This window comes from Kitasatospora sp. NRRL B-11411, from assembly GCF_000721345.1.
Classification (GTDB): domain Bacteria; phylum Actinomycetota; class Actinomycetes; order Streptomycetales; family Streptomycetaceae; genus Kitasatospora; species Kitasatospora cineracea.
Genome location: NZ_JOGH01000018.1, coordinates 1 through 112,248, shown reverse-complemented (window position 1 = coordinate 112,248; position 112,248 = coordinate 1). Strand labels below are relative to the sequence as shown.

At 71.4% G+C, this 112,248-nt stretch carries 114 protein-coding genes and 7 pseudogenes; 44 read left to right on the top strand and 77 right to left on the bottom strand.

Annotation, left to right across the window (positions count from 1 at the left end; all coding sequences use genetic code 11):
- Positions 1-18 precede the first annotated feature (18 nt).
- Positions 19-2,856, bottom strand: a complete 2,838-nt coding sequence (locus IH44_RS0111965) for a TIM-barrel domain-containing protein (protein WP_107066515.1) — start codon at positions 2,854-2,856, stop codon at positions 19-21.
- Positions 2,853-5,156 (bottom strand): carbohydrate-binding protein, encoded by a 2,304-nt coding sequence (locus tag IH44_RS49365; RefSeq protein WP_157852278.1) that lies wholly within the window; start codon positions 5,154-5,156, stop codon positions 2,853-2,855. The genes IH44_RS0111965 and IH44_RS49365 overlap by 4 nt, the downstream gene beginning before the upstream one ends.
- Positions 5,157-5,418: 262 nt before the next feature.
- Between IH44_RS49365 and IH44_RS0111955 the strand changes: the two genes are divergently transcribed.
- Positions 5,419-6,630, top strand: a complete 1,212-nt coding sequence (locus IH44_RS0111955) for an ROK family transcriptional regulator (protein WP_198544980.1) — start codon at positions 5,419-5,421, stop codon at positions 6,628-6,630.
- A 73-nt stretch (positions 6,631-6,703) separates the two neighbouring features.
- On the opposite strand, the gene IH44_RS0111950 is transcribed toward IH44_RS0111955, so the two are convergent.
- Complete coding sequence (locus IH44_RS0111950) at positions 6,704-8,485, bottom strand: alpha-glucosidase (RefSeq protein ID WP_232794909.1); 1,782 nt, start codon at positions 8,483-8,485, stop codon at positions 6,704-6,706.
- Positions 8,486-8,754: 269 nt separating this feature from the next.
- Here IH44_RS0111950 and IH44_RS0111945 point away from each other — a divergent pair, with 269 nt between their 5' ends.
- The 5 genes and pseudogenes from IH44_RS0111945 to IH44_RS45335 form a co-directional block, all read left to right on the top strand.
- Entirely contained in the window at positions 8,755-10,050 is a 1,296-nt protein-coding gene (locus IH44_RS0111945) for an ABC transporter substrate-binding protein (RefSeq protein ID WP_035954774.1), read from the top strand.
- Between the two features lie 65 nt (positions 10,051-10,115).
- A complete protein-coding gene (locus IH44_RS0111940) occupies positions 10,116-11,015 on the top strand; it encodes a carbohydrate ABC transporter permease (RefSeq protein ID WP_030459459.1) in 900 nt (299 codons plus the stop codon).
- A 113-nt stretch (positions 11,016-11,128) separates the two neighbouring features.
- Complete coding sequence (locus IH44_RS0111935; RefSeq protein ID WP_051816802.1) at positions 11,129-11,914, top strand: carbohydrate ABC transporter permease; 786 nt, start codon at positions 11,129-11,131, stop codon at positions 11,912-11,914.
- 404 nt (positions 11,915-12,318) lie between these two features.
- On the top strand, positions 12,319-15,348 hold the full coding sequence (locus IH44_RS42680) for a ricin-type beta-trefoil lectin domain protein (protein ID WP_051816790.1): 3,030 nt from the start codon (positions 12,319-12,321) through the stop codon (positions 15,346-15,348).
- Between the two features lie 235 nt (positions 15,349-15,583).
- Positions 15,584-16,456, top strand: a pseudogene (locus tag IH44_RS45335) (transposase family protein); the annotation flags it as partial.
- A gap of 106 nt (positions 16,457-16,562) precedes the next feature.
- On the opposite strand, the gene IH44_RS46445 reads toward IH44_RS45335, so the two are convergent.
- The 5 genes from IH44_RS46445 to IH44_RS0111900 all read right to left on the bottom strand — a co-directional run bounded on the left by IH44_RS46445 (position 16,563) and on the right by IH44_RS0111900 (position 19,971).
- Positions 16,563-16,739, bottom strand: coding sequence for a hypothetical protein (locus tag IH44_RS46445; RefSeq protein ID WP_157852276.1), 177 nt, complete (start codon positions 16,737-16,739; stop codon positions 16,563-16,565).
- A 133-nt stretch (positions 16,740-16,872) separates the two neighbouring features.
- Complete coding sequence (locus IH44_RS0111915) at positions 16,873-17,490, bottom strand: hypothetical protein (RefSeq protein WP_030459456.1); 618 nt, start codon at positions 17,488-17,490, stop codon at positions 16,873-16,875.
- A gap of 140 nt (positions 17,491-17,630) precedes the next feature.
- The gene (locus tag IH44_RS0111910) at positions 17,631-18,671 is read right to left on the bottom strand and encodes an MAB_1171c family putative transporter (RefSeq protein ID WP_369794939.1); all 1,041 of its coding nucleotides are present in this window, start codon (positions 18,669-18,671) and stop codon (positions 17,631-17,633) included.
- 32 nt (positions 18,672-18,703) lie between these two features.
- On the bottom strand, positions 18,704-19,276 hold the full coding sequence (locus IH44_RS42675; protein WP_051816789.1) for a hypothetical protein: 573 nt from the start codon (positions 19,274-19,276) through the stop codon (positions 18,704-18,706).
- 245 nt (positions 19,277-19,521) lie between these two features.
- Entirely contained in the window at positions 19,522-19,971 is a 450-nt protein-coding gene (locus tag IH44_RS0111900; RefSeq protein WP_030459453.1) for a helix-turn-helix transcriptional regulator, read from the bottom strand.
- Positions 19,972-20,555: 584 nt separating this feature from the next.
- Here IH44_RS0111900 and IH44_RS0111895 point away from each other — a divergent pair.
- The 8 genes and pseudogenes from IH44_RS0111895 to IH44_RS0111860 all read left to right on the top strand — a co-directional run.
- A pseudogene (locus tag IH44_RS0111895) lies at positions 20,556-21,599 on the top strand (hypothetical protein); the annotation flags it as partial.
- Positions 21,557-22,102: an ATP-binding protein gene (locus IH44_RS0111890; protein ID WP_081966838.1), complete on the top strand. Its 546-nt coding sequence runs from the start codon at positions 21,557-21,559 to the stop codon at positions 22,100-22,102. The pseudogene IH44_RS0111895 and the gene IH44_RS0111890, both read left to right, overlap by 43 nt.
- Before the next feature lie 107 nt (positions 22,103-22,209).
- A complete protein-coding gene (locus IH44_RS0111885; RefSeq protein ID WP_030459450.1) occupies positions 22,210-22,776 on the top strand; it encodes a WhiB family transcriptional regulator in 567 nt (188 codons plus the stop codon).
- Complete coding sequence (locus IH44_RS49665; protein ID WP_051816788.1) at positions 22,773-23,498, top strand: DUF2637 domain-containing protein; 726 nt, start codon at positions 22,773-22,775, stop codon at positions 23,496-23,498. Before IH44_RS0111885 ends, IH44_RS49665 begins: the two co-directional genes overlap by 4 nt.
- A 153-nt stretch (positions 23,499-23,651) precedes the next feature.
- Complete coding sequence (locus tag IH44_RS0111875; protein ID WP_030459449.1) at positions 23,652-23,876, top strand: hypothetical protein; 225 nt, start codon at positions 23,652-23,654, stop codon at positions 23,874-23,876.
- Entirely contained in the window at positions 23,873-24,538 is a 666-nt protein-coding gene (locus IH44_RS0111870) for a MobC family plasmid mobilization relaxosome protein (protein ID WP_030459448.1), read from the top strand. Before IH44_RS0111875 ends, IH44_RS0111870 begins: the two co-directional genes overlap by 4 nt.
- Complete coding sequence (locus IH44_RS0111865; RefSeq protein ID WP_030459447.1) at positions 24,538-26,295, top strand: relaxase/mobilization nuclease domain-containing protein; 1,758 nt, start codon at positions 24,538-24,540, stop codon at positions 26,293-26,295. Before IH44_RS0111870 ends, IH44_RS0111865 begins: the two co-directional genes overlap by 1 nt.
- Positions 26,296-26,371: 76 nt before the next feature.
- Positions 26,372-26,764: a hypothetical protein gene (locus IH44_RS0111860; protein WP_030459446.1), complete on the top strand. Its 393-nt coding sequence runs from the start codon at positions 26,372-26,374 to the stop codon at positions 26,762-26,764.
- 358 nt (positions 26,765-27,122) lie between these two features.
- Here the strand turns inward: IH44_RS0111860 and IH44_RS0111855 are convergent.
- Together IH44_RS0111855 and IH44_RS0111850 are read right to left on the bottom strand one after the other, a co-directional pair.
- Positions 27,123-27,350 (bottom strand): annotated as a pseudogene (locus IH44_RS0111855) (VOC family protein); the annotation flags it as partial.
- Positions 27,351-27,428: 78 nt separating this feature from the next.
- Complete coding sequence (locus tag IH44_RS0111850; RefSeq protein ID WP_030459444.1) at positions 27,429-28,019, bottom strand: TetR/AcrR family transcriptional regulator; 591 nt, start codon at positions 28,017-28,019, stop codon at positions 27,429-27,431.
- A gap of 149 nt (positions 28,020-28,168) precedes the next feature.
- Here IH44_RS0111850 and IH44_RS0111845 point away from each other — a divergent pair, with 149 nt between their 5' ends.
- From IH44_RS0111845 to IH44_RS0111800, 10 genes are all read left to right on the top strand, one after another.
- Positions 28,169-29,650, top strand: a complete 1,482-nt coding sequence (locus IH44_RS0111845) for an MFS transporter (protein ID WP_030459443.1) — start codon at positions 28,169-28,171, stop codon at positions 29,648-29,650.
- A gap of 66 nt (positions 29,651-29,716) precedes the next feature.
- Positions 29,717-30,373 carry a CatB-related O-acetyltransferase gene (locus tag IH44_RS0111840; RefSeq protein WP_030459442.1) on the top strand — a complete coding sequence of 219 codons (657 nt, stop codon included), beginning with the start codon at positions 29,717-29,719 and terminating at the stop codon, positions 30,371-30,373.
- Positions 30,370-31,269 (top strand): virginiamycin B lyase, encoded by a 900-nt coding sequence (locus IH44_RS0111835; RefSeq protein WP_030459441.1) that lies wholly within the window; start codon positions 30,370-30,372, stop codon positions 31,267-31,269. Before IH44_RS0111840 ends, IH44_RS0111835 begins: the two co-directional genes overlap by 4 nt.
- Positions 31,270-31,330: 61 nt before the next feature.
- Complete coding sequence (locus IH44_RS0111830; RefSeq protein ID WP_030459440.1) at positions 31,331-31,678, top strand: YciI family protein; 348 nt, start codon at positions 31,331-31,333, stop codon at positions 31,676-31,678.
- 373 nt (positions 31,679-32,051) lie between these two features.
- Positions 32,052-32,342 (top strand): hypothetical protein, encoded by a 291-nt coding sequence (locus tag IH44_RS0111825; protein ID WP_030459439.1) that lies wholly within the window; start codon positions 32,052-32,054, stop codon positions 32,340-32,342.
- A gap of 1,181 nt (positions 32,343-33,523) precedes the next feature.
- On the top strand, positions 33,524-34,792 hold the full coding sequence (locus tag IH44_RS0111820; protein WP_030459438.1) for a hypothetical protein: 1,269 nt from the start codon (positions 33,524-33,526) through the stop codon (positions 34,790-34,792).
- 238 nt (positions 34,793-35,030) lie between these two features.
- Complete coding sequence (locus IH44_RS46440; protein WP_157852274.1) at positions 35,031-35,372, top strand: hypothetical protein; 342 nt, start codon at positions 35,031-35,033, stop codon at positions 35,370-35,372.
- A complete protein-coding gene (locus IH44_RS0111810; protein WP_051816786.1) occupies positions 35,369-36,025 on the top strand; it encodes a hypothetical protein in 657 nt (218 codons plus the stop codon). Before IH44_RS46440 ends, IH44_RS0111810 begins: the two co-directional genes overlap by 4 nt.
- A complete protein-coding gene (locus IH44_RS42670; protein WP_030459435.1) occupies positions 36,022-39,123 on the top strand; it encodes a hypothetical protein in 3,102 nt (1,033 codons plus the stop codon). Before IH44_RS0111810 ends, IH44_RS42670 begins: the two co-directional genes overlap by 4 nt.
- The gene (locus IH44_RS0111800; protein WP_030459434.1) at positions 39,117-40,475 is read left to right on the top strand and encodes a hypothetical protein; all 1,359 of its coding nucleotides are present in this window, start codon (positions 39,117-39,119) and stop codon (positions 40,473-40,475) included. Before IH44_RS42670 ends, IH44_RS0111800 begins: the two co-directional genes overlap by 7 nt.
- A gap of 75 nt (positions 40,476-40,550) precedes the next feature.
- Here the strand turns inward: IH44_RS0111800 and IH44_RS42665 are convergent, their stop codons facing one another.
- The 4 genes from IH44_RS42665 to IH44_RS0111780 form a co-directional block, all read right to left on the bottom strand.
- Positions 40,551-41,219 (bottom strand): hypothetical protein, encoded by a 669-nt coding sequence (locus tag IH44_RS42665; protein ID WP_051816785.1) that lies wholly within the window; start codon positions 41,217-41,219, stop codon positions 40,551-40,553.
- A gap of 195 nt (positions 41,220-41,414) precedes the next feature.
- Positions 41,415-42,788, bottom strand: a complete 1,374-nt coding sequence (locus IH44_RS0111790; protein ID WP_051816784.1) for a hypothetical protein — start codon at positions 42,786-42,788, stop codon at positions 41,415-41,417.
- Between the two features lie 131 nt (positions 42,789-42,919).
- Positions 42,920-43,267 carry a hypothetical protein gene (locus IH44_RS47890; protein ID WP_232794908.1) on the bottom strand — a complete coding sequence of 116 codons (348 nt, stop codon included), beginning with the start codon at positions 43,265-43,267 and terminating at the stop codon, positions 42,920-42,922.
- Between the two features lie 206 nt (positions 43,268-43,473).
- Positions 43,474-44,451 (bottom strand): hypothetical protein, encoded by a 978-nt coding sequence (locus IH44_RS0111780; protein WP_030459430.1) that lies wholly within the window; start codon positions 44,449-44,451, stop codon positions 43,474-43,476.
- A gap of 1,023 nt (positions 44,452-45,474) precedes the next feature.
- On the opposite strand from IH44_RS0111780, the gene IH44_RS46430 reads away from it, so the two are divergent.
- Entirely contained in the window at positions 45,475-46,560 is a 1,086-nt protein-coding gene (locus IH44_RS46430) for a GIY-YIG nuclease family protein (RefSeq protein WP_157852272.1), read from the top strand.
- A 123-nt stretch (positions 46,561-46,683) separates the two neighbouring features.
- Here the strand turns inward: IH44_RS46430 and IH44_RS40895 are convergent.
- Positions 46,684-47,438, bottom strand: a pseudogene (locus tag IH44_RS40895) (transposase family protein).
- A gap of 734 nt (positions 47,439-48,172) precedes the next feature.
- Between IH44_RS40895 and IH44_RS0111760 the strand changes: the two are divergent.
- Entirely contained in the window at positions 48,173-49,393 is a 1,221-nt protein-coding gene (locus tag IH44_RS0111760; protein ID WP_369794937.1) for an SAVED domain-containing protein, read from the top strand.
- A gap of 19 nt (positions 49,394-49,412) precedes the next feature.
- Here the strand turns inward: IH44_RS0111760 and IH44_RS0111755 are convergent, their stop codons facing one another.
- The 4 genes from IH44_RS0111755 to IH44_RS0111740 all read right to left on the bottom strand — a co-directional run bounded on the left by IH44_RS0111755 (position 49,413) and on the right by IH44_RS0111740 (position 53,581).
- Positions 49,413-51,131 (bottom strand): ThiF family adenylyltransferase, encoded by a 1,719-nt coding sequence (locus IH44_RS0111755; protein WP_232794906.1) that lies wholly within the window; start codon positions 51,129-51,131, stop codon positions 49,413-49,415.
- 50 nt (positions 51,132-51,181) lie between these two features.
- Positions 51,182-52,180, bottom strand: coding sequence for a cyclic GMP-AMP synthase DncV-like nucleotidyltransferase (locus tag IH44_RS0111750; protein WP_030459425.1), 999 nt, complete (start codon positions 52,178-52,180; stop codon positions 51,182-51,184).
- Positions 52,181-52,758: 578 nt separating this feature from the next.
- Positions 52,759-53,277, bottom strand: coding sequence for an ImmA/IrrE family metallo-endopeptidase (locus IH44_RS0111745; RefSeq protein WP_030459424.1), 519 nt, complete (start codon positions 53,275-53,277; stop codon positions 52,759-52,761).
- Positions 53,264-53,581, bottom strand: a complete 318-nt coding sequence (locus IH44_RS0111740) for a helix-turn-helix domain-containing protein (RefSeq protein ID WP_030459423.1) — start codon at positions 53,579-53,581, stop codon at positions 53,264-53,266. The genes IH44_RS0111745 and IH44_RS0111740 overlap by 14 nt, the downstream gene beginning before the upstream one ends.
- 371 nt (positions 53,582-53,952) lie before the next feature.
- Between IH44_RS0111740 and IH44_RS44135 the strand changes: the two genes are divergently transcribed.
- Positions 53,953-54,803 (top strand): IS5 family transposase gene (locus tag IH44_RS44135; RefSeq protein ID WP_369794938.1). Its coding sequence is split into 2 segments (ribosomal slippage): positions 53,953-54,283 and positions 54,283-54,803, totalling 852 coding nucleotides; the frame shifts between segments, so codons are not numbered across the junction.
- Between the two features lie 19 nt (positions 54,804-54,822).
- Positions 54,823-55,317 carry a hypothetical protein gene (locus IH44_RS0111725; protein WP_030459420.1) on the top strand — a complete coding sequence of 165 codons (495 nt, stop codon included), beginning with the start codon at positions 54,823-54,825 and terminating at the stop codon, positions 55,315-55,317.
- Between the two features lie 737 nt (positions 55,318-56,054).
- Here IH44_RS0111725 and IH44_RS0111720 read toward each other — a convergent pair.
- The 11 genes from IH44_RS0111720 to IH44_RS0111670 form a co-directional block, all read right to left on the bottom strand.
- Positions 56,055-56,960, bottom strand: coding sequence for a transposase (locus tag IH44_RS0111720; protein ID WP_232794905.1), 906 nt, complete (start codon positions 56,958-56,960; stop codon positions 56,055-56,057).
- 90 nt (positions 56,961-57,050) lie between these two features.
- A complete protein-coding gene (locus IH44_RS0111715) occupies positions 57,051-57,515 on the bottom strand; it encodes a hypothetical protein (protein WP_030459418.1) in 465 nt (154 codons plus the stop codon).
- A gap of 37 nt (positions 57,516-57,552) precedes the next feature.
- Positions 57,553-57,783, bottom strand: a complete 231-nt coding sequence (locus tag IH44_RS0111710; RefSeq protein WP_030459417.1) for a hypothetical protein — start codon at positions 57,781-57,783, stop codon at positions 57,553-57,555.
- A 24-nt stretch (positions 57,784-57,807) separates the two neighbouring features.
- Positions 57,808-58,050: a MarR family transcriptional regulator gene (locus tag IH44_RS0111705; RefSeq protein ID WP_030459416.1), complete on the bottom strand. Its 243-nt coding sequence runs from the start codon at positions 58,048-58,050 to the stop codon at positions 57,808-57,810.
- Between the two features lie 106 nt (positions 58,051-58,156).
- Positions 58,157-58,486 carry a hypothetical protein gene (locus IH44_RS0111700; protein WP_030459415.1) on the bottom strand — a complete coding sequence of 110 codons (330 nt, stop codon included), beginning with the start codon at positions 58,484-58,486 and terminating at the stop codon, positions 58,157-58,159.
- Between the two features lie 96 nt (positions 58,487-58,582).
- Positions 58,583-58,795: a hypothetical protein gene (locus IH44_RS0111695; RefSeq protein WP_030459414.1), complete on the bottom strand. Its 213-nt coding sequence runs from the start codon at positions 58,793-58,795 to the stop codon at positions 58,583-58,585.
- Between the two features lie 43 nt (positions 58,796-58,838).
- Positions 58,839-59,114, bottom strand: a complete 276-nt coding sequence (locus IH44_RS0111690) for a hypothetical protein (RefSeq protein WP_030459413.1) — start codon at positions 59,112-59,114, stop codon at positions 58,839-58,841.
- A complete protein-coding gene (locus tag IH44_RS0111685; protein WP_030459412.1) occupies positions 59,111-59,524 on the bottom strand; it encodes a hypothetical protein in 414 nt (137 codons plus the stop codon). The genes IH44_RS0111690 and IH44_RS0111685 overlap by 4 nt, the downstream gene beginning before the upstream one ends.
- 47 nt (positions 59,525-59,571) lie before the next feature.
- Positions 59,572-59,931, bottom strand: a complete 360-nt coding sequence (locus tag IH44_RS0111680; RefSeq protein ID WP_030459411.1) for a hypothetical protein — start codon at positions 59,929-59,931, stop codon at positions 59,572-59,574.
- 100 nt (positions 59,932-60,031) lie between these two features.
- On the bottom strand, positions 60,032-60,445 hold the full coding sequence (locus tag IH44_RS0111675) for a hypothetical protein (protein WP_030459410.1): 414 nt from the start codon (positions 60,443-60,445) through the stop codon (positions 60,032-60,034).
- 41 nt (positions 60,446-60,486) lie between these two features.
- A complete protein-coding gene (locus IH44_RS0111670; protein ID WP_030459409.1) occupies positions 60,487-60,834 on the bottom strand; it encodes a DUF317 domain-containing protein in 348 nt (115 codons plus the stop codon).
- Between the two features lie 194 nt (positions 60,835-61,028).
- Between IH44_RS0111670 and IH44_RS0111665 the strand changes: the two genes are divergently transcribed.
- Positions 61,029-61,289, top strand: a complete 261-nt coding sequence (locus IH44_RS0111665) for a hypothetical protein (RefSeq protein ID WP_232794904.1) — start codon at positions 61,029-61,031, stop codon at positions 61,287-61,289.
- An 8-nt stretch (positions 61,290-61,297) separates the two neighbouring features.
- On the opposite strand, the gene IH44_RS47210 is transcribed toward IH44_RS0111665, so the two are convergent.
- From IH44_RS47210 to IH44_RS47880, 14 genes are all read right to left on the bottom strand, one after another.
- Entirely contained in the window at positions 61,298-62,038 is a 741-nt protein-coding gene (locus IH44_RS47210; protein ID WP_198544979.1) for a LuxR C-terminal-related transcriptional regulator, read from the bottom strand.
- Positions 62,035-62,880: a DUF317 domain-containing protein gene (locus IH44_RS0111655; protein ID WP_030459406.1), complete on the bottom strand. Its 846-nt coding sequence runs from the start codon at positions 62,878-62,880 to the stop codon at positions 62,035-62,037. The genes IH44_RS47210 and IH44_RS0111655 overlap by 4 nt, the downstream gene beginning before the upstream one ends.
- 19 nt (positions 62,881-62,899) lie before the next feature.
- Positions 62,900-63,778 carry a hypothetical protein gene (locus tag IH44_RS42655; RefSeq protein WP_051816781.1) on the bottom strand — a complete coding sequence of 293 codons (879 nt, stop codon included), beginning with the start codon at positions 63,776-63,778 and terminating at the stop codon, positions 62,900-62,902.
- Positions 63,779-63,793: 15 nt separating this feature from the next.
- Positions 63,794-64,567, bottom strand: coding sequence for a DUF317 domain-containing protein (locus IH44_RS0111645; protein ID WP_030459404.1), 774 nt, complete (start codon positions 64,565-64,567; stop codon positions 63,794-63,796).
- 114 nt (positions 64,568-64,681) lie between these two features.
- On the bottom strand, positions 64,682-65,482 hold the full coding sequence (locus IH44_RS0111640) for a winged helix-turn-helix transcriptional regulator (protein WP_030459403.1): 801 nt from the start codon (positions 65,480-65,482) through the stop codon (positions 64,682-64,684).
- 15 nt (positions 65,483-65,497) lie between these two features.
- The gene (locus tag IH44_RS46425; protein ID WP_157852270.1) at positions 65,498-65,641 is read right to left on the bottom strand and encodes a hypothetical protein; all 144 of its coding nucleotides are present in this window, start codon (positions 65,639-65,641) and stop codon (positions 65,498-65,500) included.
- On the bottom strand, positions 65,638-66,300 hold the full coding sequence (locus tag IH44_RS0111630; RefSeq protein ID WP_369794936.1) for a hypothetical protein: 663 nt from the start codon (positions 66,298-66,300) through the stop codon (positions 65,638-65,640). The genes IH44_RS46425 and IH44_RS0111630 overlap by 4 nt, the downstream gene beginning before the upstream one ends.
- A complete protein-coding gene (locus tag IH44_RS0111625) occupies positions 66,297-66,818 on the bottom strand; it encodes a hypothetical protein (RefSeq protein ID WP_030459401.1) in 522 nt (173 codons plus the stop codon). Before IH44_RS0111625 ends, IH44_RS0111630 begins: the two co-directional genes overlap by 4 nt.
- Positions 66,815-67,558 carry a hypothetical protein gene (locus IH44_RS0111620; protein ID WP_030459400.1) on the bottom strand — a complete coding sequence of 248 codons (744 nt, stop codon included), beginning with the start codon at positions 67,556-67,558 and terminating at the stop codon, positions 66,815-66,817. Before IH44_RS0111620 ends, IH44_RS0111625 begins: the two co-directional genes overlap by 4 nt.
- Positions 67,555-68,139, bottom strand: a complete 585-nt coding sequence (locus IH44_RS0111615; protein WP_030459399.1) for a DUF4913 domain-containing protein — start codon at positions 68,137-68,139, stop codon at positions 67,555-67,557. Before IH44_RS0111615 ends, IH44_RS0111620 begins: the two co-directional genes overlap by 4 nt.
- Before the next feature lie 137 nt (positions 68,140-68,276).
- Positions 68,277-68,936 carry an HAD family hydrolase gene (locus IH44_RS46420; RefSeq protein ID WP_051816780.1) on the bottom strand — a complete coding sequence of 220 codons (660 nt, stop codon included), beginning with the start codon at positions 68,934-68,936 and terminating at the stop codon, positions 68,277-68,279.
- 62 nt (positions 68,937-68,998) lie between these two features.
- The gene (locus IH44_RS46415) at positions 68,999-69,481 is read right to left on the bottom strand and encodes a hypothetical protein (protein WP_157852268.1); all 483 of its coding nucleotides are present in this window, start codon (positions 69,479-69,481) and stop codon (positions 68,999-69,001) included.
- 3 nt (positions 69,482-69,484) lie between these two features.
- Complete coding sequence (locus tag IH44_RS42645; RefSeq protein ID WP_051816778.1) at positions 69,485-70,204, bottom strand: MFS transporter; 720 nt, start codon at positions 70,202-70,204, stop codon at positions 69,485-69,487.
- A 130-nt stretch (positions 70,205-70,334) separates the two neighbouring features.
- The gene (locus IH44_RS47880) at positions 70,335-70,505 is read right to left on the bottom strand and encodes a hypothetical protein (RefSeq protein WP_232794914.1); all 171 of its coding nucleotides are present in this window, start codon (positions 70,503-70,505) and stop codon (positions 70,335-70,337) included.
- 171 nt (positions 70,506-70,676) lie between these two features.
- On the opposite strand from IH44_RS47880, the gene IH44_RS47875 reads away from it, so the two are divergent.
- A complete protein-coding gene (locus IH44_RS47875; protein ID WP_232794913.1) occupies positions 70,677-70,862 on the top strand; it encodes a hypothetical protein in 186 nt (61 codons plus the stop codon).
- A gap of 105 nt (positions 70,863-70,967) precedes the next feature.
- Here IH44_RS47875 and IH44_RS49080 read toward each other — a convergent pair.
- The 12 genes and pseudogenes from IH44_RS49080 to IH44_RS45320 all read right to left on the bottom strand — a co-directional run.
- Positions 70,968-71,222, bottom strand: a pseudogene (locus IH44_RS49080) (DNA cytosine methyltransferase); the annotation flags it as partial.
- Positions 71,188-71,448: a DNA cytosine methyltransferase gene (locus IH44_RS49075; RefSeq protein ID WP_255358060.1), complete on the bottom strand. Its 261-nt coding sequence runs from the start codon at positions 71,446-71,448 to the stop codon at positions 71,188-71,190. The pseudogene IH44_RS49080 and the gene IH44_RS49075, both read right to left, overlap by 35 nt.
- An 80-nt stretch (positions 71,449-71,528) precedes the next feature.
- Complete coding sequence (locus IH44_RS0111590; protein ID WP_030459396.1) at positions 71,529-72,194, bottom strand: hypothetical protein; 666 nt, start codon at positions 72,192-72,194, stop codon at positions 71,529-71,531.
- Between the two features lie 28 nt (positions 72,195-72,222).
- The gene (locus tag IH44_RS46410; RefSeq protein ID WP_081966832.1) at positions 72,223-72,555 is read right to left on the bottom strand and encodes a hypothetical protein; all 333 of its coding nucleotides are present in this window, start codon (positions 72,553-72,555) and stop codon (positions 72,223-72,225) included.
- Between the two features lie 82 nt (positions 72,556-72,637).
- Positions 72,638-73,873: a DnaB-like helicase N-terminal domain-containing protein gene (locus IH44_RS0111585; RefSeq protein WP_051816776.1), complete on the bottom strand. Its 1,236-nt coding sequence runs from the start codon at positions 73,871-73,873 to the stop codon at positions 72,638-72,640.
- Entirely contained in the window at positions 73,873-74,085 is a 213-nt protein-coding gene (locus IH44_RS44110) for a hypothetical protein (protein ID WP_030459394.1), read from the bottom strand. Before IH44_RS44110 ends, IH44_RS0111585 begins: the two co-directional genes overlap by 1 nt.
- 29 nt (positions 74,086-74,114) lie before the next feature.
- On the bottom strand, positions 74,115-74,984 hold the full coding sequence (locus IH44_RS0111575) for a hypothetical protein (protein WP_051816800.1): 870 nt from the start codon (positions 74,982-74,984) through the stop codon (positions 74,115-74,117).
- Positions 74,985-75,162: 178 nt separating this feature from the next.
- Positions 75,163-76,945: pseudogene (locus IH44_RS0111570) on the bottom strand (type IV secretory system conjugative DNA transfer family protein).
- Positions 76,946-77,039: 94 nt separating this feature from the next.
- Positions 77,040-77,462, bottom strand: a complete 423-nt coding sequence (locus IH44_RS0111560) for a hypothetical protein (protein ID WP_030459390.1) — start codon at positions 77,460-77,462, stop codon at positions 77,040-77,042.
- Positions 77,463-77,503: 41 nt separating this feature from the next.
- Positions 77,504-78,031 (bottom strand): hypothetical protein, encoded by a 528-nt coding sequence (locus IH44_RS0111555; protein ID WP_051816775.1) that lies wholly within the window; start codon positions 78,029-78,031, stop codon positions 77,504-77,506.
- A 37-nt stretch (positions 78,032-78,068) separates the two neighbouring features.
- Entirely contained in the window at positions 78,069-78,710 is a 642-nt protein-coding gene (locus IH44_RS0111550) for a hypothetical protein (RefSeq protein ID WP_030459388.1), read from the bottom strand.
- A gap of 33 nt (positions 78,711-78,743) precedes the next feature.
- Complete coding sequence (locus IH44_RS45320) at positions 78,744-79,994, bottom strand: hypothetical protein (RefSeq protein WP_051816774.1); 1,251 nt, start codon at positions 79,992-79,994, stop codon at positions 78,744-78,746.
- A 197-nt stretch (positions 79,995-80,191) separates the two neighbouring features.
- On the opposite strand from IH44_RS45320, the gene IH44_RS0111535 reads away from it, so the two are divergent.
- Complete coding sequence (locus IH44_RS0111535) at positions 80,192-80,623, top strand: hypothetical protein (protein ID WP_030459386.1); 432 nt, start codon at positions 80,192-80,194, stop codon at positions 80,621-80,623.
- Positions 80,624-80,633: 10 nt separating this feature from the next.
- Here IH44_RS0111535 and IH44_RS0111530 read toward each other — a convergent pair whose 3' ends face one another.
- Positions 80,634-81,521 carry a helix-turn-helix domain-containing protein gene (locus tag IH44_RS0111530; RefSeq protein WP_030459385.1) on the bottom strand — a complete coding sequence of 296 codons (888 nt, stop codon included), beginning with the start codon at positions 81,519-81,521 and terminating at the stop codon, positions 80,634-80,636.
- A gap of 141 nt (positions 81,522-81,662) precedes the next feature.
- On the opposite strand from IH44_RS0111530, the gene IH44_RS0111525 reads away from it, so the two are divergent.
- The 4 genes from IH44_RS0111525 (at position 81,663) to IH44_RS0111510 (ending at position 86,132) form a co-directional block, all read left to right on the top strand.
- Complete coding sequence (locus IH44_RS0111525) at positions 81,663-83,057, top strand: MFS transporter (protein ID WP_030459384.1); 1,395 nt, start codon at positions 81,663-81,665, stop codon at positions 83,055-83,057.
- 64 nt (positions 83,058-83,121) lie between these two features.
- Positions 83,122-84,156, top strand: coding sequence for an alcohol dehydrogenase catalytic domain-containing protein (locus IH44_RS0111520; protein ID WP_030459383.1), 1,035 nt, complete (start codon positions 83,122-83,124; stop codon positions 84,154-84,156).
- A gap of 59 nt (positions 84,157-84,215) precedes the next feature.
- Positions 84,216-85,193, top strand: a complete 978-nt coding sequence (locus IH44_RS0111515) for an aldo/keto reductase (RefSeq protein ID WP_030459382.1) — start codon at positions 84,216-84,218, stop codon at positions 85,191-85,193.
- A gap of 87 nt (positions 85,194-85,280) precedes the next feature.
- A complete protein-coding gene (locus tag IH44_RS0111510) occupies positions 85,281-86,132 on the top strand; it encodes an aldo/keto reductase (protein WP_030459381.1) in 852 nt (283 codons plus the stop codon).
- 232 nt (positions 86,133-86,364) lie between these two features.
- On the opposite strand, the gene IH44_RS0111505 is transcribed toward IH44_RS0111510, so the two are convergent.
- Positions 86,365-87,264 carry a helix-turn-helix transcriptional regulator gene (locus IH44_RS0111505; protein ID WP_035954759.1) on the bottom strand — a complete coding sequence of 300 codons (900 nt, stop codon included), beginning with the start codon at positions 87,262-87,264 and terminating at the stop codon, positions 86,365-86,367.
- A gap of 223 nt (positions 87,265-87,487) precedes the next feature.
- On the opposite strand from IH44_RS0111505, the gene IH44_RS0111500 reads away from it, so the two are divergent.
- The 3 genes from IH44_RS0111500 (at position 87,488) to IH44_RS0111490 (ending at position 89,169) form a co-directional block, all read left to right on the top strand.
- Positions 87,488-87,808: a carboxymuconolactone decarboxylase family protein gene (locus tag IH44_RS0111500; protein WP_030459379.1), complete on the top strand. Its 321-nt coding sequence runs from the start codon at positions 87,488-87,490 to the stop codon at positions 87,806-87,808.
- Between the two features lie 72 nt (positions 87,809-87,880).
- On the top strand, positions 87,881-88,315 hold the full coding sequence (locus IH44_RS0111495; RefSeq protein WP_030459378.1) for a cupin domain-containing protein: 435 nt from the start codon (positions 87,881-87,883) through the stop codon (positions 88,313-88,315).
- Positions 88,312-89,169, top strand: coding sequence for an aldo/keto reductase (locus IH44_RS0111490; RefSeq protein ID WP_030459377.1), 858 nt, complete (start codon positions 88,312-88,314; stop codon positions 89,167-89,169). Before IH44_RS0111495 ends, IH44_RS0111490 begins: the two co-directional genes overlap by 4 nt.
- Positions 89,170-89,593: 424 nt before the next feature.
- On the opposite strand, the gene IH44_RS0111485 is transcribed toward IH44_RS0111490, so the two are convergent.
- The 15 genes from IH44_RS0111485 to IH44_RS0111410 form a co-directional block, all read right to left on the bottom strand.
- Entirely contained in the window at positions 89,594-90,091 is a 498-nt protein-coding gene (locus IH44_RS0111485; protein WP_030459495.1) for a hypothetical protein, read from the bottom strand.
- A 31-nt stretch (positions 90,092-90,122) separates the two neighbouring features.
- Complete coding sequence (locus IH44_RS42635) at positions 90,123-90,806, bottom strand: hypothetical protein (protein ID WP_051816773.1); 684 nt, start codon at positions 90,804-90,806, stop codon at positions 90,123-90,125.
- A 32-nt stretch (positions 90,807-90,838) separates the two neighbouring features.
- Positions 90,839-91,588: a hypothetical protein gene (locus IH44_RS42630; RefSeq protein ID WP_051816772.1), complete on the bottom strand. Its 750-nt coding sequence runs from the start codon at positions 91,586-91,588 to the stop codon at positions 90,839-90,841.
- 21 nt (positions 91,589-91,609) lie between these two features.
- On the bottom strand, positions 91,610-91,993 hold the full coding sequence (locus tag IH44_RS42625; protein WP_051816771.1) for a hypothetical protein: 384 nt from the start codon (positions 91,991-91,993) through the stop codon (positions 91,610-91,612).
- A complete protein-coding gene (locus tag IH44_RS42620; RefSeq protein ID WP_030459374.1) occupies positions 91,959-92,675 on the bottom strand; it encodes a hypothetical protein in 717 nt (238 codons plus the stop codon). Before IH44_RS42620 ends, IH44_RS42625 begins: the two co-directional genes overlap by 35 nt.
- A 108-nt stretch (positions 92,676-92,783) precedes the next feature.
- A complete protein-coding gene (locus tag IH44_RS0111455; protein WP_030459373.1) occupies positions 92,784-93,260 on the bottom strand; it encodes a hypothetical protein in 477 nt (158 codons plus the stop codon).
- Between the two features lie 26 nt (positions 93,261-93,286).
- Positions 93,287-94,558, bottom strand: coding sequence for a hypothetical protein (locus IH44_RS0111450; RefSeq protein ID WP_030459372.1), 1,272 nt, complete (start codon positions 94,556-94,558; stop codon positions 93,287-93,289).
- Positions 94,559-94,611: 53 nt separating this feature from the next.
- Positions 94,612-95,034: a hypothetical protein gene (locus IH44_RS0111445; RefSeq protein ID WP_157852266.1), complete on the bottom strand. Its 423-nt coding sequence runs from the start codon at positions 95,032-95,034 to the stop codon at positions 94,612-94,614.
- Positions 95,024-96,577 (bottom strand): ATP-binding protein, encoded by a 1,554-nt coding sequence (locus IH44_RS0111440; protein WP_051816770.1) that lies wholly within the window; start codon positions 96,575-96,577, stop codon positions 95,024-95,026. The genes IH44_RS0111445 and IH44_RS0111440 overlap by 11 nt, the downstream gene beginning before the upstream one ends.
- 17 nt (positions 96,578-96,594) lie before the next feature.
- Positions 96,595-97,035: a DUF6238 family protein gene (locus IH44_RS0111435; protein ID WP_030459369.1), complete on the bottom strand. Its 441-nt coding sequence runs from the start codon at positions 97,033-97,035 to the stop codon at positions 96,595-96,597.
- A 31-nt stretch (positions 97,036-97,066) separates the two neighbouring features.
- Complete coding sequence (locus IH44_RS0111430) at positions 97,067-98,536, bottom strand: SCO6880 family protein (RefSeq protein WP_030459368.1); 1,470 nt, start codon at positions 98,534-98,536, stop codon at positions 97,067-97,069.
- Between the two features lie 138 nt (positions 98,537-98,674).
- A complete protein-coding gene (locus IH44_RS0111425; RefSeq protein WP_030459367.1) occupies positions 98,675-100,177 on the bottom strand; it encodes a hypothetical protein in 1,503 nt (500 codons plus the stop codon).
- 22 nt (positions 100,178-100,199) lie between these two features.
- On the bottom strand, positions 100,200-100,862 hold the full coding sequence (locus tag IH44_RS0111420) for a hypothetical protein (protein WP_030459366.1): 663 nt from the start codon (positions 100,860-100,862) through the stop codon (positions 100,200-100,202).
- A gap of 44 nt (positions 100,863-100,906) precedes the next feature.
- Positions 100,907-101,215 (bottom strand): DUF6112 family protein, encoded by a 309-nt coding sequence (locus IH44_RS0111415; RefSeq protein ID WP_030459365.1) that lies wholly within the window; start codon positions 101,213-101,215, stop codon positions 100,907-100,909.
- Positions 101,216-101,300: 85 nt separating this feature from the next.
- On the bottom strand, positions 101,301-102,476 hold the full coding sequence (locus tag IH44_RS0111410; RefSeq protein ID WP_030459364.1) for a C40 family peptidase: 1,176 nt from the start codon (positions 102,474-102,476) through the stop codon (positions 101,301-101,303).
- A 577-nt stretch (positions 102,477-103,053) separates the two neighbouring features.
- Between IH44_RS0111410 and IH44_RS0111405 the strand changes: the two genes are divergently transcribed.
- Entirely contained in the window at positions 103,054-103,809 is a 756-nt protein-coding gene (locus IH44_RS0111405) for a site-specific DNA-methyltransferase (protein ID WP_030459363.1), read from the top strand.
- Positions 103,810-103,893: 84 nt separating this feature from the next.
- On the opposite strand, the gene IH44_RS0111400 is transcribed toward IH44_RS0111405, so the two are convergent.
- A complete protein-coding gene (locus IH44_RS0111400) occupies positions 103,894-104,826 on the bottom strand; it encodes a DUF5655 domain-containing protein (protein ID WP_030459362.1) in 933 nt (310 codons plus the stop codon).
- A 116-nt stretch (positions 104,827-104,942) separates the two neighbouring features.
- Between IH44_RS0111400 and IH44_RS0111395 the strand changes: the two genes are divergently transcribed.
- Positions 104,943-105,227 carry a hypothetical protein gene (locus tag IH44_RS0111395; protein ID WP_030459361.1) on the top strand — a complete coding sequence of 95 codons (285 nt, stop codon included), beginning with the start codon at positions 104,943-104,945 and terminating at the stop codon, positions 105,225-105,227.
- A 173-nt stretch (positions 105,228-105,400) separates the two neighbouring features.
- Entirely contained in the window at positions 105,401-106,042 is a 642-nt protein-coding gene (locus IH44_RS0111390) for a hypothetical protein (RefSeq protein ID WP_157852264.1), read from the top strand.
- Positions 106,043-106,747: 705 nt separating this feature from the next.
- Here the strand turns inward: IH44_RS0111390 and IH44_RS0111385 are convergent.
- Positions 106,748-107,725: a pirin family protein gene (locus IH44_RS0111385; RefSeq protein ID WP_030459359.1), complete on the bottom strand. Its 978-nt coding sequence runs from the start codon at positions 107,723-107,725 to the stop codon at positions 106,748-106,750.
- 128 nt (positions 107,726-107,853) lie between these two features.
- On the opposite strand from IH44_RS0111385, the gene IH44_RS0111380 reads away from it, so the two are divergent.
- Positions 107,854-108,321, top strand: a complete 468-nt coding sequence (locus IH44_RS0111380; protein ID WP_030459358.1) for a carboxymuconolactone decarboxylase family protein — start codon at positions 107,854-107,856, stop codon at positions 108,319-108,321.
- Between the two features lie 253 nt (positions 108,322-108,574).
- Complete coding sequence (locus IH44_RS0111375) at positions 108,575-109,795, top strand: serine hydrolase (RefSeq protein WP_035954776.1); 1,221 nt, start codon at positions 108,575-108,577, stop codon at positions 109,793-109,795.
- Positions 109,796-109,884: 89 nt separating this feature from the next.
- Here IH44_RS0111375 and IH44_RS0111370 read toward each other — a convergent pair whose 3' ends face one another.
- Both IH44_RS0111370 and IH44_RS0111365 read right to left on the bottom strand, forming a co-directional pair.
- Positions 109,885-110,427: a GNAT family N-acetyltransferase gene (locus IH44_RS0111370; RefSeq protein ID WP_030459356.1), complete on the bottom strand. Its 543-nt coding sequence runs from the start codon at positions 110,425-110,427 to the stop codon at positions 109,885-109,887.
- Between the two features lie 267 nt (positions 110,428-110,694).
- On the bottom strand, positions 110,695-111,486 hold the full coding sequence (locus tag IH44_RS0111365) for an alpha/beta fold hydrolase (protein WP_030459355.1): 792 nt from the start codon (positions 111,484-111,486) through the stop codon (positions 110,695-110,697).
- Positions 111,487-111,921: 435 nt separating this feature from the next.
- On the opposite strand from IH44_RS0111365, the pseudogene IH44_RS0111360 reads away from it, so the two are divergent.
- Positions 111,922-112,248: pseudogene (locus IH44_RS0111360) on the top strand (5'-methylthioadenosine phosphorylase); the annotation flags it as partial.

The following is a 112,248-nucleotide window of genomic DNA, read 5'->3' as shown; positions in this document are numbered from 1 at the left end:
GCTTTGAAGAGGCATCGGTTACTGGGGGGCGCTCCATTTCTGGCTGGTGCCGGAGTGGCAGTCCCACAGGTGCAGGCGGGTGCCGTTCGCGGTGGACTGCTGGTAGACGTCGAGGCAGCGGCCGGAGGCGGGGTTGCGGTACTGGCCGTCGGCGGTGCGCTCCCAGGTCTGGGAGGCGACGGGGAGGCAGTCCCAGAGGTGGGCGCGGGTGCCGTTGTCGGTGCCGCCGGCTTCGAGGTCGAGGCACTTGCCGAGGGCGTGCAGTTTGCCGCCGGTGAAGCTCCACTGCTGGGCGGGGACGGCGGCGCAGTCCCACAGTTGGACCGCGGTGCCGTTGGCGGTGTTGCCGTCGGAGACGTCGGCGCACTTGCCGCCGAGTCCGACGAGGTGGCCCTGGGGGCTGCCGGCGGCCTGGATGGTGCGGGCCTGTCCGGCGCGGACCTTTACGGCGGCGTAGGGGCCGTACTGGTCGGTGCCGGTGGTCCAGCCCTCGCCGTCGGCCGCTTCGAGGGCGGCGAGGTCGGGGTAGGCGGCGGGGGTGGCGCCGTCGACGGTGACGCCGGTGGCGTCCCAGCGGTTGATCTTGACGACGTTGTACTGGAGGGGTGAGGCGTAGGAGCCGGTGCGGGCGTCGGTGCGGACGGTCGCGGTGTCGGCGGTGCGCCCGGCGGTGACGTGCTGCTTGTAGTAGGTGCCGTTCCGGTAGGCGGTGGTGAGGCCGTCGTCGTCGTAGACGGTGAAGTCGGTGGCGGTGTCGGCGGGGAACACGTTCAGGTCGATCTGGGTGACGGGGGCCTGGCCGGTGTACTGCTGGACGGGCTGGGTGGCGACGATGCCGCCGCCCTTCACGAACAGCGGGATGTCCTGGAGGGTGTTCGGGTCGACGGGGTAGTCGATGGTGGTGGGGCCGGTCCAGGTGGTGCCGCGGGACCAGTCGGTCCAGGTGCCGGCGGGCAGGTAGACGCTCTTGCTGGTGGCGCCCATCTCGACGACGGGGGCGACGAGCAGCGAGTCGCCGAACATCCACTCGCTGGTGAGGTTCGCGGCGGCCGGGTCGTCGGGGTAGTCGTAGAAGAGCGGGCGGACCAGGCCGATGCCAGTCTCGTGGTTGGTGCGCTCGTTGGCGTACAGGTAGGGCATGAGCTGCATGCGCAGGTCGATCGCCTTGGTGGCGGCGGCCTGGGCGGTGGGGCCGTACAGCCAGGGCTGGCGCTTCTTGTCGAGGGTGCCGTGGACCCGGTAGACGGGGACGAAGGCGCCGAACTCCATCCAGCGGGCGTACGCCTCGTCGGTGGGGTCTCCGGTGAAGCCGCCGATGTCCATGCCCCAGCGGGTCTCGCCGATGTTGGCGGCGGTGAGCAGGCCGGTGCGCTGGTCGGCGAGGGTGCCGGAGTCGGAGGCGATGTCGCCGGACCACATGCCGTAGCCGTAGCGCTGGGCGCCGAGGTAGAAGTTGCGGTTGAGGGAGAAGACGCGCCGGTCGGAGGTGGCGCTCTGCCCCTCGTAGAGGGCGCGCTGCATGTCGGTGTGCTGGAGGCTGTCGAAGTCGGCTCCGTTGGCCTCGTCGGCTTCGTCGTTCCACCAGCCGGCGATGCCGGTGTCGGCGAGGTTCTTCGCGTGCTGCCAGTACCAGTCGCGGCACTTCTGCTGGGAGAAGTCGATGTCGTTGGCGAGGCGGCCGGAGAAGTACTCGGGGTAGTCGGCGCGTCCGGGGTAGAGGCAGCCGTTGTCGCGGGCCCACTGGCCCTGGGCGGTGGTGCCGCCGTCGGGTGCGCCGATGACGATGCGGGGCTTCATGATCCCCATCAGGTGGACGCCGCGGTCGGCCATGTCCCGGGCGAAGGCGCCGGAGGCGCCGTCGGGGTACTTGTCGGGTTGGACGTTGCCGGGCGCGGAGGTGGAGTTCCAGCGGAACTCGCCGTAGTCGTCCTCGCCCCAGGCCTTGAAGTCGAAGTCCATGGTGAACGCGTCGAGGGGGATCTGCCGGCTGCGGTAGCCGTCGACGATGCCCTTGACCTCGTCCTCGGTGCTGCCCCACTGGCTGTTGTTGAAGCCGAGGGCCCACTTGGGGGCCATGTCGGGCAGGCCGGAGATCTCCGCGACGGCGTTCATGACCTGCTTGGGCGGTCCGGCGATGGCGTAGTAGGAGACGTCGGTCTTGGAGACGCCGGTGAAGTCGAGGCCGGTGTCGGTGATGTCGAAGTCGCCGTCGACGGAGTCGACGAGGAGCCCGTAGTGGCTGGTGAACGTCAGGGGCGCGCCGCCGTCGCCCTGCTTCCCGGCGCTGACGTGGCCGCCGGAGTTGCGCTGCATCCCGTGGGCGAGGCTCTGCTTGGGGTCGTCCTCGGCGCTGGGGATCGGAGTGCCGGTGATGCCGTAGAAGTTCTGCCCGGGGCCGTGGGTGAAGTGCAGGGCGCCGGGTTCGACGCCGCCGGAGGCGGGTTCGGTGAGCAGCGGGGTGCCGGTGGAGTCGTAGACCGCCACCCGGGCGGGGTGCTTGGCGATCCGGACGCTGAGTTGGGAGGTGGTGATCACCATGGGGTCGGCGGCGGTGTCGATGCTCGTGGTGTTCGAGCCGGTCCACTGCTTGGCGGGGTCGATGACCGGGGTGTCGGGGCTGCCGGCGCCGCCGGGCCGGTAGTCGACCTTGACGGTGTCCGGGCGCAGGACGCGGACGACGAGTTGGTCGGTTCCGACGGAGACGGTGACGGTGTCGCCGGTGACGCTCACGCCGGTGACGTCGCCGAGGGAGGCGGCGTGGGCCTCCTGCGGGTGCGCGCCGAGGGTGAGGGCGGCGGCGAGGACCAGGGCGAGGGCGGCGGGTGGCACCTGCCGTCGTGCGGTGGCCGCTCTCATCCGCGGGTGACCGTGACGTCGTCGAGCTGCAGGGAGGTGCCCGGGCCGGCGTCGAGGTAGAAGCCGAGGTCGAGGGTGCCGGCGGCGTCGAGGGTGACCGTGCCGGTGACGTCCTGGTAGGCGGCGCCGAGCGTGATCGGGGAGGTGGTGGTCGGTGCGCCGCCGGGGGTGAGTTCCAGGCGGGCGGTGGTGACGGGGTTGCCGGCCAGGGACTGGAGCTTGGCCTTGGCGCGGACGGTGTAGGTGCCGGCGGGCAGGGAGAGCGTCTGGTGGGCGCTCTGCCGGACGGGCTGCGCCGGGTCGTAGAAGTACAGCTTGTACTGGCCGTCGGCGACGTCGTAGGAGTCGACGCCGTACTGCGGGCCGCTGTCGTGCCACTCGCTCCAGCCGGACAGGTCGCCGCTCTCGAAGCCGCCGTTGGCGACGGGGTTGCGGTTGTCGAGGGTGATGGAGTCCAGGTTGATCGCGCCGGTGTCGGCGGCGTCGCGGTGCACCGTCAGCAGGTTGACGCCCTGGGCGAGGGTGACCTGCTGGTGGCCGGTGGACCAGGTGTTCCAGTCGGCGGTGCCGGGCAGGGACGCCGTGCCGGCGGACTGCTGGGCGCCGGCGAGGTTCTGGGCGCTCCAGTGCACGGTGCTGGCGCCGCTGCCGGCCGCGTAGCGGATGCCGAGGTCGTAGCTGCCGGCCTTGGGGGCGTCGACGGCGAAGACGACGTTCGAGCCCGCGGAGGCGGCTTCGAGCTTGTCGACGAACCCGGTGCCGGAGTACCCGGCGTGGTTGTTGTCGAACTTGGCCCCGTCGCGCCAGGTGGCGACCTCGGCCTGGTAGGTGGTGGTGAACGCGTCGGCGGCGGGCTTGGTCGGCTTGATCCGGACCAGCTTGACGTCGTGCGGGGCGAGGGTGGCGGTCACCGAGGTGAGGTGGCCCAGGTCGGTGTGGGTCCACAGGTCGCGGGCGTCGCCGCCGTCGGCGAGTCCGGCTTCGGCGGAGAGGTCGAGGCTGAGCGTGCGGGTCCGGGTGTCGTCGCGGTTGAACAGGGCCACGACCCAGTCCCCGTCGGCGGTCTGGCCCATCCACCGCTCGGTGTCGCGGCTGCCGGTGGCCTCCTGGCCGGCGGTGGCGGGCTCGTAGGGGTCGGCGTTGCGGTAGACGGGCTTTCCGGTGAAGCCCTCCTGCTTGAGGGCCAGGATCTCGCGGTTCTGGTAGTAGGCGAGTTGGCCGTCGCCGGTGGTGTTCGTGTCGGCGACGGCGATGGGTGCGCCGGCCATGGTCAGCAGGGAGATCTCGGTGCGTTTTCCCGCGTCGCCGATCGGGGTGTCGGGGAAGGTGCTGAGCCGGGTGAAGTCGCCGTCGAGGGTCATCGCGCCGCGGCCGCCGACGTCGGAGAAGCCGGTGAAGCCCAGGAACTGGTTGGCCCACTGGCTCCAGCCGGGCTGCCAGGTCTGCCGACGTCCGCTGACGTGGTCCCAGCCGCCGCCGAAGACGTCCTCGTCGATGCGCATCAGGTCGCCGTACTTCACCTCGGTGGCAGCGTGGTCGTACAGGTTCGGCATGACCAGGCTGACCTCGAGGTCGGGTCCGGCGGCCTCCTCGATCCAGCGCAGCGCGGTGGCGTAGTTGTCGGCGCCGTGCGCGACGGACCCGGCGGGCGCGCCGACGGCGGTCGCGGACTCGTACCAGCTGAGGAAGTCGATGCGCAGGAACTTGACGCCGATGTTCTTGAAGTAGTTGACGTATCCCTGGACGTACTCCTTGGTGCCGGGCTTGGTGACGTCGGCCCAGTAGAGGGGCTTGTCCGGGTTGCCGAGGAAGCGGTCGCCGGGGTTGACGATGTCGGAGACCTTGAGGTCGGGTCGGCCGACGACGGTCTTGGCGGGGTCGGCGACGGCGGCGGGCGTCACCCACAGGGGGTTGTAGTAGACGCCCATGTCCAGGCCGGCGGCGTCGAGCTGGTTCTTGACGCCGCTCCAGGTCTTCGTCCAGGAGTCGTTGTACTTCAGGACGTAGCCGTGGGCGTCGGTCTGGGTGCCGCCCTCGATCCAGCCATCGGTGCTGGCCATGGTGTAGCCGTAGGGCTTCAGGTTGTGCGAGACCCAGGAGATGTCGGCGTCCCACTGCGACTCGGTCAGGGGCGAGTCGCTGGTGAACGGCTGCTCGTAGGCGATCCAGTACAGCGGGTGGGAGCTGGTGCCGGTGCGGGTGCTGGTGCTCTCCCGGGCCTGGGACGAGGCGGCGGGGACCAGCAGTGCGCTCGCGGCGAGGGCTGCCGCGAGCACGGCCTGGCCGATTCTTCGATGCATGGGTCGTTCTCCGTGGGGGGTGGGTGGCAGGGGAGTGGCGTTACTTGCTTGAAGTCAGAAATTAACGCCGCCCACATCGTGGCGACGGGCTCAGGTGAAGTCAAGGGTTGTGCGGTCGGGGCTCCCGTTCATTTTCTTGGCTATGTAAACTAACTGGGCGATGCCCGCCGTGTGCGGCGGACCGGTGCCAGACTGGTCCGCAGCCGCGTCGGCCGACGGCCGGGGGCGAGACATTGGAGGCAGGCCGACCGTGACCATCCAGATGCCCGCTGAACGACTGGTGCCCCGGCTGTGGGTGCCGGCCTCCGGGTCGGCCGCCGACCCGGCCGGGCAGCGCACCAAGGCGGACGTGTTCGCCGCGATCCTCACCGCGGGTCCGATGTCGCGGACCGAGGTGGCGCAGCAGCTGCGGCTGTCCCAGTCGACGGTCACCAAGATCGTCAACCCGCTGATGGACGCCGGGTACCTGGTCGAGGACAGCGCTGCGGCCGCCGAGGGGGCGGTCGGCAGGCCCCGGCGGATGCTGCAGGTGCGCACCGAGCTGCACCTGGTGGTGGGGGTGAAGATCGGCCCGTCGAAGGTGACCGCGGTGCTGACCGACCTGGGCGCGCAGGTCCTGGCGCGCTGGGAGCAGCCGTTGGCGGACCGGCGCATCGGGGCCGTGGTCGCGGCGACCGCGCAGGGCGTCCGGGAGCTGCTGGCGTCCGTGCCGGGCAGCGCGGAGCGGATGCTGGGCCTGGGCGTGGGGGTCAGCGGGCACGTGGACCCGGTCGCCGGCCTGTGCCGGTACTCGGCGCTGATGGGGTGGCACGACGAGGACGTGGCCGGTCCGCTCGCCGCCGCGACCGGCCTGCCGGTGGCGGTCGGCAACGACGTGAACACCCTGGTGGTGGCCGAGCAGTGGTTCGGCCACGGGCGGGACACCGAGTCGTTCGCGGTGGTCACCGTCGGCCCCGGCGTGGGGTGCGGGCTGCTGCTGGGTGGGCGGTTGCACCTGGGCCGCACCGGTCTGGCGGGGGAGTTCGGCCACATGCCGCTCGACCCGGCGGGGCCGGTGTGCAGCTGCGGGAACACCGGGTGCCTGGAGGCCTTGGTCTCCTACGGCGCGGTGCTGCGACGGCTGCGCGAGGCCGGCCTGGAGGGCTGCGACGACATCGACGAGGCCGTCGCGCTCGCCCGCTCCGGCCGCGGCCCCGACTCGAAGACGGCGCTCGCCGCGTTCGCCGCCGCGGGCGACGCGCTGGGCCGCGGGCTGGCGGGGCTGTGCAACCTGCTCAACCTGGAGAAGATCGTGCTGGCCGGCGAGGGCGCCGCGGTGCAGGACCTGTTCGGCCCGGCGATGGCCGCGGCCCTGCGGGAGCACGCGTTCTCCACCGCCGCCGCCGACTGCGAGGTGATCGTGGACGCCGTCACGGACGACCTCTGGGCGCGCGGCGCCGCCTGCCTGGTGATCCGCGACGCCGTCCAGTCGTGACGCCCGGGGCGGCCCGGCGCATGACGGTGCCCCGGACCGGACGGGAAGCCGCGGTCCGGGGCACCGGCCGTCCTCACGCCGAAGCGCGCCGCAGCACCACGCACTCCCAGGGCCGCAGGACGGGGAAGCCGCCCAGGTCGGGCCGGTCGGCGTAGTTGGCGACCAGGACGCGGGCCCCGCCCCACCCCTCCAGCACCGCGGCGGGCAGGGGGCGGGGGGCGCCGTCGAGGTTGGCGGCGACCAGGAGTGCGGTGCCGCCGAGGCCGCGGGTGAAGACGTACAGGTGCTCGTCCTCGGGCAGGAGCATGGTGAAGTCGCCGTGGACCACGGCCGGTTCGCCGTGGCGCAGGGCGATCAGGCGCCGGTAGTGGTGGAAGACGGAGGACGGGTCGGCGAGCTGGGCGGCGGCGTTGACGCGGAGGTGGTCGGGGTTGGCCGCGATCCAGGGCGTTCCGATGGTGAACCCGGCGCCGGGCGAGGCGTCCCACTGCATCGGGGTGCGCGCGTTGTCGCGGCCCATCCGCCGCAGCCCGTCGAGGACCCGCTCCGGGTCGGCGCCGGCCGCGACCGCGTGGGCGTAGTGGTTGAGGGACTCGATGTCGCGGAAGTCGTCGACGGCGGCGAAGGGCGCGTTGGCCATGCCCAACTCCTCGCCCTGGTAGACGTACGGGGTGCCGCGGTGCAGGTGCAGGACGGTGGCCAGCGCCTTCGCCGACAGCTCCCGGTGGCGGGGGCCGTCGTCGCCGAAGCGCGACACGGCGCGGGGCTGGTCGTGGTTGTTCCAGTACAGGCTGTTCCAGCCGGTCGTGGCCAGGCCCTCCTGCCAGCGGCCGAGGGAGCGCTTGAGCTCGCTCAGCCGCAGCGGGCGGGGGTCGAACTTGCCGCCGGGGCCGTGGTCGAGGCCGACGTGCTCGAACTGGAAGACCATGTCGACCTCGGCGCGGTCCGGGTCGGTGAACAGCCGGGCCTGGTCGACGTCCACCCCCGGCATCTCACCGACCGTCAGCAGCCGCCCCGGGTGCGCGGCGAACACCTCCCGGTGCATCTCCTGCAGGTACTCGTGGATCCGCGGGCCGCAGACGTAGAACGGCGAGCCGTCGCCGTGGGCGGCGCCGTCGGCGACCGCGCCGTCGGGGAAGCGCTGGTCCTTGGAGACCAGGTTGATCACGTCCATCCGGAAGCCGTCGACCCCGCGCTCCAGCCACCAGCGCATCATCGCGTACACGGCGTGGCGGACCCGCGGGTTCTCCCAGTTCAGATCGGGCTGCTTGCGGGAGAACAGGTGCAGGTAGTACTCGCCGCTCCCCTCGTCGAACTCCCAGGCGGGGCCGGAGAAGAACGAGCCCCAGTTGTTGGGCTCGGCCCCCGGCGTGCCGGGCACGCGGCCGGGGCGGGCGGGGCGCCACACGTACCAGTCGCGCTTGCCGCCGACGTTCGCGCGCGAGTCCCGGAACCAGGGGTGCTCGTCGGAGGTGTGGTTGACGACCAGGTCCATGACCAGCTTCATGCCCCGGCGGTGGACGCCGGCGAGGAGTTCGTCGAAGTCCGCCAGTGAGCCGAAGACCGGGTCGATGTCCTGGTAGTCGCTGATGTCGTAGCCGTTGTCGTCCTGCGGCGAGGGGTACACGGGCGACAGCCACAGCACGTCGACGCCCAGCTCGCGCAGGTAGTCGAGCCGGGAGGCGATGCCGCGCAGGTCGCCGATCCCGTCCCCGTCCGCGTCGGCGAAGCTGCGCGGGTACACCTGGTAGACGACCGCGGACTGCCACCACGGCGCGTCCTCCTGGCGGTCGGGCCGGCCTTCCTGCGGCGCGCGGGCCGACCGGTCGGGGATGCTGCGGACGTCGAGGGACACGGGGAACGACCTCTCGGGGAACGGGCGGCGGAGCTGCCGCAGGGATAATTACTTTTGTCGAGAAAGTTGCATCCTGTCAACGGCTGTATGCAGCCTGCGCTGCGGGTGGTCAGCGATGGAGGGCGCAAGTCTGCACTGTTACGGCATGGTGATGTTCAGGTTTCGATAGTTTCTTGACGCGAGAAAATGGCCGTGCCACGATCGGCGGGCACCGGATGAGTGAGCCCCTCCGCATCCGCCCCCCTTCGCCCGTCACCCGAGGACTCCCGATGAACCCCTCCCGCAGACGCGTCGCCCTCGCCGCGCTCGCCCTCTCCCTCACCCTTCCGCTCACCGCCTGCGGCAGCGGCTCCGACAGCGCCTCCGGCGGCAACACGCTGCGGGTCTGGCACTACGAGGAGCAGGACGGTGCCCTGAGCAACGCCTGGGACGCGGCCATCGAGAAGTTCAAGCAGACCCACCCCGGGGTGAAGATCGAGTTCGAGCGCAAGACCTTCGACCAGATCCAGCAGAGCGCCGGCATGATCCTGAACTCCGACAAGGCACCCGACGTCATGGAGTACAACAAGGGCAACGCCACCGCTGGCCTGCTGTCCAAGCAGGGACTGCTGACCGACCTGACCCAGGTCGCCAAGGACCGCGGCTGGACCTCGAAGATCAGTGAGAGCGCCTCGGTGCCCGCCCGCTACAACGCCAAGGGCGAGATGGGCGGCGACAAGTGGTACGGGATCCCGAACTACGGCGAGTTCGTCCTCTCCTACTACAACAAGGACATGTTCACCAAGTACGGCGTGAGCATCCCGACCGACATGGCGAGCTTCGAGGACGCCCTCGCCAAGTTCAAGGCCGCCGGCATCACCCCGCTGGCCAACGCGGGCAACGACCACCCGGCCTCGCACTGGCTCTACCTGCTGGCCCTGTCCAAGGCCGACAAGAAGTGGGTCCAGGACTACCAGACCTTCTCCGGCCCGATCGACTTCCACGGCCCGGAGTGGACCTACGCCGTCAACACCTACAAGGACTGGCTCGACAAGGGCTACTTCGACAAGGACGACGTCAGCCTCAAGGGCGCCGACATGACCGAGCAGTTCGTCTCGGGCAAGCGCCCCATCCTGGTCGGCGGCAACTGGTGGTTCGGCGGCTTCAAGACCGACATCAAGGACTTCGACTGGACCACCGCGAACTTCCCCGGCAGCAAGATCACCCTCGGCTCCAGCGGCAACCTCTGGGTCGTCCCGCAGCACTCCAAGAACAAGAAGCTCGCCGAGGACTTCATCGACATCACGATGTCCCCGGAGATCCAGGCCCTGATCGGCAACAACGGCAACGTCCCGATCGCCGCGCAGCCCGACGCCATCACCGACCCCAAGTCCCGTGAGCTCGTGGGCGAGTTCGACCAGCTCCAGAAGAGCGACGGCCTCGGCTACTACCCCGACTGGCCGGCCGCCGGGTACTTCGACGTCCTCGTCTCCGCGACCCAGAACCTCATGAACGGCGCCGACACCAAGTCCGTCCTGGACCAGATCGCCGCCCCGTACGAGAAGCAGGCCGCCTCCCGGCACTGACCCCGCCGGACGACACGGGGGCGCCGACCGCGGGTACGGCCGGCGCCCCGCCCCAAGGAGCACCGATGGACACCAAACCCCGCTCGCGGTCCGCGGGCTACGCGCTCTACCTCGCGCCCGGCCTGCTGCTGTGCCTGCTCTTCCTGGTCGTCCCGCTGCTGATGACCTTCGGCTACAGCCTCACCAGCTGGCAGGGCATCGGGAACCCGACATGGACCGGCCTGGACAACTACACTCGCCTGTTCTCCGACGCCGACTTCTGGGCGTCCTTCCGCAACATCTTCTTCCTCATCTTCGGCATGGCCGTCGTCCCCACGATGCTCGGCCTGCTGATCGCCGCCGTCCTGTTCGACTACATCGGCAAGAAGCACGGCGACCGCCTCGTCAACGCCTTCCGCTCCGGCCTCTACCTGCCCCAGGTCATCCCGGTCGCCGTCACCGGCCTCATGTGGGGCTGGATCCTCGCCCCCCGCGGCACCCTCAACTCGCTGCTGGCCAAGGCGGGCCTCGACGGCCTCGCGCAGAACTGGCTCGGCAACCCCGACCTGGCCCTGTGGGTCGTCCTGTTCGTCCTGATCTGGATGCAGCTCGGCTACCCGCTGGTGCTGTTCCTGTCCGGCCTGCAGCGCATCGACCCGGAGCTGTACGAGGCGGCCGAACTCGACGGCGCCTCCTGGTGGCAGCGCTTCACCCGGATCACCGTCCCACTGCTGCGACCCGAGGTCTACGTGGTGCTGGTGACCACCACCATCGCCGGCCTGAAGGTCTTCGCCCAGATCTACGTCCTGACCGGCGGCGGCCCCGGGAACTCCACCCTGGTCCCCTCCTACTTCGCCTACCAGAACTTCTTCGAGCGCGCCGACGTCGGCTACGGCTCGGCGATCTCCAGCACCATGTCGCTGCTGGTCCTGATCATCGCCGGAGCCTTCCTCACCCGCCAGGCCCGCGAGGACGGACGAGCATGAGCACCGACACCCGCACCGCGCCGCCCGCCCGCACCGGCGCCAAGTCCCCGCAGCCGGGCGCCCGTTCCGCCGCCGGCCGCCGCACCCCGCTGTCCTGGGCCGTCACCCTGGGGATGGGCGTCTTCGTCACCGCCTTCCTCGCCCCGTTCCTCGTCATCGTCCTCAACTCCTTCAAGACGTCCGCGGACTACCGCAAGAACGGCCCGCTCAGCTGGCCGGAGTCCTGGAACTGGGGCGTCCTCGGCGACGTGTGGCAGCGGGTCGACTTCACCCAGAAGCTCACCAACAGCCTCACCACCAGTCTCGGCGTCGTCGTCGTGGCCGTCGCGCTCGCCCTGTTCAACGCCTACGCCATCGGCATCGGCCGCGTCCGCTGGCGCACCCCCCTGCTGGTGTTCTTCCTCGGCGTCAACGTCCTGCCGCAGGAAGGGCTCGTCTATCCGGTCTACTACCTCTTCAAGCAGTTCGGCCTCTACGACGACAAGCTCGGCTACACCCTGCTCGTCGGCATCGTCTACAGCGCCTTCGGCACCTACCTGCTGACCTCCGTCTTCAGCGGCTTCCCCCGCGAACTGATCGAGGCCGCCTCCCTCGACGGCGCCGGGCGGTGGACCATCCTGTGGCGGATCGTGCTGCCCATGAGCTGGCCCACCCTCTCGGTCATGTGCGTGTTCTTCTTCGTCTGGAGCTGGAACGAGTTCCTCTACCCCGTCGTCCTGCTCATCTCCAACGACAACCAGACCGTGCCACTCGGACTGTCCGCCATGCAGGGCCAGTTCACCAGCGACCCCACCGCGCTCAGCGCCGCCGCACTCCTCGGCATCCTCCCCATGGTGGTCTTCTTCTTCGCCTTCCAGCGGACCCTCACCCGCGGCATGGCGGCCGGAGCCGTCAAGTAGGAACCCGGCTCGCACCGGCGGATCCCACCCCCGCAGCAGCGTCAGAGGCGCCACCGCCTCACCCCCCCGCGTCACCACCCTCATCGAGAGCTCCCGCCCCGAGGCACCCCGCTGCCCGGGGCGGTGCAGCCGCGGCACCGGCCCCACATCGGCCGGGCCATGGCGAATCCCCCCGTTCGCGCATCTCTCACGAGAGGGCCACCGCTCCGATGGACCGACACCTCCCACCCCGGCCCGCCCCCAGACCTGACCGACCGCGGCACACACCCCCACGAACCCCCCGACAGCCGTGGGCCCGCCTCGCGCTGGCACTCGTCGTCGGCTGCCTGACCGCCAACCTGGCGACGACACCGGCCCCCGCCGCCGCCGACACCGGGACCGGGACCGGCAGCAGCGACGGATGGGTGCTCAGCACCACCGACACCACGACCGACTACGCCCCGGCCTTCGTCGGCAACGGCTACCTCGCCTCCCGGGTCCCCGCCGCCGGAGCCGGCTACAGCGACGGCAAGGTCCCCGTCCAGTCGGTGCTGGCCGGCCTGTACGCCCGGCCGGACGGGCAGCGGGAGCTGCGCTCGGGCCTGCCGACCTGGACCGCGCTCGGGTTCGGCCGCGACGACGGCAACGGCGGCGTGTACGGCGTACCGGCGGACCAGTCCTGCTCGTTCGGCCAGCTGTGCCCGGCCCGGTACGGGCAGCTCTCCGACGGGGCCCTGGTCGAGACCTCGCACGGCGGCTCCACCACCGGCGGCTACCTCGCCGGCCTGAACACCGGCGGCACGCCGACGGTCGGCGCCCGGGACCTGATCCCGGTCCTGGACGCCCCGGGCGGACCCGCGCAGTTGGCGGTGCGCTACTCGAACGGCAGCGGCAGCCCGCAGACGGTCCACCTCGTGGTGAACGGAGAGTCCCAGCAGCTCGACGTGCCCACCACCCCCGACTGGGACAGCTGGGCGGTGCTGACGGTGCCGGTGGCCCTGAACGCCGGATCGAACACCGTCGAGGTCACCGTCGCCCAGGGCGACACGGCGAGGGTGAACGTCGACTACGTCTGCGCCTACCCGGCGGACGGCCGACTCCCGGCCCAGGCAAGCCCCGCGGGCAGCGGCACCACCGGCAACTACCGGCAGAGCCTGGACCTCCGGACCGGGCTGCTGACGACCTCGTTCGACTGGACCTCGCCCGGCGGCGACAGCACCACCTTCACCTACGAGGTCAACGCCAACCGGGCCGACGCGCACCTGGGCACCGTGACCGTCCGGGCGGTGCCGCACTGGAGCGGGACGGCCACCGTCGTCGACGAGTTCGACGGCCGCAGCCTGAGCGACGCCTCCGTCAACGGCGCGCAGGTCGACGGCGCGAACGCCACCCTGTCGGAGAACGTGGTCACTTCCGGGAACCTGGTGACCGCCGCCCTGAACTCGGTGCTGCGGGTGAACGGCGCCACGGTACCCTCCGTACCGGTCACCGGGACGGGCAACGGTACGGCCGGGCAGCGCGCCAGCTTCCCGGTGACCGCCGGCCGGACCTACGAGGTCACCAAGTTCGTCGGCGCGGCCTCCAGCGTCGACACCGACCGCCCGCTCGCCGACGCGAGCCCGCAGCAGGCCGCCGCGGACGCCGCGTCCGCCGGCGCCGCCCGCGGCTACCGGCCGGCGCTCGACGCCAACGCCGCCGCCTGGTCGGACCTCTGGCGCTCGACCGTCTCGGTCCCCGGCGACCCGGCGATGACCGCGCAGATCCGTGCCTCGATGTTCTACCTGCTGGCCAGCGTCCGCTCCGACGTCACCTGGAGCACCGCCCCGGGCGGCCTGTCCGACACCAGCTACGGCGGCCACGTCTTCTGGGACATGGAGACCTGGATGTACCCGGCGCTGCTCGCCCAGCACCCCGACATCGCCGAGGCCGCCAACACCTACCGGCAGAAGCTCCTGCCCCGGGCCGAGGCCAACGCGGCGGCCCTGTCCACCCCTTCCCACCCGATCAAGGGCGCCAAGTTCCCCTGGGAGAGCGCCCTCACCGGCGACGACGCGACCCCGCTGAGCAGCAGCACCGGGCCGATGGAGATCCACATCAACTCCGACATCGCGCTGGCCCAGTGGCAGTACTACCAGGCCACCGGTGACACCGCCTGGCTGCGGGACAAGGCGTGGCCCGTCCTGAAGGGCATCGCCGACTACTGGGCCACCCGGGCCGTGCCCGACGCCGATGGCGGCTACCACATCAACAACGTGATCCCCCCGGACGAGTACAACGGAGGCGAAACCGGCATCGACGACAGCGCGTACACCAACGCCAGTGCGCAGGAGGCGCTGCGGATCGCCGTCCGGGCCGCCGGCCTCACCGGCCGGAGCGCCGACCCGGCCTGGACCACGGTCGCCGACGGCCTCACGACCCCGATGGACACCGCGAACAACCGCCATCTCGAATTCCGCGGCTACAGCGGCCAGACCATCAAGCAGGCCGACGTGACGATGCTGCAGTACCCCTGGGCCGTACCGATGTCCGCCGACACGGCGCAGAACGACCTCGACTACTACAGCCAGCAGACCGACGCCAACGGCCCGTCGATGACCGACGCCATCGCCACCATCGACGCCGCCGCCCTCGGCTCACCCGGTTGCACGGCCTACAACCACCTCCGCGACAGCGTCGACCCCTTCCTCGGCGCACCCTTCGACCAGTTCCACGAAGCCCGCACCGGCGGGACGTTCACCTTCGTCACCGGCAGTGGCGGCTACCTGCAGCAGTTCCTGTACGGCTTCACCGGCCTGCGCTGGGGCACCGACGCCGTCACCATCGACCCGTTCCTGCCCGCCCAACTGCCCGGCGACGACGTGACCGGGCTGAAGTGGCACGGCAGCACCTTCGACGTCTCCGTCGGCCAGCAGGACACCACCGTCACCGTCCGATCGGGCCCGGCCCTGTCCGTCCGCGACCGCAGCGGGGCCGTCCACCAGGTCACCGCCGGAAGCACCCTGCACCTGCCCACCCGGCACCCGGCCGCCACCACCGGCCCCACCGGCTGCACGGACCGCACCCCGACCGGGCCGATCACCGGAGCCGCCAGCGCCCGCTGCGCCGACCTCCCCGACGCCGACGACGCGGACTGGACCCAGGTCCAGCTCTACGACTGCAACAACACGCCGGCACAGACCTGGACGCTGCCGGGCGACCACACTGTCCGGGCCATGGGCAAGTGCCTCGACGTTCGCTTCGACGCCGACGCCAACGGCACGCCGGTACAGCTGTACACCTGCAACGGCACACTGGCCCAGCAGTGGACCTACGACCCCGACACCAGCCAGCTGAAGTCCCACGGCAAGTGCCTCGACGCGGCCGGCGCCGAAACCGGCAACGGCACCCGGCTCCAGCTCTGGGACTGCGCCACCGGAGCCGGCCAGCAGCAGTGGAAGATCCCCACCGCGAGCTGAACAACTCGCGGCACACCCTGCACAGCACACCCGCAGCGAATAGACGCACTGCGCTGGTGCACCCCGCCCGGACGAGTTCCGGGCGGGGTGCACCAGCGGTGCCGATGCGGTCGGTACCAGGCCAGGAGACTGGTAGCCGGACCAAAACATCTATCGCCCGCTTAACGAGCTGGGGCGTGATTGCGGCGAGTTGGACATGGCCGCCTCGGGCGGCATGATCTTCGCCGTGTCGATCATGGTGAACCGCGCGGTCCTCGGGCATCGAATGCTGACCGGCGTCTCGCGTCGGCACTTGACAGAGCTGATCGCCGAGCTGGCGTTGCCCTGGCAGGCGGTGGTGGAGGGCCGACGGCACACGATTCGGGGTGGAGTGCGGCGCCGGGCTGCCGGTGCGGGTGCCAAGCACCGGCTGGTGTTCACCGACCGAGTGGTCGCGACGCTGATCCATCTGCGCCACGATCTCCCGCATGCGGTCCTTGGCCTGCTGTTCGGTGTGAACCGTTCCACGATCACCCGGGCCGTCGCCGAGATTCGCGGTCTGCTCGCCCGGCGCGGCTTCGCGGTCCCCAACCGCCCCAGGATCCGGCTGCGGGCCCTCGCAGACGTCTTCGCCTACGCCCAGGCCAAGGGCATGGTCCTGCGATTGGACGCCACCGAGGTCCAGGTCCGCCGCCCGGTCGGCCACCGCGGCGAGCGGCGGACCTTCGTGTCAGGTAAGTAAAAGCTGAACACCCTGAAGGCCACCGTCGTCGCTGACGAGGCGGGTCGCACCCTGTGCGCCGGCAACCTCCGCCCGGGACGCATGCACGACGCGACCGCGATCCGCGGTAAAGGCATCGACGACCTGTTCCGCCAGTTTCCGGACATCCAAATCCTGCTCGACGACGGGTATTTGGGATTTCGTCGGGATCACCCCCGCAAGGCGATCACCCCGCCGAGGAAGGCGGACAAGATCTGCCCGCCGGAAGTTCACGAAGCACGCGAACGGGCCCGACACCAGCACTCCTCTCAGGGCATCCTGGTCGAACACGCCCTCGCCGACCACAAGCGATGGAAGGGCCTGACTCGCTGGATCCACCGCCGCGACACGCTCCTGGACACCTATCAAGAGAGCCATGTACGGCCGGGCCTCGTTCCGACTCCTGCGGATCCGGGTCCTCACTCGACCGTGAGCTTCACGGAACTCCGGTCAGAGCCAAATTCAAAGAGCCCTATCAGCGGCCGGTCCGGTCGCCCTCCGGGTCGCGGCCGGTGATCACCTCGCCGGGCGCGGCGATCGGCACGTACAGGCCGCCGTCGAACAGCGCGATGAACAGGTCCATCGGGTCGGGCTCCTGCCCGCCGAAGCGGTCGAGGAGTTGGGCGAGGTGCGGATTGGACGGTGTGATCACGCACGGAGCGTAGTCGCCTCCCGGCAGGCGGCCGACCGCCAGGGGCTCGCCGGGGCAGGACCCGAAGGAGAAGGCCTGGTGGGCAGCCCCACCTCGAATGGCCCGTGGGTCGGCGCCTCGGTGCCCCGGCGGTTCAGCGCAGCAGGGCGAAGACCAAGGCCGCGATGCCGCCGAGGGCGGTGCCGGCCAGGATCTGGGTGAGGGTGTGGGCCTTGAGCACCGTGCGGGACCAGCCGATCGCGGCGGCGCCCAGCGCGGTGAGCAGCATCCAGGGGCCGAGGGCGAGCACGAGGATCATGACGGTGCCGCCGGCGACGCTGTTGTGGATGGAGATCTGCCAGCCGATCGTGACGAGGAGAGTGGAGACGAGCCCGACCAGCATGGCGACGACGAGCGCGGACACCTCGGACGGGGCGCCGAGGGCGTAGAGCAGGGTGATGCCGGTGGCGACCGAGACCAGGCTGAGCGCCATGGGCAGGATCCGCTGGCGGCGGACGCGGATGTGCTTGTCGGTGAGGCCGCCGCGCTTCACCCCGAGCAGGACGATGCCGATCGGGATGATGCCGCAGAAGAGCGCGGCCAGCAGCCCCCAGCCGAGACCCGACCAGGAACCGGTGCTGTGCCGGCCGATCAGCAGCAGGAGCACGACCACCAGGTTGGCCGGGGCGAGGACGTCCGTGATGATCTTCGCTGCCTTCTGCCGGGGCGTGCTGTCGGCGAAGGCGGGCGGGGCGGGCGGTTCGAACGTCACGGGGTGGCTCCGGCGGGGGCGGTCAGGCGCGCGAGGTGCGCGCGGGCGAAGGCGGTGGAGAGGTCGGAGAAGTAGGCGTCGGACAGGGAGAGCAGGAAAGCGATTTCGGTGTCGAGGTCCGAGCCGGAGTGCGTGGGAGCCTAGAGGCGCCCGGTCCGGGCCTGCCCGGCGACGTGGGCCTCGCGGGAGGCGCGCAGCCAGCAGGCCTCGGCGACGGCGGTTGCGGTGCGGCCGGTGAGACCCGCGTCCTCCACGTGGTCGGCCGCGCGGAGCCGCATCGGGACGGTGGCGGCGCCGTTCAGGACGAGGATCGCGTCGCGGATCTCGATCGTCCGCCGGTAGAGCCGGTCGCGGATGCCGCGCAGGTCGAGAGCATCGGCGACCGGGTGCCGTTTCGGGCCGTAGCGGACCTGCGGGACGGCGTCGCTCAGGTGCGCCCAGAGCGGGTACAGCCGGACGAGGTTGCGGTGGTGCCGGGCCGCCCGGACGACCGTCGGGACCATCGGCATCGTGCTGCCGGCCGAGACCAGCAGCAGTGGGACCAGTGCCAGCAGGCCGTTCAGCGCCTGCTCCGCCTCGGTCGGCAGCGGGTGGAACCCGAGGCGGCCGAGCAGGAGCATCGAGGCACGGTGGACCGTGTACGCGATACCGATGCCGGTGCCGAGGCAGATCAGCCGGAGTCCTCGGCGGAGCGAGCCCGGGCCGGGCCGGCGCGACCACTGCCAGGAGAGCCGGGAGGCGGTGAACATCGCCCAGCCGAAGTACGTGGTCCACGTCAGGGTGTAGGCCAGGAGCCACGGATCCCGGGGGAAGGCCGTCAGCGGGTCGATCGCCTCCTCCGGGCGGTCGGCGCTGAAGAACAGCGTGACCATGGCCGCGAGGGTGGCCATGGGGACCACGGCGCCGGGACGAAGCAGGCTGCGCCTTACAGCAGGGGTGGAACTGGCTGCCGCGCGGGAGAGGAAGGTGAGGACGCAGGCGGCTGCCGAGACTGCTGAAGCGTGCTTGAGCAGTGCCGCGAAACTGTGGACGCCGGCCGTTCTGTCGAGCCACAGGGTGGCCGGAATGTTGGCAAAGCACATTTCTACGGCGAGAACGAAGAAAGCCCCCCACAAGGCTCTCTTCTCCTTGTTCCGGAAGGCCCCCGGGGCGCGCCAGAGCGTGATCGCCCACAGGGTCATGCAGACGCTCAAGTTGATGACAGGCATATCGGCTACTCGATCAGAGCGGACAGGAGATGGTTCGCCAGCGGGTCGACCGGCCTGCTGGCGTTTTCTTCGGCCTGGTGAATGCGTTTGGCGAGAATTCCGGCAAGTCCTTCGGCTGACTGCTCGTCCTCGTGGGTGTAGCTGGTGCGGCCGAGAAGGCTGACGATCCGGTTCATCGGAAACCCGGCCCACTCCTCCACGCTGAGCACCTCGCCGATGCTGTGGCGCTGCCCCGTCCCGGCCGGCGCCTGGGCGTGGGCGTCGCTCGGCAGGCACGAATGATCCAGCAGCATGTGGCACAGCTCGTGGAGGATGATGTGGTCGCGGTGCAGGCGGCTGGTCGCGCTCTCCACGAAGATGTGGTCGGAGTTCTCCAGGGCGATCCAAGCCCCGCAGGGAGACGAGTTCGCCGCCCCTTCGTGCTCGATGGCGTGGATGTGTATTTTCCGGCCGCGCATCGCAGCGACGTTCTCGCACAGCTTCTCAATGGTGAACGGAACCGGTATTTCCAGGCCTTCCGCGACAGCGGAGTGGTCATTGAACCTGCCCGCCTGGCTTCTCCTTCGCCAGCTTCGCATATCCCTTGTCCGTTCCGGTGAGCCGCCTGCACCTCCGCAGGGGATCAAAGCATATGCATGCGAACCGGTGGTGCTGTTGCCAGTCGATCGTGCAGAGTTGCGATCCGTTGCGGAGCGTAGTGCTGTGTTCGCCGCGAGGCGGGGAGGTGGCGGCGGCTCCGCTTCTTGAACTACTTACGGTAGTGAAGTGCGTTATCGGAAATTTATCTGATCCGCTTTTAGATGATCGCCGGTGGCGCCTGGCGTCAGTCGGTCGTGCCGCTATCCAGTCCTTCCGCGGCGCGGGCGATCTCCACCATGCGGGAGATGGTCGACAGGCTCTCCTGCGACAGGCCGGAGGCCCGGAAGGCGAGACTGGCGGCCGGGCCGTCACTGATGATCTTCTGCAGGTCTTCCGGGTCGGCCGGCGTGGCCGGCGCTGGCGCCTCTTCGGGCTCGTCGTCGCCCAAGAGGTAGCTGGGGCGCACGCCGAAGCCGCCCTTGGCGAGCGCCCAGAGGGTGGTTGCCGTGGGGTTCGTCTTTCCGCCGGTGCGGAGTTTCTGGATCAGGCTCGCGCTGACCCCGGCTCCGTCGTTGGCCGCAGCCCAGGCTGCCGTCCGGTCGGCGATCTCCTTGTTGGTGAACTCGCGGCCCTCGGTCGGGTGGCGGTGGGTTGCGAAGAGGTCGTTGAGTCTCGACTGGACGGTGGCTGGCATGGGGTGCTCCGGCGGTGTGCGGTGGTGGGGCACACTCTAGTCCGTCGGTGGCCTGTCGCGGCGACTTGGGTGCGCACTTTAGTCTCCCGATTGTGCGGACTTTAGTGTACGTTGATCGCCCAGGCGGCACACCAAAGTCCGTCACTGCTGGCCAGGTGGCTAAACGGGGTGGATGAGCGAACCTCGTTCGCCCTAGGGTGCTGGTCCCGCCGCCCGCCGCGGGCGGGCCCACGGGCCGCTGCACGTACCGGCCGGAAATGGGACCGGCGTCCTGGAGCTACCAACTCCTGGACGCCGGGCCGGCGCCCTGAAGGGGCCGGTTCGCCACCACGCGCTCGGTGGGACTTCCTTGCACGAGAGACCACCGCGCGCGCTCCTACGAAGCACGGAGTATCGCATGCGCCTACCTGCGATGGAAACCGAAAACACAACGAAGACCTCCCATGGCCGGGCCGTCTTCCAGGCCGTCGCCTGCTGGGCGGCCCGCGCCCGACCCGAGACGGGCCGGACGGCTCCCCGAGCCCTCGATCTGACCAGCGGGCAGCTCGCCACCGGTACACGGACCGCCGTTCGGGGCCGCTGACATGGCGCGCATTCGATCGGTCAAGCCCGAGACCTGGGTGAGCGAGACGCTCGCCGAGGTCTCCATCCCCGCGATGGTCACCTTCCTCGGCATGACCAACCACGCCGACGACCACGGCCGTCACCGCGACAACGCCGCGATCGTCTACGGCCTGGTGTGGCCGATGCGCGAGGAGGTCACCCGCGCCGACGTCGAGGAGCACCTCCGGCAGCTCGCCGCCGCCGGGGCCGTGTGCCGCTACACCGGCTGCGACGGCCGGAAGTACTTCCACTACCCGACCTGGCGCAACCACCAGAAGATCGACAAGCCGTCGCTGTCCCGGCTGCCCGCGTGCCCGCACTGCGAGCCGGAGCGGTGCGGGGTCTGCAAGGGCCCGTGCATCCAGCGCGCCACCCTCGCGGCGGCGCCGACCACCGCATCCGAGGCGGGCCCGATGGCTCCCCGACTGTTCGACGAACCCTCGGCGAACACTCCTTCCCACCTCGACCCCCTCTCCGCACCCGCTGCGAAGCTGTCCCTGCAGGGCGGCACCGGCAGCACCACGGCCACCGCCCCGGTGGTCAGCGAGAAGCGCGAGGCCGTCGCCGCCGTCGGAAGAAGCGCAGGTCAGACGACATTCCCCGAAGCCTCCCCGAAGGTTCGGCGAAGCGTCCGGGAGCCCTCGGCGCCTGGATCTAGGATCTTGGATCCTGGATCTTCTTTCCTTACGGGGCGGCAAGCGCCCGAGCCGGAGGCGGTCTCGGCCAACCAGCTCGTCGGCGAGTACGTCGCCGCCTGCGCCCAGCGCCCGCCGGGCAGCGTGCTCGGTCACCTCGGCAGGACCGTCAAGGTGCTGCTGGCCGAGGGCATCGACGCCGAGCACGTCCGGGCCGGGCTTCGGCGCTTCGCCGAGATCCAGGGCCACCCGTCCCGGCTGCCGAGCCTGGTCAACGACGCCATGAACGCCCCGGGCGCCGGTTTGGCCCGGCCGGGATCCCCCTCTAACCTGCCCGTTCGCCAGGCGTGGACCAACCCGGTCGACGCCGCCACCGCCTACGCCGAGGAGCGGCCTGGACCCGGCAGGTCGCCGCCCAGGCCACCGCCCCGAGCACCGGGGCGCGCCGCCAGGTCACCTGCGGCCCCAGCCTGCTGATGGCCGGGGTGACCGGCGCGGGCAAGACCCACCAGGCGTACGGCGCGGTCCGCGTCCTGGTGCGGGCCGGCCTCGGCGTGCGCTGGCGCGCCACCACCGCCGCCGACCTCTACGCCGAACTCCGCCCCGGCACCGCCACCGATGCCGAGCGGGTGCTCGCCGCCTATAGTCGGGTGCCGCTGTTGATCCTCGACGACCTCGGCGCCGCCAAGACCAGCGAGTTCGTCGAAGAGCAGACCTACCGGCTGATCAACCGCCGCTACAACCACTGCCTGCCGACCCTGATCACCACCAACCTGGCGATCAAGGACCTGCGCACCTGCCTCGGTGACCGCGTCACCTCCCGGCTCGCCGAGATGACCACCAGGGTCTCCTTCGAACCGGTCGACCGCAGACGCCCCCAGCGCGCCGCCTGAACGGCCGCCGCCCCGGTCGCGCCCCCGAGCGCGCCGCCCTTCACCGACCCAGCGCACCTCTCCGCCGACGCTGCCCCGCGCGCGGAGAGCGATCGGAGCAACCCCGCATGAGCACCACGCCCACCACCCAGCGCTACCGCTCGCTCGGCGACCACACCTGGCAGGACCAGGCCGTCTGCCACCCCAGCGAGTACAACCCCGTCGACCCCGAGGCGTTCTTCCCCGGGCCGGACGAGATCGGCAAGATCGCCACGGCCCTGTCGCTGTGCGGACAGTGCCCCGTCCGCCTGGCCTGCCTCGACGCCGCCCTCGAAGGGGGCGAGACCCACGGCATCCGGGGCGGACTCACCGAGGAGCAGCGGGCACCCCTGCACGAGAACCTCGCCAAGCGCCTCGACTACGGCCGGGTCAACGCCGCCATCGCCGGACGCGACATTCACCTCACCTCCGCCGAACGCCGCGCCGTCGTCCTCGCCGGGTACCGGCACGGTGTCAGCGCCGAACGCCTGGCCCGCCTCCTCAAGATCACCGAGGACCACGCCCAGAAGCTGTACCGCGAGACCCGCCGCGCCATCCGCAACCGCGAACTGCAGCAAGCCGCCTGCGGCACCGAGCGGAAGGCCGGCACCGGCACCGGCTACCGGCGGTCGGACGACTTCGGGACGGCCGCGTGAGCACCGCCACCCCTGCGGCTGCCGCGTACGTCACCGGCTGGGACCGGATCGCCGTCATCGCCCTCGGCGCCACCGGCTTCGCCCTCTCCTACGACTCCCTCCAGCAGATGGCCACCGCCGTCCATGTTCGCGGTTTCCTCACCTACCTCTTCCCGTTCATCGTCGACGGCTTCATCGCCTACAGCATCCGCGCGCTGCTCGTGATGCGGGACGCCCCGCTGCGGGCCCGCGCCTACGTGTGGCTGCTCTTCGGCGCGGCCACCGGCACGAGCCTGTGGGCCAACGCCCTGCATGCGGTCAGGATGAACGAGCAGAGCAGCGCGACCGGGCTGCGGTTGACCGACACGGTGGTCGCGGTGCTCTCCACCATCGCCCCGCTTGCCTCGGCCGGTGCCGTCCACCTCTACATCCTCCTCGCCCGCGGACCGGCCAGCCCGGCTGACCCGGACGGCCGGACTGACCGCCCGGTCGCGCTGATCGGGAGTGCGGACAGCACCCCGGTGGCCGTCGGTGACCTCGAAGCCGGTCAGCAGGCCGCCCTTCCGGTCAGCGTCCGACCGACCGAGGTCGCTCCGGTGACCGCTTCGCTGGTCAGCCCGGTCACCGCGCTGCCGGTGACAGTCACCGAGGCCGCTGACCTGGGCGGTCAGCCGGTCAGCGATGGGCTGGTCTCGCCACCGCGATCCGCGGTCAGCAGATCCCGCTGTCCAGCGACACCCTGACCCAGCTGATGGCCCAGCTCCGCGAACAGCAGCGCAAGAACCAGCTCGTCGGCGCCGACCGGGGCTGACCGACACCGACCGGCCGGGGCTGACCGAGAAGGTCACCCCGGTCGGTCACCCACCCACCACCGCACCACTGAAGTGGAGCCCGTCATGCGCACCACCCCCGCCACCTGGACCGAGGCGGACGCCTGGCTGACCGTCCTGCACTGGCGCGGACACCTCCACCGCGTCGAAACCGGCACCGACGGGAGCCGCACCGTCCAACGGGGCCGGCACTCCCAGCCCTGGACCCTCCACCACCCGGTCCTGGCCCTCGACTGGATCGAGGACCTCGTCCGCGACGTCGAGCAGCGCGACACGGAGATGCGCCGATGACCGGCACCGACCCGAAGGCCACACCACCGCGAACGGCCAGCGACCCCAACCAGGCTCCGGGCGGAGCAAGTTGTCGCGTACGACGGTCCTACGGCCCGTCGTACGCACTTGCCCCCGCCGAGGACGGCGGGGGAAGCTCGGCTGGTCCCCGAGCGAGGGCGCGCGGGGACCTGCCGGGCGAGCAGCACCAGGGGGCGCCGCTCGAAGGAGAAGCCCCCGACCGGCCCTCCGCCCGCGACCAGCAGCAGCCGAGCGCCCCGCCGTTCCCCGAGCGCAAGCCCCGCCGCCGCAGCCGCGAGCCCCGCGAGCGCACCCACAAGACGACCACCCGACTCTCCGACAGCGAGAAAGCCGAGATCACCGCCGCCGCCGCGCAGCGCGCCGTCACCGTTGCCCGCTTCCTCGCCGCCGCCGCCCTCGCGGTCGCCCGCGGTTCGACCACCGTGCACAGCAACGACCGCCTCGACACTGCCATCGACGAACTGGCCGCCCTGCGCACCGCTCTCGCCCGGATCGGCAACAACATCAACCAGATCGCCCACCACCTCAACGCGGGCGGCCAGCCCCGCAGCGGTGAACTCGCCTATGCGACAACCGCCTTGATCCGAACCCTCGCCCACATCGACGACGCGGCCGACGCCTTGGTGAAGAAGCGGCTCTGATGATCCCCAAGATCCGACGCGGCTCCCGCACCTACGGCCTGCTCGCCTACCTCTACGGCCCCGGTAAGCGTGACGAGCACACCGACCCCCACCTGGTGGGCAGTTGGGACGGCTTCGCCCCAGACCCCGGCCGGGACGCCAGCGTCGACCCCGGCCCGAAGGCCACCATGACCCGGCTCGCGGCAGCGCTCGACCTGCGGGTCAAGCAGGCCGGCACCACTGCCCCGGCCCAGCACGTCTGGCACTGCTCGGTACGCACCGACCCAGGCGACCGCACCCTGACCGACGCGGAATGGAACACCGTCGCCCGCCGCCTGGTCCACGCCGTCAACCTAGCCCCCGAAGGCGACCCCGACGGGTGCCGCTGGGTCGCCGTGCGCCATGCCGACGACCACATCCACATTCTCGCCACCATGGTCCGAGGCGACCTCCGCCGACCCCGGATGAACTACGACTTCAAGAAGGCCCAGGCCGAATGCCGCCGTATCGAGCAGGAGATGGGGCTTCGTCGGCTCAAGCCCGGCGACGGCACCGCCGCCGCCAACCCCACCAGCGCCGAGCGCTTCAAGGCCGAGCGCACCGGCCGCGCCGAGACTCCGCGTGAAGCCCTGCGCGAAGCCGTCCGCCAAGCCCTCGCCGGAGCCGCCGACGAAGCCGAGTTCTTCGACCGGCTGCGTGAGGCTGGCCTGCGGGTGAAGCTTCGCCACGCCCCTTCTGACGACGTGCTCGGCTACAACGTCGCCCTGCCCGGCGACCGCAACCGCGACAGCGAGCCCATCTGGTTCGCCGGATCCACCCTCGCCCCCGACCTCTCCCTACCGCGCATCCGCCGCCGCCTGACCGACACCCCTGCCGACACCGCACCTCCCCGCCCCTGCACGTCCCGCACCGACCGGTCCGCTCCCGCCCGCACCCGCCGGGACGCCGCCGGCACCGCCGAGCGCGCCACCGCCCTCCTCGACGAAGGCGGCGACGAAGCCGCCGCCCAGCTCGTCGGCGCCGGCGAACTCCTCGACGCGCTCGCGCAGACCTCCCCGGCCGCCACCCGCGCCGAACTGCGTGACGCGGCAAGGGCCTTCGAGCGCGCCACCCGCTCCCACGTCCGCGCCGAGAACGCCGACATCCGGGCCCTGCGCTCGGTCGCCCGCGGAATAGTCCACGCCGGAACGGCGCTTGGACGAGGAGAGGACGGCGGCGCCACCGCGATGGTCCTGTCCACCCTCGTCCTGCTCACCCTGGCCGCCGCCCGCTGGCACTCCGCCCGCGGCCACGCCCAGCAGGCCGCAGCCTCCCGCCAGGCCGCCGAACACCTGCGCGCCGCCTACCGGCAGAGCGCCGCGACCCCGCTGCGGACGATGCGGGAGAGGGCCCAAGTGCTGCCCGAACCCGAACGCTGCCGCCACGAAGCCACCATCCGGGCCGCCCTCGGCGAACCGGACACCCGCACCGGCCACCAGGTCGTCACCACCGAGCGGTTCGACGCCCTGGCCGCCACCCTCGCCGAAGCCGAGAAGGCCGGCCACGACCCGAAGGCCCTCCTCGAAGAAGCCGTCGACCGCCGAGAGTTGGAGAGCGCCCGCAACACAGACGCCGTGCTGGTCTGGCGCATCCGCCGCCTCGCCGACCTGCCCGCCCTCCCCAGCAGCACCGGCAAGCCGAAGGCCGGCACCACCCCGACCAAGCAGGCACCCGGCCGTACGGCCGCCCGCACTGCAACCCCGACCACCGACCCCCACCGCCCGGTACCCCGACGCTGACCGGCACCCGAAACCCCTCGACACCCACTCCCACCAGGTGTTACGCAAGAACCCGCACCGCACGAACGGAGAGCCCGTGCCCAGAAACACCGAAGACCCCACCACCCCGGCCGCGCCCGCCGCGCAGCCGATCGTCGGCGACCCGCTGCTGCGGCTGGAGTACGAGACGGCCCCGCCCAGCGGACCGGAAACCACCCGCGGTCTGTGGTGCCCCCGCGCAATGGACCTGCGCGGCATGCCGGTCTACTGCACCAAGTGCCGGGCCCAGCGCGACTGGCTGCTGACCAACTACCGCCAGCACGTCTGGATCCACTGCCGCTGCGGACACAAGTGGCTGGAGCCCGAGATCACCCGCGCCGACTTCGACGCGATGATCACCGACCCGAACTGGACGCACTACCCGACCGTCCGCGAAGGCGAGATCGCACTCGGGTTCGACGGATCCTTCGCCGGGATCTACCTGGAGTAATGCGCGGTATTGCATCGATGCAACATCCGGCTTGCGCTGAGCATGGGCTGCGACTTTACCGGGGGATCGACTGAGGCCGATCCCCCGGTTGGTGTTCCTGAGCGGGACAGCCGTAACCGATGCAACGTGAACAGGGTGTTGGACCTGCCGGGCTCGGCCCATCTGGTGCTGGCCTCCGGGGTTTCCTATCTCGCCCCGGAACCGGCAGCCTTCGAGGCGATGCTGGAGGGCTCACCTGCTTCATTTGGTGGCCAACGAGGCAACCGGCCACGGGTTGCAGCGATCCCTGGGAATCGCCGGCTGACGGTGTGGTCCTCGGTGCTTGTGGTTACGAGGGCCAGCCGCCGTACGGCACGGTGAACGCCGCGTCGAACTCCTCCTCGGAGACCAGGAAGGCGTAGTGCTGGGGGGTGATGCTGTCCGCGGGGACGGTGGCGAAGTCCAGCGTGACGCCGTTGCCCAGGGCGATGGCGATGAACGGGCCCCACTCGGCGGTGATTTCGAGGTTCAGCAGGTCCGCGAAGAACTCAGCGGACTCCCGGTTGTCCCGGGCGTGGACGATCGTGTGGTTCAGGTCGACTGACAAGGAATGCCTCCGAAGGCATATCCCGGCACCTCCATGTCTCACCCAGCCGGTGACCGACACGCGATGCTGCCGTGGACCCTAGCCTTGATCCATTCCGTGGGTCAACAGCAGCCGGTCGACCAGTCCGTCGACGTACTCCGGGGCGAGCGGGACCATGCCGAACAGGACCCGGACGTACATCGGAGCCAGGACGTGGTCCAGCAGCTCGAGCGCGTCGGGCGCGTCCTCGCCGCGTTCGCGGGCACGGTCGAGTACGGACTGCAGTTGCCGGGTGCGCTCGGCGCGGAGCTCCTGGCCCGCCCGCACGCCCTGCTCGCCGCTGCCGGACAGGGCGACGGCCAGGTGCAGCACCGCCGGGCCGTCGGGTCCGGTGATCTCGCGGGCCACCTGGGCCGCGTAGGTGCGCAGGTCGCCGGCCAGGGTCCCGGTGTCGGGCATCGGTGACCGCGCGTTGAGGCGGGTGAGCGCCACGTCGGTGAGCAGGGTCTCCATGCTTCCCCACCGGCGGTAGATGCTGCTGTCCGCCACGCCCGCGCGGGCCGCGACCTCGCCGACGGTGAAGTTCCCGTAGCCGCGCTCGCCGATCAGCTCGGTGACGGCCTGGTGCACCTGGGCACCGACGCGGGCGCTGCGCCCGCCGGGGCGCCGGGCTTGCTGTCGCTCGTTCACCCCGCCACCTTAACGCAGTTGGTGGTTGCTTTTGCGACGCGGACGCCCTAGGGTCCTCTAACGCAGTTGCCGACTGCTTTAGGCGGCCGGGATGCACCGGCACCCGCGTCGCATCCGGCCGGATGCGGGCAACGATCGAAGGAGAACCCTTGACGGAAGCGCGTGCGGACACGAGCAGGCGACCGAACCGAGCCGCGCTGCTCGCGGTGACCTGCCTGGGCCAGTTCATGGTCCTGCTCGACAACACGGTGGTCGGAGCGGCGCTGCCCGACATGCAGCAGCGGCTGCACACCCAGCTGACCGGTCTGCAGTGGATCGTCGACGCGTACGTCCTGGTGGTCGCCATGCTGCTGCTGTCCGGCGGCGTCTTCGCCGATCGGTTCGGCCGCAAGCGGGTGTATCTGATCGGGGTGGCGGTGTTCACCGCCGCCTCCGTGCTGTGCAGCCTCGCGCCCTCGCTCGGCTGGCTGGTCGCCGGCCGAGTCCTCCAGGGTGCCGGGGCCGCAGCCCTGAGCCCGGCCTCGCTGGCCCTGCTCGTCTCCGCCCACCCCGTGCCGCAGGAGCGGATCAGAGCGATCGGGCTGTGGGCCGGCCTCAGCGGCATCGGCCTGGCCGTGGGTCCGGTGGCCGGCGGCGTGCTGACGGACACCTTCGGCTGGCCCGCGATCTTCCTGGTCAACCTGCCCGTCGGAGCGGTCCTGCTGCTGGTCGGCCTGCGCCACCTCGACGAGTCCCGCAACCCGGGTGCCCCCGCGATCGACGTTCCCGGCACGGTGCTCTCCGCGCTGGGTGTGGGGGCGCTGACTTACGGGCTGATCGAGGGTGGCGCCCGTGGCTGGCTGTCGCCGGTGGTCCTGGGGAGCTTTGCCGCCGCGGCGGTCCTCCTCGCCGCCTTCGTCACCGTCGAGGCGCGCGCTTCCGCTCCGATGCTGCCGCTGCGGCTGTTCCGGCAACGGCTGTTCACCGTGTCCAACACCGCGATGGGCGTGGTGGGGTTCGCGCTCATGGGCTCGACGTTCTTCTTCTCCCAGTTCTTCGTGTCGGTCCAGGGCAGCTCGGTCCTGCGCGCCGGCCTGCAGACCCTGCCCACCACCCTCGCCATGGTGCTGGTCAGCCCGTACGCGGGCCGGCTCGCCGCCCGGTTCGGCTTCCGCGCCGTGGTCACCACCGGTCTTGCCCTGGCGGGCCCGGGGCTGCTGGCGCTCGGCACAGTGCACGCCGACACCGGCTACGGGAACGTGTGGTGGCGGCTGGCAGTCGTCGGCATCGGCTTCGGACTGACCCTGTCCCCGCTGACGGGAGCTGCCATCCAGTCGGTCAGCCCGCAGGAGGGCGGCCTCGCGTCGGGCATCAGCAGCACCACCCGGCAGATCGGCGCGGTGCTCGGCGTGGCACTGCTCGGAGCCGTCGTCCGCACCCGGCAGTCCGGCGGCGCCTCCTTCGAGACCGGCCTCGACGACGCCTTCCTCGCCGCCGGCGCCGTCACCACGACCAGCGCCGTGCTCACCGCTCTGTGGCTGACCAGGTCCAAGCCCGCGGAGCCCGGACCCGCGGCCCCGCAGCACTTCGCTGATCCCCATCCCGATGCGCTCACCGCTTCGGACGAGGCGTCAGCCAGCAGCCCGAACTAGACCGAAACCGTTCTCCGGCCCGCTCCCGCTACCCCCGAGTCACACCCTTCCCCAAGGAGAACCACCTTGTCGCCCGATCCGACCGTCCTCCACCCGCTGCCCGCGCACGACCGGGTGGTGTTCCTCAAGCCCCTCGTCACCTCTCCGACCATCGACATCGGCGAGTACACGTACTACGACGACCCGGACAGCGCCACGGAGTTCGAGCACCGCAACGTCCTCTACGCCTACGGCCCCGAGCGCCTGGTCATCGGCAAGTACTGCGCGATCGCCACGGGGACCCGTTTCCTGATGGCCGGTGCCGAACACCCGATGACGGGCGTGTCCACCTACCCGTTCACCATGTTCGGCGGCCGGTGGGCCGAGGAGACCCTGGACATCGTCACCGCCATGCCCAGCCGCGGTGACACGGTCGTCGGCAACGACGTCTGGTTCGGCTACCGGGTCACCGTCATGCCCGGCGTGCGTATCGGGGACGGCGCGATCATCGCGGCCGGAGCGGTCGTCACCGCCGACGTCCCGCCGTACACGATCGTCGGCGGCAACCCGGCCCGAACGATCCGCCGGCGCTTCGACGACGCCGACGTCGAGCGGCTGCGCCGCGCCGCCTGGTGGGACTGGCCCGCAGACCTCGTCACCGAACACGCCCGCACCATCATGGCCGGAACCCCGGCCGACATCGCCCGCATCGCCGCCGAGCACGGACTGGAGAAGCCCCTATGACCCGTGTGACCATCCAAGAGCACCCGGTGGCCGACTCCACGGCGGGGCCGTACGCCCTCACCACCGGGCCGGACGGCGCCCTGTGGTTCACCCTGGTCCACAGCGGCCGGATCGGTCGGCTCGTCCCCGGCGAGGAACCGACGAGCCACCGGCTCAATCCCGCCTGCGGACCGACCGTCATCACTCCCGGCCCGGACGGCGCCCTGTGGTTCACCGAGTACCGGGCGAACCGGATCGGACGGATCACCACCGACGGCGCCGTCGACGAGTTCGACCTGCCCACCCCCGGCTGCGGACCCTTCGGCATCGCGGCGGGACCGGACGGCGCGCTCTGGTTCACCGAGACCGCCGCCGACCGCATCGGCCGCATCACGGTCGACGGCGCCGTCACCGAGTTCCCGCTCCCCCTGACCGGCGCGTTCCCGTCCGCGATCACCGCCGGCAGCGACGGCGGGATGTGGTTCACCCTCAACCAGGCCAACGCCATCGGCCGGATCGACCCGGACGGCGCCGCCACCCTCCACCCGCTTCCGACCGAGGCGGCGGCGCCGGTGGGGATCGCCGCGAGCCACGACGGGGCGCTGTGGTTCGTCGAGATCGCCGCCGGCCAGATCGGCCGGATCACCCCGGACGGGAAGATCACCGAGTTCCCGCTGCCCGACCGCACCGCCCGCCCGCACGCCATCACCGTCGACGGACAGGGCACCGCCTGGTTCACCGAATGGGGCGGCAACCGCATCGGCACCATCACCTCCGACGGCACCATCACGACGTACGACCTGCCCACCCCCCAGTCCGAACCCCACGGCATCACCATCGGCCCCGACGGCACGCCGTGGACCGCGCTCGAGATCGGCGCGCTCGCCCGCATCGCCCCGGTCGGCGAAACCGCCTGAACCGGCCCCTGTCCCGCACCGTCAGCAGTGGTCGCCCGTACGGCGGCCGGAGGAGAAACCCGTGAAGTACGCACTCGTGATCTTCGAGACGGACGAGTCCCGCCGCCTGATCCAGGCCGACCGGGCCGCCTACCGCAAGGAGTACGAAGGCTGGATCGGCGCCCTCGCCGCAGCCGGGAAACTGGTCGGCGGCGAGGCCCTGGAGACCGAGCACACCACCCCCGCGACGGTGCGCACGACGGCCGACGGGACGACGGCAGTCACCGACGGGCCTGCGCACACCGGCGAGGAGACCCTCGGCGGCTGGTTCATCGTCGAGGTCACCGACCGGGCTGAGGCCCTCGAACTGGCCAGCAGCCTGCCCACCCCGGAGACCGTCGAGGTCCGCCCGATCCTCGAATCCGCCTGAACAACACGGCGCCGCGACAGACATCTCAGGACGCGAAGACGTCAAGTCGGCTGAAGCGGGGGCGCGAGAGAAGCCAACCGGCGCAATTAGGAAAAACCGATGACTTCAGTGCACGCCCGTGTGCCTCGCCCTGTCAGTCGTTTGATGTGTTCTCCCAGGCCAGAAGGGAGAGTTACTGGGCGAACCACCTTTGCGGATCAAGAGAATCGGAGTTCGTCATGACCACACCTCCGCCCGCCCAGACCGGGGCTGCCAACCGCTGGACCCAGACCGGGCCGCTCGACTTCGCGCACGCCCTCGGCGGAGCCGACCACGCCTACGAGCAGATCACCGAGGTCTCGCGACCCTCACGATCGCCATCGCCGGCGACTGGGTGGTCTTCTACAACGCCCGCCCCTACCTCTCCCTGCCGGGCAGCGGACAGCTGTCGACCACCACAGCGGTGTTCAAGAACGGCACGCTGATCCCCGGCAGCGAGGCCATCACGGAGATCCGGGACTTCGACCAGTCCGGCCAGGACACTGCCGGGCAGACGTTCATGCACACGTTCTCCTCCGGCGACACCCTGACGCTCCACGCCTACCGCATCGGACAGAGCGGAACGGCGAAGATCTTCAGCAACCCCGACGGACGCACCCACATCATGGCGCGCCTGGCGTTCTGAGCGCCGACGTCCAGGGGTGAGGCGGCGCGTGCCGCTCGACCCGACTCCCCCTGGATGAGCCCCTGGGGTGCCCGCTCAGCGAGCCGGGCACTCCAGGCCCATGCGGGCCCGGCGCGACGGTGTCAGGCTGCCAGTGGAGGCGCGGTAGTACCGATGGCCGCGAAGGCGTGATGCTCATCGAAGGCCACGCGGCTGTGGAGACAGACATCTCAGGGTGTCAGGGCGTCAAGACAGTTGGGACAGGAAGGGCCCCGTGGTCAGCTGCGAGAGGGCTGGGGTGTGCTGGTGGGTCAGCAGTACCACCAGGTGCCGGGGGCGAGGACGGTTACCCTCAAGGTAGCTCTTGCACTTGGAGGCAGCGAGCGCCAGCGCCTGCCTGCAGCCTGGGCGCTTGCGGTGCGTCACCCCGCTTCGTTGAACGGCAACGTAGCAGGTCAGAGGTGTACACATTGGCGAATGGATGCCGTCTGCGGATCTTCCACGAGGAGGCTGGCGTTCCCGTTGCTGGGGGAGAAGACGGGTGGGTGCCACTGCGGCGGGGTTCGAAGGATGGGTCCAGACTGGTTTGTGTCTGCGTGGCACCGCGTTCGGGTTCTCTGCCAGGCCGCCCCACCGTCCTCGCTGATCGAGGGGCAGCTGGTCTTGCTTGAGTTCGGTGAGCGTGTCAGCTGACCGCGTGATCCAGGAAGCGATCCAGCTAGGATGCCTATGCCTTTATGGACGGGCTCGGCAGTTCCCGTGAAGGGGGACAGCATGGTGGCGGGCGGTGTGGGTGAAACTTTCCAGCGCATGGTACGTATTTGGGCACGGGCCTGAGTGGATGGTAGCTAGACGATACTTTCGGTATTGCGGCAGTCCGCCTGGCGTCCATGAGGCGCGAGACCAACGGCCACTGATTTTCCACGGTTTCCGGGCGGAGCCGAGATAAAACGATCACTCCTTGCCGGGGTGCGGCTGCAGCGGTAACTGGTAGTAGTTCAGGGGAAACGGGGTTTCGAATCGATGAGTGCCGGGAGACCGGTTGATGCCAGAAGTCGTGAAGAGGGTGCCATCTGTGGTCGTCAGGCTGCCGTAGAAGTTCTGTGGGCGGATAATTGATTCATTCGTTTCACGAACGCGGGGAAGTGTCGGATGTGAACGCGAACCCGTCCCCAGGTCGCCTACCTCCGGGATCGGACGAGTTGTCAGAGAGCCTCAGCCCGCGGCAGCAGGCTTTGAACGTACGTGCGTTCAGTGCGGTGGTTGCCAAGTTCCGGGAGGCGCTCCTCGAAGGCCCGGAAGCGTTGGCGGTGGCCCGAGACATCGTCGCTGCCTTCGCCGAGAGCGGGGCATCAGGCGGGCCGACCAGGAGTGACGTGTGGAGGTTGATCGGTGAACGGTACTCACCGCAGTACGGCGAGGACTTCTTCGATGCGCGGTGGGCCGTTTTCGAACACTACGGTGCGATCCAGCCCTACCTCGCGAAGAAGCACCAGCAGCGTTATGCACTCCATCCGGCGGTCGGACCGGCGATCCTGGTCCACGAACGGTTGCGCCGGCACCGGGGGATCGACGAGTTGGCGGCGCTGCTCGACGAGACCCGGACGCTGCTGAGCCGACGCACCCGCGACCGCGCGGTCATCGAAGCCAACCTCTCGTACTGTCGGCAGATGATCAGCCTCTACGCGATCCACCTGGAACGGCTGGTCGCCGACGCAGGTATCAGGGAACTGGCGGAGGAGCAGCGCGAGCACAACCACCCGGGTCTGAGCGAGAAGGTGGAGTTCCTCAACAGGGAGGTCTCCGACCATTTCCCGAACGATCACGCCCTCGACCACCAGGCCATGGCGCTGCTGAACGCCGAACAGCGCTACCAGCGGGCACTGTCGGCCGCGGCCCAGCGGATCGTCGAACAGGGCGGAAGGAGCCTCGACTTCGCCGTGCTCAGCGTGGAGGAGTACCTTGAGGCCGCCCGCCACGCCCCGCTGGCTCTCCTCGGCGGGTTCGGCGCCGACCTGGTGGCGGATACGCCGACCGTGTGGATCGACGCGGGCACGCTGATGAAGACGGTCGGGGAGTTCGCTCCCTACACCAGGGTTCGCCGTCGGCCTGCCATGCCGCGGATCACGCCGGAACGCGACCCGCTGCAACGGCTCGGCGAGGCCCGGGTCCGTGAACGCAGCCGCCAGGACCACCTCGCGGAGCGGCTGCTGGTTGAAGGTGACCGCGCGGACCTCACCGAGGAACTGCGGAACTCCCGCTGGCCGGCCGCCGCCCGCCTGCTCGCGGATCTGATCGGGTTGGACGCGGACCCGTACGCCCCGTACCGGCTGGAGATCGGCATCAGCCTGATCGTCGACCGCGTCGGATGGGTCACCTACCTCCACCCCGTCTACCTGCACCGGCAGGAAGCCGACGCAGCGCAGCACCTACGAGACCGTGGGCGCGAGGAACATCATGAAGCCCGTTGACCCCGCTTACCTCCTGGCCTCCGCCCGCGCCCGAGGGCTGATTGACATCCGCGAGTTGTCGGCCCGGACCGTGGAGAACGTACGGAGCAGGGCTCTCACCTGCGGTCGGCGCCTCGTGGACTGCTCCGGACCCATTCCGCCGCCTGCCCTCACCTCCGGCAGGCCGGGGGAGATCCGCCGGGCCCTGACCTTGGGATGGTCCGTCCCCCCGGTACCGGAGGAGACGGCTGCCTACTTCGTGCGGAGGCTGAGCCCGACCCAGTCGCTCACCTTCGCCATGTGCCTCGCGGTCGCCTGGCGCGACGTGCGCCTGCCGCCGTACCCCGGCGAACCGTTCGACCGGGCAGAGATCATCGACGCCCTGGTCGACATCGGCGCCGACTCCAAATCGGTCAAGGACGCCCTCGACACCGAACTGCCCCTCCTGCTGCTCGTCCACAGGGATGGCGCCCGGCTCAGACTGGGAGCCGCGGTCGCCGCTCTGCCCGACACCTTCACCGAGGCCGTGCGCCGGATGCACGACCGCCTGCCCCGCCCGCCCGAGGACAGCAGGCAGCCCACGGAGGAGAGCGAACCATGACCGAGATCCTCTCCGACCGGGAAGAGACCCTTGTCAAAGCAGCCATCGCAGCCCTGGAAACAGCCGACGGTCCCGTCCCCGCAGAAGCACTTCCCGCCCTTGCCGACGACGCGCTGCGCGCCGTGGTCGCCCGCCGCCTCAAGAGCGCCGGACGTACCCTCCTCGTCCGCGAGTACCATGCCGTGTCCGGGTACATCAGCGGTTACGACGACACCGTGGCCGAGGCACTTGCCGCCGACGGAATCGGCACCCTCCCGGAAATCGACCGCGCCGTGCTGGCCATCGTCCTGCTGCGCACCGTCGCGATCCCCCGGGCCGGAGGCAAGCACCGATCCACCTCCTGGCTCAGCGACGGCCCCGGCACGTCCATCACGGAAATCCATACGAACACCGACGACGACCTCACCTACACACTGATCCGCCCTGCCGTTCGGCGGCTCAAGGCCAGACGGCTGCTGCGTACCGGGCACCTCGGGCAGATCCTTCCCGGCCCGGCCCTGCTGCGGCTGACCGATGCCCAGTCGGCCCGCCTGTGGGAGGACCTGGTCCTCGTCACCCTTCCCGACTCCCTGCTGGCCGACGTCATCCGCCGCCAGCGCGAGCAGCAGGGGACAGCGCCTGTGTCCCGGCCTGCCGAGGAGCTCCAACCATGACCACTCAAGAGCCCACCAGCACCCGGGAGATCGACCTCGGGATCATCGGGGACCGCCAGTTGATCGCGGTGCAGACCTTCGACATCGCCCGCCACCCTTCGGCTCCCGTCGTCATCGTGCCCGGATCGTTCGTCGCGGTGACCGGCAAAGGACCCGAGGACTCCAACGAGTCCGGCAAGACCAGCTGGCTCGCGTCCGTCGCACTCCTGCTCGGCGACCCCGAATGGCGCATGTACGGCGCGGGACCGGCCGCCGTCGCACAGATGCTGTTCGAACCCGACACGGCCGGCGTTGCCGCACAGAGGTACCCGGCGGCCACCTACGGCTTCATCGCCGGAGTCTTCGCCGACCCGGACGACGTCCTGGAGAGCGCCCACACCGTCTGGATGCGGATCTCCGCCACCGCCCCCTACGTCCAGGTCCGCCACGCACCCGGCTTCCACCTGGCAACCTCCGACGACGAAGAAGAACGCCACCGGGCCGCAGCCACGATCTTCAAATCCCTTCCGGGGCCCGCGCTCGGAGCCGTCCAGTACGCCGAACGCCTCTACGGGCCGGTCCCGCGGTGCCTCGCCTTCCTCACCTCACGGGGCAAGCGCCGAGGCGGCCCCTCGCTGCTCAAACTGGAGACCGGGCTGTTCACCCCCGCAGGCATCGGCGCAGCGCTGATCGACCTGACCGGTAGGGCCCACCTGCTCGAAACCGACGAGAACGTGCGCCGCGACCTCGCCCATCAGATGACCGAACTCGCCGACCGGAAAGCCGAGAACGAGAACGCCCTCCTCGAAGAGGAACGAACCCTGTACGCCGTCGAACAGCGGGACAAGGCGCGCGCCAACCTGGCCCAGGCCAAAAAGTTCTGGGCACTGCACTACGCCCGCGGCCTGCTCGACGTCCTTGCCAGAGAGGACCAGCTCTCGGAGGAGAAGGCCGACCTCCAGGCGCCGATCGAGGACGCGGAGCGCGCCGTCGCGCAGGCGGAAGCCGAACTGGAAGCGGTACGCGACAGCCGGAAGGTCGAGGCGGAGCACAACACGGCCTCGGCGGAGAAACAGACCGCGGACAGCCTGCTGGAACAGGCCCGAGACAGGACGGTGGAGCTGAGAAACGACATCGCCCGCGCGGGAGAGAGCATCCAGGAGGAGGGACGTCGAGCAGCCGGAGCCCACGGAACCCTGACCGACGCCCTCCACGCCGCAGGCGAAGCACGCCGGAGCGCCCTCGCCGCCGAAGCCGCGCACACCGCCGCGCAGGCCGCCCACGCCAAGGCCCTCCAGGACGTCGCGCAGGCCGAACAAGGACACTACGGCCGCGCCGGCCGCACCGTGGAGATCCTCGCCGCCGCAGGCATCGAAGCCGTCGGCCTCCTGGACGGCCTCGACCTGCCTGCCAACCAGCGCACCCGCTGGGAAGCACGCCTCGCCCTCTACCAGGACGCGGTGTGCATCGACGAGGACCAAGCGGACCCGGCTGCCCGAGCCCTTGCCGAACTGCCCGGAGCGGTACTGGTTCTCCGCCGCCACAACCGAGCAGTACGCACCCCGGCGTTCGCACCGCCCGCCCTGCGGCCCTTCCTCCACGCCTTGGCCGAACGCCTCCGCAGCACCGCGGACCCGGCGACCGCCCTCGACGACGAGACCGGCCTGCAGATCGTCGGAGGATTCCCCGAGCCCATCACAGGCCGAGACGCCCTAATCGAACGCCTGCGCCACGAAGCGGACGAGACCGCGGAAACCCTCCGAACAGCAGAAGAGGCCGCGCAGCTGGCCCACACGGCCCAGAGCGACGCGGACCTCCTCGTCGACAGGCTCCAACACGCCGAGCGGGCCGTCGAACTCCGCGGAAAGCGCCAAACGCTGGAAGACGAACTCATTGGTGCCGAAGCACAGTTGCAGCAGCGGACAGACTCCCTGCACAAGGCCGAACAACGCCTGCGCGAAGCCTACGTGAAGCAACAGACCCTCGGACTGCAACGCCAGAGCGCGGAACACCGCTTGGACGCCGCCCGCCAACAGCAAACGGCAGCCAGGAAACAGTCGGACGAAGCCGACCGCCAACTCGCCGCTCTGAACACCCCGTACTGGCTGGAACGGGCCGGAAGCCGCGAGCAAGCCCTCACCGCACTCCGCTGGCCCTCGGACGGAGAAGAACCGGACCCAGGCACACCGCCACCGGACCGCCGGAGCGAGATCTCACTCCGCGAACAAGCCGGCCGCTACCTCTCACAAGCCGTGGCCGACCTCGGCATCGACTCCATCACCGGCGCCAACGCCCCCACCCCCGCCATCGCGAACGCCGTCCAACTGCGCGCCAACCAGAGCGGAGACGAAGGCACCCGCCAATTCCAGGGAGCCGACGCCTTCGAAGCACCCGCGAACGCCGTCCAGGACTGGCTCGACACCCGGGCCGACGCCGACCGCGGAACCCGGACCCGCATCACCGCCAACCGGGAGGAACGCGAACTCGGCCTCGCCGCAGGCCAGCGCATCGTGAACGAACTCCAACAGAGCGTCCACGCCATGCAGGACAGCATCACGCTGCGACTCGACCAGGCCCTGCAGGACATCGAGAACGCACTCGACCACCTCAACCGCGCCGCCGGCCTCTACGGCGCCGAACTGCGCCGCACCATCACCCCACCGCAGTCGCTGTCCGACCTGTGGCGCTGCGAGATCGTCCCCCACTGGCGACGGACCCCCACCGGCCACATGCTCCCGTACGACAACATCACCAACGCCGCACAGGAGAAGCTGTTCTCCATCCACCTCGTCCTCGCCGCGCTCCTCGCCTCCCCCCACCCCCGCGGCCGACTCCTCGTCCTGGACGAACTCGGCGACGCACTGGGCTACCACCACCGCAGGGAAGTCCTGTCCGCCGTATCCGAAACCGCCCAGGAGCACGGCATCACCGTCCTGGGAACCTGCCAGGAGACGCTGATGGACGACGCTGCGGACTTCTGCGGCGGCATCCTCTACTTCCACTACCCCAGCCACGCGGAAGCCCTCAACACCGCCACCCGCATGTTCGGCCACGACGACAACCACGAGCGGGTCGAGATCACCCTCGAAGCCCTCATGGCAGGACGTACCTGGTGGTGACCACCCCCTCCGGTCAACCCCACCACGGCCCTGCCGTTTACCTGGCAGGCACCCCGGCCGGACTGACCGCGCACTTCGTCCAACGCACCAGGCGCCAGGACGACGGGACCCTGCGCACCGTGCGGACCAGGAACAACCGACTGCGGGACAACCATGTCGACCTCCTGCCAAGCACAGCACCGGACCCCGCTGCGCTCGACCACGTTCTCTTCGCCCGCCGACCAGGCGACCACAGCTTCGTTCTCGGCGCCTCGAAACGCACATGGCCCGCCGTCAGAGCACGCTTCGGGAACGAGGCGTGGCCCCTCGCGGTCGAACTCGTACGAGCCGGCACCATCGTCCTGCGCTGCGAGGTCACCGACGACCTCTCCCTCGGCTCCCCGACCGGCTGGGCCCTCACCGCCGCAGGCCGCGCCCAGGCACAAGCCCACCGCGAAGTCCGCGACGAACAGACGGCGCAGCACGTTCGCGCGCTCCAGCAGGCCCGCGATGCCATCGCCGATCTTCGACGACTGCCCAACAGCGCCGTCGAAGAGGACCTCCGACAACTCGACGAAGCGCTCGCCCGAGAGCTGGAACGGCCCACCCCTGCCCGCAGGCGCATCGCGCTTCTCACCGCGCTGGCGAACGACCTGCACCAAGGAACCCGCCACACCAGCACCCGGGCGTTCTCCCTCGCCCACACCCGCAACTCCAAGACCTGGGACGACGCGGCCCAGGTGCTGCGCGAAGCGGGCGTCCCCACCGCCCTCGCCGAAGCCGTCGGACTGCGGGGCCGCAGCCGTATAGGCATCGGCGGCCTTGTCACGGCGATGCCAGCAGGCCGAAGCTGCCACCTTGACGGCCTCGGAATCGTCCTCATCCCGGCCACAACCGACGACCTCCACCTCCGGCTGCGCAGCGACACCCTCGTGGTGGTCGAGAACCTGCAAGCCGCAGACGCCGTTTACGAGATGTTCGACACGAACCCGCAACCGCTCGGGATCGTGTACCACGCCGGAATGCCGAGCCACGACATCCGCCGCCACATAGCCGAACTCGCCGAGCAGGCAAAAACCGTTGTCATCGCCCCCGACGCCGACCTCGGAGGAGTCCGGATCGCGACCGCCATCTGGAACTCACTGACACCGCAGGCTCGCAGACGGACCACCATCTGCGACGTCGGGCTGACGCTGACCCACACACCGCAGAAGCCGTGGGAACCCGACAGCCCGGTCTGGAAAGATCTCCAGACCTTGCTCGCTGGCCCCGCTGCGGAACTTGCCGCCGGATGCCTGCACCGCGGCTACCCGGTCGAACAGGAGGGCTGCATCACCGAGGCTGTCCTGACGCTCCTTGGAACGGATGATTGATTCCACCACGCCCCCAGGCCCTGGGGCCTGACACCCCTGTGCCCCTTTCGGGCAGGTGGTTGACCGCATAGACCCCTATGAGGCAGGCCGGGCGCGACTCATCCTCTCAGCGCCGACCCTAAGGTTCGAGAAGGATCGGGGAGTAGCGCCATTGAACCAGTGCCCGTTCGGACAGTAGTGCGAGAACTCCCTGAATCCCTCCTCGCCCTCCATCTCCTTCGTCCAGTCGTCGGCGTCAGACCACTGGTCGTCTGTCGGGCAGTACCACTGTTCCGGGCCCAGCTGGCTGGGTGTCGTCACAGCCTGTCCGGCGGGCCGGGCCGTCCTCGGCTCGCGTCGCACGTCGTACGCGATGCGCGTTCGGCCCTCGTGCCCAACGGCGATCTCTCCAAGGTCTTTCCAGCCCTCAAGCCACCTTCCCCCGCCATGGGATCGGCCCAGGCAGGAGCACGCACAATCGTCTCCCTGCGCATTCCTGCAGGACTCGGTGCAGACCATCTTCGGGTTGTACTCGATCATGACCCTGACCGTGCCGTACTTGTCGGCCATCGCACGGACAAGATCGGCGAAGTTGGCTTTGGCCACCCGCCAACAACGCGCCTCCGAGTCCCAGTCGGGCCGGATCTCCTTGCCCGGGATTGCCGACTTGAGCCACTTGCGGTTCTCGCGGAACGTTTTGGAAGGGAGGCCGACTTCAAGGCGGGGATCGTCAATCGTCCGAACGACTCGGATGATCTTCGGCATATGGCACCTCCACGTGGCGTCCCATCCGCTCGGCGCCCCTTCGGGCTTTCCGTCGGACGACCGGGACATGGGTCCGGTATCAGAGCAGATTGTCCAGGGCAGCCATGCCCTCCACCACTGGCAACCGGCCAGCCGCCTCTACCTCGCAGGCCGACCGCGCCGAGGAAGAGGCCGCCCGGCGAAATGGTGATCGACCTACGATGCGGCAGGCGGTTCCTGGTAGTCGATCTGGGCGGCTAGCTCGTCGTACTGGTACCACTCGTCCGTCCCCACGAGCTCTCGTACCCGCTTGACGAAGTCCGTCCATGCCGCGAGTCCGTGAAGTTGCGGCGCCTCCCTCCAGAAGAGCGCCGCAAGCCTGGGCATCTGCGCTGCGGCCCGGCAGTCCTGGTTCTCAGCCCAGGCGGTCAGGATGCCGCCGAGCTGATCAGGTTGGACGAAGCGCGCGATCGGGAGCAGCCCATGCGCGGCGAAGTGTTCGGCGCTGCGGTAAGTAGCAGCCTCGGCGAGGATCTCCGCAACCGTGCTGGCGAAGTAGGGGGAGGGATTCGCCATGATGAGGTCGACCCGACGATGCGGGTCGATCCTCACCTCGAACGCTTCGACCAGGGCGGGGATACGGGCTCGGATGGCGCCGAAGGCAACCAGCCCGATCACCTCGACCGCCTTGTCGTGCTGTGGGGGGAACTTGTCGAGCTCCTGCACAAGGTAGGCGCTGATCTTCTCGCACATCGTGGCGTCGAGGGCGTCGGTGAAGACATCGAAGTCGCCCAGCCGGGTAAGCCCTCGCACCTGCTGCTCGATGGACAGCTTGTTGAACCTGGGCATGGCCTGGATGACAGCCTCCCTCACGGTGTCGCGGTCGTGCTGGGCGAAGGCGACCAGGCAGCGCGCCTGCCGGTCAGCCGAGACGGTCCCGGTGATGCCACTACCCTCGGGCAGCTCAAGTTCGAGCATGGCGTGCTTGGCCGCCGTGCCGACGATCAACTTCCAGGTGCTGGACTTCACCCGCTGAGCGAACATCTGCACCAGGTGACCGGCGTGGTCGACGAAGGCGGGGTCGGTCACGTACTCGCGGTACCGGGCGAACGCCTTGCGGCCCTGAGTGGGCGGGTGCACCAGCAGGGCGTCCAGCGCGGCCACCAGGTGGGCCCGCGCGTACTCCCCGCTCGGAGCAAAGACGTCGCCGAGCGGACGCAGCGAGGGGTGCGCGCACAGGTGGCGGTCCTGCTCCAGGCGCTCCAGCTGGGTGTGCTCGATGAAGTCGATGAGCTCCAGATCGAGCGCGTTCTGCAGGAGTCCGTTCTCGACTCGCTGCATCGTCCTCCGCGCCTCGGCGTCGGCCTTGGCGCGGGCCCCTTCGATCTTCTTGACGACCTCGTCAGCCGCGCCGTCTCCGTCCTCGGCGAGCTGGTGGAGCTTGTGGATGATGTCGGCGCAGACCGCCGTCCAGGTGGACACGATGGCGGCCCGAGGGCTGCCGGCGCTGTAGCAGCGGTAGGCGTCCGCGACCAGTGGCCGGACCTCCGGGGTCCAAACGCGGGTGATCTGCTCTTCCAGGTTCAGCACCAGGTGCTCGCCGTTCGTTCGGGGCCCGAGTTGCGCGGGTCGGCCCGGCAGCCGGCCGGGTGCGGAGTTCTCGTCCCCCCTATATATAGGCGGCGGGCCGACGGCCGGACACCGGGTTTCCCGGAACCGGCCTACATCGGCACAGCGAGCTGACCGGGGTTCTGCCCGGGCATATGGACCTCGACCAGGTTGGTACCGGCGACCGGGGTGTCGGCGTTCGGGTCCGCTCGCCGGGCAGGACGGATGCCTTCCAGGACGGCAGTCCGGGCGTCGGCAGCTGCCTCGTCGATCAGGGCCAGAAGGTGCTGCCAGCCAGTCGCGGACGTGTCCTGGCGCTCGCTATGGAAACGAACCCGCCGCCGATTGCTCACACTGCGTTGGTCGAAACAGGAGCAACTCTCCTGACGAGCCTCATGACCGGGACCCACCGCTTCGCACCAACGGTTGGTGTACTGAGTCGCTCCGGGCTCGTTCAACATGACGGCCAAGATACTGAATCATTGGGATCCGCACGTTGATCCCGGGCCCTACCCAGCGGCCAACATCGTCATGGCGGCCATGCTCACGCGTCCGCGCCCGCTTCTGGATGCGGACGAGACCACACCAACCTAGCGAGGAACCTACTGGGACATAAAGGGCAAAGTACTCTCATCAAATGCCCTCTGAGACATGCGCTCGATGTCTGTTAAGGCTGTAGTGCCGACTCGGCACCTTGGTCCGCTGGCGGAGTTCCCATGGAGGGCTGTGAGGCGGAGCCGGGATAGAACCTTGAGAGGAGCGACAGCCCGCGGTCGATGCCGAGCCAGCAGGCAAACGACAGCGCAGGAATGACGACGATGGCGAAAGGCTGGGCGGCTCCCCCAAGATGGGGAACCAGAAGCCAGAGCATGGCGCCCGCCGACAGCACGGCGAGAACGGTCCGGATCCGCTCGGAGTTGCGCACCGGTTCCGTCGGCAGACCGATGTCGGGCAGCAGGGCGGATGTGTACCCGGCGGCGTACCGATCGGCGATGGTTGCAAGTGTCTCTGCCAGTTCACCGAGGGCAGCCATCGGCTCGCTTCCAAGCCGTGCCTCCGCCTGCCACAGCCTCTTGGACACCTCGGATCCGTGGCGGCCGTGGGTGGTCCGGTGGCGTGATCCGAAGGGCATCGAGCTGGCGTGATAGCCGATGACGAGCAGTTGCCGACGAATCTCCTGACAACGCTTCGCCACCTGGCGGATACTGAGAGGCCGCTGGATCACCTCTGCGCGGTATGCATCCCCACAGGCTGAGATCGCCCGGGCCATGTCCCGGACGATTCCGAAGTGTCTGCCGCGCAACTCCAGGAAGAGGAGTCCGGCGATCTCGGGCGCCAGGCACAGCAAGGTGATCAGGACCGTTCGAGGGGTCGCCGGGTGCTGGTTCGCTACTGTGCCGGGGCCCCAGCCGTACTGATGGACGACGGGGAAGGCCAAGAAGCTGCAGAGCATGCCGACGGCGAGCACGACTCGCCCCTGGGCCTTGGTGCGGTAGTGCGCACGCAGGTAGAGCTCGGCATTGGTGGTCGTGATGGTCACGCCGATGTCCGTGAGCGCCCGGGTCATCTCGATGATCGCGCGATCTCCGCGCTTCGCTCCCAGGCCGTGCCACAGCTGTGGAAGCCGCGATGGACTGAGTTGCATCCCATTCCTCTGCTAGTGCTGGCGGTTGGACAGTATCCCGTACCGCCGACAGCGGACGTTGGCAGAAAACCTGGCTTCGCCAGGCATTGGGCTCCTACGCGGCCTGCTGGGAGTGTTCTTGGCCGGCTGGCCCGACGTACGGTCCTTCGCGGGCTGGTTGCAGAAGTTGCCGCGATCCTTGGAACCGGAGAAGAGGTTGCTCGGCGCTGTGTGGAAGAGCGATAGCGAGCAGCGCCCGAGATTCCCGCTGGTGCCCAGGCCCCGCTCATACCGCCTCCGAGACATCTTGTGCCCGGCGTCCATGTCACCGCTGGATCTTCCAAGAGGGCGCAGGCTCGCGTCCTCTCCACTCTGCGGCCTCGAAACTGTCGCGTTTGACGGTGCCGATGCGTCAGTGGTCGATGAGATCCTCCCGTTGGCCGCTGATGCGCTGATGGGGAGGTCGGGATGGCGATGGGACGTCCGCGGAAGGACCCGCGCGATCCAGTCGTGATCATGCGTGCGGCGGGGTTCGAGCCGCTAGAGCCCTATCCCGGCTCGGGCAATCCGTGGCGGTCTCGCCACGAGGTATGCGGGAAGGAGGTGACCCCACGGCTGGGCAATATCTCCTCCGGCCGACAGGGCGGCTGCCGGTACTGTGCGGGCAAGGCGCCGATTTCCCCGCAGGACGCGGAGGCGTTGATGCGGACGGCTGGGCTAGAGCCGTTGGAGCCGTACCCGGGGTCGATGACCCATTGGCGTTGTCGGCATGAGGTGTGCGGGCGGGAGGTGAAGGCCCGGTATTCCAACGTGAAGCGCGGCGTCGGGATCTGCCGGTGGTGCGCGCCGAACGCCCCGGTCGATCCTGCGGACGCCGTCGCCCTGATGCGTACGGCGGGGCTGGAGCCCCTGGTGCCTTATCCGGGTACCGACACTCCGTGGCCGTGTCGTTGTACGGCCTGTGGCGCCACCGTGACGCCGATGCACGGGTCCATCAAGCAGGGCCAGGGCGGGTGTTGGCCATGTTCCCGCAAGAAGGCCGGGGTGGGTATCAGCCAGGCGTGGGCTCGCCGGCGGGAACTCCCTCGCACCGACGGCGAGCAGGCCACCGCCGAACTCCAGACGTTCGGTCTGACACCACTGGAGCCCTACCCTGGCCCGGCCGGGCTATGGGCCTGCCGCCACGACACGTGCGGCCGTGATGTCGAGATCCGGTTGCAGAACCTGCACCGCGGCCTGCGGGCATGCCCGTACTGTCCGCCCACACCGGGCGGACGCCGTCGCTGGCCGGCGGACGAGGCTGAGGCCCTCATGCGCGCCGCCGGCCTGGAACCGCTGGAGCCGTACTCCGGCCGCCGCCATCAGGCATGGCGCTGCCGCTGCACCGGATGTGGTGGCGAGACCTCACCATCTCTCGGCGGCATCCTGGCAGAACAAGGGGGCTGTCGGCACTGCGCGGACGTGAGGACGGCCGAGGCCAGGAAGGCCGACCCCGAGGTCGCGGCCGCCGACATGCGCGCGGCCGGACTGGAGCCCCTGGAGCCGTACGTCACCTCGATGACTCCGTGGCGGTGCCGCTGCACTAGCTGCGGCAACGAGGTCGCGCCGACGCTCATGAAAATCCGCACCGGCGGCGGCTGCCGGTTCTGCGCCAGCCACGGTTTCGACCTCACTGCCCCCGCTCGCGTCTACGTCATGGAGCACCACCAGCACAACGCGGTCAAGATCGGAATCGGCGGCACCGCGGGCCGCAACGAACGGGTCAACCAGCACCGCCGATCCGGCTGGGTACTCGCCCAGGACTGGCACTTCGCCACCGGCGTCGAGGCGCACGCCATTGAGCAAGCCGTCCTCCAGTACCTGCGTGAAGCCGGCCACGGTCCTCACCTCGGCCGGGACATCATGCCGAACGGCTGGACCGAGACCTTCGATGCGGGCCTTGTTACGCCCGTGGCGCTCGCCACGATTGTCGAGGCCACCATTGCCGACCTCGCCGGGATGGTGGTGACACCTATACCTGGCCAGACCATCCTGCGGCCCGATCGTTGGAGCGTTCGCGTTGGCGCCGTTACGTCTCGGCGATCGCCGCTGGCGAGCAAGGCTGGCCAAGGCCAACTTCCACTCTTCTGAGATTGATTTTTTGCAGTGGAGGGGTTGTGCTGCGTTCACTGCTGATTAGATGGAGGGCAGTTGCATTTTGCTGGAACGGAAGCCTGACGCTGTACCAGCGCTAGTGGTACTCATTGAGCCTTTTCAGCTGTGAAGCTCAAGGGTGAGGACTGCCTTGGCTGCTGACGTCAGCCAGTTCGGGCTGCATCGGGCATGGCGGAAGATCCTCCAGCGCTTCAGGGTGGCGACGCCGCGTTCGACAGGGTGGCGGAGCCGGGCATGGGCCCGCTTCAGCGACCTTTGCCTGTCGCTGAGCTCCTTGCGGGGCGGGCGTCTGGTGGGGACGGCGACCGTGCTGCTGGCGCCGGTGTACGCCATGTCGGCCAGGGCCGGGATGCGGAGCCGGGCGTAGGTCTTGACGATGCGGTGGGTGCGGGCGGCGGTCAGATCGTGTCGTGGGTGCGGCCTGGCAGGGCGCGGGAGATCCACACGAGCTTGCCTGTCGGACCGGTGATGACCTGGTGGTTCACGCCGTGGCGGCGGTGCTTGCCGGAGTAGTCGGCGCGGCCGTCGCCGACCCGGTCACACTCCGCGAGGGTGCCGGCGATCAGGACGTACTCGGCGTCGGCCTCGCGCAGTGCCTGCGTGAGGCCGGGAGCGTGACGGGCGAGGAGGTCGGTGACCTGGTGGACGTAGGCGTGGGCGGTGCCGACGCTGATCCGGAAGCCGGCCGCGATCTGGGCGAGGGTGTCGTGCTTGCGCAGGTAGACCAGCGCTACCAGGGCCCTTTGGGATAGCGGGAGTTTGCATCGGCGGTCACCCTCGCGGGTGACGATGAGCATGGTGACCCACTCGACGAGCGCGTGCGGCAGGTCCAGTGCGGCAGGATAGGTGACCAACGAGGCTTCCTGGCTGGTTGCTTGAGGCGTGAGACATCTCGCTCAACCGCGCGGAGGCCTCGTTCGTTCTGCTCTCATCCCGAGCACCCGGCCGTCACCCGATCGGTGGCCGCCCTGAAAAGGCTCAGTGAACAACGCCGAACCCCCGATGAAAACCACATACCGATCATCACCTGACCGTCCTGTGGAGCGGTATCGGCTCCAGTGACTTCCTCCGCGAAGCCCGTACCGCACGCTTCAACACTCTGCGGCGCCCGCCGGAACCGCCGCCCTGCGACAGCGCTCCGTTCCCACTCTCTGGGTCAACCGGCTACCGCCCCGCTGCCCGGAACACCCCACCGAATGGGCTAGTGCCCTTCTCACCTTCGACGGACGTCTGAGGCTGAGACACCACCAGCCGGGAAGCCTGCTGGACTACCAGGAGGAGCTCTACCGCATCACGGACGGCCTCATGGAGCACCTAGCCCCGCTCCTCGGCATGGCCGGCCAACTGGCCATCCTCGACCGAACCGAGGCCATCACTCTGGACGTCATCCACGACGCCGCCCAGTACCTCGACCTACTCGCGGCAGACGAAAACGGCCCCTATAGATGGGGTCCCGCACCGCGGACAGCGCGCTCTTCGTCTTCGCCGGAGCACTGCGGTACGCCGATTGTCAATTTCATACGATAGGAAAGTGGTTATCGCCTAGTGTCGGACCCGGCAGAAACAGGGGACGGCGGAGGCGGGGAAGTTGAGCGGGGGTCACCCGGCACACCGGAGGAAGACTCTTCCCATCCAGGACCGGTTGGAGGTATGGGTTCGCAGCGGGGGCCGGTGCGCGCTGTGCAACGCCTACCTACTGGAAGGATCCTTGTCATGGCGCACTCTGAACCTGGGCGAGATGGCGCACATCGTCGGGCAGAGCACTGATGCGCGGTCGCCACGGGGCGGGCATCCGCTGAATCCCGATCTTCGCGACAGTGCGGACAACCTGATCCTGCTATGCGCCGACGAGCACGCCGAGATCGACGCGCAGGGCGCCTTGGACGTCTTCACCGTCGAGCGGCTGCGCCGGTTGAAGCTGGAGCACGAGGACCGCATCCGGCATCTGACGGGGCTGGGCCCGCATCGCGCCACCACGGTGGTGCGAGTGGTGGGATCGGTGCACGGCCAGGCCGTGGAGCTGTCACGGAGCGCCGCCGTGGACGCCGTGACCGCGCGCTCCCGCTTCCCGCTGTTCCTCGAGTCCTACTCCCGCCATGGAGTCGAGGTCGACCTGCGGCACCTGCCCGGCGAGTACTGCGCCCCGTCGCAGGACGCGCGGTCCGCCGCTGCCGAGAGCCGCAGCTACTACCGGTACGCGACCAGGGCCCTCGACGAGGTGATCAAGAATCAGCTGCGGGCAGGAATCGACCGCGGCAGCGTGCAGCATGTCAGCGTCTTCGGGTTCGCACGCCTGCCCCTGCTCGTTCACCTGGGTTCCCTGCTGGACGACACCGTGCCAACGGACGTGTACCAGCGCCACCGCCACGAGCAGTCATGGATCTGGCCGGTGGAGGCCGGCCCCGCGACGGAGTTCACGGTGCGCGTGGACCAGGACGTGCCGGCCGGGGAAGAGGCCGTGGTGGTCATGAACGTCTCCGGGACGATTGCCCGGCGCGAGATTCCGAGCGGCCTCGCCGCTCTGCGCCGCTACGAGATCAGCCCGGTCAACGCACCGACGCACCCGGACATCCTGCGGCAGCAGGCTTCCCTGCAGTCGCTGGAGAACACCATCAGACGGTTTCTGGCGAGCCTGGAGATCGAGGCGAAGACTCTGCGGCGCCTGCACGTCCTGCCCGCCGTCCCGATGTCCGCTGCGGTGACGCTGGGACGCACGCACCACCCTCAGGTACACCCCCAACTGGTCATCTACGAACGGCTCGCGGGGCAGTACGTGCCCACGCTGGAGGTCGGCCCGGCCACCGGCTGATACGGCACGGCGCTCTAGTTCACCGTCCCTGCCGTGCCGACTCCTCGTGGGCGATGAACCGGTGCGCGGGGTCGACTCCGGTGTGGGGCTGGGCGCACAGGTGGGTCCCGGAGACCGGGTGGCGCATCTGCACACCCAGGAGGTTGACCAGAGCGGCGGTCGTCGCCATGAGGTCCGCAGCAGAGCCGTGGAAGGTGGGCACGGAGCAGCCGCGGACCGGCCGGAGCTCGTCCCCGGGCGCCGGTTCGGTCCACAAGCAGTGGTAGGGCTCGAGATCCGGCGCGGCCAGGACACGCCGGCCGACGATCTGGTCGACCACGCTGGGGCCGCTGGCCGTGCCGGGGGCGACGAGGGTGAGGATTCCGAGGGATGCGCTGCGGGTGTCCACAGCCAACTGGGCCAGTACGGCTCTGCGTTGCGGGCGCTGTGCGAGTTGGTCGAGGAAGCGGCCGACGCTCACGCTGACGGTGGCGTCGAGGACGAGGTCGGCGTGGTCCACCGCCTCCAGGAGTTCGGGCGAGGGGGGCTGCGGGGCCACGTCGATGGCGACGTCGTCCCGGATGCCGGCCAGGCGCTGGGCCAGGGCGTGGGCCTTCGGCATGCCGATGTGTTCCTCGGTGTAGTTCTGCCGCACGAGGAGGCCGCCGGTGACCCGCGCAAAGTCGCTGAGGGTAAGGCGGGAGACTCCGGCGCGGACCAGCAGCTCGGCTGCCCACGAGCCGATACCGCCGCATCCCCAGACGTGGACGTGGAGTCCTTCGAAGGCGCGGACAGGACGGTGTGCGTCGCGGCGGGTGGTAACGGCCGGGCGTTCATCGGAGAGGTAGCACCATTCGATAGCGGCCCCACTCAACCCGGCAGGAAGGTTGTTCAGATGGCGTGGCGTCACGCGGTCGGCGAGTCGGCGCAGCAGGTCGCTCGGCCCGGACGGCAGGCGCCCGGCGAGGAGGAAAAGGGGCGAGCGGGGCGCCGCGGGATGCGGGACTGCCAGGACGAAGTGCTGCACGGTGCCTTCGGGGTTGCGCAGGGCGCTGGCGGCCAGCGCTGTCAGCAGGGCTCGGGCGACGGGGCCGGGCTCCGTTGCAGGGCGGGGCGTTGCAGCGGGGGCGCGGTCGAGGGAGGCCAGCAGGTCCGCCAGGGTGTCGCCCGCTCCCAGAGGCAGGGAGCCGTCCAGCGTGAGGACCGGGGTCCGGTGGCTGCCGTCGTCCTGGGGGCGACTGGTCAGGTCGAGGCGGTGGATGGTGCGAGGGGTGAGCCAGCCGACAGCGGCGCGGCCGGGTGCCACCGGCTCGCGCACGACGACGGTGGGAGTGCCGGGCGTGCTGTGGAGGACGCCGCCGACGGCGTGGTAGAGCGCGGTGTCGGCGTCGAACTTCCCGGCCGCCGCGTCGGTGAGCCACTGCCACAGGCGGTTCACGACGGGCGTGATGCCCGCACAGGGGTCCCATTCACGGGCCGGGTCGAGGTAGAGGCACAGGCGGTTTCCCTGCAGGACATGAGGGGCACCGACGAAGCGGTAGTCCAGGGTGAGCACTTCAGGCGGGGCCAAGGGCTCGGGCGGAAGGACGAGCAGGAACTCCTCGGTGTCGGCCAGGCGCAGGCCGCCCGGCGAGTGCGCAATGTCCGCGGTGCGGATGCGTACCGTGACAGCCACGCGGCCGCCGGGGGTGGTGCGGGGCCTGCCGGGCATCCGCACCTCCCCGGGGTGCTCGTCCGCGAGCGTCTTGAGTTTGGCCAACTGTCGGCGCTGCCAGTCGTTGGGGCTCCCCGGGCGGTACCTGCGCTTGGTCATCCCGCGCGCCCGGGACGCGCGGCCGTGGTGAGCAGCGTCGCTGCGGCGAACTTCGAAGCCGTCGACGATGAGGAGGTGCCCGGCAGGGAGGGGAAGGAGTCTCCGAACAGATTCCGCCACAACCGCACGCTCCTGTCCGGGTCCTGCTCGTCGTAGGCGGCGCGGATCTCCTGGGCGTGGGTGTGGATGCGGGCGCGGAAGTAGCTGTAGGTGGCCTGCTCCCAGCGGTGGTCGAAGGTGGCCCCGGAACCGGAGGGGTCGGCGATGGAGGGCTTGTCGGGGCGGGCCTGCAGCCAGAGGTCGAGGTCCTCGACGATGGTCAGCAGCGCGGTGGGCACGTTGCCGTAGCAGCCGGGGTGGGCCAGGGCCGTGGCCTGGCTGACACGTTCGCCGAGCAGGGTGGTGAGGATGATGGACCGGGTTCCCTTGAACGAGCCCTTGTGGTCCCGCAGGAACTTCATCAGCCGGACGACCTTGCGGAGGTTGCCTTCGGCGATGTTGTCCTTCTCTCGCATCCAGGCGGTGAACCCTTCGGGGTTGGTCTCCTCCCAGCAGTTGTCGTCGCGGTTGACGATCACCTCCCGGCCGTCCGCGAGGAACAGGTGAGGGACGATGTCGACGTGCATAGAGTTGGCGTACTTCAACTGCACGCAGCGGCATTTGCGGGTGGGATCCATCTTCCCGTACACGCTGTGCCGGTGGAGGGCACCGTAGACCTTGTCGATGTAGGTCTTCGGGCTGTCGGCCCACTCCGGCACCTCGGTGAGGTGGAGCATGAAGTCGGCGTCGAACTCCTTGTCGCCGACGGGGTTGATGATGGTGTGGTGTGCCCACGATCCCTGGGGCTCCTTGCCGAGGATCAAGGGGCCTAGTTCGGCGTCGTCCTGAAGTGCCTGGTAGACGGACTCGACTCGGCTGTCGAGGATGTCGAGCTTGGCCTTGCTGAGGTTGACGGTCTCCCGCAGGAAGGTGCGGAAGCTGCTGACGTGTTGCACGGGTCTGTTCCCTTTCAGGGGTCAGTGGCGGATGGAGCGGGCACAGCGGAAGCCGCCGTTCGGAAGGGCGCATGTCGGCCTCGTCCAGGAACGGCGACGAACACGGCCAGGACAGGGCGACGAGGCACCGATTGGCGGCATGAGTCGGCACATGGCCTGTCGGCCGCGGCAGTTCACGCCTCGCTGTCGGCGCAGCCGTATGCGGGCGTGCTCCTGCAGATTTTGGGGCGAGCATCGGCGGCAACGGCGCGTGAAGCTGCACGAGGTGTGTTGTCGGGGGGTGCTGTCCGGCCAGCGGTGCCCGGCTCACGGCCGGGCGCGTGCACTCGGTACAGCCCTGACGAGGCGGCAGCCGGTATCACACGGCGCAGGACCCACCTCGATCGCAGGAGAGTGGTTCACTCTCTGCTGTACCACTGTTACACGGCCGAGCAGGCCAGCACAATACCTTTTACGAAGGTCAGTTTCCCTGACATCATTGTGCCGCAAGGGTCCTGACTGTGCGACAGTTCTTCATGGCGCTCGTTGCGGCCACACTCTGGTCCGAGCACCCGGCGGGGAAACCGGCAGAAGCGCCTCTACCGCGCCGGCCCGGACACGATGCCCAGGTTCATCAGGCGGTAGGTCATGGCGATCTCGCTCAACTGGAAACGGCCGGACAGGACGCGCACCAGTTCCTCCGCAGTACGGAAACCCACGGACCGGACCGCTTGCCGGACCATGGCCTCCGGAGCGAGCAGCGCGGCAGCGAAGCGGTTCGCGTCGATCTCTTCGCGGTCGGTGGCCATGCTCGACACCGTGTTGCGGTAGTTCACCCGTGTGTCCGTGTCCAGGATCAGCGGACGTCCTTCGTGCAGCCGCAGGTGCCCGAGCTCGTGCGCCACCGTGAAACGGCGCCGCTCGGCACTGTGGGACCGGTTGACGCCGATGACACAGCTGCCGTCCTTGCGCAGGAGCATGCCCGAGACGTCGTCGTCCAGCTTCTGCGGCACCACCAGGACGCCCAGACGCTCGGCCAGTGCGACGGGATCGACCGGCGGGGTGCGGACCTGGAACTCTTCGAGCAGTTCACGCGCCGCGAGGTCAGCCTTCGCCATGACCGTCCTTCAGTTTCGCCGCCTGGGCCCACACGGCGGCGACATCGGCCGCGTGCCGCGCCGGCAGGCCGGACACCTCGTCGGGCTGCATCGACGGCAGCAGATCAGCGGGCTCCACGTTCAGCGCCGAAGCGATCAGCGCCAACCGGTACAACGGCGGCGACTGCGTCCCGGACTCGATGTTCGTGATCGAGCCGCGGGACAGTCCCACGCGCCTGCCCACGTACTCCTGCGTCACCCCGGCACGCACCCGCGCCTGGCGGATCCGCCGAGCCACCGCCTCATTGAACTCGCTCTCCTCCACAACGCCCCCAACACGCCAGCCTGCCTGACAACCTACTTACCCGCTGCGCTGCGGGCCAGGCTCCGCCACCGACAGACTCCGCCGGAGTTGGACCCGCTCGACGGCTGGCACCGTCGCGGCCGCACGATGATCGCCTCCCACCGCCCTCCCCGAACCCCTACCTGCGCGACACAGCGGCCAGAGCCCGATGCGGGCCGGAACCGGTACAGGGTCGGACCGGGACCGGCCACCATGCTGCAGTGGACGGGCACGGCCGCACAATGGCCTGACGGAGCGTCCCGTCGGATGCGCGAAATCCTCTCGCCGCCGGTTGCCCAGCGCCCTAGGGTCCGTCTTCAAAGATGATCAAGCGGTGAGATCATGGTGGTGTGATACGTCGTCATGAACTGTCGGACGCCGAGTGGGCCGTGCTCTCGCGGTTCCTGCCGAGTTCGGGAACCGCGGGACGTCCCCGGTCGGATGACCGGGTGGTGTTGAACGGGATCGTGTGGAAGCTGCGGACCGGTTCGGCCTGGCGGGACGCGCCCGAGCGCTACGGGTCCTGGCAGACGCTGTACACGCGGTTTCGCCGGTGGGCGCTGGACGGGACGTTCTCCCGGATGCTCCGGCAGGTCCAGGCCGAGAAGGACGCGGTCGGCGACATCGACTGGCTCGTGTCGGTCGACTCCACCGTCGTCCGCGCCCACCAGCACGCCGCCGGCGGCGGAAAAGGGGGGACCGGAACAGGGACGAAACGGCGGATCACGCCCTGGGCCGGTCCCGTGGAGGACTGAGCACCAAGGTCCACCTGGTCTGCGACGGACGGGGCCGCCCGCTCGGCTTCGTCCTGTCCGGCGGCAACACCAACGACTGCACCCGCTTCGAGGCGGTCCTGGAGTCGATCCGCGTCCCGCGAATCGGTCCCGGGCGCCCGCGCACCCGACCCGGCCACGTGATCGCCGACAAGGGCTACAGCTCCCGCCGGATCCGCGCCTACTTGCGCAGACGCGGCATCCGCCACACCATCCCCGAACGCGCCGACCAGGTCCTGGGCCGGCTGAACCGGGGCCGGCGCGGCGGACGCCCGCCCGTGTTCGTCCGGGAGGCCTACCGCCTGCGCAACGTCGTCGAGCGCTGCTTCAACCGGCTCAAGCAGTGGCGCGGCCTGGCCACCCGCTACGACAAAACCCGCGAGTCCTACCAGGCCACCGTCACCATCGCCTCGATCCTGCTCTGGATCTGACCTTTGAAGACGACTCCTAGTGGTAACCGAGCACCAGCACCAGAAGACGGCCGCCAAGGGGCTCGGGCTGGACCTCGCGGAAGTGGACCGGGCCGCTGCCAATGCCGGTGCGCGAGTCGCGGCGGCGGGTGCCATGCCGTGGCTCAACGTGAACGGCAAGCTTCTCGGCCACATGGTCGGAACCGAGTACGCACCGCTGGACTTCGTGATCTCTACCCAAATCAAGGCGTTCCTGCCGCACTGGGCGCTCGGATCCTACCCGCTGCTTTCCGGCGCAGCGCACGGCCGCCCCTGGATGATCGCCCGTGGCCGCACCGACTCGGGCGAGTGGCGGGGAGAGGCCGCGACCGTGATGGCAGCCGTGATGGTCGTCATGGGCGCTCTGGAGTCCGGTGTCTCTGCACTCGGTGAGTATCTCGGCATCGACACCACCGCCGCCCTCGCCGACATGGAGAGCACCCGGATGGACTTCCTCTACGCATCAGTGCCCTTCGCCCTCCCCACCGCCCCCTGAGCCGGCCGCACGCAGACCGGCCGCCGGAACACGGACGGGCCGCCGTGGGCCGCGCGGCGCACGGCGGGCTGGCACGGCGGAGTCGGGCCGCCATTTTGCCGACCGGCCGTGCTTGGGGTGAGGGAGAGCGACGTCATGCACCAATCCGCACCGGACTGGCCCCTCCCCTTCAGGCGACTGGACCAGCAGTACGGCGGCCCCCGCCGCAAAGATCCCTGCCCCTGCGGCAGCAGACGGATCACCCGTCGATGCCACTCCGACCGAAGCGACGGCCGATGGAAGGCACCCGCGGCGGGCCCGCTGCTGAAGGATGAGCGCACCGGCCACCAGCACCCGAAGTGCTTCGCCGCGCCCAGCCTCGACTGCTCCGACAAGATCTCCCGCGAGCACTGGGTCTCCGACAACATCTACGAGCAAATCGCGGGTGGCACTCACATCACCGTGGTCGGACTGCCCTGGCAGCGCGGCCAAGCACGTGACCTCTCCCTCAACGCCCTTGCCTCGAACATCTTGTGCACCCGGCACAACAGCGCCCTTTCCCCGCTCGACGTAACAGCAGGGCTGGCGTTCCGCGTACTGCGCCACTTCCAGAGCGACCATCGCCTCATCGACGACCCTCACGGACACGAAGTCGCGATCATCCCGGGACCGGACCTCGAGCGGTGGCTCCTGAAGCTCCTATCGACCTCGTGCATGGTTAGCGGTGGGTCGTGCTTGACGGGTGGCGGCTTTGTTGCTCAGGCGGCTCTTCCTGCCGGAAGGGTGAGCAACTGGATTGTGTGGGCGAGTTGTTGGTCCGATAGGAGTGCGGCGACGGCTCGGATGGTGTCGGGTAGGTGGTCGCGGCGGCTGTGGTGGCGGGCGAGGGTGCGCCAGTTCTTGAGGTGGGCGATGCCGTGTTCGACCGGCATGCGGCGTGAGGAGTGGGCGAAGCGGGCCTGTTCGTGGTGGGCCATGAGCCACTGGAGGTGCTCGAGGTGCTTGCCGCGGCGCTTGCGGGGCGGGGTGACGACCTGCCCGCAGGTCTGGGCTCCCAGGCCCTGGTAGCCGGCGTCCGCGAGGATTTTCAGGTGGATTGTGTTGGCGAGCAGGTCCACCAGGCCGGCGTCGCGGGCCTGGGTGATGTCGGCGACGGATCCGGCCCGCACCTCGCCGCAGAACAGCACGCGTCCGTGGTCGTCGGTGACCACCAGTGCCTTCATGGCGTTCATCCGGCTCTTGCCCGAGACGAAGCGGTTGCGGCCGGGCCGGTTGGCAGCCGGTCGGCGGACCCGGATCTCGGTCGCGTCGATGATTCCGGTCTGCCCGGTGGCGCCCAGGTGGGCGATCACGTCAGCGAGGGCGCGGAGCCGCAGGCCGGGTGCGATGCGGCAGCCGTGCTCGGCCAGCAGCGGGCGGATCTCGCCGACGGCGCGGGTGACGGTGGAGCGGTCCACGCCGAACCAGCAGGCCAGGACGTCGTGGGTGACGCCGTGGCGCAGGTGGACGAGCATGGCCAGGAGCCGGTCGACGAAGACCAGTTTGTACTTCGCACCGGCGCCGACCGACCGCCGCCTCGGCCGGTCGCACAGCTCGGCCTCATGCCGGGCCTGCCACACCGGCCCCAACTCGGCCACCAGGTTAGCGATCACCGCCTGCGACAAGCCGGTGATTCGACGCTCCGAGACGATCAACGCACGTGCCGCCATCCCCACCACGAACGGTCCAACGAGCCGAGTCCACACAAGCCACGGCTAACCATGCACGAGGTCGTAAGTGCTCTCCGCCGGTATAGGAGCACAGCGAAGGGGGCGCCACCGAATCGGTGGCGCCCCCTTCGCTGTCGGGCGATCAGATCCTGGCGTCCGGCGGTTCTCCCGACCGGGGGAGGCTGCCGCTGCGGGACAGCCGGTGAAGGCTGAGCCGGACGGCGGCCGGACGGCGGCCGGGCGCAGGCCGAGGCCGACGGCCAGGGCATGCTCATCCAGGGTGGGGTCCTGCTGCAGTCGCTGGAGGATGAGCTGGTCGGTGTGGACCTCGACGGTCCGGGCGGCGCGGTACGCGGCGAAGGCGGTTGCGCCGAGGACGATCAGGCCGACGGCGCAGCCTGTGTAGGAGTGGGAGACGGCCGCGACTATCGCGGCGGCGACACCGAGCGCGGCGAGGAAGCCGAGGGCCGCCACGGCGACAGGTCGGGTGCCGGTGGACTGGTCGGGCATGGTGTTGAAGCGGTCCTTCCTGGCCGAGTAGTGGGTCTCAGCTGCGGTGGGTCGACTTGGGAAGTTCTCCCCGGAAGTCGCAGCCTGGGCACTCGTCCTCGCCCTGGATATGCCCCTCGTACCAGCCGTGGACGGCGGCGTGCAGGATTGCCTCCTCGATGCTCGCCCCGCCGGTACGCACGGATTCGACGGAGCTGCGGACGATGACGAACAACGGGGCGGAGTCCGGCTGCGGGAACGGCGGGGACGGCATCGGGGAGGCGCTCATGAAGGGGGCGTAGAGCCCGGCCGGTCAGTTGGTGGGCTGCGCGTCGGTGGCCGGGGCGGCGAGGTCGCTGCGGTATCCCTGGCCGCGCGGCTTCCAGTTGGTGAAGGTGGAGGGCTTCCAGCGCGGGCGGTCGGGGATGGTCGTGTCGTCGGGTGCGGGCAGCGCGCCGCGGCTCTTGCGGCTGCGGGCGGCGCCGACGCTGATACCCAGGTGCGCGGCGACCTCGGCGTAGCCCCAGGAAGGCCGGTCGTCCTGGTCGGCGGGCATGTGTTCCTCCTCGGTGTCCGCTCACGAGAGTACGCGGGGACGGGCTGGGTGGGCGTACGGCAAGGCCGCCCTCGCCGGTGGGCGGGGCGGCCTTCTGCGGGGGAGGTCAGAGCGCGGCGAGGCGGTTGGAGAGGTCGAGGGCTGCGGTGGCGAGGGCCAGGGCGTGGCACAGGCCGGTGACCTCGTGGACGGTGGGGCGCACGAGGTCGGGCCAGCCGTCGGGGGCGGCGTGCCAGGAGGCGAGGTGGACCTCGGTGGTGGCCAGGCCGAGGCGGGCGGTGACGTCCCAGCCCGAACCGGTGGCGGGTTCCCAGTGCAGGCTGATGCGGCCGAGGGGGAGACGGGGGGCGTCGGTGGGCAGCCACAGCACGCCGATCGGGTGGTCGGGGCCGGAGGGGGCGTTGCGGACGAGCGCGCCGCGGACCCCGGCCGGCATCGGGCGCAGGGCGAGGGAGTCGAGCGGTTGGGCGGCGGGGCGGTGGTGGGGGCTGATGCGGTTCTCCTTGTTCGGGGTGGCCGGGGACCGGGGCGGTCAGGCCCAGGCGAGGTGCTCGGTCACGGCGGGCGGTAGGTAGTGGTCCTGGCCGTCCTCGCCGATGTAGGCGATGCCGTCGTGGACGACGACGTCGGTGCTGACGAAGTGGGCGTAGGGCCAGTCGGGGTTGACGGCGAGGCGCACCCGCAGGTGCGGGTCGAGGCCCTGGAGCGCGGCGACGAGCTGGGCGACGGTCAGGTAGTGGGGCACGGGCACCTCCGGGTAGGGGCGGGGGGAAGAGGCGGTCGTCGGGTCAGCGCATGCTGAAGGGGAGGACGTCGCGCACCAGCGGGCCCGGTGCGGGGGCGGGTGCCTGGTGGGTGGCGAGGTGGCGTCTGCGGTGTTCGATCACCTGGCCCTTGACCGCGCACTGGAACTGCCAGTCGCCGCAGGTGCACACCGCTCGGGAGTGGTCGCGGCCGGGGCAGTCGGGGTGGAGGGGCTTGCCGGTGACGGTGTGCTTGTGCTCGGGCGGGCAGGGTGAGTCGTCGGCGTGGTGGTTGGTCAGCGGGGCGCGGTGGACGGTCATCGGGTGCCGTTCGGTCGGGGGAACAGGCGCAGGCGGGGTAGAACGAGGACGGGCTCGTCGACCGGCCACGGGTCGCAGGCGTCCCAGGGCCAGCCGGTGGTGAGGACGACGGTGCCGCTCTCGCCCTGGACCTCGGGGAGTTCGCAGACCCCGCAGCGGCAGGCCGGGTCGAAGGCGGTGGGCTCGGCCGGGTAGGGGCCGGAGGCGAGGAAGCCGGTGCGGGGCATCCGGCCGGGACGGTGGGGGTCGAAGGCGGAGACGACCAGGTCGCCGGGGCGGACCTCGTCGGCCTGCACGACGCGCAGCAGCGGGTTGGCCAGCACGCGGCGGCTGGCGCGGTGCTCGGTGGCGGCGGTGACGACGACTGGGTGGAAGTCGATGTCGTGGAAGTGGTGGGCGTTCGTGGGCATCTCCTTGCCGGTCGGTAGGCCCAGGTCCGGTTGGACCCGGGGCGGGGTCAGTCGGCCAGCCGGTAGGAGCGCATCGGCAGGGAGTCGCCCTCGCACTCGCGCACGACGATGCTGTCGAGGACCAGGCGGGCCAGCGATTTGGCGACCACGGGGTCGGGCAGGTTCAGCGCGTTGCCGATCTGGCGCAGGCGGGCGCCGTCGGGCTGCTTGGCGAGGTGGGCGATGACCTTCCGGTCACGGCGCAGGTCCTGTTCGTGGAGGTCGTCGACGGTGAGGAGCAAGCCGCTGGAGGCGACGCAGATGCTGAGTCCGAGGACGGTGGGGTCGTGGGTGGTGAAGGCGGTGAACAGGCCGATGGCGAGGATGCCCGGGCCGGGGATGCGGTTCGGGTCGATGGAGATCTTCACGCTGGTCCTCTCGACGGACCGGTCCGGGCCCTGGCTGGGGAGGAGGGCAGGCTGGGCCGGGTGCCCGGCGTCGGCGGCCGGGCACCCGGCGGGGCGGGGCTCAGGAGGTGAGGACGAAGCCGGTGTCGGCACGGCGGGCGGCGACCCAGCGGGTGAGCGCGTCGGCGAGGGCGGTGCAGTCGTCCGCGAAGGAGAGGGTGCCGTCGCCGAGGTAGATCTCGGTCATGTCGTCCTCGTCGGCGTCGTAGGGCGAGGACGGCGAGGGGTAGAAGCAGGCGAGCCAGGCGTGGTGGTCGGTGGCGTCGTGGGCGATCTGTCCGTCGTCGTCGGTGACCAGGATCTCCCCGTCGGGGAGCGAGAGGGACAGGGCGAAGCAGCCGCCGCCGGTGTGGACGGGGACGAAGGGCAGGCCGCGCTTGCGCAGTGCCTGGTAGGCGGCGCGTCCGGCGATCGGGGCCTCGGTGTCGGGCAGGGGGTCGGTGAGGGCGGACTCGATGGTGCGGGTGAAGGGCAAAGGGGCTTCTCCTGTTGGTAGTTGGGCGGGGCCGTGTCCGGTCAGCGGGTGGAGGCGGTGATGAGGGCGGCGAGGAATCCGGCGACGGCCTCGGAGGGGGTGTTCGGGCCGAACTCCTGGGTCCAGGGCTCGGCGTTGGCGGGGCGGACCTGGACGCGCCAGAGGATGCCGCGCGCCCAGGCGTCGGGGTCCTCCGGCAGCCAGCCGACGTACAGCCGTCCGTCCGGGCTGGTGCAGTGGACGTTGGCCTCCGGGATGTCGACGACCGGCCAGCCCAGGCCGACCAGCAGCGCGAGCACGGGGCCCGCGCAGTGGTCGGTGGACAGCCAGGACCGGTCCTCGACGTCGGGGACGATGGTTGCCGGGAGGTTCGGGGTGGACACGCTCATGGGGTTGGATCCCTTCGTTGACCTGCGGTTTTCCGCCGCACGAGTACTTTGACATGCGGTGTGCCGATGTACGTAGTCGTTTCCGGGACCAGTTCGGTTCGCCGTGGGCGGATCGGCGGGAATCAACCGGCGGCGGCCGGTGCTGGAGAAGGGTTACGGCACGGGGCCGTACACGGGCCTGGGGGAGAGCGGCAGTGGAGTTCGGCAGAGGGCGCGACATGGCGGCGCTGGAGCACAAGTTCCGCAGCGCGGGCAGGCCGTGGACGATGGGCGACGTCGTCATGATCAGCGACGGGCAGTGGGCCGTGCCCACGACGAGCAGTGCTGAGCGCGCGCAGGAGGACGTGGTGCGCGAGCGCCTGCAGGACGGCCGACGGGTCGAGTTGACGCTGGAGGAGCTGGCCCGCGCGGTGGGCGCCGACCCCGGCACCCACCGCGACCAGGCCGAGGACTGACCGCAGCCTTACCGGCGGTTCGCCGCCCCCAGCACGGGGGCAGCGGGCGCCGGCGGGGCGGGCCGGTCGGCTGCCGCGCCCAGCGGCCGGGAGGGCGCGGTGCGGGCGGTGGCGGCCCGGACCCGCTCGGCGTCCGTGCCGTCGGCGGCGAGCGTGTGCCTGCGGGCGGTGACGAGGGTGCGGATCGCTTTCAGAGCGGTGTTGGCCTCGGCGTAGGCGGTTCGCAGTGAACTCGCGGTGTCCGTGATGCGGTCCAGTTCGTAGAAGGCGGGCACATGGCCGGGCCGGGTGAGCGCGTGCAGGCGGCTCTGGAGCACGATGGCGGAGTTGTCGAGCACCGTGAGGTGTTCCCTGGTGCGCATCGTGGCACGGAGCAGGGGGTCCTCCACGGGCTCGCGCGCCGTGGCTTGCTCCAGTTCGGCGATCGGCCGGCCCCAGGTTTTCTCGATCATCGCGTCGGCGTGGTCGAGGGCGGTCGCAGTCGCATCGGACACGGTGTCCTCCGAGGGCTTGGTCAGCGGGGGTGGGCTGGCGGTGGCCTGCTGCTGGGCGTAGAGCTGGACGGCGTGGTCGAGGGTGGTGGCGCCCAGTTTCCGGCGGGCGCGGGCGCCGCGGTGGTGCACGGTGGCGGCGCGGGTCCCCAGTCTCCGGGCGAGGTCGGCGACGGTGTAGCCCTGCGTGAGGTAGCGCAGAAGGTCGGTCTCGGCGGGGCTGAGGGGCTGGCCCTGCAAGGGCTCGGGCTTGTTCAAGGCAGGCTCCTTCGGGGAGTCGGGGCGGTGCCCGCACCGAGGGGAGCGGGCGCCGGGGCCGGTGGTGTCCGGCTGGAGGAAGAGGCGGAGGGCGAGCGGGAGTTGGCCGCGCTGACGCGCGCGGCCTCCAGCGGGCTGGGCGCGATGGGCGTTGCGGTGGCGGCGGTGGGCAGGTGCTCCAGGTCGATGCGCCGCATGGGCCGCCGGACCGGCATCGGGTCGGTGACGGCAGCGGTGAACTGCTGCAGCAGGTGGTCGGGAAGATGGGAGGAGGCGGTGGCGTACCAGCAGGAGCGCGCCGGTCCGACCTCGACCAGCAGGCGCTCGGTGTCGCCGGCCATCTCGGCGGAGTGCGGCAGCGGCTTGTCCCGGAAGTGGAACCGGACGAGGCGGTCGGGCGACCGGTAGGAGAGGAACGGCGTTGAGGGGTCCAACGTCCAGCCCCGGTCGAGCAGTTCGAGGGCCGTCTCGGTGCCCCTGCTGCGGCTGCCGCCCAGGTAGCCGTCGGGGCCGCGGGTGTAGGAGCCGGCGAGTGCGGTGGTGAAGTCCGCGACGACCTCGGGCGGGGTCAGGTGGTCGAAGGTGACCAGCCACTCGGGCGGTGCGAAGGCGTCCGGTCCGGCGCTGATCTTCCAGAGCACCGGGCCGTCGGCCTCGGGTAGGTGCGCCAGGCGGGCGGTGAGGTCCGGGGCGGTGACGAAGGTGTTCCCCGCGCGGTCGTGGCTCCGGGCCCAGCCGGCGTTCACCAGCGCCTGGACGGCTGGGGATCCGTCCGCCTCCGGGTGTGCCAGGTAGCGGGGCGCGATCTGGTACTCGCGGGGTTCTTCACGGGAGTTGGGCACAGCAGGTCCTCGTTGCGGATCAGCGGACACGGTCGGCGGGCGCGGGCGCGGGCGCGGGCTTCGGGAGCGCGGCCGACCGTGTCTCGGTGGTGTAGGCGAGCACGGAGCCGCCCGCCTGCGGCGCGGGAGCGCTGCGGGGGACGGAGAGGGATCGGGAGGTTGCCGCCTTCATCCGGGCGACCTCCAGCGGGCTCGGCGCCACCGGGGTCGCGGTGGCCTGGGCCGGGAGCTCGGCGACTTCGGAGCGCCGCAGGTAGCGCTGCACGGGGGCCGGGTTGGTGATCGCGGTGGCGAGGGTGTCCAGGAACCGGTCGGGGAAGTCGGAGGTGGCGGCGGCGTACCACTGGCGTCCCGGAGGGCCGACCACGAACGTCCAGCGCTCCAGGTCGCCGGTCATCTCGTCGCGGTACCGCAGGTGTCCGAGGCGCCGGTGCAGTGTGACGAGTCCGTCGGACGAGCGGAAGGCGGCCAGCGCGGGCTTGCCGTCCTGCTGCCAGCCGTGCTCGTCGAGGAGGCGGTCAGTGAGGCCGAAGCCGCCGGTGGGGCCGTGGACCACGGAGGCGGGCGAGGAGGCGTGGGCGGCGGCGAGGGCGCCGGTCAGCTCGGCGACGATCTCGGGCGGGGCGGCGAGGTCGACGATCACCTGCCAGGTGGCCGGCGCGAAGACGTCGTCGTGGGCGGTGATCATCCACAGGTCGCCGCGGTTGCCCTCGGGCAGATAGCCGAGGCGGACGGTGAAGCCGGGGGCGGTGACGTAGGCGTTGCCCAGCTCGTCGTGGCTGAGGGTCCAGCCCGCGTCCAGGAGGGGGACCAGCGCGGGGTCGCCGGTGCCGGTGGAGTCGGCGAGGAAGCGGGGCGCGATCAGGTAGTCGCGCCCCTTGTCGGTGGGGTTCGGCATGGCGGGAGTCCAGAGTCAGCGGCGCCGCGCGGCGGGCGCGGGCCGGGCGGGCGGAAGGTGGGGCCGACCCGCCTCCACCGGACCGGCAGGGTGGGTCGAGCGGCCGGACGGCCGCCGCAGCACTGTCACCCGGGCCAGGTGGCGTGCCGGGATCTCGTCGGCACACCGGAGGACGGGCCCCGGGGTGCTGAAGGCCGCAGCCGCCTGGGTGAGCGGGTGGAAGGGCACGCCGATCGTGAACTCCGCACACCAGGAGGGCTGTTGCGGGCTCCCGGCGAGCATGCTCCACGTCGGTGGGACCAGGCGGGAGACCTCGTCCTCGTGCGGCTGGTGGCCCAGGCGGTGCCGGTAGAGGGCCCAGCCGTCCGGCGCCACCTGGTCGTGGAAGCCCTTGGGGGAGTGTTCGGAGGGGCGCCAGCCGCGGTCGGCCAGGACGGAAGCGGGGGTGCTGGCCCGCTGGAGGTAGTGCCGGGCGCTCAGGTCCTCGGCGAGCGCGGCGGTGAAGGCGGCGACGACCTCGGCGGGTGTACCGGAGCTGAAGGAGGCCCGCCACAAGGGCTCGGCGCCGGGCGTGGTGTAGCCGTGGACGGTCCAGGCGACCGGGGAGCCGACGTCACCGTTCACGCTGAGCGCGGCCGTCCGGCACGGGCTGGTGAAGCGGGTTTGGCTTTCGGGGGTGCGGGTGGAGCTCCAGCCGTGGAGCGCGGTCAGCGTGTCGGTGACCAGGTGTCGGTCGCCGGGCCCGGCCAGGCGCAGCGGCTGGACGAGAACAGGGGCGGCGGAGGGCACCGGGGTTCCTCGTCGAGTTCGGTGGCGGCCGGGCCCGCGCGCCGGACACCGCAGTGCCCGAGCAGCGCGCGGACCCGGCCCGGCGGCGGGCGGGTCTGCGGCGGAGCACGGCGCTCAACGGCCACGGGCCGGGTGGGAGGCGGCCGTGACGGCGTACGGCACCGGGGGCTGGGGCTGCGGGGCGTGGCTGAACAGCGAGGACGGCACCGGGCTGCGGCGCAGCGCCGCCGCGGTACGCGCACCCTGCACACCCTGCTCAGGGACGGTGAGGACCCGACTGCCGGAGCGGGCGGGAGCCTTGGCGGTGTGCCGGTCGTGCCACTGCTGGACGGTCGCGTAGACCGGTCCGAGGGCCTGGCCTGCTTCGGTCAGGGTGTACAGGCCGTGGTTTCGGCTGCCGTTGGAGACCACCAGGCCATCGGCCTGGAGCCGGGCGATCCGGACTGCCAGCAGTTGCCGGTAGACGCCGGACTCCGCGGCGATCCGGTTGAAGTCCATGCTGCCGCCCTCGGCCAGCAACTGGACGACCTTGGTGGTTCCGATCGGCTGCAGCCGCTGCAGTGCGTCCTCGATGCGGCCGGGCCGCTCCAGCATGGTCGGGGCGACGTGCTCCGACGACCACTGCGTCAGGGACCGGTAGACGGGGCCGAGGGTGAGCGCCTGCCGGCTCAGGCGGTACGGGGCGCGCTTGTCGAACGCGTCGTCGCGGTCCACCAGGCCGTCCTGGCGCATTCCGGCCAGCCGCTTGCTGGCGTAGGACTCGCTGAGCGCCGGGACGCAGCCGGCGACCTCGCGCACCGGGAGGGTTGGGCCGTACTTGGCGATGGCGCGGACGATGTCGGTGGTCCAGTTCGGCGCGAGCCGGCGCAGGGCGGTCTCGACGGCCTGCGGGTCGGCGGTGGAAGTGCTGGGCATGGTGGATGCTCCGGTTCAGCGGCTGGGGGAGGAGAGGAGACGGGAGACGGGAACCGAGGCCGGGGCGGTCTCCGTAGGCGCGGCGCCGGAGGCGGTGGTGCCGAGCCGCTCGTGGATGAGGCGGTCTCCGGGGCTGGTCAGCGGGTCGTGGGGATTCACTGGGCCGTCTCCAGGCGGGCGAGCAGGGAGCGGACCAGGGTGGGCAGGCTGGTGGGGCCCTCGCCGATCCGGACCTCGCTGGCGGCCTCCTCGACGATGTACTGGGCGTCCTCGATCAGGCCGGTGCTGATCTCCATGCAGGCTCCGGTGATCGCGGCGGCGGCCCGCACGGCGCCGACCAGGACGTCGACGTAGACGTCCGGCTCCAGCCCGGCCGCGCCGGCGGCGGTGCGGATCGCAGCCGACTCCGCGTCGTTGAAGCAGTAGTCGAAGCCCTCCTCGTCCTCGCCCGGGGCGGACACGGTCCGGATTCCGGATTCCGGGGCGGGGAGGCCGGCGCGGGTGCAGATCGTGTCGACCGCCGCGGTCAGCTCGGCCAGCGACTCGGTCAGCCAGCCCAGGGCGGAGGCGTAGGAGGCCAGGGCGAACAGGCCGACGGGGGTGGCCGGCAGCGGTTCGTCGAGCAGGTCCTCCAGCTGCTCGTTCAACTCGCCGACCACCCGGGGCCCGGCGGACAGCGGGCCGAGGACCGGGGCGAGGTAGGAGCGGGTGGCCGGTGCGTTGTACTCGGCGACGAGGATCCCGGCGACGGCCTGGGCGGCGTCGGTGAGCCGGCCGGCGAAGTCGGAGCGGCTGGGCAGGGCATCGGCGGTCATCATCGGGCCTTTCGGGGAGTGTCGGCGGCAGCGAAGCCGGGCGAGGCGGAGGTGTAGACGACACCGCCCTGGCGGCGGGCGTGCGCGGCCCGGGGCGAGCGGGCGCGGGCGGCCCGGACGCGGGCCTCCTGGGCCTCCCGGACGCGGGCCACCTGCTCCGGGTCCGCGTCGGGCGCGGGGGTGTTGAGCCCGGTGCGGCCCAGCCGCTTCTGGGCGGCGTTGTAGACCGCGTACTCGTGCCGGGCCCCGGCGGCGACGAGGTAGACCTCGCGGGAGTGCTTGGAGCCGGGCGGCGCGTCGCGGAACTGCACCACCAGGCGGTGGCTGGCCCAGTCACCGCCCGTGCCGAGGACGATCTTGTGGCAGCCCTCCAGCCGTTCGTGGAGCTTGGTGGCGACGCGCTCGCCGTGGACCAGGTCCTGCAGGTGCAGCAGGGCCTGGTCCCGGACGGGCTGGGGGAGTTGGCGCAGGTCGGCGATGGCGTCGGGGTGCGCGGCGAACGCGAACTTGGCGCGGCTCACAGCGACCGCCCCCGATCCGGCTGCGGTGAGTTGACGGGAACAGCGGGCGTGCCCGGTGCGGCGCCGGCCTGGGGGAGCGCGGCGGTGCGGGAGAGTGCGGCGCCGGTCCGCAGAGCCTCCGCGTCGAGGCGGTACTCGGGCGCCTTGGGCAGCGGGGTGGAGCGGTCCTCCAGCCAGTCGTCGGCGGCGTCCCAGTCGGGGAACGCCCCCTCGCGCACCGTGTAGGTGTACTGGTCAGGCTGGAGCGATTCGAGGAACAGCCGGACGGGCAGCTCCTTGGCCTGGTGGTCGACGGCGATGCTCCAGCCCTCGACATCGGCCCCGTCGATGACCTGGTGCTCGACGATCGCAAGCCGCTCGCCCGAGTGCCGGATGCGGTCCTCGACCCGGACGGTCAGCTCGTCGGCGGGCCTGGGGGCCTCGGCGATCGGCGCGAGCGCGTCCGCCGGGCAGCCGCGCACGATGAGCCACCTCTGCGCGAAGGCGAAGCTGGCGTGTCCGGAGCTGTGCATGCTGAACGTCCCCCTCGCGCTGTCGCGCACGACGTCGAGGGAGACGAGGTTGGGCGTGTTGGGGACGTCCCAGGTGGCCGAGGGGTCGAAGGCGACGATGAAGCTGCGCCCGCCCACGTCGTGCTGGGCGATCGTCTGGTACCTGCAGATCCAGGCGCGGTCGTAGGCATGGGCGCTCTGCTCGTCGGCGGCGACCAGGCCGTCGAGCCGGAAGTCGGTGTCCTTCACGCGGCCACCCCCAGCTGGTCGGGCGTGGCCAGCACGCGGTGGCTGGGTCGGGCCGGACTGGTCGTGCACGCGGCGAACGGGCCATCGGGGGAACGGAGTTGGGCCAGGGCGTGGTCGAGGTGGTCGCGGTGCCACGTCGAGGGACCGATGAGGCCGGCCTCCGCGTCGGTGAGCTGCTGCCACGCCAGCCACAGGCCGTGGAGGCGGGCCACGGCCTCCGGGTGCTCGTACCAGCGCGCGCACCACGGCCGGGTGGAGCCGATCTCGCGCCCGTAGACCGGCAGCAGGACGTGGGTGATCCAGTTGCCCAGGGCGGCCAGTTCGGCGGCGTACTCCGCGCCGCCCATGGCCAGGATGAACACCGAGGTTGGGCCGTCGGCCTCGGCCTCGTCGTCGGTGGAGTCGGCCTCCGGCTCCTCGGCGCCGGCCGGTTCGGGGTCGGCACCGAGGCGGTCGAGCAGGACGCCGTGCTGGCGGACCTCGGCGATGGTGCGCGCCAGCGTGCTGGCCAGATCGTCGAGGTCCTCGTCGGCGATACGGATCGGTTCGGGCTCGGGGGAGCCCGCGGTCGGGTCGGACATGGCACATCCAGGGAGGTAGGACGGACGGGTGCGGTGGGCGCGGAGGGTCTTATCGGGCGGTTCACGGACGTGCTCCTGACGTGCAGGTGGGAAGAGGATCCGCAGATCCGGCGGCTTGGTCGCGCCGTCGGTTCGTGCTAGATGAGGGTCCGGAAGCGGACGAGCCAGCAGCCGACGACCAGGGCGCCGGCAAGGCTGCTGGCGACGGGGTAGCCGTCTTCGGCGAGCCGGTCGCGGTCGTGCAGGCCCTCGCTGTGCAGGACACCGATCGCGCCGTTGGCGTAGGCGGAGTCCGCGTCGTCGAGCGAGTCGCCGATCACCAGCACCCGGCGTTCCCGCCCGGTGAGGCCGAGGGCACGCAGGTGCCTGGCCAGCGGGACGGCCTTGGAGCCCCCCGGCGGCCCGGTGCGGCCGTCGATCCGGGTGAAGAAGTGCCCGATCCCGGCCTCCTCGACCTCGCGCACGAGCGTGTCGTGCGGGCACAACGACAGCAGCGACTGGGTGTGCCCGGCCTCCTGCACCAGCGACAGCAGCTCCACGGCCCGGCCGTGAAGGCGCACGGGCTGCGCACGCAGGTGCGTCAGGAACGCCGCGTCGCTGGTCTCCCTCTCCCGCTCGCTGATCTCGCGGCCGAGCAGGCGGGCGTAGAAGTCGGCCAGCGGCAGGATGCGCTCGGCCTGGTAGGTGTCCCGGTCGACGGGGGTGCCGCCGAGGGCGGGCAGCGTCGCGTTCAGCGCGGCGACGTGGTCGTCGAGGTCATCCTTGATCGTCCCGTTCCAGTCCCAGACAACGTGCATGGGAGTGAAGGGAGTTGTATCGCTGGAGGTGGTGTTCACGGTGGTTCTTTCGCAGGGAGGGGTCAGGAGGGGAGCAGGTGGTGGAAGCGCCGCAGCAGCCATAGAGCACCGGTTGCTCCGGCGAGCGGCACCAGCGCGGCGGGCAGCGGCCCGGCCGCAACGGCGAGAGAGGTCAGGGCGGTGCCGGCGGCCTGGCCGACGCCGACGCAGGCGACGAGCCAGCCGGAGGACTCCGCCAACTCGCCCTCGGGGGAGAGGCGTTCGACGCTCTGGAACGCGGCGGCCAGCAGCGGTGCGAGGAAAGAGCCGGGTAGGAGGGCGCCGAGCAGCGCGACGGCGGGCACCGGGTCGGACAGCAGCGCCGTCCATCCGGCGGCGAAGCCGACCGAGGCGGCCACCAGGTGCCGGGCCGGAGGCCCGGGCCATGCTCGGCGGCCGTAGGCCAGGTCGCCGAGTACGCTGCCGAAGGACAGCGCGGCGGGCATCGTTCCGGCCAGCCACCCGGGGTGGTGCCGATCGCCCAGCGATAGGGCCAGGACGTTCACTGCTCAGAGCGCCACCCCGGTGCCGGCCAGCGTCGCGAACAGCACCCGCAGGCCCGGCACCCGCAGCGGACCCGCCCAGTGCCCGCGCCCGGCCGGGACGCTCGGCGTCCACCGGGCACACGGCGCGGAGGTGACGACCAGGGCAGCGCCGAGCAGGCCCAGCGCCGCGGTCGCTGCCAGCGCGGCGAGCACTCCGGCCCCGGCCGTGATGCCGGCGGCCAGCAGCGGACCGGCCACGAACACCAGGCCCTGGCTGCCGCTGTCCAGCGACAGCGCGATGCGACGTAGGGCGGCGTCGGGAAGGACGCGAGGCCACAGTGCCCGAAGGCACGCCTCCAGCGGCGGAGTCGCCAATCCGGCGACCACCACGACCAGCGCGGCGAGCACCGGGTGGCGCACTGGGCCGGTGGCGGGCATTAGCAGGAACGCCGCGCTCGCCGCCGGGGCCGAGGCGTACAGGACGGCGCGCTGGCCGTGGCGGTCGGCCAGGCGGCCCAGCAGCGGCTGACCGATCGCGGAAGCCAGCGCGTACAGCGCGCCGAGCAGCCCGGCCAGGGCGAGCGGGCCGTGTTCGGCCCGCACCAGCAGCAGGATCGCGATGGGCGCCATCCCGGTGGGCAGGCGGCCGATCAGGGTGCCGCCGAGCAGGCGGGCGACGTGCGGCGAGCCCAGGACGGCACGGAAGGTGCTGTCCTGGGCCCGCACGGCGGGGGTGGCGCTCAAGAGGGGAAGTCCTTCGGTCGTGCGCGCCGGAGCGGCGCGCGGGCCCGGCGACCGGTTCGCGCGGCTGCCGGGCAGAAGGATCCGGAGGAACCGGGGCTTGGTCCGGCCGGGGAAGAGGGAGTAGAAGCCGCTACCGGATCCGGCAGTGCGGGCAGCGGCCGAGCGGCGGAGCCAGCAACTCCAGGGCCCGGGCAGCCTGTTGGGGGACAACCCCGTTGCCGAGGGCGGTGAGCTGGGCGGGGCGTCCGAGTCCGGGGGTGGCGGTCACCCAGCCCGCGTCCAGGCCTTGCATCCACTCCACGAATTCCGGGCGGAGCCGGCCGCCCTCGTCGGTCGGCGCCGGTGCCGGGCGGGTGAGGGTCTCCCACCGAGCGACGGCTGCGGCGTACTGGCCCCAGCGTTTGGAGTCGGTTCCGAGGGCGGGTTCGACCAGAGCGGCAGGACCACCGCCCACAAGAGCGGACGCCGGCCCTTGCCCGGCCGCCTTCCCGGCGTGCCGGTGTCGCTCGCCCGCGGCGTCGGCAGCAGCGAGGCCGCCGCCGACGGCAGAGTCAGGTCGCCGTTGCCGTGCCGCTGGTTCGGCGAGCCCTTGACCCCGTCGCTGGCCTTCGGCGTCGGCAGCAGCCACTCCACCTCGTCCGCCAGGTTCGGCCCGTGACCGCCGCTCTTGCGCTTCGCCGGGTGCTGGCTGCCGCCGTTCTTCCCGATGTTGCTCGTCGGTGTCTTCAGCACCGTGGTCGGCGGGCCAGGCGGTGAGGAAGACCCGGGAGCGGTGGTGGGGTGCTCCGACGTCGGAGGCGCGAAGAACGAGCCACCGCGCGTCGTACCGCAGGTCGGCCAGGGTGCCGAGTACGGCGCCAAGTGCCCGCAGAGAAGGGAGGGTTGAGTCGTCTCCCAGACACCACGGACAGGGTTCCACATCGCCAGCGGAACCCGGGGAGGTGAGGAGTCCTCGTACATTCTCGACCACCAGGAGACAGGGGTTAAGGGCCTCGACCGCGCGCGCGACGTGCAGACAAAGCCCGGAACGGGTCTGCGAGTTGAGGCCGACACGTCGGCCCGCGACCGAGACGTCTTTGACAGGGGAAACCGGCCGTGAGGACCCCGACCCGCGGAACGGACGCCCAGTCGACCGCCGTGATGTCGCCCAGGTTCGGCACACCGGGCCAGTGCCTGGCCAGGATCGCGGATGGCGCGGGCTCGACCTCGGCGTGCCAGGCCACCTGGCCGCCGAGCGCCGCCATCACGCCCAGGTCGAGCCCGCCATAACCCGAGCACAGCGAGCCGATCAGCGGACCGGGCCGGGCGGGTGGCCGGATGGCGGTCATCGCCGCCTCCGTGCGGGAGACGGTGCCGTTTCGGGTGCGGCCGGGACGGGGTGCTGGGGATCGGTGGTGGTGGCCGGGGTGGTGGTCGAGCGGGTGAGCGCCGCCATTCGGCGCGCAGTGTTCGGGTCCGGCTGAACTCCGCTGGCCGAGGCGAGGTCCTCGGCGGTGGCCGGGGCGGGTAGGGGGCGTCCGCTGGTCAGCGCGTCGAAGCTCCACTGCATCGTGACGATGGCGCGATCGACGGCGGCATCAGCCTCGGAGAGGAAGTGGTCGACCCCGGCGCGGACCTGCTCCTCGACCGCAGGAGCGGCATCGGGCGCCCGCACCCGCGCGTCGGCGAGCGCAGCCGTGAGGTCGGCCGCCTCGGTGAAATCTCGGCTGGCCTGCGCCAGGTCGTTGGCAGCGGAGGTCCAGGCCCGGGCCAGGAAGACGGTATAGGCGTCCTGGCGGGAACTCAGCGCGTGGAAACTGGCCTCGTGGAGCGCTTCCCGCAGGGGCCAGTCCACCTGCTTCACCGCCTCGGCGAGAGCGGAGGCGGAGACCTGACGGCCGTTGCCGTAGACGGAGTCGAAGGACTGCGGCAGGACCGCCTGCCCATCGGCGAGGCCGTCCACGGCCGTTTGCAGTGCTTTCGCGTGGTGGTGGACATCTTCGTCGAGCATGGTCACTCCATGAAGCTGAAGAGGCGGTTCACCGGGTCCGGCCGTGGACGGGCCGGACCGGAGAAGCGGGGAGGGGAGGAGCAGTCGCTGGCGACTCTGCGGGTGCTGTGTGCAGGGAGCGGGCGGTGTCGGCATCCGGGCCACTGTGCTCTCCGGCTGTGCGGGCCAGGGCGGCGAGTTGCCGGCCGACATCGCTGAGTTCGGCGGCGGCCGAGGCGGTGCTGGCGGCGGCGTCGGCGAACGCCTCGGCTGCGAGCACAGCCTCCGCTCGTGGTGCAGGGTGGGATGCCACCGCCAGGAACAGGTACTCGTCGCCCAATTCGTTGACGATGCTGCCGAGTTCATTGATCTGGCGGCCCACGGCGACCGGGTCGGGCCAGGGAAAGCCGGGGCCATCCGGGGCAGCCGGGCGCTCTGGAGCTCGGCCATGCTCGCCGCTGCGTTCAGCAGCAGCGCGGTCTCTGGCAGGGGCTTGTTCGCGTCGCACTCCGAAGCGGGGAAGAGAAAGAGGGGCGGTGGCGCGTCGCGCTCGCGGCGCTCGCCCGGGCAGCGGAAGCGGCGGGCGAGGCCGCCTTGGCGGCGCGCTGCTGCGGGGCGCTGCGGGACAGCGCCGCGCTCACCCGGGCCGCCGGGACGCCCGGAGCCGCCTGGGCGGTGGCCGTACCGGGGGAGGGGTGTCCGTTGGCGGTGCGCCAGCGGGCACGGACTTCCTCCAGCGGGCCGAGGGCGTGCAGGGCCTGGCCGATCAACTGCCCGGGGGCGAGGCGCTCGTCGTTGGCGAGGACGGTGATCTGCCGGGCGCTGTGGCCGGCGGTGCGGGTGAGCGAGGTTTGTAGCAGCTGCTCGCCGAGCCACTCGGCGGACCCGGCGACCAGGTGCGCGCCCAGGATCGGGGTGAGCTGCTCATCGGTGAGGGCGCCGTCGGCGAGGAGCCCGCGCCGTTGGACCTCCCACAGCGCGGTGACGGCGTCGATCGGCTCGCCGCGGTGGTGGAGCGCGCCCAGGCAACGGTAGAGCCGGCCGTGGCCGGGAACGGCGAAGTCGCCGGGCCGCAGCCAGTCGAAGACCTCCTGGAGCGCGCCCTGCTGGTGCACCAGCAGGGACAGCAGGAACTGCTCGTCCGCCCGCACGTCGTCGGACAGTTCGGCGGTGGGCGCGGCGGCCGGGACGGCGCCGGGCTTCTGGGCGCGGGGCGGGGTGCCCCAGCGCTCGGCGAGGTCGGCGAGCACGTCGGCCAGGACGTCGGCCTGGTGGGCGGTGCCCTCGACCTCGCCCGCGACCAGGCCCGCTTCGGCGACAGCCAGCAGGCGCTCGGCGTGCTCGGTGACGGTGCGGCGGATCGAGCCCTCCAGGACGATCCGCCCATACAGCGGGGCGTGGCCGGCGCGGGGGCAGGCGGCGACGAGGGTGTGCAGGTAGGAGGGGTTCAGCCCGCGGGTGCGCTCACCGGCCAGGGCCAGGGTGTCGGTCAGCCAGTCGAGCGGCACCTCGCCGTCGTCGCTGTCGGCGGCGAAGCCCGCGTGGCCGGCGTCGCGCAGCTCGCGCAGCACGGAGAAGAGGGCTCGGTGGGCAGGGCGGTGGAAGTCGCGCGGCTCCAGCCAGTCCAGCCGCCCGAGTTGGCGCGGGTCGAGCAGGACGGCACCGAGCAGCGCCTGCTCGCCCGCGAGCAGCGGTTCCATCACGACGACCACCGGCGGCGCCCGGGGGCGAGTTGGGCGATCTCGCGTTCGGCGGCGGCCCGGGCGGCGGCGAAGCGGTCCAGCTCGCCCGTGAACGTCGGGTCCGTTGCCAGGATCGACCCGCTGGCGCTGATCAGCCACCAGTGGCCTCCGCTCCGGACGACCGGAGCACCGACCAGGCGCTCGCCCCGGGGGGAAGAAGAGTTATTCATCGGGATAACTCCGTTGTGGGGAAAGGAGGTCAGGCCGCGAGGGTGAGACGTTCGGCGGCAACGGGCGTGCCCGAGCGGCAGGCCCAGGGCGAGCAGCCGTCCACGTCACCGGCCTCCAGTTCGGCGTCGGCGATGGCGTCGAAGACGTCCGTCTGGCGCCCGGCCCACTCGTGCGCGGTGACCCGGTCGATGGGCGCCTGGTCCAGCGGGCGGCGGCTGCGGTGCAGGTACGCCTGGCCCAGCAGCGGGGTGCCCTTCGCGGTCGCTCGGGCGTTGCCGCTGCGGATCGCGCGGTCGAACGCGACGACGTCCTCCCACTCCTCGGGTGAGGTGTCGCGCAGCGCCCGCCACTGGGCGTTGCCGTGGTACGGGCACCCCAGGCAGCTCGACTTCGGGGTCGACTCGAAGCCGCGAGCGCGCAGCAGCCGCAGGCAGTCCGTCCGCGTCAGACCCTGTTCGAGCAGGGGGAAGCGGTTCTTCATGTAGGCGACGTCGGCGTCCTTGGCGCGGTGCACCTCGTCCACCGAGATGCCGATCCACTGCTCCACGAACACCCCGCCCGGCACCCGCTGCGGGTAGGGGCGGCCGAGGAGTTCGCGGACCTTCTCCTTGATCGGCTTGATCTTGTACTGGCCGGTGCACTGCCGACGCGACATGCCGTCGCCGCCGTCGGCGTTGAGGATGTGCAGCGGCATCGACGCGAAGCGCTTCGTGGGGTCGAGGGCGTCGTCGCGGATGTTGCCCGAGGACACACGCAGGATCGGGATCCCGGCCGGAGCGGCGACCTCCTGCTCGATGCGGTCCAGGTGGGCGTAGACCGAGCGGGGCTCCCAGCCGGTGTCCGCGAAGATCGCGTAATCCAGGCGGGGCAGGTGGCCCTCGGCAGCCAGCATCAGCAGCACACTGCTCTGGACCCCGGCACCGAGCGAGAGAACTCGCAGGACGGGAGAGGTAGTTGTGGTCACGGGGTGGTCCTTGAAGGGGGAACGGGCGCACGCGGCGGGAACGCCCGGAGAAGAAGAGGGGGAGGGGTGGCGGCGCCGGCCGGAAGGTCTCGATCGGCGCCGCCGGGGGCAGTCAGGCCGAGAGGGTGAAGTCGTCCTGGCTCTTGGCGAGGGCGCGCTCGGTGATGGCCTTGGTGGCGCGGGCGGAGGCCGGGCCGATCTCCTTGACGGAGCGCTCCTTGTACCAGGGGCGGAGGTTCAGCATCGCCACCCGCATCCCGGTCGCGAACAGCAGCACCTTGCCCTTGGGCAGTGCCCGGATCTGGTCCGGAGGCAGGATCCGCTCGGTGCGCATCGAGACGGAAGTCGACTTCCCGCCATCGGAGTTGGAGACGGAGACGGTCTGCACGTCGTGCTCGCCGATCTGCCGCGACAGCTTGTCCGCGAAGTCGGCGTCGTCGATCCCGCTGCCGACGATCTTGACGGTCGCGGCGGACCAGAGGGCGTCCATGCCGGCCTCGCCCCAGCACCGCTGGCCCTGCCGGTAGGACTGCAGGATCGTGATCGGGATGACCCCGCGGCTGCCCAAGTGCGAGTACAAGTCCGGCAGATCGCTGATCTTGCACACGTTGGCGGCCTCGTCCAGGACGCACAGCGCAGGCGGGTCGAGCCGTCCGCCGCTGCGCTCGGCGACGATCACGGCCGCGCGCATCACCGCGTCTGCCGCTGCCGCGATGATCGCGCTGGCGGAGCCGCCGCCGTCCTTGCTGAGCAGGAACAGCGTGTCGCGGGAGCCGGCGAAGTCGAACGGCTTGAACTCCGGCAGGCCGGGCGCCGGGGTGACCCACGCGGCGATCTCCGGGTCCAGCAGGCAGCTCGCGTACTGGCGCGCGGTCTCGTAGATACCGTCCCTGGTCTCGGTGGCGCCGGTGACGGTGCCCTGGAGCTGGGCGGCCACCGCGTGGTGGCCCGCGTCGGCGAGCAGGTCGACGGGAGTGCGGTCGGCCGGGGAGGCGAGCCAGGCCAGCACGTCGGTGATCGGGCGCCGGTGGCTGGCGGCGGCGAGGAAGAGCGCGCCGAGGGTGTTGGCGGCGGCGGTCGACCAGAAGTCGGAGCCGCTGGACTCGTCCACGGACGCGGTGACGAAGTGCCCGGCGAGCCGCTTCGCACCGGCGAGGTCGCGGGCGTCGGCCAGGATGTCCCACCACATCTCGCGCGGGTGGTGGGCGATCTGCTGTGGGTCGAGCGTCCAGACGGTGCCGACCTTCGCCCGCGCGTCGAAGCACGCGGTGAACGCGTCGTTGGCCGCCTTGTTCGACGTGAGCAGCACCGGGCCGGGGGCGGCGAGGATCGCCGGGATCGCGATGCCGGACGTCTTCCCGGAACGGGGCGCCATGATCGCGACGAGGACGTCCTCCCAGGACGCACGGACCTCGGCCTTGCCGGGCGACAGGGTGCCGACCAGGATGCCCCGGTCATTGGGCTCGACCTCTTTTGCACTCCCGGCCGTTCAGGCTCGGGCGCAGGTCACGGGCCTTGGCGGTGACTTCCTTGTCCAGCAGCGGTGCCAGGTCCGCCTTGCGGGCGAGACCGGTCTTCGCGCCGGCGCGGTGGCGCGCCCACAGCACCAGGGCGGTGGCGGTCAGGGCGGCGGTGAGCAGGCCGGGGACGACGCGGGCGGAGACCAGCAGCGCGGTGGCGCCGAGGTGCGGCCACAGGGCGTCGGGGTGCAGCAGGGCGTCGGCGGCGCTGAAGTGGGCCCACGGCCCGCTGCCGACAAGGGCGTTGGCGGCGTTGCCGGTCAGCCAGGCCAGGGAGCCGAAGGCGAGGGCGGCCCCGAGTAGGCCGAACAGGAGGTAGAGGAGCGCGTCGGTGCCGGTGGTGGTCGACGGCGCGCTGGTGCGCGGGGAGGGCAAGGGGGTTCCAGGCGGGTGCGAGCGGGCAGGGGCGGGGCGCGCTCAGTTCTCGTGCGGGTCACGGGTTGCTCCTTGAATTCAGGGAAGAAACGTTTCAGCGGGTGCGGCCGGTGGTACGGGGTACGGCCGACGGGGCGGCAGCGGGAACCGGTTCGGGACCGGTCCTGGCGGAGGGGGAGGCCAAGCGGGCGGCAGCGATGCGCTGCCGGTCGGGTACGGCGCTGTTGTTGCTGACGTAGCCGACGATCAGCTCGGGCTCGACGGCGACCCGGAACCCGAAGCCGTCCAGCAGCCCGGTCGCACTCGACGCGGCGACCTGCTGCTCAGGGCCCGGCAGGCCGGGCGGGAGGTTGTAGGAGGCGGGGTTGCCGGGGTCGGTCGGCGCGGTGAAGCCGAACCGGCGCAGGACGAGGCCGATGACCTCAGGGGCGTCGGTGCGGCAGTCGGCCCAGACCAGCCCGTCGCCGCCGCGGTAGATCTCGACGTCGGTGCCGTAGGTGTCTGCCAAGTTGCCCATGAAGGAGGTCCTTTGAGGGTCGCGAGCTGGTGATGGGTGGATCAGCGGCCGTGGACGGCGGGCGCGGCGGTGGCAGGCGGCCCGGCCGGGGGAGCGCCGGGTTCGGTTCCGGGGTGCGCGGCGTGGCCGGCGCTGTTGGGCGAGCTGGAGCGGGCGGCCTGCTGCCGCTTCGCTTCGGCGTCGGAGTGCTCCGGATTCGCAGCGCCGTGCGGCAGCTCCCGGGTCCGGAAGGCCACTCCGTACCGGTGCGCGGGATCGACCACGGCGCCGGTGCAGTCGTCGAGGTGGTCCTGGACCCGCCCCAGCAGCACCTCGACATTGCGCAGGTAGTGGTGGGCGTTGGCGAGCTGCTCCCAGGCGACGCTGGCCGGGTTGTAGTCCGGGTGGGTGGCGTCGACCCTGGCCCTGGACCAGTTGGCTGCTGTGGCGAGGAGGTCGGTGAGTTGCGGGAGGATCCCGGCCCGGTCGGCGCTGACGGTGTTGACCGCGTCGAGTACGTCGGCGACCTCGGCGGGTGTAGCGGTTCCGGACAGCCGGGCCGTCAGCTCCGGCAAGTGGTGGTCGGGCATGGAGGGAAGCAACTTCCTGGTAGGTGAAGGCCGGTGGTCAGCGGGTGCGGCCGGGTGACGAGGGCGGCTTGGCCGCTGGTGCCGCAGCCTCGCCTCCGGGGCTCGCGGTGCGGCGGGCGGTGGCGCGGGGCGAGTAGGAGACGGCGGCCTGCTGCCGCATCGCCTCCGCGTCGGAGGGGCCGTGGCCCATGACGTCGTGCAGCAGCTCCCGGGTCCGCTTGACCTGGACCATCTCGTGGTGCCGCGGGTCGCTAAGCGCGGCCGGCATCTCGGCGATGTCGCCGACGACGGCCTCCAGCTCTTCCTGGGCGTAGACCAGCATGGAGTGGACGGAGGCCAGGCGCGTCCACAGGTCGAAGGCCGCCACGTCTGGTTCCGGGAAGTCGAAGTCGAGCCGGGCCCGGGCCCAGTCGGCGCTGGCGGCGACCAGCTCGGTCAGCTGCGGCAGCGGGCCGACCAGGGCGCCGGTCGCCTCCTCCACGATCGCGGCGACCTCGCCCGGGTCCGCCGTCACCTCCAGCCGCGCGATCATGCCGGGCACCGAGTACGGGTCGGCGGCCGGGGACGGGAAGTAGCGGACCTGCAGGGGCGGGTCGGCTTGCGGGTCGTGGGCGAGGGCGATGTTGTGGCGCATCGCGGCACCGACCGCCTCGCCGATCGACGAGTAGTACTCAGGCACCGCACCCACCCCCGGGAGCCGTGGGGGTGCCGGTCACCGGGTGCGTCCCGTCTGCCGGGGCACGACTGCCTGCGGGGGTGCGGCGGGCGGCGTGGAGGCGGTCACCCCTCGGGCGGTGACGGCGGGGGAGGTGGCGCGGGCCGCGTCGGCGGTGGCGGAGCGGGACGCGGTGTCGGCGGGAGCGTCGTGGGACTGGGCGCGCTGCACTTCGTCGAGCAGCCCGGCCAGCTCGCCCTGGGCGGCGGAGACGAAGTCGGCGGCGAAGCCGAGGCGGTCGGAGAGCGCATACTGCTCGGGGTCGAGGTCGGTGGCCTGCTCGGAGGCGGCCTCCAGCATGTCGTGGACGCGGTCCAGGATGCCGCCGTCGGGGTCGAGCACCTGGTCGAGCGCTTCGGCGAGTTCATCGAAGCTGGTGGCACCGCGGATCCGGTCGGTGACCTGGAGGAGCTGGTCGCCGGCGGAGAGCTGGTTCCGGTCGCCGGGGTTGCCGGGCAGCGTGGTGTCGAGCCGGGGGTCGAGGTCGACGTCGTAGCGGGCGGCGCGCAGCATCTCGGCGGCGTGGGTGGCGATGGCGGCGCGGTCGGCCGGGGCGGTGGTGGTGGGCAGCCGGTGCCGGCGGCCGTACCAGTCGCCCTTCTCGGCGAAGCCAGCGTGCTTGAGCAGGGTGGCTGCGAGGTCGTCGCCGGCGCCCTTGGCGACGACGGCGCCGCTGGGTTCGAGGCCGATGGCGATCGGTGGAGTGGGCATGCGGTAGTCCTTGGCGGTGGTGACGGAGGGGACGGTGTGCACGAGGTGGCCGAGGTCGGCGGCGATGCGGTGGCACTCTGCCTGCGCGTGGAAGGCGTCCCGGTAGGTGCTGTGGATGGAACCGTCCTCGCGGACGACGGTGGCGACGATGTGCACCGAGCGGTCGAGGGTGCGGATCGCCGCCCACCGGCACCCGTTCGGGTCGCCGTCGAGGGCGAGACCGGTGACGGTGACCAGGCGTCGGGCGACATCCGCCCACTGGGTGTCGGTCAGATCGGGGTGGCGCGGGTCGGAGCGCACCGAGCACAGCCACACCGGCCGCTCGGGAGCCCGGGCGCCGATCCGGGCGGCCGGGGCGTCCAGCACGCCGCCGCCCAGGACCTCCCGGGGGTCGCCGAACAGCGGCAGCTGCTGGTGCGAGCCGCGGTAGTCGGCCCCGATCAGCCGGGGCCGCAGCCGAAAGTGCGGAGCGTCGTGCCCGTACAGGACGGGGATCAGCGCGGCCGTGCTGGTGGCGCGCTGCAGGTGGGCGATCACGACGGTCGGTCCCCTCTCGGACGGTGGCGGGCCCGGCGAACAGGCTGATGGGGAGAGGATCTGCGGATCCGTTGGTTTGGCCGGGCCGCCGGACGGTGGTAGTAGCCGGTGGCGACGGGCCGAGTGCGTCAGCGGACCGAGGCGGTGCGGTCCCGGCTGAACTTCTCGCAGGCGAAGCGGGCGAAGACCTCGTCGTTGTGCAGCCGGGCCCAGCGTCCGTCCTGGCCGCCGTCCACGCTGCCCCGGCCTCCGAGATCCGCAACGCGCTCACCGCTGACCTGTATCTCTCCCGCGGCACCCTCGTCCTGCGCCGCGGCATGCGGCGCCACACCCTCTACCTGGAGGAGTTCACCCACCGCTTGGCCGCTGACTGGCTCACCTACCGCCACCGGCGCTGGCCCACCAGCGTCAACCCCCACCTGCTGGTCACCCAGAAGACGGCCCTCGACCCGGACCACCCGGCCGTGGCCCGGAACACCATGAAGCTGAACCCGGTCCTGCCCAAGGGGTGCACGCTTGACCGGCTCCGCCAGGACCGCATCCTGGACGAGGCGTTTGCCACCGGCGACCCGCTCAAGCTCATGCGGCTCTTCGGTCTCACCGAGGACCCCGGCAAGCTGCCCCGGTAACCGGTCAGCGTCAGGGCCGGTTGGCCTGCTCGGTGGGTCGGGGGCTGTTCCAGCTGGCGAGGAGGTCGAGGGTTTCGGCGTCGCGGCTGCCGGGTGGGACGGCGCAGAGGATGAGGTAGAGGCCGTCGTCGGCGGTGAGTCGGGTGGTCTCGTAGGTGAAGGTGAGGTCGCCGACGAGAGGGTGGTGGATGCGTTTGGCGCCGGCGCGGTGGTGGCGGACGTCGTGGCGGGCCCAGCGCTGGCGGAAGGCGTCGCCGCCGCGGGTGGAGAGTTCGCCGATCAGGTCGGTGAGGGCCTTGTCGTGGGGGTTGCGTCCGGCTTCGGCGCGCAGGGTGGCGACGTTCTGGTCGGCGACGGTGGCCCAGTCGGGGTAGAACGCGGGGGCGGCGGGGTCGAGGAAGGTGAAACGGGCGGCGTTCGCGGGGCGGGCGGGGCTGTCGAAGACCGGGGCGAACAGGGCGCGGGCGAGGGTGTTGCCCGCGAGGAGGTCGAGGCGGGCGTTGCGGAGGTAGGCGGGGACGCCGCTGATCGTCTCGACGAGGTTGCGCAGGCCGGGGCGGACGGGCCGGCGGGCGGGGCGGGCCGCTCCGGCCGGGCCGGTGGCGGCGGCGTTGGCGGCGCGGACCAGGTCGAAGAGGTGGACACGCTCGGCGTCGTCCAGCAGCAGGGCGCGGGCGATGGCGTCGAGGACGGCGTCGGTGGCGCCGCGGGCGTCGCCGCGCTCCAGCCGGGTGTAGTAGGGGACGCTGACGCCGGCGAGTTGGGCGACTTCCTCGCGGCGCAGGCCGGGGACGCGGCGGGCGCGGTCGAGCGGGGAGGGGGTGAGGCCGGCCTGTTCGGGGGTGACGTGGGCCCGGCGGGTGGTGAGGAAGTCGCGGATCTCGGTGCGGCGGTCCATGCCTTCGACCCTACGGCCGGGCTGCTCGCGGGGGCACGGGCGTAGGGGTCCTTGTCAGGGTCTGCTTGAGTGCCCCGTGGACGGTCGGGGCGCGGTTGTCTGGAGGGCATGACCGCTCGCCCTGCTTCCGGAGGCCCCCCGATGCCCGCCGCTGTCCCCGTCACCGACCGCCCGGCCCCGTCCGGCACCGCCGCAGCGCCGGTGGCGGGTGCGGGGTTCGCGTTGGGGGCGGCGCTGCTGGGGTTCTTCGTGATCACGTTGGACGCGCTGATCGTCAGCGTCGCGCTGCCCGCGATCGGCTCCGATCTGGGTGGCGGGATCGGCGGGCTGCAGTGGGTGGTGGACGGCTACACCCTGATGCTGGCGGCGCTGCTGCTGTCGGCCGGGTCGGTCTCGGACCGGATCGGCGCGAAGCGGGCGTTCGGCCTGGGGCTGGTGCTGTTCCTGGCGGCGTCGGCCTTGTGCGCCCTGGCGCCGACGCTGGGGGTGCTGGTGGGCGCACGGCTGGTGCAGGGCGCGGGGGCGGCGGTGATGATGCCGGCGACGCTGGCGCTGATCCGCGAGGCGTTCCCGGACGCGGAGCGGCGCACGAGGGCGCTGGCGCTGTGGGCGGTGGGCGGTTCGGTGGGTTCGGCGGCAGGCCCGCTGGTGGGCGGGGCGCTGGCCGGGTGGGACTGGCGGTGGATCTTCTTCATCAACCTGCCCGTCGGCGCGCTGGCGCTGGTGCTGCTGGGCCGCGCCCCGTCCTCGCCGCGGCGGGCGGTGCCGTTCGATGTGGTCGGGCAGGTCGCCGCGGTGGCGGCGCTGGGCGCGCTCACCTACGCGCTGATCGAGGGCGGCCAGGCCGGGTTCGGCAGTGCCCGGATCGTGGCGGCGCTGGTGCTCGCGGTGGCGGCGGCGGCCGTGTTCCTGGCCCGCCAGGCGCGGGTGCGGGCGCCGATGATGCCGCTGGAGCTGTTCCGCTCCCGCCCGGTGGTGGCCGCGCTGGCGGCCGGGTTCGCGCTGAACGTCGGCTTCTACGGGGTGACGTTCCTGTTCAGCCTGTACTTCCAGACCTTCCGCGGCCTGTCGGCCGCGGTCACCGGGCTGCTGTTCCTGCCGATGACGCTGCAGAGTGTGGGCGTGTCCTTCGTCTCGGCGGCGGCGACGCGCCGCTTCGGCGCCAGGGCGACGATGGTCGCCGGGCAGGTGGTGATGGGCGCCGGGCTGCTGGTGCTGTGCCTGCTGCCGGCCACGGCACCGGTGTGGGCGGTCGCGCTGGCGCTGATGCCCGTGTCGTTCGGCGGCACCCTCGCGGTCCCGGCGATGACCGGCCTGATGCTGGCCTCCGTCCCCGCCGAGCGGGCCGGGCTGGCCTCCGGCGTGCTGAATACCTTCCGCCAGGTGGGCGGGGCCGTGGCCGTCGCCGTCTACGGCGCCCTGGTCACCGGAGCCTCCTTCACCCACGGCATGCGCACCGGCCTGCTTGCCGCCGCCGTCCTGCTGGCCGCCACCGCCGCCCTGGGCGCCCTGCGCGCCCGCGCCCCCCGCACCTGACCCCCCGCCCCGCCCGGCGGCCGAGCGGATGCCGCCGCCGACCCGCTCAAGGAGATTGGGACCCATGCGAGCAACCCTGCTGTACGGAGCCGGAGACGTACGCGTCGAGGACGTGCCCGACCCGGTGATCAAGAACCCGACCGACGCGATCGTGCGGGTGCTGCGCGCCGCGGTCTGCGGCAGCGACCTGCACCCCTACCGCTCCGCCCCCGCCGGCGGCACCGGCCGGCAGATGGGCCACGAGTTCCTCGGCACCGTCGAGGACGTCGGCCCGGAGGTGACCGGCCTCAAGCGCGGCGACCTGGTGCTGTCGCCGTTCACCTACGCCGACAACACCTGCTGGTGGTGCGAACACGGCCTGCAGACCTCCTGTCCGCAGGGCGGCCGGTACGGCTTCGACGGCGTCGACGGCGGCCAGGGCGAGGCCGTACGCGTCCCGCAGGCCGACGGCACCCTGGTCAAGATCCCCGCCGCCGTGGACGAGGCGCTGCTGCCCTCGCTGCTGACGCTCACCGACGTGTTCTGCACCGGCCACCACGCCGCCGTCACCGCCCGGGTCCGCCCCAGCAGCAGCGTCGCCGTGGTCGGGGACGGCGCGGTGGGCCTGTGCGCGGTCCTCGCGGCGAAGCGGCTGGGCGCCGAGCAGGTGATCCTGCTGGGCCGCCACACCGAACGCACCGACCTGGGCGTGGAGTTCGGCGCCACCGGCGTCGTGCTGGCCGGCGGCGAGGAGGGTGCCGAGCAGGTGCGGCAGCTGACCGCGGGGCGGGGCGCGGACGCGGTGCTGGAGTGCGTCGGCTCGATGCAGACCCTCACTACCTCCTTCGCCGCCGTCCGCGACGGCGGGACGGTCAGCCGGGTCGGCGTCCCGTCCTACACCGAGGGGCCGATCGGCATGGAGATGATCATGCGGAACATCACGCTGACCGGCGGCGTCGACCCCGCCCGCCACTACATCGACGCCGTCCTGCCCGATGTCCTGGACGGCACGATCCGGCCCGGCCGGGTCTTCGACCGCACCCTCCCCCTGGAGCAGGCCCCCGACGCCTACCGGGCGATGGCCGACCGACGCGTCCTCAAGGCCCTCCTCACCCCCTGACCACCCGCCCCGGGCGCCGGGCGACCGGCCCCCTACCAGCCAACGAACAGGGCCTTCCCGTGAAGCACATCAAGCTGCGCGACCTCGACGTGGCCCGCATCGGCCTGGGAGCCATGGGCATGTCCCACGGCTACACCGGCGCCGGTACCGACGACGACCAGTCGATCCGCACCATCCACCGCGCCCTGGAGCTGGGCGTCACCCTCCTCGACACCGCCGAGGTCTACGGCCCCTACACCAACGAGGAGTTGGTGGGCCGCGCCCTCAAGGGCCGCCGCGACCAGGTGGTGCTGGCCACCAAGTTCGGCCTGATCTCCCACACCGGCCACCAGGGCGGCACCGACAGCAGCCCGGCCAACGTCCGCGCCGCCGTCGAAGGCTCCCTGAAGCGCCTGGGCACCGACAGCATCGACCTGTACTACCAGCACCGTGTCGACCCCGGCACCCCCATCGAGGAGACCGTCGGCGCCCTGGCCGAACTCGTCGCCGAAGGCAAGATCAGGCACATCGGCCTCTCGGAGGCCGGGCCCGACACCATCCGCCGCGCCCACGCCATCCACCCCGTCACCGCGGTGCAGTCCGAGTACTCCCTGTTCACCCGCGACCCCGAAGCCCACGTCCTGCCCACCCTGCGCGAGCTGAACATCGGCTTCGTCCCCTTCTCCCCGCTCGGCCGCGGCTTCCTGACCGGCACGATCCGCTCCACCGGCCAGTTCGACGCCACCGACTTCCGCGCCGACAACCCCCGCTTCACCGGCGCCAACTTCGAACACAACCTGCGCCTGGCCGACCAGGTCGCCGCCATCGCCGCCGAGATCGACGCCACCCCGGGACAGGTGGCGCTGGCCTGGCTGCTCGCCCAGGGCGACTTCATCGCGCCCATCCCCGGCACCCGCCGCGTGGCCCGCGTCGAGGAGAACACCGGCGCCGACGCCGTCCGCCTCACCGACGACCAGCTCAACCGGCTCAGCGCCCTGCCCCCGGCTGCCGGCGACACCCACAACGAAGCGGGCATGCGCATGATGGAACGCTCCTGACGCCGTGAACACCACCGGCAGCCGCGCACCGCCCACCGGGCCCTCCACCACCCCACACCCCCGAACACCAGCTCCAGGAGACTCCCCGTGCAGCACGTCACCCTGAACAACGGCGTCCAGATGCCGATCCTCGGCTTCGGCGTCTTCCAGATCGACGCGGACCAGACCGAACGCGCCGTCACCCAGGCCCTGGAGGTCGGCTACCGGCTGCTGGACACCGCCGCCGCCTACGGCAACGAGGAAGCCGTCGGCCACGCCATCAAGAACAGCGGCATCCCCCGCGAGGACCTGTTCGTCACCACCAAGCTGTGGGTCCAGGACGCCCCCGCCCAGGACAACGCCCGCCGCGCCCTGGAGACGTCCCTGGCCAAGCTCGGCCTCGACCACGTCGACCTGTACCTGATGCACCAGCCCTACGGCGACGTCTACGGCCAGTGGCGCGCCATGGAGACCGCGAACCGCGAGGGCCTGACCCGGGCGATCGGCGTCGCCAACTTCTACCCCGACCGCCTCCTCGACCTGATCCTCAACAACGAGACCGCCCCGCAGGTCAACCAGATCGAGACCCACCCCTTCTTCCAGCGCACCGCCGACCACGCCCTGATGCGCGAGCACCGGGTGCAGCACCAGGCGTGGGGTGGCTTCGCCGAAGGCAAGAACGACCTGTTCACCCACCCCGTCCTCGCCGCCATCGGAGATGCGCACGGCAAGTCCGTCGCCCAGGTCGTGCTGCGCTGGCTCATCCAGCGCGACATCGTCACCATCCCCAAGTCCGTCAACCCCGACCGGATGGCGCAGAACATCGACGTCTTCGACTTCGCCCTCACCGACGACCAGATGACCGCCATCGCCGCCCTCGACACCGGCAAGACCCTGTTCTTCGACCACCACGACCCCGAGATGGTCGCCTGGCTCAGCAAGCGCCGCCTCGACAGCTGACCTCCCGGCACCACCCGGCCCTGCGGTCCCAGGCACCCCGGCACACCCGCGCCCAGGCGCCCGCCCGCACTGCTCCCTGGTAGCCCACGGCCACCACGCGACCCCGGAGAGGACTCCCGCCGGAACCGCGCGAGGAATCTGCCGGCCTGCCCCGCGAGCAGGACCGCGGGTGTCGGGTGCGTTCCGGTGCGCCCGTGGTCGGGCCGCCGCCCGAAGATGGCCTTCCCCCGGGTCAGCGGTCGAATACTCGGTCCTGCTCCTCGCCTGCGCTGGATGCCCCCGTCTCGGCGGTAGCGGCCCAACTGGCGAGGAGTTGCAGGGCGTCGTGATCGGGGGTGCCGGGGGCGGCGCTGTAGGCGGTCAGGGTCAGCCCCGGCTGGGCCGGTAGTTCCATGGCGTCGAAGTCGAGGGTGAGGTCGCCGACGGCCGGGTGGTGGAATGCCTTGCGGCCGGTGTGGTGCAGGCGCACGTTGTGCTTGGCCCAGGCGGTGCGGAACTCCTCGCTGCGGGTGACGAGTTCGCCGATGAGCCCGGTCAGTTCGCTGTCGTGCGGGGTGCGTCCGGCTTCGGTGCGCAGCAGGGCGACGGTGGTGTTGACGCCCACTTCCCAGTTGGGGAAGAAGTCGCGGCCTTCGGGGGTGAGGAACTGGGCGCGGGCGATGTTGGTGGTCTTCGCGGTGGGGTCGGGGAACAGGGGGGCGTAGAGGGCGCGGCCGAGGGGGTTGGTGGCGAGGATGTCGAGGCGGCCGTTGCGGATGAAGGCCGGGGAGTCGGTCATGGAGGCCAGGACGCGCAGGACGCTGTCCGGGAGCGCTCCGGTGGGGCGGCGGGTGCGGCGGGCGGGGCGTTTGGCGGCGGCGCGGGCCAAGTCGAACAGGTGGGCGCGTTCGGCGTCGTCGAGCTGGAGGGCGCCTGCGACGGCGTCGAGAACCTCCTCGGAGGCTCCGGCGAGGTGGCCGCGCTCCAGGCGGACGTAGTAGTCGATGCTGACGCCGGCGAGCAGGGCGACTTCTTCGCGGCGCAGGCCGGGCACGCGCCGGTTGCCGCCGTAGGCGGGCAGCCCGGCCTGCTGCGGGGTGAGCTTGGCGCGGCGGGAGGCCAGGAACTCGCGGATGTCGCTCTCGGTGCTCATGTCTTCCACGCTAAGCCGGACGGCGCAGGCGTGGGGGGTCCTGCCAGTACCTGTAACAGCAGACCCTTCTCCCCTTCCTTGAGCTGGGGTTTCCTCGATGTCGGAGGCCGCGCCAGCGGTCGGGAACCGGTTGGACGCGCGATGCCGCGGCTGCCCTGGGACCCGGTCGGGCTCACCGTGGAACCGGCCCGGCCCACACCATTCGATCAAGGAGTCATCTGTCATGCCGAAGCAGTCCGCGCCCCGGGCGCTTGCCGCAATCGCCCCGAAGCTGGTCGAGGTCACCGACGAGGTCCTCTTCGGTGACGTCTGGGAGCGCCCCGGACTGTCGCCGCGCGACCGGAGCCTGGTGACCGTGAGCGTCCTGGCGGCGCTGTACCGCAGCGAGCAGCTCGGCTATCACCTCGGTGTCGCCCTGGACAACGGGCTGAGCGTGGAGGAGCTGTCCGAGGCGATCACGCACCTGGCGTTCTACGCCGGCTGGCCCAACGCCATGACCGCGATCACGCAGCTGAAGAAGATCGCCGACGAGCGCTCCGCCTGACCCTCGGCGCGAGCGACACAACGACACTCCGCACGACCGGCAGGCCGTGCCGGACCGCAAGGAGAGAGCGCAATGACCGCAGGCGGATTCGACCAGATCTTCCCCCTCGGGGAGAAGAACGACGCCTTCGCGCAGTACTTCATCGGCCAGAGCTACCTGGCCTCCCTCGCCTCGGGGAGCGTTCCCGTCAGCAACGTCTCCTTCGAGCCGGGCTGCCGCAACAACTGGCACATCCACCACGGCACGGCAGGCGGCGGTGACCAGATCCTGCTGTGCACGGCGGGCAGCGGCTGGTACCAGGCCGAAGGCGAGGACCCGGTCAGCATGGAGCCGGGAACCGTGGTCCGCGTCCCGGCGGGCACCAAGCACTGGCACGGCGCGAAGGCCGACGCGTGGTTCTCCCACGTCGCCCTCATCACCCCTGGCGAGAACGTCAGCAACGAATGGCTGGAGCCCGTCACCGACGAGGCGTACGGGAAGCTGCCGAAGAACGGAGCGAACGCATGACCGTCCTGGACGAGACCTACACACTGGCAAACGGCGTCGAGATCCCCCGGCTGGGGCTCGGCACCTGGTTCATCGACGACGACAAGGCGGCCGACGCGGTCCGCGCAGCCGTCCGGATCGGCTACCGCAACATCGACACCGCCCAGGCATACGGCAACGAGCGCGGCGTCGGCGAGGGCGTGCGCACCTCGGGGGTGCCCCGCGACGAGCTGTTCGTCTCGACCAAACTCGCCGCCGAGATCAAGGACTACGACCAGGCACTCGCCGCGATCGACGGCTCCCTGGAGAAGCTGGGCCTGGGCCACGTCGACCTGATGCTGATCCACAGCCCGCAGCCGTGGAACGACTTCCGCGGCGGCGACTACGCCCAGGGAAACCGCGAGGCGTGGCGCGCCCTGGAGGACTCCCACCGGGCCGGCAAGATCCGATCCATCGGCGTCTCCAACTTCCAGCAGCACGACCTGGAGAACATCCTGCAGGGCGCGAGCGTCGTCCCGCACGTCAACCAGCTGCTCGTGCATGCCGGCAACACCCCCTCCGACCTGCTGGCCTACTGCGAGAGCAAGCAGATCCTCGTCGAGGCGTACTCGCCGATCGCCCACGGCGCAATCCTGAAGAACGCTGAAGTCCAGGCGATGGCGCACAGGTACGGCGTGTCCGTCCCCCCGCTGTGCATCCGCTACACCCTCCAGCTGGGCACGGTGTCGCTGCCCAAGACGGCCAACCCCGAGCACATGCGCTCCAACGCCGAGGTCGACTTCGAGATCTCCGGCGACGACATGGACGCCCTGCGAAACCTGCGCGACGTGGACTACGGCGAGCACAGCGCCTTCCCCGTCTACAGCGGCAAGTAACGCCAGGGCCACCTCGCACCGGCCAGGGTCGACCACGATGCACCAGCCGCGCGTCGCACCGTCAAGACCCTGTTCTTCGACCACCACGACCCCGAGATGGTCGCCTGGCTCAGCAAGCGATGCCTGGACAGTTGAGCCAGAGCAGATCAGCTCACCGAGCCCGCCGAACCCGCGTGCTGAACGACCCTGGAGGGCACTCGGCGCGCGGGTTCCTGTTGTTGGCCATCCAGGAATCTGCGAACCCGCCTGCTTCGAGCAGGATCGGCTCGAAGTCCTGGTCGTCGCTGAGGGTGAACAGTGCGTTCAACAGGTCGAGGGTGCTCTCGGTGCGCCGGACGGTGCAGTGCAGAAGGGGGAACGTGCATGGCGGTTTTTCCGAATCGCTTGCAGGGGAAGGGGAGTTGGGTTTCGGGTGCAGGGCAGGTCAGACGAAGGGGTTTTCGGTGGGCCGGTCGGCGGCGGTGGCGGCCTCCAGCAGCTCCTGCAGGTCGCCGGGTTCGGAGGCGCGCTGGTCGATCCACCAGCCGGCGCGGGTCACGGTGCGGGCCTGCTCCTCGACCTGCTCCCAGTCGGCCTCGGGCAGGCCGCCCTCCAGCACGAGGGCGGTGTAGGCGGCGGCGAGCACCTGGTGGCGGCAGCGCACGCCCCAGGCGGTGCCCCGCTCGGTGCCCTCCAGCGGCGGCATCCGGTACCGCTCGGACCAGGCATCGGACTCCACCTGCTCCTCAGCACGCTTGGCCGCCAGCCACGCGGCCTTGTCGGCCTCGTCGCCGTCCTTCGCCGCGCGCCAGCAGTTGGTGCACTCCTGCCGGGCCAGCCAGTCGGCGTACCCGGCGCGGCGGTCGGCCGGGCGGTCGCCGAGGTCTCGCTCGCTCTCGTGCCCGCACGAGTGGGCGATCGTCCAGACCTTCTTCACTGCCATGAGTTGCTCCTTGCTTCTGGGGAGAGGGGGTTCAGCGGCTGCGGGCGCCGGCGCGCTCGGCGGACACTGGCGCGGCAGCCGCCTCGGCGGCCGACTGGGTGCTCCTTGCCGGGGCGCCGGGGAGCCCCTGGGCTCGGCCGCGTTCGCGGGTGTCGGCCCGGCGGGCGTGGACGTCGGCGGCGAGGTGGCGCTGGACGGCGACGTTGTACCGGCCGTGCTGCAGTTGTTCGTTGGCGGCGGCGATGGCGTCGAGGCCGGCCTCGCGCTCGGCGGTGGGGGCGAGGTAGATGTCGAGGCCGCGGGTGTGGTGCCAGCCGGCCTGAGTGAGGAACGGTGCGGGGTCGATCGGCAGGCCGTCGCTGACGGCGGCGACGATCCCCAGGTGGGGGTGTTCGCCGAAGACGACGTCCGGCTCGTCGCGGTGGCGCAGGGTGGTGCCGGGTACGTCGAACGCGGGCTCGGTGCCGACGCGGTAGCCCATCGTGCGCAGGGCCCGCACCGCCGCACGGGCGCGCTCTTGGGCGTCGTGCTCGGGGTCGGTGAGTGTGAAGAAGCCGGGCCGGGCCGGGTCGGGCTCGAAGCCGAGCGCGGGCAGGACCGCGTCGGCGACGGGCTGCGGGAGCAGGCCGGGGGCGGCATGGACGTCGGGGCGCTGGTGGTGGCGCCAGATTACGAAGTCGGGGGCTTGTTCGCCGGTGGTGGCTGGAGTGGACACAGCGGATCTCCTCGAAACCGGGTGGAGGGTGGTCAGCGGGCGCGCGCGAACGCGGCCCGAGGGTCAACGGCGGTGGGCGGCGGCCCGCTCGGGCCCGCCTTCGCGGTAGGCACCTGCCGGGCCGCCGGGCTCCTGAGCAGCGCGGCCTCGGCCGTGCGCAACGCACGAGCGGTGGTGGCGGGGGTGGACGGCGCGAGGTCGGCGACCTCGGCGGAGATCCGGCTCTGCACGCCGACCTGGTACCCGGCCCGGCGCAGCTCGCGCGCTGTGACGGCGACCGCCCGCAGCGCGTTATCCCGTTCACCGAGGTGCGGGTCGGTGGGTGGGAAGGGCGGCAAGTAGAAGCCCGCGTTCGCGTGGCGCCACCAGCCGCAACTGCTCATCACGGCGTGGGCCTCCTGCGCCGGGCCGTCGCCGACCGCCCCGATCACCCCCAAGGACGGGCTCTCGGCGAAGACCACGTCCGGCTCGCGCTCCGGCGCGGGTGCGGCCACCTGCTGGGGCAGCTCGGCTGGCGGCTCGGGCCCGGTGTCCAGCGAGAGGTTGCTGTGCACGGCGTAGCCCGCGCCGTCGAGAACCTTGATCGCCCACCGGAGACGGTTCGGGGTGTCGCGGTGCTGCTCGGTGAGCGCGTACAGGTGCGGGTGGTCGGCGACGCGCTGGAACTCCAGCCGCTCCAGCATCCAGGCCGCAGCGGCGGACCGGGTGGGCAGGGCGGCGACGACGCCGTGGTCGGGGTGGTGGCCGAGGACGACCTCGGGCTGCGGGGACGAAGTGGGCATGGCGGGCTTTCCGTACGGAGGTCAGCGGTTGCGGCCGGCGGGGCGGCCGGCGGCCGGGGGCTGGGCGGCGAGCAGTGCCTCGGCGGGGTGCCCGGTGAGGGTGCGTTCGGACGCAGGGGAGGAGGCGAGGGCGGCGGCCACCCGCAGGTCGTGCCCGCTCGCCGCCGACCGGGCCGCCGACTGGGGGTGCGCGGCGTGCCGGTCGGCGAGGTCCCCCCGCAGCGCCCGGATCTCCTGGACATAGCGGTCGGTCAGGTTGGCGACCTCGCGCAGCCGGGCGGCGTAGTGCGGATCGGAGGAGGTCGAGTTCAGCCCCTCCCACCAGGTGGCGGTCTGCTGGAGCGCGTCGATGGCCTGGTCCAGCACGCCGTCACCGGGGGCGGTCAGCACGCTGAGCGCGGCCACCACCTCCTCGGTGTGGCCGGCCTTCGCGATGTCCTTGCCGAGGCGGGTCAGCGAGTGGGACGGGGGGGGTGGCCCGCTCGGCGGCCCAGTCGGTCAGGTCCGTCGGGCAGTTGACGCCGAAGCCCTCGGCCCGCAGGTAGTCGGCCGCCCTCGTCACGGCCACCCGTCGCTCGGCGGGACCGAGCATCGCGGCCGGGAGGCGGTGGCAGACGACACCGTTCTGGATGGTGGGGACGAAGCCGGCGCGGTGCAGCAGCGACTCGGCCCGCACCAGCCGCTCCCGCACCTCCTGCTCGGAGGGGACACCGCGCCGGTCGAGGTGCTCGTCGATACAGGCCAGCAGCGGCCCGGTGTCGGTGCCGTGTTCGTGGTGGAGATGCCCCGGCTGGCTGTCGTACAGGGGTTTGGGTTCGCCACCGACCTCGAGCCATTCCGCGAACCAGCCGTTCTGCGGACCGGTCCATCCGGGTTCCTGGTAGTCGGCGTACTGGGGACCGGCGAGCAGGAAGCTGCCGTCCGGCAGCTGGGCGTCGATGTAGTCGCCGGTTTCGAAGTCGATGGTGTAGTCGACGCCCCGGTTCACCAGGAGCGTGGTGATCGGGGTGAACTCGTTGTTCGGAGGGGTGCGGCGAGTGTGGGCGGTGACCTCGAAGCCGGACTTGGAGAACGTGACGGGGTGCATGGCGGTGCTCCTACGACGCTCGCCCCTGCGAGAGCGGGGGCTGGGGTGTCGATGGTCCGCAGGATCCGAGGTTTGGCCCGGCCGGAGGAGCGGTGGTAGAGCGTCGCGTCAGCGCCCGGAACGGCGGCCAGGCGTCGGCGCTTCCAGACGGACGGGGGAAGCGGAGGGCGAGGCGGCAGGGGACGGCGTCCGCGTAGGACGGGTGGGGGAGCGGCTGACGGCGGCGGCCAGCCGCTCGCTCCGACCGGCCAGTTCACCGGCGAGGCCCTCGTTGACGAGGTGCAGCTCCTCGCCGATCTCGGTGATCCGCTCCGCCAGGGAATCCAACTCGACCCCATACCGCCGAGCACCGCGGTCCTGGCACCACTGCGCCGCCATGCTCACGAGTTCGTGAAGTCGGCTGACCGCACCGAAGTCGCTACTTACGAGCTGGTGAAGCGTTTCCGGGAACTCGCCCGGCCCGGTGGAGGCCAGACGCTGGACGGCGTACTCCTGCGCAGCCCTGTCGGTTGGCGGGAGAGATGCGGTCGACGTGCCGGGTCGAGGGAGGAACTCCTCGTGTGCCCGATGATCCAGATCGGTCATGAGTGGGTCTCCTCGGTGGTGTGCGGTCAGCGGGTACGGCGTGGGGCAGTGGCGGGAGGCGAGGCTGCTGGTGCCGGCTCGGCAGTGAAACTTGCCCCGCGGCGTTCGGTGCGGGCCACGGCTGCCTCGACCTGCTTCTCGCGGCTCGGTACGGGGCGGCCGATCCGTCGGGTGACGTCCTGGGCCAGCACGGCCAGCGACATGCCCGGGACCCACGCCGAGCGCGACCACGCCTCGCTGTTGCGCTGGTCCTCGGCCCACGAGCGGATCCGAGTGGTGGCCGGGTCATCGCTTGCGGTGCGGGTCGTGAGGGTTTCCCACCGGATTCGGACCTCTCGGATGCCGGCGAGCGCGTCCTCGGCGTGGTGGAGTCGGTGCAGCTGGGGGCCGATGACGGGGTCGAGGCGGTCCTCGGCGGTGGTCACCGCCCGGATCCCGGCGAGGATGTGGGGGCCTTGGTCCGCCAGGACGTCGAGATGCTGCCAGGCAGCATGGTCGCGGGCCGCCGCGGACTCGAAGACCTCGGGTTCCCCGAAACGCCGGGTGTTCGGCGGCAGGACGTACGCGACGCTCAGGTCGTCCAGGGAGACGAGGGCGTCTTCCACGGCGGCGGTGCGTGCGTACCAGACGGCCCGCTGGTAGGCGGGGGCGAATCGCTCCCGGACCTCGGCCGCCATCGCGGCGGCGTCTGCGGCGGCGGAGAACTCCGCCGGGTCCGGCGGTCGCGGCGACCAGAGATACTGGTTCTCGGGTGCGTCGTCGGGGAGCATCGAGCGGAGGACGACCTGCCCGTCGGGGTGTGGCTGGACGACCAGCAGGTGCTCGCCGCCGGGTCCGTCGAGGGCGAAGGCGCTGTGCGGGGCGGTGGCGCTGGTCCACTGCGAGGGGTGTCGGCCCCAGAGCCGCCCCGTGAGTTCGGCGAGGTCCCGCCCGGGGTTGAGCGGGCAGGGACGTGCCGACCAGCCGGGCAGGTGCGCGGCCAGCGCGGTGGCGAGCGGCGGCAGGGGAGCTGGTGGGCCGGGCTGCTCGGGCAGGACGCGGCCGGCCTCGTCGAGGTAGACCTTGGCCTCCCAGTGGTTGGGCAGGGAGGACCCGCGGTCGCCGATCGGGCGGAAGACCGCGTAGGAGTCCTGCTGTACGCCGCCGAGGTGGCTGGTGTGGGCGAGTACGAGTTCCCAGTCGGGGTGGGCGCGGTCGTTGCCGTCGCGGTGAGCGGCGAACAGCTGCTCGAAAGCCGCGAAGTCGGCCTCGGTGAGGTGGGCGTGGTCGAGGAAGGGCACGGCGTCGTTGGTGGGCATGGGTGTTCACGGTTCTCGGTAAGGGGCCCGAGCGGATGGTCGGGCCGGGCGGTTCAGCGGGTGCGGCGCGCGGCCGCCGGCGAGGCGGCGGGGGTGGGGGCGCTCGTTGCCGCGGTGGCCGGATGCACAGCGGCGGTGGTGCGGGCGAGGACGGCGATGGTCCGGCGCCGCTCGTCGCCGAGCGGGGTGTTCGGCAGCGCCTGCCCGTCCTCGCTGAAGTCGATCTCGACGAAGCCCAGCGGAACGGGCCGGGTCATCTCATCGGGCGGGACGGTCTGGAAGGCGGCGGTGGTGTACGTCCACCGCCCCTGCTCGTCCGTGCCGTTGAAGGTCATGATCAGCTTCCAGTTGTCGTCGTGGCCGCTGCCCCGCTTCACGCGCTGGGCGGCTATCAGGGATTCGAAGGCGGCGAAGTCCTCGCCGACGAGCAGGGAGTGGGGGATCTCGGCGCGTTCCACGCCGCGGTCAACAGGCATATCGATCCTCAACCTGCTTTGTCAGCAGGGTGGTTGGCTGCGCGGCCATGCGGAAGTCGGTGTCGTACAGCGCCTTCTCGCGCGGGTGGAGCAGGTGCTGGACGACGAACGACAGCCCGGCGACCTTCCACAGCCCCCGGCCGCGGGGCAGGGCGGCGATGGCCTGGGCCTCGACACCGGTGAGGCCGAGCAGCGCCATGGACGCCGCGATCTGGTCGGGCTCCTGGCGGTAGATGATCCGGGTGCTGCAGTCGGCGAGCAGGCCCTCGGCCAGGACCCGGCCGCGCGATCCGGCGTCGCCCGCCGCGAGCAGGTCGGAGAGCCGGTGCAGGACGAGCAGGTTGGCGATGCCCAGGCCCCGGGAGAGCTTCCACTGCTGCTGCATGCGCTCGAGTAGGCCGACGTGCCGCATGATCCGCCACGCCTCGTCGTAGATCACCCAGCGGCGCCCACCGTCCGGGTCGGCCAGCGCCGCCTCCATCCACGCACTCGCGCAGGTCATCGCCAGCACGAGGGCGGTGTCGTCGCCGCTGCTGCCCAGACGGGACAGGTCGATCGACAGCATCGGCGCGTGCGGGTCGAAGGCGACGGTGGAGGGGCCGTCGAACATGCCGGACAGGTCGCCGTGGACCAGCCGACGGAAGGCGTGGGCGAGGTCGTCGACGGCCCGGCCGAGGCCGGCGCCGTGGTCGCCGAGGGCGGCGTCCAGGCGCTCGGGGCGGCCGAGGGTGTGGGCGATGTCGCCCAGCAGCGGAGGCACGCCCGCGGCTTCGGCCTCGGCGACGACCAGGTCGAGGGCGACGTCGAGGCCGGTGTGCTCCATCGGCAGCAGGTCGCGCTTGAGCACGGTGGCCGCCAGGCTCGCCAGCAGCAGCAGGCGCCGCTTGCGGACCTCGCCGAGCCACTCCTCCTCGTCCACCCCGGCGGGCCGCGACGGAGCGTCCAGCGGGTTGAGCCTGCCCGGCAGGCCGGGGCCGAGCGCGATGGTCTGCCCGCCCAACTCCCGGGCGAGGGAAGACCATTCGCCCTTCGGGTCGGACGGAATGTAGATCTTGTAGCCGTGGGCGATGGACCGGGTGGCGATCGACTTCGCCAGTGCGGACTTGCCCATGCCGATCACCCCGCACAGGGCCGCGTTCGGGTTCGTGAACCCCTCGATCCGGCCGGAGTTGTAGAGGGTGAACGGGTCGAAGCAGAACGCGGCCTCGGCGTGCAGGTCGCGGCCGATGAATGTGCCCTCGGCACCGAGGCCGGCTTCCGCGAGGAACGGGTAGGCACCGCCGGCGACGGCGGTGGTCATCCGGTGCTTGGGCAGGCGCAGCCGGCTGCCGCGGGCGGATGCGGCACCGGGCCGCCCCGAGGCGGGGTAGGTCGGCTGCAGCTCGGGGTCGGCCCCGGTCAACTCCCGCTCCCGGGAAGGGAGTCGGAAGGCGCGGGCCTTGGTTCGGGCTGCGGCGAAGCTCCTGCGGGCGGCCCGGCGCTCGGCGCGGCTGGGCTTGCGCGGGACGAACAGCTGGGCGGCGGTGGCGCGGTTCCTGGTCATGGTGGCGTCTTCCGGGGTCAGTGTCGGACGAGGCCGGTGAAGGAGGAGTGCAGGTCGGTGGGGGTGGTGCGGCGGCGCACCAGGCGGGCGGCCTGCTGGTGGCGGCGGCAGACGGTCAACTCCGGCGCGCCTTCGGGCAGTCGGGCGCGGCAGGCTTCGGCGTCGGGGACCTCGCCGCTGCCCGGCCGGGGTGCTGAGTGGTAGGCGGCGTGGAGGTGGTCGGCGGCCTGCCACAGCCGGGTGCGGGCGGCGCGCAGGTGGTTGCCCTCGGCGGGCAGCAGCGGGGCGGTGCGTTCGGCGTGGGCGTCCAGCAGGGCGTGCAGTGAGGTCAAGTGTTCGTGCAGGCAGTCGAGTTCGGTGCGGGAGGCGACCAGCGGTCCGGCAGGGACGTTGAGTACGCGGTGGAAGTCCACGGCGGCGGTCGCGTAGGGGACGAAGTCCGGAGAGGTGGCCGGCATCGTGGCTCCTTCGGGGAGGGGCGGGCCGGCGTCAGGCGGCGAGGGCGAAGGGCAGGGCGGCGGCGGTGAACGCGGTCGCCTGCTGCCAGGTGAGCGGGCGCAGGTCCAGCTGGGCGCCGACGGCGGCGGTCTCGATCACCGCACAGGCCGAGCGCAACTGCTCCTCGGTGTCGGCGGAGACGGTCAGCAGGCCGGTCAGCGCGACATCGGCGTGCCCGGCGATCAGCTGGCGTTCGCGGGCCTGGATGTCCTGGTACTCCACCGAGTCGGCCTCGGAGGCGACTTGGCCCCGGCGGGCGCGTTCGGCGGAGTCGGCGATCACGCTGGCCTTCTTGCGCTGGACGTCGCGCATCGCGGCGTCCAGGTCCTTGGGCTCGTAGGCGAGGGAGATGGTGCGGCGCACACCGGAGGCGAACATCACCTGGTGCAGGAAGCCCGCGGATGTCTCGGTCCGGGGCCAGTTCTCCACCCAGTACGTGGTGTGGTGCGCGGAGTCGGTGGAGATGTGGTCGGCCTTCTCCACCACGACCACCGGGCCCGCCGCGGCCGGGGCGGCGGCCGGTCGGCCGTCGGCGGACCAGCGGTCCAGCGCGGAGCGGGACTTGGGGTCGTAGGCGGTGCGGGCGACGGCGGCGATCTCGGCGGCCGACAGCCAGCCGGTCGGGTTCAGCCCGGCGGTGTGGGCGGACTGCTCGCACGCGGAGGTCAGCTGGGCGAGCACCGCGAAGCCCCCGGCCAGGCCGCCGCCGGCCTGGTTGATCAGGCGGCGGGCCTTCTTGAAGTCCAGCGCGATGGCGATGTACGACTCGTGCGGTGCGGCGGCCGGTCCGGCGCTCTCGATCAGCTCGCCGTACAGCGCACCGGCCAGCGGGGCGTCCGGGCGGCCGTGCTCCTCCCAGTATCGGCGCAGCGCGTCGCCGGAGTCCGGGACGGTCCGCTCGATCACCTGGATCCGGGCGACGTGCCCGGTGCGGGCCAGCGCCGCCAGGGTCCGGCCCCAGCCAGCTACGTTGGCGGACTGCGTGCCGGGGTCCAGCAGCGCGTAGGCGCGGCTGCTGACCTTGACGATGGCGGTGAGGGTGCCGACGTGCGGGTCGTGGACGGCGCCGTAGCGGCGGTCGGGGGCGGTGACCACGCGCAGGCTGGCCGCGCTGCCGGGCAGGTGCAGCAGGCCATCGCGCACCGGGCGCCGGGACGGGCGGGCGAGCCAGAGCAGCTGTCCGCGCAGGCGGCGCAGTGCGTACCGGACGGCGATCGGGGCCCAGTCGGCGAGGGTGCGTCCCCGGTAGCGGAGGAAGACGACGGCAGCGACCGCGCCCCACAGGGGCAGAAGTTGGAGGGCGCCGACGACGCCGCGGGTGGTCAGGACGGCGAGCAGCAGCAGGCCGGTGGCGGCGACGGTGATCAGCTGGGAGAGGCTCAGGCCGAGCAGGATGCCGCGGCGGGAACGGTGCGGGAACTTCACCGACGCCGGGGCGTCAGGCTTCGGGGTGGAGGACATCGTGGCTTCCGGAAGGTCGGTCGAGCGGGCGGCGGACGGGGGCGTGGTGCTCTTCTGGAGGTCATGACCAGGGGCTCCTTCGGGAGGTGGGGCCGGGGCGGGCCGAGGGCTTCGGCCCGCCCCGGTGCGGCGCTGCGGTCAGGAAGCGGACGCCGGGGGCTGGTTCGGGTAGACGAACCGGACCGGATCGGGCGAGGGCGAGAGCGGTCCGACCGGGGACGGTCCACTGCCCGGTGCTCCTCCCGGAGCCGGCACGGAAGCCGGAGCGGCAGCCGAGGCCGAAGCCGATACGGGAGCCGAAGTCGGCATGGAAACCGGAGTGGGAGCCGGGGCTGGTGCGGAGGGGGCGGAGGTGGACGGGTCCGTGATGACGAAGTCACCGCTGCCCGACTTGATCGGGGCCGACGGTGTCTCGCCGCCGTCCGGCGGTGCCGGGTTGCCGCTGTCCTCGGCGGAGGGGCGGGTGACCAGGGTGGGGAAGCCGGGCCGGGTGACCAGGGAACGTCCGCGGTCGCCGGGGGCGTTCGGGTCCTCGCCGAAGCGGAAGGTGTTGGGCTGCTGAGCGGGGCCGGCGTCGATGCCCTCCTTGCTGAAGCGCCCGCTCGGGTCGATCCCACCGCTGCCGCTGCTGCCCGCGCCGGGAACCTGGCCCGGGCCCTGCGGGGAGGGGGCGCCGACGCCTGCCTGCATGGCGAGGCTGCCGGCGGTCTTCGCCGCCCCGGCCGCGACTGCCATGCCGGCGACGCCGGTGCGGTGCAGGTCGTCGTGGCCGCCGCCGTCGGTCGCCCAGTGGACGAACTTGTAGACGGCGTACGGGCACAGCAGCACCAGCACCATGATCACCGTCCCGGCCATCATGTCGGACAGCGCGCCGAGCCCGTCCTTGGCGTCGGACTCGCCGATCGCCGCGACGCCGGTGATGAAGACGACCGTCATCAGCAGCTTGGAGACCACCAGGGTGGCGGTGGCCTCGATCCAGCCGCGCCGCCAGCGCTTGGCGACCTCCCAACCGCCGCCGGCACCGGCGAAGGACGCGAGGACGACCAGGACCAGGACGCCGACCTTGCGGGCCACCATCACGCCCCAGTAGAGAAACGCGCCGATCGCGCAGCCGGCCGCGACCAACGCCGGGATCGCCCAGCCGAGTTGGAACATCGCCCCCAGCTCGGAGACCTTGATCAGGCGCCTGATCGCATCGTCGATGCTGGTGCCGGCGGCCTTGAACAGCCCGGCGGAGACCGCGTCGACGACGGTGACGGCCACGGCGGTGAAGCTGATCGCGCCGAAGGAGAACAGCACGCCGGTCATCGTGCCCCAGGCGGCCTGGGCGAGCGCGCGCTCGTCCCGGCGCCAGGCGGCCAGCACCAGCTGCGCGCAGAACGTGCCCACGGTGAGGATCAGGCCGATGACCATGACCAGCTCGTAGTTGGCCCTGAACCAGGGGGCGTCGAGGTTGATGGCAGTGGTCTCGTCGACCGCCCGCGAGGCCAGGTCGACGGCGCTGGAGGCCAGCTCGCCCATGGATTTGGCGATCCACGCGCCGATGCCGTCGGTGATGGACTTGCCCGGGTTCGACACGAAGCTGACCGCGTCGACCACGTTGCAGACCTGGCCCATCAGGGGAATGTCGCAGACACCCACGAAGGGCACCTCCTTCGTGGTGTCAGGGCGCCACGGACGGCATCACGCCGACCAGGACGCAGGGGCGGTCGGGGCGGCACTGCACAGCGAGGGTGACCGAGCGGTCCTCCGCGCCGCCCTGCGGCGCGCCGTTCCAGGCGATCGACTGCTTGCCGGAGACGGTCACCGCGTACACGTACGCCTGCGTGATCGCCCCCGGATCGGCCTGCAGCGCCCGGGTGAAGGAGTCCGGGAAGTGCGCCTCGGCGGCGCTCGCGGTGGCGAACTGCCCGGAGTCGGCCATCCGCCCCCACAGCAGCGGCGAAGGCACCTGGCGCTCCACGGAGTCGGCGTCCGCGTACTTCTCCTCGCCGGTCAGCCACCCGCGCAGGGCGGCCACCAGCTCGGGCTGCGAGTACGCCCGGGTGTCGTACGACCACAGCGCCACCGCCGCGGCCTTCCCGAACGCGATCGGATCACGGGTGTCCGGCGGCGACGGCAGCGCGGCCGATCGACCGTTTGCGGCTGGCGACGCCGAGGCGGAAGACGGAGCGGAGGAAGGGGAACTCGACGGCGTGGCAGCGTGGTTGGGCGGCGTCCGGCCGTCGCGGGTGAAGTAGGAGAACAGGCCGGCCAGCGCGACGAGCACGACCAGGACTACGGTGCCCAGCAGCGCCCGGCGGCGCACGAGGGCGCCGCCGGACATCCCGCTGCGGGCAGCAGAGGAAGAGAAGGAACGTTTCTGCACGGCTACTTGACCTGCGTTCCGAGGGTGGAGAAGAACGCGACGACGCCGTTGGCCGCGCCGAGCAGCAGGGCCGCGCCGGCGGAGACCAGCACGCCCTTCTTGCCGTTGGCCTCGGCCTGGTGGCCGCCCGAGTGGTGGCCCCAGGCCCACACGCCAGCGCTCACCGCGAGCGCTCCGACCACCGCGATGATCCCGAACAGGTTGATCGAGCCCATCACCTGCTTGAGCACCGAGAGGCCGGGCAGGCCGCCCTCGTTGGGGGAGATCCCCGGGTCGTACGCGAGCTGGATGGCCTTGTCGGCGAGGTACATAGGGGAACTCCAAGGAGAATCCGGGCACGCCGAAGGCGCACCGGAGGGAACGGGGAGAGAAGGGGAGGGAGAGGAGAAGCGCCGGTCAGACGACTCGGCGGGCCGCGAGAATCTGCGGCTGCCACTCGGCGAGGGTCGAGATCTTGACCACGTCGCCGGTGTGCGGGGCCTGCACCACGAGGCCGCCGCCGATGAACATCCCGACGTGCTCGGGCACGGCGGCCGTCCCGGTGGTGAACAGCAGGTCGCCCGGCTTGAGGGCGTTGAAGGGGGCGGCGGTGCCCTCGTTGACCTGGGTATAGGTGGTTCGGGTCAGGGTGATCCCGGCCGCCTTGTAGGCCATCTGCATCAGCGAGGAGCAGTCGCAGCGGCCCATCGGGTCGGCGCCGTGCGAGTCCTCGCAGCTGCCGCCCCACTGGTAGGGGGTGCCGAGCTGGCCGAGCGCCCAGCGGATCGCGGTCTGCACCTGCGGCGGAGCGTCGGTGGGGATCGTGTACCCCTCGGGCAGGGTGCCCGGTGGGATCGTCCCGAAGCCGCTGCCGTCACCGCCCGCGGTCGAGCACCCGCCACCCGCAGGTAGAGCGGCGCTGGGTGAGGCGTCCGGCGATGGACTCGCGCTCGGCGCCGGCGACGGTGCGGTGGTCGAACCGCTGCCGGTGTCGGTCAGCAGCGGGGCGATGGCCTGCTGGAGCGCCGTCGCCAGCGGCTCCCACTTGGCGTAGGCGTCCGGGTAGCCGCTGCGCTGCACTGCCTGGGCGGCCTGGGTGATCGTCATCGACTGCCAGTCGGAGACCTGCTGGAGGGCCTCGTAGAACTTCGTCGAGGCGTACACCGGCTGCATGATCTGCTCCGCCGTGCCCCAGCCCTGCGAGGGCCGCTGCTGGAACAACCCCAGGCTGTCCCGGTCGCCGTAGTCGAGGTTGCGCAGCCCGCTCTCCTGCAGCGCGGTCGCCAGCGCGACGACCTGCCCGCGGACGGGAATGTGCATCGCGACGCCGGTGGCCTGGATGGTCTTCGCGTTGGGGATCTGCTCGTCGGGCTTGTCCAACCCGGAGACGGCCGGAGCACCCAGCGGGTTGGAGCCGTCCAGGATCGACTTCACCTGGGCCGCAACGGCGGCGGTATCCACCGCTGGTGGATCACCGCCCGGATTGCAGATGGTGGCCTGGGCCCCTCCGGCGGCGACCACCACCAGCGGCAGCGCCAGGGCCAGCGGCCCGGCCGCGACCAGGGAGACGAGCAGGCCCGCGGACTTCTTCACCGCCGCCGCTGGACGCAACGGACGCCCGGGACGGTTGGGGTGGACGGACGGGGCGGGTGGAGGCACGGCGGTGCCAGGGCGTGCCGCATCGCAGCAACTCCTTGGGGGTGTGTAGGAGGACGCGGTGCCGGCCTCTCGTGCGAAGAAGTCGCCGGCACCGCGCCGGTAGTGAAACCGCCCTCAAGGCGGGCCCGGGTCAGGGAGTTCGCAGCTCCCGGACGCCGGTTGTGGGTCGTGCGCGGCAGCCGGCCGCGCTCGTAATCTCAGCCCGAACACGAGGTCTCCTGGAACGAAGGGATAAGGGGAGGCGGGCCCGCGAAGTGCCCCGTTGGACGGGGCAACACGGGCCAACACGAGCCGTTCCGGACCGAGTTGGCCCTGCGGCCGGGTTGGCATGGCGAGACAGTAGACGCGAAGTCCGGCCGCACCAAACGACCCCTCACCAGGCCCGGAACCCTCCCAGCAGGCGTTAGGTCCGGCCGTCCTTCCCGGCTACCGTCCCGGCCATCCCCCCGCCCCGCGACGGCCGCCGAGCAGCGCCGGGCGGGGGTCTGCCCCTGCCCCGAGAAAGGTCACCATGACCAGCAGCAGCTTCACCCTCCACCGCGGCGATGCCCTCACCGTCCTAAAGTCCCTGCCCGACGAGTGCGTCAACGCCGTCATCACCGACCCCCCGTACAACAGCGGCGGCCGGACCAGCTCCGAGCGCACCGGCCGCGACGCCCGCGCCAAGTACGTCACCAGCGGCTCCGCCCACGACCTGAAGACCTTCCCCGGCGAGAACCGCGACCAGCGCTCCTACCGCTCCTGGCTGACCGAACTGCTCACCGAGGCGTACCGGGCGAGCACCGAGCATGCGGTGGCCGTGGTCTTCTCGGACTGGCGCCAGGAGCCGACCACCAGCGACGCGCTGCAGATGGCCGGCTGGACGTGGCAGGGCACCATCCCGTGGATCAAGCCCGCCAGCCGCCCGCGCAAGGGCGGCTTCAAGCAGTCCGCCGAGTTCGCCCTCTGGGGCGTCAAGGGCACCCTCGACCACTCCCGCGCCCTCTACCTGCCCGGCCACTTCATCGCATCCCAGCCCCGCAAGGACCGCGTCCACATCACCCAGAAGCCCCTGGAGGTCATGCAGGAGATCGTCCGCATCTGCCCCGAGGGCGGCACCGTCCTCGACCCCTTCACCGGCAGCGGCTCCACCGGCATCGCCGCCCTGCGCGAAGGCCGGCGCTTCGTCGGCGTCGAACTCTCCCCCCACTACGCCGACATCGCCGAACAGCGCCTGCGCGCCGAACTCACCCAGGACGACTTCACCCTCGCCGGACCGGAGGCATGAACGTGAGAACCCCCAGAACCCGCAGCAGCCGCAGACGCGAAAGGGCGGCCGGAGCCTGAAGCTCTGGCCGCCCTTGCCGTCCGGTCAGACCTCCTGGATGGCCCGCTCGATCAGCGGTACCGCCTTCGCCAGGTCGGCCGGCGAGGCGATCCGCACCTCCAAGTCACCGGTGCCCAGATGGCCGATCCCGCGCATGTCGCGCGTGAAGCCCTCCTCCAACTCCACCGTGTCCGGGTCCAACGGCAGGTACACCAGCACCGCCCGATGCTGGGGGGACGGCCGGAAGATCACCGACGCCACGTTCCGCAGCCGCCGGTAGGCCACGTAGTGCTTGAGCGGGACGACCTCCACCTCACCCGAAGCGGTCAGCACCTCGTCTAGCTCGCTGTACAGCGCCCGCAGGCACTCCGGCACCTCCACCGAAGCCGCCGGCTCGGTCGCCTCGACGACCTCCACCGCTGCGGGCGCGCTCGACCGGCGCCGGGCCGGTGTGCCAGTGGAGGCGACGACCGGTTCGACCAACTGCAGGCTCAGCAGCCCGCCGTCGAAGACTCGGTAGCGCACCAGGTCGATCGGCCACTGCCGACCAAAGTTGCCGACCGTCACCCGGTCGTGCCACGAGTACCCGGCCGCCACACACACCGCCCGGGGCGAGCGCCAGTCGACCGACTCCACGGCCGCCTCGCCCAGCTTCTCCCGCACCAGCGCCTCGAACTCCAGCCAGCTGCTCCTCAACCAGGTCAGGTACGACATCGCCTGCAGCACGACCCCGCTGTCGCTGCCCTTCTTGAACTCGACCACCACCGGAGAGCCGTTCTCGTCCAGCCCCAGCGAGTCCACCCGCCCCCGGTGCCACGGCCCCGTCGGGTACTCCGACGCCAGGAACCGGATCCCCAGCATCCGCTCCATCCCGGCCTCCACCCGCCGCTGCAACTCCACCTCCAGCGCCACCGTCGAGCCCCGAAGCTCCACATCCCGGCCGTCCGCCCCAAGCCGGAACACCTTCAAGTCGCTCACCCAGCGGCCCCCTTCGTACGAGCATGCGAAGAGACCAATCCAAAACAGCATCCCCGTATTCCGCTTCGGACTATGGTTCGAGAAAGAACGACCAACTCGCAAGGGAGGGACCGTCAATGACGGTAACCAACAGCTTCTCCGGCAGCGGCAACTTCGCCGGACTGCTCATCCAGGCCGGTACCGTCTCCGGCCCGAACGTCGATACCGGAGCCGCAACCCAGGACGCCGCCCCGGAGCGCCTGGCCGTGAGCATCGAGGAAGCGCTCACCACAAGCGGAGAGCCAGTGACCCTCACTCGGGGCGAGTACCAGGCGCTCGGCCTGCTCCTCGACCACCTCGCTGGCACCCAGGAATGCCGGTGGCCGGTACAGCCGCTGGCCGACCGACTGCGAGGCCGCTGAGGGCCAACGCGGTGCATTGGCCGGCGAGTCGACGTCCCGCGCTCGATCGGCGGCCACCGCTGCGGTCGCTGAACTCGCCCATGCCCACGTGGCCTCCAAGCTGCGAGGCGGGTTGAAGGCGGCACGCTCCTCGGCAGACACCACTGTCAGTGGTCAGTGCAATCCTCTCCGTCATGGGACGCACCGTTCACGAGGACATGGCCGAAGGCTACCTGGAGGACTTCCTGGAGCACCCAGAGGCGATGGCAGCCTTGACCCGACTCCGAAACCGGCACATCCGAGGAGAGATGGTCGAAGAGGAGCCCTACGGCTCCGGCTACGCCGACTCGCTGGGGAGCTCGGCTCGGTTCCCCCCGAACCGATGGCCGCTTCACCAGCACGCCGCGTTCATCCAGCTGCACGCGCTGATCGGCAGCGGTGAGGTGGCATTTACCAAGATCAGAACGGGCGGAACTCCTGGTCCGGACGCTGACCGCGAGGGCAACGCCGCACTGCTGGCTGGCACTCACAAGCGATTCACCGCTGAACTCGACATGGGCCAGAACGGGGCCGACTTCGACGGCATCTTGTCCTGGGAGGGCGATCTCAAGATCAGCAAGCCTACGGGTGCGTTTTACTACGGGGACTCGTGCGCGTCGACAGGCCAGACGCTCCTGGTCCTCCCTGCGGCAGTTCCGGGAGGCTGGGCACCGCTGGAGGTCGGCGACTCCTGGCCCTCCCGGACTCTCATGCACTTGTGGCAGTACAAGGCGGTGGCTCGCTGGCCGTACGGCGCACGCTTCATCTGGCTCTTCCTGAACCTCGACTGGCGCTGACCGAGGGTTCGTGCGGTCGGTCTTCGTCGGTTGTGGAGTACTGACAGGTCTGGTCTTGGCCAGACTGGTGCGGCCGGACCCCTTTGGACGAGGTAATACGGGGCGGCGCGGGCCAAGAAGGCGCACGCGCTCTGATCAGGCAGAACGGCACCACGGAGCACGAGGCGGAACCAGGCATCACGAACGCGCGTGGTCTCGTAATGCGTAGGTCGAGAGCGGCTCTGAGCACTGACGGAACAGGGCAGTGGACAGGATCAGATACAACTGGGTGGTTGGAACACTCCCCCCGCAAGCGCGGGGCGGAGCAGGGGACGCCGATGCTGGAGCTGCCCCACCCGGAACCCCTGCCCGCGCGGGGAGGAGCCGACCCGACGTGCGCCCGGGCCTGCTCGCCCGACAGACCCCCGCTCGCGCGGGGACGACGGTGTGGAAGGCTGGAAGCCGCATTTCGGGAGCGGCTGACCCCCGCTCGAGCGGGGGTCAGGGAATCTGACGATTAGTCAGTAAAGTCAGCAACAGGTCAGCATTCATCCACCCGGACCCTGCGAAACATGCCTATGGATGGGAAGCGGCAGGCTGGCCGCGACTGCTCCTGAGGCTCTTGCCGATGACGTTCGCCACTGCTGGAGCCCCTGTCGGAGGCGGTGGTGGGGCGCCTGTTCCGCTCTGGTGGAGGTGGCCGCCCCGACCATGGGTTTCCGCAGCTCAATCGCGGTTTCCGCGTGCTCTGAGGGTGACGTTCGGCAGCTCCGGGGCGGGCAGGCGGTCGCCCGGGTAGCCCTGGACTTCGCCGAACCGAACCCCCTTCTCCCAGTCGAGCCGTGCTTGTACGATCTCCTCAGTCGATCGGCCGATGAAGTTCCACCACATGACGATGTCCTCGCCGAAGGGCGGGCCGCCGAGCAGGATCAGGCGGGCGGGCGTGGCGGAGGTGTTGGTGAGGGTGAGGGTGGTGCGGCCGGGCGGGAGGTGGCCGAGGTCGGCGGGGTGCAGGGGGGTGCCGGCGAAGAGGACGTCGCCCTGGTCGACCAGGAGGCCGTGTTCGAAGGCGGGGTCGATGTCGAGGGTGGTGGTGGCGCCGGCGGGGAGGGCGAGTTCGGCGCCGAGCAGCGGGGTGAAGGTGGGGACGGGGGAGGTGTCGCCGGCCAGGGTGCCGAGGAAGACGCGGGCTTCGCCGCCGCCGCCGGGGAGCGGGACGGGGGCGGGGACGTGGTGGTGGAAGTCGCGGGCGGTGTGCCGGTGGGCGTCGGGCAGGGCGACCCAGAGCTGCACGCCGTGCAGGACGGTGGTGGCGGCGGTGGAGGTCTCGGAGTGGGCGATGCCGTGGCCGGCCGTCATCAGGTTGAGCTCGCCGGGGCGGACGAAGGCGTGCACGCCGAGGCTGTCGCGGTGCTCGATCTCGCCGCTGAACAGCCAGCTGACGGTCTGCAGGCCGGTGTGCGGGTGCGGGGCGACGTCCATGCCGCCGGTGGTGGCGACGTCGTCGGGGCCGTAGTGGTCGACGAAGCACCAGGCGCCGATCAGGGTGCGCCCGCGCTGCGGGAGGGTGCGGCGGACGGTCATCGCGCGCGGTCCGCCGAGCGGGACGTCCCGCGGGGGCAGGACTTCGGCCGGGCCGGGTCCGGCGCCGTTCCCGGTACCGTTCTCGGCGTCGTTCGCCGCGCCGTTCTCGACGGTGCTCATCGGGTGCTCCCTCCCGTGCCGCCGGGGGCCGGCGGACACGTCCAGCAGATCGTTGTATATTCAACTATCATGGACCGCGACGTCCGACAAACACCAGTGCGCAGTGGAGGAGAGTCCAGGTGACCGAGGTGGCGACCCCGACGGGCCGGATCTACGTCGACAAGCAGACCCCGCAGGCGTTCCGCGCCCTGCTGGGCACCGCCGAGGCCGTCCGGCAGGCGGCCGCCGACGCCGGACTCGACCGCCGGCTGGTCGAACTCGTCAACCTGCGGGTCTCGCAACTCAACGGCTGCGCCTACTGCCTGGACGTGCACACCAAGGCCGCGCTCAAGGAGGGCGAGAGCGTGCAGCGGATCGGCGTGCTCGCCGCCTGGCGGGACGCCGCGGTGTTCGACGAGCGCGAGCGGGCCGCCCTCGCGCTGGCCGAGGCGACCACCCACCCGTCCGACGCGGCCGCGCAGGAGACGGCGTACGCGCAGGCCCGGCAGGTGTTCGGCGACCAGGAACTCTCCGCGGTGATCTGGGTGGCGATCGCCATCAACGCGTTCAACCGGGTGTCGATCCTGAGCAAGCACCCGGTCCGCCCGGCCCGCTGACCAACCGTCGGCGGCAGGGCGCCGACCGCCGAAGGGGCAGGGTCGAGCCCCGCCTCCCTGACGATCCGTCAGCAGAGGGCCCTTCCGCAGGGCGAGTGAGGGCCGTTCGGCGACAGCCTGTCAGCAGGCGGGCCGGCCGACCGCCGCACGGGTGGAATCGTCGTGTCCGGGCGGCCGGACGGGGTCCGGCGGAGGCGCCGGGGTGGTGACCTGTGCGGAACAGGTCACCACCCTCCCGGAGGAGATGCCCGTCATGCGCCGTCCCCGCGCCCGGCGACTCGCCGTCGCCCTGCTCGCCCTCAGTGCCCTCGTCCCCGCCGTCCCCGCCGCGGCCGACTCCGGCGCCCCGTTCGCCCGCCCGGCCGTGCAGCCCGCCCACCGCCCCGTGCACCAACTCGCGGACGAGGACTGCCCGCTCGACCCGGCCCTGGTGGCCCGGCTGGACGAGGCGATCGCCGGTGTGCGCAAGGAGACCGGGACACCCGGTGTGATCGTCGGACTGTGGCTGCCCGGGCGCGGCACCTACGTCCACGCCGACGGCGTCGCCGACCTGGCCACCGGACAGCCGATGACCCCCAACCTCAACCTGCGGATCGGCAGCGAGACCAAGACCTTCACCGTCACCGCCGTCCTCGAACTCGTCGACCGCGGCCTGGTCGGCCTGGACGACCCGATCGGCAAGTACCTCGACGGCGTCCCCGACGGCGGGCACATCACGATCCGCCAACTCGCCGAGATGCGCAGCGGACTGTACTCCTACACCTTCGACGACGACTTCGTGCACGCGCTGCTCAGCGACCCCGACCGGCCGTTCACCCCGGAGGAACTGCTCTCGTACGCGTTCAAGCACGACAACGTCTTCCCGCCCGGCAGCGCCTACCAGTACTCCAACACCAACACCGTCCTGCTCGGCCTGCTGGTCGAGAAGCTCGGCCGCATGCCGCTGCGCGACTTCATCCACCGCAACGTCACCGAGCCCGCCCACCTGAAGCGCACCCTGTTCCCGCGCGCCGCCGAACTGCCCCGCCCCTACGCGCACGGCTACACCAACCAGACCCTGGACGGCCGGACCGCCGACGCCACCCACTGGAACCCCTCCTGGGGCTGGGCGGCCGGCGCGATGATCTCCGACCTGCACGACCTGCACCACTGGGCCAAGACCCTCGCCACCGGCACCCTGCTCAGCCCCGCCACCCAGGCCGAACGCGAGAAGTACCTCCCGGTCCCGGGCTTCGGCGACGACGCCGGCTACGGCCTCGGCCTGTTCCGGATCAACGGCTGGGTCGGCCACAACGGCTCCCTGCCCGGCTACGAGAGCGTCACCGTCTACCTGCCCGAACAGGACGCGACCCTGGTGGTCCTGCTGAACACCGACACCATCCACGAGGGCAGCGAACCCTCCACCCTGTTCGCCCGCGCCGTCACCTCGATCGCCACCCCCGGCCACGTCTACGAACTGCCCGCCGAGAAGTAACACCCCCCCCACGGAGCACGGAACGGGGCCGACGCGCTGTCAGCTCCGTTCCGCGGGCCGGGCCGGTACGGGGGGCGTGTGCGGGGGAGTCAGGGGCGGTCGTCGGGCAGGTCGGCCGGGCGGATCCGGTACACCTGGAGGTTCAGCCCGTAGTACTTGGTGGTCTCGCCGACCCAGCGCATGCCCAGCCGCTTCGCCACCGCGTGCGCCCGGTCGTTCCTGGGCCGGGCCACCGCGAAGACCTCCTCGATGTCCTGGGTGAACGCCCAGCGCAGCAGCGCCAGGCCCGCCTCCGTCGCGTAGCCCTGCCCCCAGGCCTGCGGGGAGAGCTGCCAGGTGATCTCCAGGTCCTCGTCGTACGGCGGCAGCGGACGGATGCCCAGGCCGCCGACCACCTTCCCGTCCTCGCGGCGCTCCACCGCCCACCGCCCGCGCGGCGGCAGCAGCCCGGCCTGCTCCTGCTCCCAGCCGAGCAGCACCGAGCGCATCGCCTCGGCGTCGGCGACCTGGTCCATCACGGGCGTCAGCCAGCGGGCGACGTCCGTGGAGCCGTACACGGCCAGCGCGTCCTCGGCGTCGTCCGGTGTCCAGCCCCGGACGACGAGCCGATCAGTGGTCAGGCTGATCCCCATGGGCGGGTCCTCCCTCAGTCGATTGGCGGACGTCTCCCTCCACCGGAGTGTGCGCCCCCTACCCGCCCGAGTCGAGCCGGAAGCCTGATCCGCACCACCTGTCACCGGACGGTCACCCGGCGGCCACCTTGCCCGCCGGGGCCGTCTGCCGACCCGCCTGTCGGGCCGCCCGTCGAGCCGTTCGTCGGGCCGCCCGTGGGGCTTGTCCGTGGGGCTGTCCGTCCAACCGTCAGCCGGGCTTCCCGGGCCCGCCCTCGGGCCCGGCGGTCAGCGGCGGCCGAGAAGGGGGAGGTGCAGGCCGTCCGGGGCCTGGCCGTCCAGATCCTGGCCGTCCGGGGCCTGGCCGGGCAGGGCGAGGGCGGCGCCGACCTCCTCGGGCAGCGGACCCAGGTCGAGCAGGGCCAGCGCGAGACCGGCGGCGGCACGGTGCCAGTCGCCGGCCCGCCGCATCAGGGTGTGACCGCTGCCCAGCACCCGGTAACCGGCCACCCGCGCGCCGTGGCCGCGGGCCCGCAGCGCGAACAGGTCGGTGTCACCGGGCGGGGTGATCTTGTCCCGGTCGCCGTGCAGCATCAGCACCGAGCGGCCCTCCAGGTGCGCGGTCGGCTCGTCCTGCGGGCACCACGGCGCCAGCGCGACCACGCCCCGCACGCACGGGTGGGCCGCCGCCCGCAGTGCCGCCCGGCCACCCATCGAGTGCCCGATCAGCACGGTCGGCACCGGCCCCAACTGCTCGACCAGCTCGGACAGCGCGGCCTCCGCGTCCCGGGCCGCGTCCGCCCGGTCACCGTTCCAGCCCCGGCACCGGTAGCGCACCGTGCCCACCGCCAGCGACCGCCCGCCCGCGGCCTCCGCACCGCGCTGCACCGCCCTGGCGAACGGCACCATCCGCAACCCCGGCAGGTTCAGCACCGGCGGCGGCGCGGCCCCGTGCTCCTTGCCGCCGTGCAGCACCAGCACCGCCGCCTCCGGCGAGGGCGGCAGCACCCGCCAGGACAGCGCCCGGTGCGCCGCCCCCACCGCAGCACCACCGGAACGCACCGCCACCCGCCCGCCCATCGCACCGTCCCTGCCGTAGTCGTTCCACCGTCCGCACGCGTCTGTCCGCAGCCGCCTACGACCACCCGTGGCCGCCCCGACCCGCCCGCACGCGTCCGCACACGTCCGCCACCCGGAGCCGTCCGCCCGCGCCCGTACGCGTCCGCCGCCCCGGCCCTGCCACTGTACGCGGGCACTGCCGGGAGACGGCCCGCCCCCGGACCGGAGGGGTCCGGGGCGGAGGTGCCCGGAGCGGAGCGCCGGTCGGGCGGCGCACCGCGACCTCCGGTGCGGGCCACCGGAGCTGACTGCTCGTAGGGTGGGAGCGTGCCCGCGCTGCGCGGCCGGACCGCTCCGTCCGCGCACCGATCCCGCGCACCACGGCCCCGACCCGCACCGACCCGCCCGGACCGGGCACCCGGGGCCGCGACCGACCGGCAGAGCCGAGGGAGAGCCATGGCCGACGTCCACCCGCCCCGCACCGACGGCACCCCGACCGCCGAACTCGGCGTCATCGGCGGATCCGGCCTGTACGCGCTGCTCGACGATGTCACCGAAGTACATGTCGAGACGCCTTACGGGCCGGCGTCGGATGCGTTGTTCGTGGGTGGGGTGGGTGGGCGGCGGGTGGCGTTTCTGCCGAGGCACGGTCGTGGGCACCGGTTGCCGCCGCATCGGATCAACTACCGGGCCAATGTGTGGGCGTTGCATGCGTTGGGGGTGCGGCAGGTGTTGGGGCCGTGTGCGGTGGGCGGGCTGCGGGCCGAGTACGGGCCGGGGACG

Excerpts from the sequence above, each read along its gene's own strand:
- IH44_RS0111965 (WP_107066515.1), bottom strand. The coding sequence starts at position 2,856 with ATGAGAGCGGCCACCGCACGACGGCAGGTGCCACCCGCCGCCCTCGCC.
- IH44_RS49365 (WP_157852278.1), bottom strand. The coding sequence starts at position 5,156 with ATGCATCGAAGAATCGGCCAGGCCGTGCTCGCGGCAGCCCTCGCCGCG.
- IH44_RS0111955 (WP_198544980.1), top strand. The coding sequence starts at position 5,419 with ATGCCCGCTGAACGACTGGTGCCCCGGCTGTGGGTGCCGGCCTCCGGG.
- IH44_RS0111945 (WP_035954774.1), top strand. The coding sequence starts at position 8,755 with ATGAACCCCTCCCGCAGACGCGTCGCCCTCGCCGCGCTCGCCCTCTCC.
- IH44_RS0111940 (WP_030459459.1), top strand. The coding sequence starts at position 10,116 with ATGGACACCAAACCCCGCTCGCGGTCCGCGGGCTACGCGCTCTACCTC.
- IH44_RS0111935 (WP_051816802.1), top strand. The coding sequence starts at position 11,129 with ATGGGCGTCTTCGTCACCGCCTTCCTCGCCCCGTTCCTCGTCATCGTC.
- IH44_RS0111910 (WP_369794939.1), bottom strand. The coding sequence starts at position 18,671 with ATGACCCTGTGGGCGATCACGCTCTGGCGCGCCCCGGGGGCCTTCCGG.
- IH44_RS42675 (WP_051816789.1), bottom strand. The coding sequence starts at position 19,276 with ATGCGAAGCTGGCGAAGGAGAAGCCAGGCGGGCAGGTTCAATGACCAC.
- IH44_RS0111900 (WP_030459453.1), bottom strand. The coding sequence starts at position 19,971 with ATGCCAGCCACCGTCCAGTCGAGACTCAACGACCTCTTCGCAACCCAC.
- IH44_RS0111885 (WP_030459450.1), top strand. The coding sequence starts at position 22,210 with ATGAGCACCACGCCCACCACCCAGCGCTACCGCTCGCTCGGCGACCAC.
- IH44_RS0111875 (WP_030459449.1), top strand. The coding sequence starts at position 23,652 with ATGCGCACCACCCCCGCCACCTGGACCGAGGCGGACGCCTGGCTGACC.
- IH44_RS0111870 (WP_030459448.1), top strand. The coding sequence starts at position 23,873 with ATGACCGGCACCGACCCGAAGGCCACACCACCGCGAACGGCCAGCGAC.
- IH44_RS0111865 (WP_030459447.1), top strand. The coding sequence starts at position 24,538 with ATGATCCCCAAGATCCGACGCGGCTCCCGCACCTACGGCCTGCTCGCC.
- IH44_RS0111835 (WP_030459441.1), top strand. The coding sequence starts at position 30,370 with ATGACCCGTGTGACCATCCAAGAGCACCCGGTGGCCGACTCCACGGCG.
- IH44_RS0111810 (WP_051816786.1), top strand. The coding sequence starts at position 35,369 with ATGACCGAGATCCTCTCCGACCGGGAAGAGACCCTTGTCAAAGCAGCC.
- IH44_RS42670 (WP_030459435.1), top strand. The coding sequence starts at position 36,022 with ATGACCACTCAAGAGCCCACCAGCACCCGGGAGATCGACCTCGGGATC.
- IH44_RS42665 (WP_051816785.1), bottom strand. The coding sequence starts at position 41,219 with ATGCCGAAGATCATCCGAGTCGTTCGGACGATTGACGATCCCCGCCTT.
- IH44_RS47890 (WP_232794908.1), bottom strand. The coding sequence starts at position 43,267 with ATGTTGAACGAGCCCGGAGCGACTCAGTACACCAACCGTTGGTGCGAA.
- IH44_RS0111780 (WP_030459430.1), bottom strand. The coding sequence starts at position 44,451 with ATGCAACTCAGTCCATCGCGGCTTCCACAGCTGTGGCACGGCCTGGGA.
- IH44_RS0111745 (WP_030459424.1), bottom strand. The coding sequence starts at position 53,277 with ATGGCGAAGGCTGACCTCGCGGCGCGTGAACTGCTCGAAGAGTTCCAG.
- IH44_RS0111715 (WP_030459418.1), bottom strand. The coding sequence starts at position 57,515 with ATGCCCGACCAGTCCACCGGCACCCGACCTGTCGCCGTGGCGGCCCTC.
- IH44_RS0111710 (WP_030459417.1), bottom strand. The coding sequence starts at position 57,783 with ATGAGCGCCTCCCCGATGCCGTCCCCGCCGTTCCCGCAGCCGGACTCC.
- IH44_RS0111705 (WP_030459416.1), bottom strand. The coding sequence starts at position 58,050 with ATGCCCGCCGACCAGGACGACCGGCCTTCCTGGGGCTACGCCGAGGTC.
- IH44_RS0111700 (WP_030459415.1), bottom strand. The coding sequence starts at position 58,486 with ATGCCGGCCGGGGTCCGCGGCGCGCTCGTCCGCAACGCCCCCTCCGGC.
- IH44_RS0111690 (WP_030459413.1), bottom strand. The coding sequence starts at position 59,114 with ATGACCGTCCACCGCGCCCCGCTGACCAACCACCACGCCGACGACTCA.
- IH44_RS0111685 (WP_030459412.1), bottom strand. The coding sequence starts at position 59,524 with ATGCCCACGAACGCCCACCACTTCCACGACATCGACTTCCACCCAGTC.
- IH44_RS0111670 (WP_030459409.1), bottom strand. The coding sequence starts at position 60,834 with ATGAGCGTGTCCACCCCGAACCTCCCGGCAACCATCGTCCCCGACGTC.
- IH44_RS42655 (WP_051816781.1), bottom strand. The coding sequence starts at position 63,778 with ATGCCGAACCCCACCGACAAGGGGCGCGACTACCTGATCGCGCCCCGC.
- IH44_RS0111640 (WP_030459403.1), bottom strand. The coding sequence starts at position 65,482 with ATGCCCAGCACTTCCACCGCCGACCCGCAGGCCGTCGAGACCGCCCTG.
- IH44_RS0111630 (WP_369794936.1), bottom strand. The coding sequence starts at position 66,300 with ATGATGACCGCCGATGCCCTGCCCAGCCGCTCCGACTTCGCCGGCCGG.
- IH44_RS0111615 (WP_030459399.1), bottom strand. The coding sequence starts at position 68,139 with ATGTCCGACCCGACCGCGGGCTCCCCCGAGCCCGAACCGATCCGTATC.
- IH44_RS46420 (WP_051816780.1), bottom strand. The coding sequence starts at position 68,936 with ATGCACGTTGTCTGGGACTGGAACGGGACGATCAAGGATGACCTCGAC.
- IH44_RS49075 (WP_255358060.1), bottom strand. The coding sequence starts at position 71,448 with ATGGCGGCGCTCGGCGGCCAGGTGGCCTGGCACGCCGAGGTCGAGCCC.
- IH44_RS0111590 (WP_030459396.1), bottom strand. The coding sequence starts at position 72,194 with ATGCTCGACGAAGATGTCCACCACCACGCGAAAGCACTGCAAACGGCC.
- IH44_RS0111585 (WP_051816776.1), bottom strand. The coding sequence starts at position 73,873 with ATGGAACCGCTGCTCGCGGGCGAGCAGGCGCTGCTCGGTGCCGTCCTG.
- IH44_RS44110 (WP_030459394.1), bottom strand. The coding sequence starts at position 74,085 with ATGAATAACTCTTCTTCCCCCCGGGGCGAGCGCCTGGTCGGTGCTCCG.
- IH44_RS0111560 (WP_030459390.1), bottom strand. The coding sequence starts at position 77,462 with ATGGGCAACTTGGCAGACACCTACGGCACCGACGTCGAGATCTACCGC.
- IH44_RS0111555 (WP_051816775.1), bottom strand. The coding sequence starts at position 78,031 with ATGCCCGACCACCACTTGCCGGAGCTGACGGCCCGGCTGTCCGGAACC.
- IH44_RS0111530 (WP_030459385.1), bottom strand. The coding sequence starts at position 81,521 with ATGGACCGCCGCACCGAGATCCGCGACTTCCTCACCACCCGCCGGGCC.
- IH44_RS0111525 (WP_030459384.1), top strand. The coding sequence starts at position 81,663 with ATGCCCGCCGCTGTCCCCGTCACCGACCGCCCGGCCCCGTCCGGCACC.
- IH44_RS0111520 (WP_030459383.1), top strand. The coding sequence starts at position 83,122 with ATGCGAGCAACCCTGCTGTACGGAGCCGGAGACGTACGCGTCGAGGAC.
- IH44_RS0111505 (WP_035954759.1), bottom strand. The coding sequence starts at position 87,264 with ATGAGCACCGAGAGCGACATCCGCGAGTTCCTGGCCTCCCGCCGCGCC.
- IH44_RS0111500 (WP_030459379.1), top strand. The coding sequence starts at position 87,488 with ATGCCGAAGCAGTCCGCGCCCCGGGCGCTTGCCGCAATCGCCCCGAAG.
- IH44_RS0111495 (WP_030459378.1), top strand. The coding sequence starts at position 87,881 with ATGACCGCAGGCGGATTCGACCAGATCTTCCCCCTCGGGGAGAAGAAC.
- IH44_RS0111490 (WP_030459377.1), top strand. The coding sequence starts at position 88,312 with ATGACCGTCCTGGACGAGACCTACACACTGGCAAACGGCGTCGAGATC.
- IH44_RS0111485 (WP_030459495.1), bottom strand. The coding sequence starts at position 90,091 with ATGGCAGTGAAGAAGGTCTGGACGATCGCCCACTCGTGCGGGCACGAG.
- IH44_RS42630 (WP_051816772.1), bottom strand. The coding sequence starts at position 91,588 with ATGCCCACTTCGTCCCCGCAGCCCGAGGTCGTCCTCGGCCACCACCCC.
- IH44_RS42620 (WP_030459374.1), bottom strand. The coding sequence starts at position 92,675 with ATGCACCCCGTCACGTTCTCCAAGTCCGGCTTCGAGGTCACCGCCCAC.
- IH44_RS0111455 (WP_030459373.1), bottom strand. The coding sequence starts at position 93,260 with ATGACCGATCTGGATCATCGGGCACACGAGGAGTTCCTCCCTCGACCC.
- IH44_RS0111450 (WP_030459372.1), bottom strand. The coding sequence starts at position 94,558 with ATGCCCACCAACGACGCCGTGCCCTTCCTCGACCACGCCCACCTCACC.
- IH44_RS0111445 (WP_157852266.1), bottom strand. The coding sequence starts at position 95,034 with ATGCCTGTTGACCGCGGCGTGGAACGCGCCGAGATCCCCCACTCCCTG.
- IH44_RS0111440 (WP_051816770.1), bottom strand. The coding sequence starts at position 96,577 with ATGACCAGGAACCGCGCCACCGCCGCCCAGCTGTTCGTCCCGCGCAAG.
- IH44_RS0111435 (WP_030459369.1), bottom strand. The coding sequence starts at position 97,035 with ATGCCGGCCACCTCTCCGGACTTCGTCCCCTACGCGACCGCCGCCGTG.
- IH44_RS0111430 (WP_030459368.1), bottom strand. The coding sequence starts at position 98,536 with ATGTCCTCCACCCCGAAGCCTGACGCCCCGGCGTCGGTGAAGTTCCCG.
- IH44_RS0111420 (WP_030459366.1), bottom strand. The coding sequence starts at position 100,862 with ATGTCCGGCGGCGCCCTCGTGCGCCGCCGGGCGCTGCTGGGCACCGTA.
- IH44_RS0111415 (WP_030459365.1), bottom strand. The coding sequence starts at position 101,215 with ATGTACCTCGCCGACAAGGCCATCCAGCTCGCGTACGACCCGGGGATC.
- IH44_RS0111405 (WP_030459363.1), top strand. The coding sequence starts at position 103,054 with ATGACCAGCAGCAGCTTCACCCTCCACCGCGGCGATGCCCTCACCGTC.
- IH44_RS0111395 (WP_030459361.1), top strand. The coding sequence starts at position 104,943 with ATGACGGTAACCAACAGCTTCTCCGGCAGCGGCAACTTCGCCGGACTG.
- IH44_RS0111390 (WP_157852264.1), top strand. The coding sequence starts at position 105,401 with ATGGGACGCACCGTTCACGAGGACATGGCCGAAGGCTACCTGGAGGAC.
- IH44_RS0111385 (WP_030459359.1), bottom strand. The coding sequence starts at position 107,725 with ATGAGCACCGTCGAGAACGGCGCGGCGAACGACGCCGAGAACGGTACC.
- IH44_RS0111375 (WP_035954776.1), top strand. The coding sequence starts at position 108,575 with ATGCGCCGTCCCCGCGCCCGGCGACTCGCCGTCGCCCTGCTCGCCCTC.
- IH44_RS0111370 (WP_030459356.1), bottom strand. The coding sequence starts at position 110,427 with ATGGGGATCAGCCTGACCACTGATCGGCTCGTCGTCCGGGGCTGGACA.
- IH44_RS0111365 (WP_030459355.1), bottom strand. The coding sequence starts at position 111,486 with ATGGGCGGGCGGGTGGCGGTGCGTTCCGGTGGTGCTGCGGTGGGGGCG.